At 74.6% G+C, this 115,343-nt stretch carries 94 protein-coding genes and 1 riboswitch (2 of these 95 running past the window's edge); of the genes, 36 read left to right on the top strand and 58 right to left on the bottom strand.

Going from position 1 to position 115,343, the window contains the following annotated elements; translation table 11 throughout:
* The 4 genes in view from TK50_RS15755 to cobN are tightly spaced (each overlapping or abutting the next) and all read right to left on the bottom strand, a layout consistent with a single transcriptional unit that may run on beyond the window.
* Nucleotides 1-770, bottom strand: partial view of a cobyrinic acid a,c-diamide synthase CobB gene (locus TK50_RS15755; RefSeq protein ID WP_043963417.1) — the 5' portion only. It extends 613 nt beyond the left edge of the window; 770 of the gene's 1,383 nt are visible here — the first part of the coding sequence; the start codon lies at nt 768-770; its stop codon lies off the left edge, out of view.
* A complete protein-coding gene (gene cobO, locus TK50_RS15750; protein ID WP_043963416.1) occupies nt 764-1,375 on the bottom strand; it encodes a cob(I)yrinic acid a,c-diamide adenosyltransferase in 612 nt (203 codons plus the stop codon). Before cobO ends, TK50_RS15755 begins: the two co-directional genes overlap by 7 nt.
* Nucleotides 1,375-3,711, bottom strand: coding sequence for a VWA domain-containing protein (locus tag TK50_RS15745; protein WP_082106339.1), 2,337 nt, complete (start codon nt 3,709-3,711; stop codon nt 1,375-1,377). Before TK50_RS15745 ends, cobO begins: the two co-directional genes overlap by 1 nt.
* The gene (gene cobN / locus TK50_RS15740; protein WP_043963415.1) at nt 3,708-7,400 is read right to left on the bottom strand and encodes a cobaltochelatase subunit CobN; all 3,693 of its coding nucleotides are present in this window, start codon (nt 7,398-7,400) and stop codon (nt 3,708-3,710) included. The genes TK50_RS15745 and cobN overlap by 4 nt, the downstream gene beginning before the upstream one ends.
* Before the next feature lie 284 nt (nt 7,401-7,684).
* Nucleotides 7,685-7,814, bottom strand: a riboswitch (cobalamin riboswitch).
* A gap of 261 nt (nt 7,815-8,075) precedes the next feature.
* Between cobN and cpt the strand changes: the two genes are divergently transcribed.
* A complete protein-coding gene (gene cpt, locus TK50_RS15735; RefSeq protein WP_043963414.1) occupies nt 8,076-8,609 on the top strand; it encodes a chloramphenicol phosphotransferase CPT in 534 nt (177 codons plus the stop codon).
* 59 nt (nt 8,610-8,668) lie between these two features.
* Here the strand turns inward: cpt and TK50_RS15730 are convergent, their stop codons facing one another.
* Nucleotides 8,669-9,004, bottom strand: a complete 336-nt coding sequence (locus TK50_RS15730; protein WP_043963412.1) for a hypothetical protein — start codon at nt 9,002-9,004, stop codon at nt 8,669-8,671.
* 112 nt (nt 9,005-9,116) lie between these two features.
* On the opposite strand from TK50_RS15730, the gene TK50_RS15725 reads away from it, so the two are divergent.
* Nucleotides 9,117-9,869 (top strand): hypothetical protein, encoded by a 753-nt coding sequence (locus tag TK50_RS15725; RefSeq protein ID WP_043963411.1) that lies wholly within the window; start codon nt 9,117-9,119, stop codon nt 9,867-9,869.
* 362 nt (nt 9,870-10,231) lie between these two features.
* Here the strand turns inward: TK50_RS15725 and TK50_RS15720 are convergent, their stop codons facing one another.
* From TK50_RS15720 to TK50_RS15700, 5 genes are all read right to left on the bottom strand, one after another.
* Entirely contained in the window at nt 10,232-11,485 is a 1,254-nt protein-coding gene (locus TK50_RS15720; protein ID WP_043963409.1) for an MFS transporter, read from the bottom strand.
* A gap of 130 nt (nt 11,486-11,615) precedes the next feature.
* A complete protein-coding gene (locus TK50_RS15715; RefSeq protein ID WP_241774001.1) occupies nt 11,616-12,764 on the bottom strand; it encodes an FUSC family protein in 1,149 nt (382 codons plus the stop codon).
* Between the two features lie 104 nt (nt 12,765-12,868).
* A complete protein-coding gene (locus TK50_RS15710; protein ID WP_043964677.1) occupies nt 12,869-13,666 on the bottom strand; it encodes a sugar phosphate isomerase/epimerase family protein in 798 nt (265 codons plus the stop codon).
* A 113-nt stretch (nt 13,667-13,779) separates the two neighbouring features.
* Nucleotides 13,780-14,931, bottom strand: coding sequence for a dihydrodipicolinate synthase family protein (locus TK50_RS15705; RefSeq protein ID WP_052503803.1), 1,152 nt, complete (start codon nt 14,929-14,931; stop codon nt 13,780-13,782).
* Nucleotides 14,928-16,079, bottom strand: a complete 1,152-nt coding sequence (locus TK50_RS15700) for a Gfo/Idh/MocA family protein (RefSeq protein ID WP_043963407.1) — start codon at nt 16,077-16,079, stop codon at nt 14,928-14,930. The genes TK50_RS15705 and TK50_RS15700 overlap by 4 nt, the downstream gene beginning before the upstream one ends.
* Before the next feature lie 192 nt (nt 16,080-16,271).
* Here TK50_RS15700 and TK50_RS15695 point away from each other — a divergent pair, with 192 nt between their 5' ends.
* Complete coding sequence (locus TK50_RS15695) at nt 16,272-17,288, top strand: LacI family DNA-binding transcriptional regulator (RefSeq protein ID WP_043963406.1); 1,017 nt, start codon at nt 16,272-16,274, stop codon at nt 17,286-17,288.
* Nucleotides 17,289-17,508: 220 nt separating this feature from the next.
* On the opposite strand, the gene TK50_RS15690 is transcribed toward TK50_RS15695, so the two are convergent.
* The 8 genes from TK50_RS15690 to TK50_RS15655 form a co-directional block, all read right to left on the bottom strand.
* Entirely contained in the window at nt 17,509-18,123 is a 615-nt protein-coding gene (locus TK50_RS15690; protein ID WP_199486034.1) for a bifunctional 4-hydroxy-2-oxoglutarate aldolase/2-dehydro-3-deoxy-phosphogluconate aldolase, read from the bottom strand.
* Nucleotides 18,120-19,313, bottom strand: a complete 1,194-nt coding sequence (locus tag TK50_RS32960; RefSeq protein WP_229406335.1) for a sugar kinase — start codon at nt 19,311-19,313, stop codon at nt 18,120-18,122. Before TK50_RS32960 ends, TK50_RS15690 begins: the two co-directional genes overlap by 4 nt.
* Nucleotides 19,310-20,218, bottom strand: a complete 909-nt coding sequence (locus TK50_RS34415) for a DUF6807 domain-containing protein (RefSeq protein WP_199486033.1) — start codon at nt 20,216-20,218, stop codon at nt 19,310-19,312. Before TK50_RS34415 ends, TK50_RS32960 begins: the two co-directional genes overlap by 4 nt.
* On the bottom strand, nt 20,215-20,832 hold the full coding sequence (locus tag TK50_RS15675; protein ID WP_043963405.1) for a hypothetical protein: 618 nt from the start codon (nt 20,830-20,832) through the stop codon (nt 20,215-20,217). The genes TK50_RS34415 and TK50_RS15675 overlap by 4 nt, the downstream gene beginning before the upstream one ends.
* A complete protein-coding gene (locus tag TK50_RS15670; RefSeq protein WP_228986886.1) occupies nt 20,829-21,590 on the bottom strand; it encodes a carbohydrate ABC transporter permease in 762 nt (253 codons plus the stop codon). Before TK50_RS15670 ends, TK50_RS15675 begins: the two co-directional genes overlap by 4 nt.
* A 122-nt stretch (nt 21,591-21,712) precedes the next feature.
* Nucleotides 21,713-22,696: a carbohydrate ABC transporter permease gene (locus TK50_RS15665; protein WP_043963403.1), complete on the bottom strand. Its 984-nt coding sequence runs from the start codon at nt 22,694-22,696 to the stop codon at nt 21,713-21,715.
* Nucleotides 22,697-22,728: 32 nt separating this feature from the next.
* The gene (locus tag TK50_RS15660) at nt 22,729-24,066 is read right to left on the bottom strand and encodes an ABC transporter substrate-binding protein (RefSeq protein ID WP_043963402.1); all 1,338 of its coding nucleotides are present in this window, start codon (nt 24,064-24,066) and stop codon (nt 22,729-22,731) included.
* A 19-nt stretch (nt 24,067-24,085) separates the two neighbouring features.
* On the bottom strand, nt 24,086-25,210 hold the full coding sequence (locus tag TK50_RS15655; protein WP_043963401.1) for a LacI family DNA-binding transcriptional regulator: 1,125 nt from the start codon (nt 25,208-25,210) through the stop codon (nt 24,086-24,088).
* Between the two features lie 237 nt (nt 25,211-25,447).
* On the opposite strand from TK50_RS15655, the gene TK50_RS15650 reads away from it, so the two are divergent.
* From TK50_RS15650 to TK50_RS15625, 6 genes are all read left to right on the top strand, one after another.
* Entirely contained in the window at nt 25,448-26,776 is a 1,329-nt protein-coding gene (locus TK50_RS15650; protein WP_043963399.1) for a Gfo/Idh/MocA family protein, read from the top strand.
* A 116-nt stretch (nt 26,777-26,892) separates the two neighbouring features.
* Entirely contained in the window at nt 26,893-28,323 is a 1,431-nt protein-coding gene (uxaC, locus tag TK50_RS15645; RefSeq protein WP_043963398.1) for a glucuronate isomerase, read from the top strand.
* On the top strand, nt 28,320-29,624 hold the full coding sequence (locus TK50_RS15640; RefSeq protein WP_043963397.1) for an enolase C-terminal domain-like protein: 1,305 nt from the start codon (nt 28,320-28,322) through the stop codon (nt 29,622-29,624). Before uxaC ends, TK50_RS15640 begins: the two co-directional genes overlap by 4 nt.
* Nucleotides 29,615-31,105, top strand: coding sequence for a mannitol dehydrogenase family protein (locus TK50_RS15635; RefSeq protein ID WP_043963395.1), 1,491 nt, complete (start codon nt 29,615-29,617; stop codon nt 31,103-31,105). The genes TK50_RS15640 and TK50_RS15635 overlap by 10 nt, the downstream gene beginning before the upstream one ends.
* Nucleotides 31,102-32,298 (top strand): Gfo/Idh/MocA family protein, encoded by a 1,197-nt coding sequence (locus TK50_RS15630; RefSeq protein WP_043963394.1) that lies wholly within the window; start codon nt 31,102-31,104, stop codon nt 32,296-32,298. The genes TK50_RS15635 and TK50_RS15630 overlap by 4 nt, the downstream gene beginning before the upstream one ends.
* A gap of 253 nt (nt 32,299-32,551) precedes the next feature.
* Nucleotides 32,552-33,904 (top strand): pectate lyase family protein, encoded by a 1,353-nt coding sequence (locus TK50_RS15625; RefSeq protein ID WP_043963393.1) that lies wholly within the window; start codon nt 32,552-32,554, stop codon nt 33,902-33,904.
* Between the two features lie 130 nt (nt 33,905-34,034).
* On the opposite strand, the gene TK50_RS15620 is transcribed toward TK50_RS15625, so the two are convergent.
* Nucleotides 34,035-34,664, bottom strand: coding sequence for a DedA family protein (locus tag TK50_RS15620; protein WP_043963392.1), 630 nt, complete (start codon nt 34,662-34,664; stop codon nt 34,035-34,037).
* Between the two features lie 167 nt (nt 34,665-34,831).
* Here TK50_RS15620 and TK50_RS15615 point away from each other — a divergent pair, with 167 nt between their 5' ends.
* On the top strand, nt 34,832-38,146 hold the full coding sequence (locus tag TK50_RS15615; protein WP_144420256.1) for an NACHT domain-containing protein: 3,315 nt from the start codon (nt 34,832-34,834) through the stop codon (nt 38,144-38,146).
* Nucleotides 38,147-38,218: 72 nt separating this feature from the next.
* The gene (locus tag TK50_RS15610; RefSeq protein ID WP_043963390.1) at nt 38,219-38,977 is read left to right on the top strand and encodes an HD domain-containing protein; all 759 of its coding nucleotides are present in this window, start codon (nt 38,219-38,221) and stop codon (nt 38,975-38,977) included.
* A 131-nt stretch (nt 38,978-39,108) separates the two neighbouring features.
* On the opposite strand, the gene TK50_RS15605 is transcribed toward TK50_RS15610, so the two are convergent.
* Nucleotides 39,109-39,582 carry a barstar family protein gene (locus tag TK50_RS15605; protein WP_241774000.1) on the bottom strand — a complete coding sequence of 158 codons (474 nt, stop codon included), beginning with the start codon at nt 39,580-39,582 and terminating at the stop codon, nt 39,109-39,111.
* Between the two features lie 108 nt (nt 39,583-39,690).
* Complete coding sequence (locus TK50_RS15600; protein WP_043963388.1) at nt 39,691-40,917, bottom strand: cellulose-binding domain-containing protein; 1,227 nt, start codon at nt 40,915-40,917, stop codon at nt 39,691-39,693.
* 430 nt (nt 40,918-41,347) lie between these two features.
* On the opposite strand from TK50_RS15600, the gene TK50_RS15595 reads away from it, so the two are divergent.
* A complete protein-coding gene (locus tag TK50_RS15595; RefSeq protein WP_043963387.1) occupies nt 41,348-42,577 on the top strand; it encodes an MFS transporter in 1,230 nt (409 codons plus the stop codon).
* A 43-nt stretch (nt 42,578-42,620) separates the two neighbouring features.
* Nucleotides 42,621-44,540: a glycosyltransferase gene (locus TK50_RS15590; protein WP_144420255.1), complete on the top strand. Its 1,920-nt coding sequence runs from the start codon at nt 42,621-42,623 to the stop codon at nt 44,538-44,540.
* A 49-nt stretch (nt 44,541-44,589) separates the two neighbouring features.
* On the opposite strand, the gene TK50_RS15585 is transcribed toward TK50_RS15590, so the two are convergent.
* The 9 genes from TK50_RS15585 to TK50_RS15545 form a co-directional block, all read right to left on the bottom strand.
* Nucleotides 44,590-45,564 carry an isopenicillin N synthase family dioxygenase gene (locus TK50_RS15585; RefSeq protein ID WP_043963385.1) on the bottom strand — a complete coding sequence of 325 codons (975 nt, stop codon included), beginning with the start codon at nt 45,562-45,564 and terminating at the stop codon, nt 44,590-44,592.
* A 14-nt stretch (nt 45,565-45,578) separates the two neighbouring features.
* Nucleotides 45,579-46,847 (bottom strand): glycosyltransferase family 2 protein, encoded by a 1,269-nt coding sequence (locus TK50_RS15580; protein WP_063838581.1) that lies wholly within the window; start codon nt 46,845-46,847, stop codon nt 45,579-45,581.
* Between the two features lie 100 nt (nt 46,848-46,947).
* Entirely contained in the window at nt 46,948-48,012 is a 1,065-nt protein-coding gene (locus tag TK50_RS15575; protein ID WP_043963383.1) for a VOC family protein, read from the bottom strand.
* A complete protein-coding gene (locus TK50_RS15570) occupies nt 48,009-48,563 on the bottom strand; it encodes an NUDIX domain-containing protein (RefSeq protein WP_228986879.1) in 555 nt (184 codons plus the stop codon). Before TK50_RS15570 ends, TK50_RS15575 begins: the two co-directional genes overlap by 4 nt.
* Entirely contained in the window at nt 48,560-49,456 is an 897-nt protein-coding gene (locus TK50_RS15565) for an SDR family oxidoreductase (protein ID WP_043964662.1), read from the bottom strand. Before TK50_RS15565 ends, TK50_RS15570 begins: the two co-directional genes overlap by 4 nt.
* Nucleotides 49,434-50,501: an ROK family protein gene (locus tag TK50_RS15560; protein ID WP_043963382.1), complete on the bottom strand. Its 1,068-nt coding sequence runs from the start codon at nt 50,499-50,501 to the stop codon at nt 49,434-49,436. The genes TK50_RS15565 and TK50_RS15560 overlap by 23 nt, the downstream gene beginning before the upstream one ends.
* Entirely contained in the window at nt 50,498-51,619 is a 1,122-nt protein-coding gene (locus TK50_RS15555) for a sugar phosphate nucleotidyltransferase (protein WP_043963381.1), read from the bottom strand. Before TK50_RS15555 ends, TK50_RS15560 begins: the two co-directional genes overlap by 4 nt.
* Nucleotides 51,616-52,896, bottom strand: coding sequence for a sedoheptulose 7-phosphate cyclase (locus tag TK50_RS15550; RefSeq protein ID WP_063838580.1), 1,281 nt, complete (start codon nt 52,894-52,896; stop codon nt 51,616-51,618). Before TK50_RS15550 ends, TK50_RS15555 begins: the two co-directional genes overlap by 4 nt.
* Nucleotides 52,893-53,234: a DUF4286 family protein gene (locus tag TK50_RS15545; protein ID WP_052503800.1), complete on the bottom strand. Its 342-nt coding sequence runs from the start codon at nt 53,232-53,234 to the stop codon at nt 52,893-52,895. Before TK50_RS15545 ends, TK50_RS15550 begins: the two co-directional genes overlap by 4 nt.
* Before the next feature lie 342 nt (nt 53,235-53,576).
* Between TK50_RS15545 and TK50_RS15540 the strand changes: the two genes are divergently transcribed.
* Both TK50_RS15540 and TK50_RS15535 read left to right on the top strand, forming a co-directional pair.
* A complete protein-coding gene (locus tag TK50_RS15540; RefSeq protein WP_229406353.1) occupies nt 53,577-55,058 on the top strand; it encodes a S8 family peptidase in 1,482 nt (493 codons plus the stop codon).
* A 122-nt stretch (nt 55,059-55,180) separates the two neighbouring features.
* Nucleotides 55,181-57,907 carry a hypothetical protein gene (locus TK50_RS15535; RefSeq protein WP_043963380.1) on the top strand — a complete coding sequence of 909 codons (2,727 nt, stop codon included), beginning with the start codon at nt 55,181-55,183 and terminating at the stop codon, nt 57,905-57,907.
* Nucleotides 57,908-58,004: 97 nt separating this feature from the next.
* Here TK50_RS15535 and TK50_RS15530 read toward each other — a convergent pair whose 3' ends face one another.
* Complete coding sequence (locus TK50_RS15530) at nt 58,005-58,202, bottom strand: hypothetical protein (RefSeq protein ID WP_144420254.1); 198 nt, start codon at nt 58,200-58,202, stop codon at nt 58,005-58,007.
* Nucleotides 58,203-58,556: 354 nt separating this feature from the next.
* Here TK50_RS15530 and TK50_RS33715 point away from each other — a divergent pair, with 354 nt between their 5' ends.
* Nucleotides 58,557-59,033 (top strand): hypothetical protein, encoded by a 477-nt coding sequence (locus TK50_RS33715; protein ID WP_144420253.1) that lies wholly within the window; start codon nt 58,557-58,559, stop codon nt 59,031-59,033.
* Here the strand turns inward: TK50_RS33715 and TK50_RS15520 are convergent.
* The 6 genes from TK50_RS15520 to TK50_RS15495 all read right to left on the bottom strand — a co-directional run bounded on the left by TK50_RS15520 (nt 58,981) and on the right by TK50_RS15495 (nt 63,442).
* Nucleotides 58,981-59,940 (bottom strand): hypothetical protein, encoded by a 960-nt coding sequence (locus TK50_RS15520; protein WP_043963376.1) that lies wholly within the window; start codon nt 59,938-59,940, stop codon nt 58,981-58,983. The two genes, TK50_RS33715 and TK50_RS15520, sit on opposite strands and share 53 nt — an antisense overlap.
* Nucleotides 59,937-60,557, bottom strand: coding sequence for a thymidylate synthase (locus TK50_RS15515; protein WP_158499179.1), 621 nt, complete (start codon nt 60,555-60,557; stop codon nt 59,937-59,939). The genes TK50_RS15520 and TK50_RS15515 overlap by 4 nt, the downstream gene beginning before the upstream one ends.
* Nucleotides 60,547-61,218 (bottom strand): hypothetical protein, encoded by a 672-nt coding sequence (locus tag TK50_RS32955; protein ID WP_043963374.1) that lies wholly within the window; start codon nt 61,216-61,218, stop codon nt 60,547-60,549. Before TK50_RS32955 ends, TK50_RS15515 begins: the two co-directional genes overlap by 11 nt.
* Entirely contained in the window at nt 61,215-61,625 is a 411-nt protein-coding gene (locus TK50_RS34180) for a TIR domain-containing protein (RefSeq protein ID WP_043963373.1), read from the bottom strand. The genes TK50_RS32955 and TK50_RS34180 overlap by 4 nt, the downstream gene beginning before the upstream one ends.
* A 35-nt stretch (nt 61,626-61,660) precedes the next feature.
* On the bottom strand, nt 61,661-62,668 hold the full coding sequence (locus tag TK50_RS15500; protein ID WP_144420251.1) for a hypothetical protein: 1,008 nt from the start codon (nt 62,666-62,668) through the stop codon (nt 61,661-61,663).
* Nucleotides 62,669-62,971: 303 nt separating this feature from the next.
* Nucleotides 62,972-63,442, bottom strand: a complete 471-nt coding sequence (locus TK50_RS15495; protein ID WP_241773999.1) for a winged helix-turn-helix transcriptional regulator — start codon at nt 63,440-63,442, stop codon at nt 62,972-62,974.
* A gap of 131 nt (nt 63,443-63,573) precedes the next feature.
* Here TK50_RS15495 and TK50_RS15490 point away from each other — a divergent pair, with 131 nt between their 5' ends.
* Complete coding sequence (locus TK50_RS15490; RefSeq protein WP_043963371.1) at nt 63,574-64,266, top strand: SDR family NAD(P)-dependent oxidoreductase; 693 nt, start codon at nt 63,574-63,576, stop codon at nt 64,264-64,266.
* Between the two features lie 83 nt (nt 64,267-64,349).
* Here the strand turns inward: TK50_RS15490 and TK50_RS15485 are convergent, their stop codons facing one another.
* Both TK50_RS15485 and TK50_RS15480 read right to left on the bottom strand, forming a co-directional pair.
* On the bottom strand, nt 64,350-65,186 hold the full coding sequence (locus TK50_RS15485) for an enoyl-CoA hydratase/isomerase family protein (protein WP_082106336.1): 837 nt from the start codon (nt 65,184-65,186) through the stop codon (nt 64,350-64,352).
* Between the two features lie 262 nt (nt 65,187-65,448).
* Nucleotides 65,449-65,688, bottom strand: coding sequence for a winged helix-turn-helix domain-containing protein (locus TK50_RS15480; protein ID WP_043963370.1), 240 nt, complete (start codon nt 65,686-65,688; stop codon nt 65,449-65,451).
* A gap of 214 nt (nt 65,689-65,902) precedes the next feature.
* Here TK50_RS15480 and TK50_RS15475 point away from each other — a divergent pair, with 214 nt between their 5' ends.
* From TK50_RS15475 to TK50_RS15465, 3 genes are read left to right on the top strand one after another with little or no spacing between them, the layout of a single operon-like run.
* Entirely contained in the window at nt 65,903-66,196 is a 294-nt protein-coding gene (locus tag TK50_RS15475) for a DivIVA domain-containing protein (RefSeq protein WP_229406363.1), read from the top strand.
* Between the two features lie 2 nt (nt 66,197-66,198).
* On the top strand, nt 66,199-66,516 hold the full coding sequence (locus TK50_RS15470; RefSeq protein WP_043963369.1) for a hypothetical protein: 318 nt from the start codon (nt 66,199-66,201) through the stop codon (nt 66,514-66,516).
* A gap of 59 nt (nt 66,517-66,575) precedes the next feature.
* The gene (locus tag TK50_RS15465; RefSeq protein WP_043963368.1) at nt 66,576-67,139 is read left to right on the top strand and encodes a GNAT family N-acetyltransferase; all 564 of its coding nucleotides are present in this window, start codon (nt 66,576-66,578) and stop codon (nt 67,137-67,139) included.
* A gap of 6 nt (nt 67,140-67,145) precedes the next feature.
* Here the strand turns inward: TK50_RS15465 and TK50_RS15460 are convergent, their stop codons facing one another.
* Nucleotides 67,146-69,851 (bottom strand): type 1 periplasmic-binding domain-containing protein, encoded by a 2,706-nt coding sequence (locus tag TK50_RS15460; protein WP_052503798.1) that lies wholly within the window; start codon nt 69,849-69,851, stop codon nt 67,146-67,148.
* A gap of 335 nt (nt 69,852-70,186) precedes the next feature.
* Entirely contained in the window at nt 70,187-71,986 is a 1,800-nt protein-coding gene (locus TK50_RS15455) for an ABC transporter ATP-binding protein (protein ID WP_043963367.1), read from the bottom strand.
* Between the two features lie 80 nt (nt 71,987-72,066).
* On the opposite strand from TK50_RS15455, the gene TK50_RS15450 reads away from it, so the two are divergent.
* The gene (locus TK50_RS15450) at nt 72,067-72,516 is read left to right on the top strand and encodes a MarR family winged helix-turn-helix transcriptional regulator (RefSeq protein ID WP_241773998.1); all 450 of its coding nucleotides are present in this window, start codon (nt 72,067-72,069) and stop codon (nt 72,514-72,516) included.
* On the opposite strand, the gene TK50_RS32285 is transcribed toward TK50_RS15450, so the two are convergent.
* The 3 genes from TK50_RS32285 to TK50_RS15435 all read right to left on the bottom strand — a co-directional run bounded on the left by TK50_RS32285 (nt 72,461) and on the right by TK50_RS15435 (nt 75,406).
* Nucleotides 72,461-73,627, bottom strand: a complete 1,167-nt coding sequence (locus tag TK50_RS32285; protein ID WP_052503797.1) for an endonuclease domain-containing protein — start codon at nt 73,625-73,627, stop codon at nt 72,461-72,463. The genes TK50_RS15450 and TK50_RS32285 overlap by 56 nt on opposite strands.
* Nucleotides 73,628-73,802: 175 nt before the next feature.
* Nucleotides 73,803-75,050, bottom strand: a complete 1,248-nt coding sequence (locus TK50_RS15440; RefSeq protein WP_043963365.1) for an RNA polymerase sigma factor — start codon at nt 75,048-75,050, stop codon at nt 73,803-73,805.
* 5 nt (nt 75,051-75,055) lie between these two features.
* Complete coding sequence (locus TK50_RS15435; RefSeq protein ID WP_043963364.1) at nt 75,056-75,406, bottom strand: YciI family protein; 351 nt, start codon at nt 75,404-75,406, stop codon at nt 75,056-75,058.
* Nucleotides 75,407-75,559: 153 nt separating this feature from the next.
* On the opposite strand from TK50_RS15435, the gene TK50_RS15430 reads away from it, so the two are divergent.
* The 7 genes from TK50_RS15430 (at nt 75,560) to TK50_RS15400 (ending at nt 81,645) form a co-directional block, all read left to right on the top strand.
* Entirely contained in the window at nt 75,560-76,033 is a 474-nt protein-coding gene (locus TK50_RS15430) for an ArsR/SmtB family transcription factor (RefSeq protein ID WP_082106335.1), read from the top strand.
* Entirely contained in the window at nt 76,030-76,677 is a 648-nt protein-coding gene (locus TK50_RS15425) for an SRPBCC family protein (RefSeq protein WP_043963363.1), read from the top strand. Before TK50_RS15430 ends, TK50_RS15425 begins: the two co-directional genes overlap by 4 nt.
* Before the next feature lie 77 nt (nt 76,678-76,754).
* Complete coding sequence (locus tag TK50_RS15420) at nt 76,755-77,306, top strand: NADAR family protein (RefSeq protein ID WP_199486032.1); 552 nt, start codon at nt 76,755-76,757, stop codon at nt 77,304-77,306.
* A 174-nt stretch (nt 77,307-77,480) separates the two neighbouring features.
* Nucleotides 77,481-77,996 carry an NUDIX domain-containing protein gene (locus TK50_RS15415; RefSeq protein WP_043963360.1) on the top strand — a complete coding sequence of 172 codons (516 nt, stop codon included), beginning with the start codon at nt 77,481-77,483 and terminating at the stop codon, nt 77,994-77,996.
* A 157-nt stretch (nt 77,997-78,153) separates the two neighbouring features.
* Nucleotides 78,154-79,560, top strand: coding sequence for a selenium-binding family protein (locus TK50_RS15410; RefSeq protein WP_043963359.1), 1,407 nt, complete (start codon nt 78,154-78,156; stop codon nt 79,558-79,560).
* Complete coding sequence (locus tag TK50_RS15405; RefSeq protein WP_043963358.1) at nt 79,557-80,213, top strand: hypothetical protein; 657 nt, start codon at nt 79,557-79,559, stop codon at nt 80,211-80,213. The genes TK50_RS15410 and TK50_RS15405 overlap by 4 nt, the downstream gene beginning before the upstream one ends.
* 82 nt (nt 80,214-80,295) lie before the next feature.
* On the top strand, nt 80,296-81,645 hold the full coding sequence (locus TK50_RS15400) for a molybdopterin-dependent oxidoreductase (protein ID WP_043963356.1): 1,350 nt from the start codon (nt 80,296-80,298) through the stop codon (nt 81,643-81,645).
* Between the two features lie 103 nt (nt 81,646-81,748).
* Here the strand turns inward: TK50_RS15400 and TK50_RS15395 are convergent, their stop codons facing one another.
* Both TK50_RS15395 and TK50_RS15390 read right to left on the bottom strand, forming a co-directional pair.
* Nucleotides 81,749-83,815 carry an ABC transporter ATP-binding protein gene (locus TK50_RS15395; RefSeq protein ID WP_422119929.1) on the bottom strand — a complete coding sequence of 689 codons (2,067 nt, stop codon included), beginning with the start codon at nt 83,813-83,815 and terminating at the stop codon, nt 81,749-81,751.
* A 226-nt stretch (nt 83,816-84,041) separates the two neighbouring features.
* A complete protein-coding gene (locus TK50_RS15390; protein WP_043963355.1) occupies nt 84,042-85,793 on the bottom strand; it encodes a M28 family metallopeptidase in 1,752 nt (583 codons plus the stop codon).
* A gap of 235 nt (nt 85,794-86,028) precedes the next feature.
* Here TK50_RS15390 and TK50_RS15385 point away from each other — a divergent pair, with 235 nt between their 5' ends.
* The gene (locus TK50_RS15385) at nt 86,029-86,589 is read left to right on the top strand and encodes a hypothetical protein (protein ID WP_043963354.1); all 561 of its coding nucleotides are present in this window, start codon (nt 86,029-86,031) and stop codon (nt 86,587-86,589) included.
* A gap of 89 nt (nt 86,590-86,678) precedes the next feature.
* Here TK50_RS15385 and TK50_RS15380 read toward each other — a convergent pair whose 3' ends face one another.
* Entirely contained in the window at nt 86,679-88,337 is a 1,659-nt protein-coding gene (locus tag TK50_RS15380) for an FAD-binding dehydrogenase (RefSeq protein WP_043963353.1), read from the bottom strand.
* 101 nt (nt 88,338-88,438) lie between these two features.
* Between TK50_RS15380 and TK50_RS15375 the strand changes: the two genes are divergently transcribed.
* Nucleotides 88,439-89,632: a PucR-like N-terminal domain-containing protein gene (locus tag TK50_RS15375; protein ID WP_052503796.1), complete on the top strand. Its 1,194-nt coding sequence runs from the start codon at nt 88,439-88,441 to the stop codon at nt 89,630-89,632.
* A gap of 312 nt (nt 89,633-89,944) precedes the next feature.
* Here the strand turns inward: TK50_RS15375 and TK50_RS15370 are convergent, their stop codons facing one another.
* Genes TK50_RS15370 through TK50_RS15350 form a run of 5 tightly spaced genes read right to left on the bottom strand, consistent with a single transcriptional unit; the run spans nt 89,945 to nt 97,528 of the window.
* Nucleotides 89,945-92,953 carry a DUF5682 family protein gene (locus TK50_RS15370; protein WP_043964642.1) on the bottom strand — a complete coding sequence of 1,003 codons (3,009 nt, stop codon included), beginning with the start codon at nt 92,951-92,953 and terminating at the stop codon, nt 89,945-89,947.
* Between the two features lie 38 nt (nt 92,954-92,991).
* Nucleotides 92,992-94,104: an ATP-binding protein gene (locus tag TK50_RS15365; RefSeq protein WP_043963352.1), complete on the bottom strand. Its 1,113-nt coding sequence runs from the start codon at nt 94,102-94,104 to the stop codon at nt 92,992-92,994.
* A 12-nt stretch (nt 94,105-94,116) separates the two neighbouring features.
* Complete coding sequence (locus TK50_RS15360; RefSeq protein WP_082106334.1) at nt 94,117-95,616, bottom strand: VWA domain-containing protein; 1,500 nt, start codon at nt 95,614-95,616, stop codon at nt 94,117-94,119.
* Complete coding sequence (locus tag TK50_RS15355; RefSeq protein ID WP_043963351.1) at nt 95,613-97,022, bottom strand: hypothetical protein; 1,410 nt, start codon at nt 97,020-97,022, stop codon at nt 95,613-95,615. The genes TK50_RS15360 and TK50_RS15355 overlap by 4 nt, the downstream gene beginning before the upstream one ends.
* Nucleotides 97,022-97,528 carry a hypothetical protein gene (locus tag TK50_RS15350; RefSeq protein ID WP_043963350.1) on the bottom strand — a complete coding sequence of 169 codons (507 nt, stop codon included), beginning with the start codon at nt 97,526-97,528 and terminating at the stop codon, nt 97,022-97,024. Before TK50_RS15350 ends, TK50_RS15355 begins: the two co-directional genes overlap by 1 nt.
* A 308-nt stretch (nt 97,529-97,836) precedes the next feature.
* Here TK50_RS15350 and pgi point away from each other — a divergent pair, with 308 nt between their 5' ends.
* The 6 genes from pgi to TK50_RS15320 all read left to right on the top strand — a co-directional run bounded on the left by pgi (nt 97,837) and on the right by TK50_RS15320 (nt 106,188).
* Nucleotides 97,837-99,474 carry a glucose-6-phosphate isomerase gene (gene pgi / locus TK50_RS15345; protein WP_043963349.1) on the top strand — a complete coding sequence of 546 codons (1,638 nt, stop codon included), beginning with the start codon at nt 97,837-97,839 and terminating at the stop codon, nt 99,472-99,474.
* 218 nt (nt 99,475-99,692) lie between these two features.
* Entirely contained in the window at nt 99,693-102,335 is a 2,643-nt protein-coding gene (lanKC, locus tag TK50_RS15340; protein ID WP_043963348.1) for a class III lanthionine synthetase LanKC, read from the top strand.
* Nucleotides 102,336-102,341: 6 nt separating this feature from the next.
* On the top strand, nt 102,342-102,461 hold the full coding sequence (locus tag TK50_RS15335; protein ID WP_043963347.1) for a SapB/AmfS family lanthipeptide: 120 nt from the start codon (nt 102,342-102,344) through the stop codon (nt 102,459-102,461).
* 39 nt (nt 102,462-102,500) lie between these two features.
* Nucleotides 102,501-102,620: a SapB/AmfS family lanthipeptide gene (locus TK50_RS15330; protein WP_043963346.1), complete on the top strand. Its 120-nt coding sequence runs from the start codon at nt 102,501-102,503 to the stop codon at nt 102,618-102,620.
* Nucleotides 102,621-102,697: 77 nt separating this feature from the next.
* Entirely contained in the window at nt 102,698-104,419 is a 1,722-nt protein-coding gene (locus tag TK50_RS15325; protein ID WP_043963345.1) for an ATP-binding cassette domain-containing protein, read from the top strand.
* Nucleotides 104,416-106,188: an ATP-binding cassette domain-containing protein gene (locus TK50_RS15320; RefSeq protein WP_082106333.1), complete on the top strand. Its 1,773-nt coding sequence runs from the start codon at nt 104,416-104,418 to the stop codon at nt 106,186-106,188. Before TK50_RS15325 ends, TK50_RS15320 begins: the two co-directional genes overlap by 4 nt.
* Before the next feature lie 37 nt (nt 106,189-106,225).
* Here TK50_RS15320 and TK50_RS15315 read toward each other — a convergent pair whose 3' ends face one another.
* From TK50_RS15315 to TK50_RS15290, 6 genes are all read right to left on the bottom strand, one after another.
* A complete protein-coding gene (locus TK50_RS15315) occupies nt 106,226-106,822 on the bottom strand; it encodes a response regulator transcription factor (RefSeq protein WP_043964639.1) in 597 nt (198 codons plus the stop codon).
* 124 nt (nt 106,823-106,946) lie between these two features.
* Nucleotides 106,947-107,552: a response regulator transcription factor gene (locus TK50_RS15310; protein WP_043964638.1), complete on the bottom strand. Its 606-nt coding sequence runs from the start codon at nt 107,550-107,552 to the stop codon at nt 106,947-106,949.
* 200 nt (nt 107,553-107,752) lie between these two features.
* A complete protein-coding gene (locus TK50_RS33710) occupies nt 107,753-108,484 on the bottom strand; it encodes a hypothetical protein (protein WP_144420250.1) in 732 nt (243 codons plus the stop codon).
* Between the two features lie 1,051 nt (nt 108,485-109,535).
* Nucleotides 109,536-114,056, bottom strand: a complete 4,521-nt coding sequence (locus TK50_RS15300) for a HAMP domain-containing protein (protein WP_229406377.1) — start codon at nt 114,054-114,056, stop codon at nt 109,536-109,538.
* A gap of 176 nt (nt 114,057-114,232) precedes the next feature.
* Nucleotides 114,233-114,691 carry an ATP-binding protein gene (locus tag TK50_RS15295; RefSeq protein WP_043964636.1) on the bottom strand — a complete coding sequence of 153 codons (459 nt, stop codon included), beginning with the start codon at nt 114,689-114,691 and terminating at the stop codon, nt 114,233-114,235.
* 58 nt (nt 114,692-114,749) lie between these two features.
* Nucleotides 114,750-115,343 carry the 3' portion of a DUF305 domain-containing protein gene (locus TK50_RS15290; protein ID WP_052503794.1) on the bottom strand. Its footprint extends 84 nt past the window's final position, so the window shows 594 of its 678 coding nt (coding positions 85-678); its start codon lies beyond the right edge, outside the window; it ends in the stop codon at nt 114,750-114,752.

The following is a 115,343-nucleotide window of genomic DNA, read 5'->3' as shown; positions in this document are numbered from 1 at the left end:
CTCACCGGGCCACCGACGGCGGCGACCGGGTCCCAGGCGGGGGCGGTCAGCGGCGGGGCGCTGCGGGCCAGGTCGAGCACCGCGTCGAGGTCGACGGTGGCGGCGACCAGGTCGGCGAGGGCGGCCACGACCGCCAGGGACTCCGGCGCCCGCTCGGCGACCGGCACGAGACCCAGGTGGCGCGATGGGGCGGCGACCTCCACGGACCGGCTGACCGCCCCGAGCACCGGCACGCCCACCTCGGCGAGGGCGTCGCGCAGCAGCGTCTCGTGCCGGGGCGAGCCGACCCGGTTGAGGATGACCCCGCCGACGCGTACCCGCTCGTCGAACGCGCGCATGCCCAGCACCAGGGCGGCGGCGGAACGGCCCTGGGCGGTGGTGTCGAGCACCAGCAGCACGGGGGCGTCGACGAGGGTGGCGACGTGGGCCGTGGAGGCGTACCCCCGGCGGCCGACCGCGCCGTCGTGCAGGCCCATCACCCCCTCGATCACGGCGACGTCGGCGGGCGTGGGGACGCTCGCGCCGTGGCGCAGCAGCGGCGCGACGCGCTCCGGCCCGACCAGCCACGGGTCGAGGTTGCGGCCCGGCCGGCCGGCGGCGAGGCCGTGGTAGCCGGGGTCGATGTAGTCGGGGCCCACCTTGTGCGGGCTGACGGTCAGGCCGCGGCGGCGCAGCGCGCCGAGCAGTCCGGTCGCCACGGTCGTCTTGCCGTGGCCGCTGGCCGGGGCGGCGACCACCACCCGGGGCAGCGCCCATCCGGTGCTCACCATTCGATGCCCTTCTGGCCCTTCTGGCCGGCGTCCATCGGGTGCTTGACCTTGGTCAGCTCGGCGACCAGGTCGGCGGCGGCGACCAGGCGCGGGTCGGCGTCGCGGCCGGTGATGACGACGTGCTGGAAGCCGGGCCGGTCGGCCAGCGTCGCCACGACCTCGTCGACGTCGACCCAGCCCCACTTCATCGGGTACGTGAACTCGTCGAGCACGTACAGGCCGTAGCGCTGCGCGGCCAGGTCCCGCTGGATCTGCCGCCAGCCCTCCAGTGCGTCGGCGGCGTGGTCGGCCTCGCCGCCGCGCTGGATCCACGACCAGCCCTCGCCCATCTTGTGCCAGGCGACCGGCGCGCCCTGGCCGGTGCGCTCGTGCACCTCGCCGAGGGCGCGGAAGGCGTTCTCCTCGCCCACCCGCCACTTGGCGCTCTTGACGAACTGGAACACCCCGATCGGCAGCCCGGCGGTCCAGGCGCGCAGCGCCAGCCCGAACGCGGCGGTCGACTTGCCCTTCATCTGCCCGGTGTGGACGATCAGCAGCGGCCGGTGCCGCCGCTGCCGCGTGGTCAGCCCGTCGGCGGGCACCCGTTCCGGCCTACCCTGCGGCATCAGCGCACACTCCTGTCCTGCTGGCTCGTCCCGCCGGCTCTCCGCGATCTTGCAGTTGCGGCCCCCGCTTGCACCGCTTTCGCCCCCTTCGTCCGGGCCCGAAGTGCAAGATCGCTGTGCGTGAGGGCCGTGAGGGGGTGGTGTCGGGCGTTGAGGTGGGTGGCCAGGCGGCGGGCCAGGTGCAGGCGGACCGGGCCGGACTCGCAGTCGACGACCACGCACGGGGCGCCGGTGGCGGCGAGCAGCGCCGCCGCGCGGTCGGCCCGCTCCAGCGGGCGGGGCCCGGCGGTGGCCCGGCCGTCGGTGAGCACCAGCACGAGGGGACGCCGCTTCGGGTCGCGCAGCCGCTCCACCCGCAGCAGCTCGGCGGCGGCGGCGAGGCCCTCCGCGAGCGGGGTGCGCCCGCCGGTGGGCAGGTCGGCGAGGCGGGCGGAGGCGGCCAGCACCGACGACGTCGCCGGCAGCAGGGTCCGCGCGCCGACGCCCCGGAACGCGACCACGGCCACCTTGTCCCGCCGCTGGTAGGCGTCGGTGAGCAGGGCGAGCACGGCCCCCTTCACGGCGGACATCCGCTCGCGCGCGCCCATCGAGCCGCTGGCGTCGACGACGAACAGCACGAGGTTGCCCTCGCGCCCCTCGCGGACCGCCTCGCGCAGGTCGGCCGGGCGCAGCCGCAGCGGCCCGCCGGCCCGGCCCCGGGCCGCCTGACGCCCGGCGGCGGCGCGGACCGTCGCCGGCAGGTGCAGCGGGCCGGGCCGGCCGGCGCGCGGGGTCCGCGCCCCGGTGGTGCGGCCCCGGCCGGTGCGGGCCCGCGACCGCCGGCCGGGCACCCCGTCGCCGACGCCGGGCGCGGTGAGCAGCCGGGCCGTCAACCCCCGCTGGGGTACGGCCACCCGCTGCCGCCCGCCGCCGCCCTGCTCCCCGGGCCGGTCGACCGGCTGGTCGGCGGGCCAGTCGTCGGGCCGGCCGGCGGGCTGGTTCCCGCGCCGGGCTGCGGGCTGGTCCCCGGGCTCTCCCGGATCCCTGGTGTCGGCGGTCGACCCGGCTGTGCCGTCGCCGGAGCCGTCGCCGTCGCCGTCGTGCCAGCCGTTCGCCGAGCCGCCACCCGCCGTCCCGTTCCCGGGGTCGCCGCCTCCCGCCGGGCCACCGCCGTCCGGGCCACCTCCGTCGGGACCGCCACCGCCCCCGGGGCCGCCGCCATCCGGGCCGCCCCCGGGGCCGCCGCCGTCGCCCGGGCCGTCGCCGTCGGGGGCGGGCGGGTCGTCGTCGGGGTGCGCGTCGGCGGCCCGCCGCAACGCCTCGTCGAGGCGGTCCTCGTCCAGCCCCGGGGCGTCGAACGGGTCGCGGCGGCGGCGGTGCGGCAGGGCGAGCCGGGCGGCGACCCGGACGTCCTCGGCGGTCACCACCGTCCGGTCCTGCCAGGCGGCGTGCGCCATCGCGGCGCGGGCGGTGACGATGTCGGCGCGCATCCCGTCCACGTCGAACGCGGCGCACACCTCGGCGATCTGGCGCAGCGCGGCGTCGGGCAGCCGCACCCGGCCGAGCCGGTCCCGGGCGGCGGCGACCCGCCGGGCCACCTGGGCGTCGGCGTCGGCCCACCGGGCGGCGAACCCGGCCGGGTCGGCGTCGGCGGCGAGCCGGCGGCGCACCACCTCCACCCGCACGGCCGGGTCGCGGCTGGCGGCCACCTCCACGGTCAGGCCGAACCGGTCCAGCAGCTGCGGGCGCAGCTCGCCCTCCTCCGGGTTCATCGTGCCCACCAGCAGGAACCGGGACGCGTGGCTGACCGACACGCCCTCCCGCTCGACGTGGTTGCGGCCCATCGCGGCGGCGTCGAGGAGCAGGTCGACGAGGTGGTCGTGCAGCAGGTTGACCTCGTCGACGTAGAGCACACCCCGGTGGGCGGCGGCGAGCAGGCCGGGCTCGAAGGCGCGTACCCCCTCGGCGAGAGCCCGCTCCAGGTCCAGCGAGCCGACCACCCGGTCCTCGGCGGCGCCGACGGGCAGCTCGACCAGGCGGGCCGGGCGACGCTCGACGGGCGCGGCCGCGCGGTCCCCCTCCGCCGCGCCGCCCGGGTGCGGGTCCTCCACGGCGGCCGGGTGCGGGCCGTCGGGGCAGGACGGGTCCGGTGCCGCCGGGTCGCAGGCGAACCGGCAACCGGCGACCTGGTCGACGGGCGGCAGCAGGGCGGCCAGGGCCCGCACGGCGGTGGACTTCGCGGTGCCCTTCTCGCCCCGCACGAGGACCCCGCCGATGGCCGGGCTGACGGCGTTGAGCAGCAGCGCGAGGCGCATGTCGGCCATGCCGAGCACGGCGGAGAAGGGGAACACACTCATTGCCGGTCCTCCAGGTCGCCCTCGCTGGCCAGGTACGTCTCGCGGAGCCGGTCGAGGGTGGCCGGCTCCGGGGCGACCCACATCCCCCGGTCGGCGGCCTCCAGGAGCCGCTCGGTGATGCCGCGCAGCGCCCACGGGTTGGACTGCTCCAGGAACTGCCGGGTGGTGTCGTCGAAGACGTACGCGGCGGCGAGGCGCTCGTACATCCAGTCGTCCACGACGCCGGCGGTGGCGTCGTAGCCGAACAGGTAGTCCACGGTGGCGGCCAGCTCGAACGCGCCCTTGTAGCCGTGCCGGCGCATCGCGGCGATCCACTTCGGGTTCACCACCCGGGCCCGGAACACCCGCCGGGTCTCCTCGCCGAGGGTGCGGGTGCGCACGTCGTGCGGCATCGCCGAGTCCCCCACGTACGCGGCGGGGGCGACGCCGGTGAGGTGACGGACCATCGCCACCATCCCGCCGTGGTACTGGAAGTAGTCGTCGGAGTCGACGATGTCGTGCTCGCGGGTGTCCTGGTTCTTCACCGCCACGGCGATGCGGGCGAAGGAGCGTTCCATGTCGGCGCGGGCCTCCCGCCCGTCCAGGCCGGGGCCGTACGCGTAGCCGCCCCAGACGGCGTACACCTCGGCGAGGTCGGCGTCGCTGCGCCAGTTGCGGGCGTCGATCAGCGGCAGCAGCCCCGCCCCGTACGCCCCCGGTTTGGAGCCGAAGACGCGGGCGGTGGCCCGGCGCTCGTCGCCGTGCTCGGCAAGGTCGGCGGCGACGTGCGCGGCGACGTAGTTCTCCTCGGCTGGCTCCGCGAGGGCGGCGACGCGACGCACCGCGTCGTCGATCAGCGCGACGACGTGCGGGAACGCGTCGCGGAAGAACCCGGAGATGCGGACGGTGACGTCGATGCGGGGCCGGCCCAGCTCGGCGAGCGGCACCACCTCGACGCCGGTGACCCGGCGGGACCGGTCGTCCCAGGTGGGGCGGCAGCCGAGCAGGGCGAGCACCTCGGCGACGTCGTCGCCCTGGGTGCGCATGGCGCTGGTCCCCCAGACGGTGAGCCCCACCGAGCGGGGATAGGCGCCGGTGTCGGCGAGGTGCCGGGCCAGCAGCGAGTCCGCGAGGGCCACGCCGACGTCCCAGGCGTTGCGGCTGGGGATGGCCTTCGGGTCGACGGAGTAGAAGTTGCGGCCGGTGGGCAGCACGTTGACCAGGCCCCGGGTGGGCGAGCCGGACGGGCCGGGCGGCACGAACCGGCCGTCGAGCGCGCCGAGCACCCGGTCGACCTCGTCGGTGGTCCGCGCCAGCCGGGGCACCACCTCGCGGGCGGCGAAGCGCAGCACGTCGGCGGCGTCGGGGATCGCCCGGCCGGCGACCTCCGCGACGACGGCATCGACACGGTCGGCGACGGCGCTGTCGTCTGCGTCGGCGGCCCAGCCGAGGGTCTCCATGGCGACGACGAGGCGGCGGGCCAGCCCCTCGATCAGGTCGACGGCGTCGGCGGCGGTGCCGGCGGGGCCGGCGGCCACGTCGGTCAGCTCCGTCGGCACGGCGATGCGCCGTCCCGGCTCGGCGAGCAGGGCGGCCTCGTCGAGGCCGTACGCGGCGGCGAGCGCCTGGCGCAGGCCGGGCAGGGCGCGCACCCCGCCCCACACCTGGGGGGCGCGCAGCACGGCGAGGACCAGGTTGACCCGGGCCTCGCCGGTGGGCGCGCCGCCGAGGACGTGCAGGCCGTCGCGGATCTGCACGTCCTTGACCTCGCACAGGTACCCGTCGAGGTGCAGCACGAAGTCGTCGAAGTCGTCGGCGGCGGGCATGTCCGCGGTGTGCAGATCGTGGTGCAGCTCGGCGGCGCGCACCAGGTCCCAGATCTGCGCCCGCACCGTCGGCACCTTCGCCGGGTCGAGCGCCTGCACAGTGGCGTACTCGTCGAGGAGCTGTTCGAGCTTCGCCAGGTCGCCGTACGTCTCGGCGCGGGCCATCGGCGGGACGAGGTGGTCGACGACGACGGCGTGAGCGCGGCGCTTGGCCTGGGTGCCCTCGCCGGGGTCGTTGACGATGAACGGGTACACCAGCGGCAGGTCGCCGAGGACGGCGTCGGGGGCGCAGTCGGCGGCCAGACCGAGGCCCTTGCCGGGCAGCCACTCCAGGGTGCCGTGCTTGCCGAGGTGCACCACGGCGTCCGCCCCGAACCCGCCGTCGGCCTCCGGCGCGGCCAGCCAGCGGTACGCGGCGAGGTAGTGGTGGCTGGGCGGCAGGTCGGGGTCGTGGTAGATGGCGATCGGGTTCTCGCCGAAGCCGCGCGGCGGCTGGATCGCCAGCAGCACGTTGCCCAGCCGCAGGCCGGCGAGCACGACGTGGCCGTCGTCGACGTACAGCTCGCCGGGCGGCTCGCCCCAGTGCTCGCGGATCCGCTCGCGCAGCCCGGCCGGGACCGCGTCGAACCAGCGCCGGTAGCTCGCCTGCGGCACCCGGGCGTCGGCGGCGGCGAGCTGCTCGGGGGTGAGCCACTCCACGTCGTGGCCGCCGGCGGCGATCAGGGCGTGGATGAGCGCGTCCCCGTCGTCGGGCACGGGCCGGTCGCCGAGGTGGTAGCCGGCGGCGGCCAGCGCGGCGAGCAGCCGCACCGCCGAGGCGGGGGTGTCCAGGCCGACGGCGTTGCCGACCCGGGAGTGCTTCGTCGGGTAGGAGCTGAGCACGATCGCCAGCCGCTTGTCGGCGCCCGGCACGTGCCGCAGCCGGGCCTGGCGCGCGGCGATCCCGGCGACCCGGGCGGCCCGCTCGGGGTCGGGCTCGTAGACCGACAGCCCGTCGGCGTCGATGCGCTTGAACGAGAACGGCACGGTGACGATCCGGCCGTCGAACTCGGGGATGGCCACCTGCATGGCGGCGTCCAGCGGCGACAGCCCGGCGTCGCTGCCGGCCCACTGCTCGCGGGTGCTGGTGAGGCAGAGCGCCTGCACGATCGGCACGTCGAGGGCGGCGAGCGCGCCGACGTCCCAGGCGTCGTCGTCGCCCCCGCCGGAGGCGTCGGCGGCCACGGTCCCGCCGGCGGCGAGCACGGTGACGACGAGGGCGTCGCAGCGGGCGAACAGCTCCAGCGGCCCGTCGCCGGGGGCGAGCCCGCGCAGCGAGCCGCAGAAGATCGGCAGGGGGTTCGCCCCGGCGGCGTCGACCGCGTCGGCGAGGGAGTCGACGAAGGCGGTGTTCCCGGCGAGGGCGTGCGCCCGGTAGAAGACGATCCCGACGGTCGGCCGCTCGGGCTTGTGGGGGCGCTCGCCGTGGACGCCGTGCCCGGGGGTCGACGCGGGCGGGGCGAAGCCCTCGCCGGTGAGCAGCACCGTGTCGGAGAGGAACCGGGCCAGCTCGGCGAGGTTGCCCGGCCCGCCCTCGACCAGGTACGCCAGGGCGTCGGTAGCCACCCCGGAGGCCACGGTGGACGCGGCCATCAGCTCGGCGTCGGGGACCGCCTCGCCGCCGAGGACGACCGTCGGCACCCCGGAGCCGAGCACGGCCGCCAGGCCGTCCGGCCACGCCTGCCGGCCGCCGAGCAGCCGTACGACGGCGAGGTCGACGCCGTCGAGCAGCGCCGGCACGGCGTCGGCGGCGACCCGGGCGGGGTTGGCCAGCCGGTAGCCGGCGCCGCTGGCCCGGGCGGCGAGCAGGTCGGTGTCGGCGGTGGACAGCAGCAGGATGCGCACGGAAGGCTCCGGAGAGTGACGCACCGGGCGGCGGGTGGGCCGCCGGCGGGCAGGGGCGCGGGGTCAGCGGATACGGCGGGCCTGCGGCCGGTTCACCGGCGACGGCCGGGGCGCCGGGCGCGCAGCATGGCGCGGTACGCGGTGCGCGGGCTCAGGTGCGGCGACGGGGCGCGGGCAGGCTGCCGCGCGCCAGCAGGCGGCGACGATGGTCGTCGATGTGCGAGACGCCGTGCGTCATCGGGTCCTCCTCGGGTGTCCACGCCCTGGGGTCGCTCCGACGGCCGAAGTATCCTGGCTCCCGGATCGACGCTCTCCCCCGGCCTTCCAACCGCAGACACACGGCCGTGACTCACGAGGGGGGATCGCTCCCCGGTGACAGTGGCGGGACCGCGCCGGAATCGCACCGGCTTCCTTCACTGCCGTCAGGCCGCGAATGCTGCCACACCCGACCGCCGCCGGTCAACGCCGGGCTCCCGGCCACTCCCACCCCTGCTCGACATCGAGTGACGACAATGGCTCAAGGAATCGGATGCGGAAAAAGCAAATGTCGTACGCCGATGGCTCCGGGTCGCTCCGCGCGTCTTTTCCCGCCGACCGACCCCCGGATTGGTTAGGCTGATTCCGATCATCACCCGCTCGCGCGGGACGGGAATTGCCCGAAGGGAATCCGATCAGGTGGCGACGCAGGTCATCGTGCTCAACGGCGGCTCCAGCTCGGGCAAGTCCGCGATCGTCCGGTGCCTCCAGCGCGTCCTGCCGCACCCGTGGATCAGTTTCGGCGTGGACGACCTGATCGACCGGCTGCCGCCGGCCATGCTGGGTTCCCCCGCCGGGCTGAGCTTCGGCCGGCGGGGCGAGGTCGACGTCGGGGAGGACTTCCTCGCCGTGCAGCACGCCTGGCTGGTCGGCATCGCCGCGATGGCGGGCGCCGGAGCCCGGATCGTCCTGGACGAGGTCTTCCTCGGTGGCGGCGCGTCCCAGGAGCGCCTCCGCGGCTACCTGACCGGTCTCGAGGTGCTGTGGGCCGGGGTGCGGTGTGCCCCGGCCGTCGCGGCGGGCCGGGAGATCGCCCGGGGCGACCGGGTGATCGGGATGGCGGCGACGCAGGCCGAGACCGTGCACGAGGGCGTCCACTACGACGTCGAGGTCGACACCGGCCGCACCGAGTCGCTCGACTGCGCGCGCGCCATCGCCGCGCACGTGCGCTGAGCGACGCCGCGCGGCGGGCCGGTGCGCGCCGACGCGGGTCCGTGCGCCGGCCCGGCGGGTCAGTGCGCCCGGCGCTCCGGGTGCGCCCGGTTCCAGGCCCGCATGCGCTCCGGGTATCCGGTGCGCGCGGCCTCGTACAAGGGCACGGCGTGCCGTTGGGCGATCTTCGCGGCGGCCCGCGGCGACCCGGTCCGCCGACGGATCCACTCTCCGTCGTGGGCGATCGCCATCACCGTCGTGTCGGTCGCGGTGGTCTCCGGTTCCAGATAGAACTCCACCCCCCGGCGGCTGCGGACGAACGCCTCCAGGGCGGCGAGGTCGTCCGGCGTCGCCTCGCGGTCGAGCTTCGTCGGGGTTCCGTCGGCGGCGGGTCGGCGGCGGCTGAACCAGCCCATGCCCGGCTCCTCTCCTCGGCGTACGCTCCAGTGGACCATCCCCGCCTGGCAGCCTGCTGGACGCGGGATGAGAGGAAGCTGACCCCGCCCGGCCTCCCCGTACACTCGCCCGGTGGTGGCGTGGCGGGCGGTGGCGGCGCGGGACAACGCCGACTGGTGCGACCTGGTCGGCCGGGCCCACGGCCTCGCGGGAGCGCGCGACGCGGACGCCTGGTCGGTGCCCCGCCGTTCCCCACCGTGGTATCCGGACGCGGTGACGCTGCGCCCCGGCGTGGACGCCGCCCGACTGCTGGCCCGGATCGACGCCGGGCCCGGCGCGTCGGTGAAGGACAGCTTCGCCGACCTGGACCTCGCCCCGCACGGCTTCCGGGTGCTCTTCGCGGCCTCGTGGATCCACCGCCCGCCCGCCGGGCCGCCCGCGACACCGCTCGTCGCGTCGCCCGGCACGCCGCTCGCCGCGCTGCCTGGGGCGGGCCCGACGGCGCTGGCTCCGGTCACGTCGGCGCGGGGGCTGGCCGCCTGGTCCGCCGCAGCCGGCAGCGAGGCCCTGCGCCGGCCGGCGCTGCTGGCCGACCCGCGGGTGACGATCCTCGCCCGGCGCGCGGGCGACGGCGCGGTCACCGCAGGCGCCGTGCTCACCGACTGCGGCCCGGCGGTCGGGGTCTCCAACGTCTTCGCCGCCGACGGGGATCTCGCCGGGGTGTGGCGCGGCGTCGTGGCCGCCCGCCCGGGCCGGCCGCTGGTCGGCTACGAGTCCGGCGGCGGCCTGCCGCCGGCCGAGGAGGCGGGTTTCCGGCGGGTCGGTCCGCTGCGCGTCTGGCTGCGCCCGGACCGCCACCGCGACCCGGAACCCGCCACCGGCTGACCACTCTGCGCAATCACCACGCGGGCGTGCGCGCCCGTCCACTCGCCTGACCCTGCGTCACCACAGTTTTCACCCCTCCCACCCGCACTCGCCCCTTTGCTCTGCACCCACCGACGCATCACCCCGGTCGAGCTGGCCGAATAGGAAATCACGGATGAATGGCGACGCGCCGACGTGGTCACGCTGCGCGAGCGCTGCGTATGTGGGTGCAGAGCAAAGCGCTCCGATCGGTGGGTGCCCTCCGATGGCCGCGATGACCAACAAGATCACGCTGCGTGACGACGGGCGGCTGAGGAACGGGCCGCTCCGGCAGCCGAGCGCGTGACCGGCAGGCGGTGGCCAGAGGTCCCCCGTGGGTCGGGCTAGGCCGGGCGGCTGCGCGTGCCGGCCGGCGGCCGGAGCACCGGAACCAGGGCGAGGGCGGGCACCAACAGCAGCGGCACCAACAGCAGCGCCCGCAGGGTGCCCACGTGATCGCCGAGCAGGCCGAGCAGCGGCGGGCCGCCGAGGAAGGCCGTGTAGCCGATCACCCCGACCACGCTGACCCGGGCCGGCGCCCCGGCCTCCTCGTCGGCGGCGGCGCTGAGCCCCACCGGGAAGCCGAGCGACGCGCCCAGCCCCCACAGTGCGACGCCGACGATGGCCACCGGCCCGCCGCCGGCCAGCACCGCGAGACCGGCACCCACGACGGCGAGCAGGATGGTGCCGAACAGCACCGGCACCCGACCCCAGCGGTCGATCGCCACCGTTCCGGCGGTGCGCCCGATGGTCATGCCGACCACGAACACCCCGAACACGGCGGCGCCGGCCGCCTCGCTGAGCCCGTACCCGTCGACGAAGGCCACGGCCAGCCAGTCGTTGGCGCTGCCCTCGGTGAACGCCATCACCAGCACCAGCAGGCCGATGAGCAGCGTGCGCGGCTCCCGCCAGGCGGCGAGCAGCGACGCGCGCCGGGCCGAGGCGGCGGCCCTCTCCCCGCCGGCCGGCGCGGTGCCTGCGCTGGGGAGGAACGTCCGGACCCCGAGCAGCGTGCCGACCATCACCACCACCGCGAGGACGCTCAGGTGCGCGGCGATGGGCACCCCGACCCGCGCGGCACCGGCGCCGATCCCCGCCCCGGCCACCGACCCGAGGCTCCAGGCCGCGTGGAACCGGGGCAGGATGGTACGCCCCAGCCGCCGCTCGACCGTCGTACCCTCGATGTTCATCGCCACGTCGCAGGTGCCGGCGCCGTAGCCGAAGGCGAACAGGCCGACGGCGGCCCCGGGCAGGAACCCGGCAGCTCCGGCGGACGTGCCGGCGACGGCCAACCCGCCCGAGACCAGCGCGGTGCCGAGGAGCACCGCGCGGGCGGTGCCGAGGCGCTGGGCCACCAGCCCGGCGGTCGGCATGGCCAGCAGCGAGCCCACCGACATCGACAGCAGCAGCAGGCCGAGCCCTCCGGCGCTGAGGTCCAGCGCCTCCCGGGCCGCCGGCACCCGGGCGAACCAGGTGGCGATCGCGAGCCCGTTCAGGGCGAACACGGTCGCCACGCCGTTGCGGGCGGACAGTACCGCGCGTTGCGCGCCGGCCCGACCGGCCTCCGGCTCGGCGGGCGGTGCGTCGGTGCTGCTCACGGCGAGTTCCTCTCGGTTCTACGGGCGTCGACCGCCCATTGGACACCCTGGCGCGACAGCACCGATCATGACCCCCGCCCCTTACCGTCATCCGGACCGACCCACTACCGGAAGGCGGCGGGTGCCGGGGTCACACGGCCGGTAGGCCGAGGGCCTCGTCGACCCGGCCGAGCACGGCGGCGTCGTCGTCCACGCCGACCCCGCGCAGCAGGTCGATCGCGGTGGCCCGCACCTGACCCACGATCATCGCCAGCGGCAGCGGCTGGCCGGAGGCGAAGAGCCGCCCGGCGCCCCGGACCGCGTCCAGCGCGGCGGTCTCGGCGCGGCCGGCGTGCTCGTCGGCGGCGGCATCGCGACCGTCGAGGTCGGCGGCGAACGCCTCCCCGGCCGCCTGCACGGCGTCGGCGAGGCAGCGGACCGCCCCGCCGAGGTTGGCCGGCACGGGGGTCGCCTGCCGGGTGAGGGTCACCCCGGCCCGGGCCAGCACCCGCACGTTGCGCACGGCGTAGTCGATCTGCCCGATGGACGCGTCGACGGTACGCAGCCGGCCCAGGTGCCGACGGCGGCGTACGTGCAGGGTCAGCGCCTCCCCGGCGGCGAGCACCGCGCCGCGCAGCCGCTCCACGGCGGCGTCCATGCCCCGCGCCCGGTCCAGGGCGGCCAGGGCGGCCTGCTCGTCGCGGCCGTCGAGGGCGTCGGCGACCTCGCGCAGCAGCCCGGCGAGATCCTCGAAGGTCTGCCGGAACTCGGCGACCAGCGGGGCGAGCGGGCGGCGGGCGTCGACGAGCTGGCTGGCCACGAGGGCCACCACCCCGCCGATCAGCGCGTCGACGAACCGGAACGGGATCAGCGACTCCGTCGGCGGGGCGACCACCACGAGGTAGAGCGCGGAGACGGCGGCCTGCACCACGGAGACGCTGCTCGCACCGACCGCCACGGCCAGCACGATGGTGAGCAGGATGACCGTGAAGACCGTCCAGCTGCTGTGCGGCCCGAGGGCCTGCACCACGACGTCGGCGACGAGCACCCCGGCGGCGACGCCGAGCACCACCTCCACCGCCCGGCGCATCCGCTGGCCCCGGGCCTGTCCGAGGACGATCAGCGCGGCGGCCGGGGCGAAGAACGGCTGCGGGTGCCCGACCAGCCGGGTGGCCAGCACCCAGGCCACCGTGGCCGCGACCGTCCCCTCCACCACCGGCAGCCAGCCCTGCCGAACCCGCCCGGCGGCCTCCCGGAACCAGCTCCACCGCACCATGGCCGCCTCCCCTGCCCGTCGCACCACCGCCCATGGTGCTCCGGCCCCGCCGCGCGCCCCGACCCGGGCCCGGTCCGGGCGGCTGGGGGCAGCTGTCGCGGCCCCCAGCCGCCCCGGGCGACGGCGGGTCAGGCCACGTGGGTGAGGTGGGCCGTGATCGCGGCGGCGAGGATCTCCGGGCCGGGGCGGGCCCAGAGGTCGGCGTGGAAGACCTCCACCTCGATCGCCCCCCGGTAGCCGGCCGCGTCGACCGCGTCGCGGAACCGGCGCATGTCGATGCAGCCCTCGCCGGGCAGCGCCCGGCCCAGCAGCACGCCCTCCGGCAGCGGGGTGATCCAGTCCGCCACCTGGAACGCGGCGATCCGGTCCCCCGCGCGGGCGATCTGCCGGAACACGGTGTCGTCCCACCACAGGTGGTACGTGTCGACCACCACCCCGACCGCGCCCGGGTCGTACCGCTCGGCGATGTCGAGGGCCTGGCCGAGGGTGGAGATCACGCACCGGTCGGCACAGAACATCGGGTGCAGCGGCTCGATGGCCAGCCGTACCCCGGCCGCCTCGGCGTGCGGCACCAGCTCGCCGATCGCGTCGGCGACCCGATCGCGGGCGGCGTCGACGTCGCGGCTGCCGGCCGGCAGGCCCCCGGAGACCAGCACCAGCTCGCGGGTGCCGAGGGTGGCGGCCTCCTCGATCGCCCGCAGGTTCTCGTCGCGCCAGCCGTCGGCCGTGAAGAACCCGCCCCGGCACAGCGAGGTGACGGCCAGTCCCGCCTCGCGGACCAGCCGCGCCGCCCGCTCGACGCCGTATTCGCGCACCGGCTCCCGCCAGAGCCCGACGCCCGGCACCCCGGCGGCCACGCAGCCGGCGACCAGTTCCTCCAGGCCCCAGCCGGTGGCGGTGGCCTGGTTGAACGAGAACCGGGCCAGCCGACCACCGAACCGGTCGCCCGCCGGCCCGTCCACGGCGGTCGCGGCCGGCCCGTCGGCCGTGCGCGTCGCCGGCCCGCCCGTCGTGGCCAGCTCCGGCCCGTCCACGGCGGTCACTGGGGCACCCCGGCGACCGTGAAGTAGGCCCGGGCCCGCGCGGCGGCCAGCTCGGCGTCGGGCAGCAGCCCGGCCGCGTCGGCCAGGACGAGCAGCCGGGCCAGGTGGGCCGGCGACCGGCCCGCCTGCTGGCCGCCGACCATGGTGAAGTGGTCCTGGTGGCCGGTCAGCCAGGCCAGGAACACGATGCCGGTCTTGTAGTGCCAGGTCGGGGCCGCGAACAGGTGCCGGGCCAGCGGCACGGTCGGGGCGAAGACCTCGTCGTACGTCGTGAGGTCGCCGGCGTCGAGGGCGGCCAGCGCAGCGGCGGCGGCCGGCGCGATGGCGGCGAACACCCCGAGCAGCGCGTCGGAGTGGCCCGCCTCGTCGCCCCGGATCAGCTCCGGATAGTGGAAGTCGTCGCCGGTGTAGAGGCGTACCCCGGCGGGCAGCCGGCGGCGCAGCGCGACCTCCCGGTCGGCGTCGAGCAGGGACACCTTGATCCCGTCGACCTTCCCGGCGTGATCCTTGATCAGGTCCAGCACGGCGTCGGCGGCGAGGTCCAGGTCGGCCGAGCCCCAGTAGCCGGTCAGCGCCGGGTCGAACATGTCGCCGAGCCAGTGCAGCACGACCGGCTGGTCGGAGGCGGCCAACAGGTGGGCGTACACCTGCTGGTAGTCCTCGGGGCCCCGGGCGGCGGCGGCGAGGTGCCGGCTGCACATCAGCACCGGCCGGGCCCCGGCGGAGAGCACCTCGGCGAGCTGCTCGGCGTAGGCGTCGCGGATCTGCGCGATGCTGGCCGGGCCGACGGGGAGCTGGTCGGTGGCGACCCCGGCGACGATCCGGCCGCCGGCCGCGCGGGCCTCGGCGGCGCTGCGCCGGATCAGCTCGCGGGTCGCCGGGTAGTCCAGGCCCATGCCGCGCTGCGCGGTGTCCATGGCCTCGGCGACCCCGAGCCCGTACGACCACAGGTGGCGCCGGAAGGCGAGGGTGCGGTCCCAGTCGACGGCAGCCGGAGCGCCGGGGACGTTCTCGGCGCGCGGGTCGGCCACCACGTGCGCGGCGGCGTACGCGATGCGGGAGGCCGCCGGGGCGGCGGGGCGGGGGAAGCCGCCGCTGCCGGTGAGCCGGTGCCGGGTGCCGTCGGGCAGGACGACGTCGCCGCTCATCGGCCCAGCTCCGGGATCTCGAGGCGGCGGTGCTCGCGGGCGGAGCGCAGGCCCAGCTCGGCGAGCTGTACGCCGCGCGCGCCGGCCATGAAGTCCCACGGGAACGGCTCGCCGGCCACCACGTGCCGCAGGAACGCCTCCCACTGCACCTTGAAGCCGTTGTCGAACTCGTCGTTGTCCGGCACCTCGCTCCACTGGGACCGGAAGCTCTCCCCGGAGGGCAGGTCCGGGTTCCACACCGGCTTCGGGGTGACCGAGCGGTGCTGCACGCGACAGTTGCGCAGGCCGGCGACGGCGCTGCCCTCGGTGCCGTCGACCTGGAACTCGACCAGCTCGTCGCGGTGCACCCGGACGGCCCACGACGAGTTGAGCTGGGCGATGATCCCGCCTTCGAGCTCGAAGATGCCGTACGCGGCGTCGTCGGCGGTGGCCGGGTAGGCGCGGCCGGCCTCGTCGACGCGGCGCGGGATGTGGGTGGCGTTGACGCAGGTGACGGCGCGGACCGGAGCGAACAGCTCCTCCAGCACGTAGTGCCAGTGCGGGAACATGTCCATCACGATGCCGCCGCCGTCCTCGGCGCGGTAGTTCCAGGACGGGCGCTGGGCGGGCTGCCAGTCGCCCTCGAAGACCCAGTAGCCGAACTCGCCGCGTACGGAGAGGATGCGGCCGAAGAAGCCGCCGTCGATGAGGCGCTTGAGCTTACGCAGGCCGGGCAGGAACAGCTTGTCCTGCACCACGCCGGTGCGGATGCCGGCGGCGTCGGCGGCGCGGGCCAGCTCGACGGCGGCGGCGCTGTCCTCGGCCAGGGGCTTCTCGGTGTAGATGTGCTTGCCGGCGTCGATGGCCTGGCGGACGGCCTTCTCCCGCTGCTGGGTGAGCTGGGCGTCGAAGTAGACGTCGACGTCGTCGCGGGCGAGGGCGGCGGTGAGGTCGGTCGTCCAGTCGGTGAGCCCGTGCCGCTCGGCGATGTCGCGCAGCCGGCTCTCGTTGCGCCCCACCAGGATCAGCTCGGGCCAGATGCGGGTGCCGTCGGCCAGCGGCACCCCGCCCTCCTCGCGGATGGCGAGCAGCGAACGGACGAGGTGCTGGCGGTAGCCCATCCGGCCGGTGACGCCATTGACGATGATCCCTATCGGCCTACGGCTCATGATTCTCTTCCCTCTCTTCGGGCGGCCGGCACCCGCCCGGCGGGCAGGGACGGCCGTCGCGCCAGGCAAGCGCTTTCCTGGGAGCGTAGGGGGCCGCCGCCCCGCAGGGCAAGGGCTTTCCGTTGCGACTGCGGTAACCTGTCCGCGACCGCGCGGGGTCCGGCCGCGCGGGCGGACCATGAGGGGCGGCGGATGGCGACGCTGGCCGATGTCGCGCGGCGGGCGGGGGTCTCCCCCGCCACGGCGTCACGGGTGATCAACGGCAGCAGCAAGCCGGTCGCCGACGAGCTGCGCGAACGCGTGCTGCGCGCCGTCGCCGACCTGCGGTACGTGCCGAACGCGCACGCCCAGCTGCTGGCCCGGCCGCAGCGCAGCGTGGTCGGCGTCGTCGTCCACGACGTCTCCGACCCGTACTTCGCCGAGGTGACCCGGGGCCTGCAACGGGTCGCCACCGAACGGGGCCGCCTGCTGATCATCTGCAACAGCTACCGCGACCCCGTCCGCGAGCTGGAGTACGTGGAGCTGCTGCGCGGCCAGCAGGTGGCCGCGATCGTGCTCGCCGGGTCCGGCTACCACGACGCCGCGTTCACCACGATGCTCAACGAGAAGCTCGCCGCGTACGAGGCGACGGGCGGTCGGGTCGCGGTGATCGGCCGGCACGACCACTTCGGCGACGCAGTGATGCCGGCCAACGCGACCGGCGGCGAGCTGATCGGCCGGGAGCTGCTGCGCCTCGGGCACCGGCGCGTCGGCGTGGTCGCCGGCCCCCGGGTGCTCACCACCATCACCGACCGGCTGACCGGGCTGCGGCGGGCGCTCGCCGAGCAGGGCGTCGAACTGCCCGACGAACGCATCCGGTACGCCGACTTCGACCGCGACGGCGGGGCCCGGGCCACGGCCGAGCTGCTGGACACCAGCCCCGCGCCCACCGCGATCGTGGCGCTGAACGACTCGATGGCCGTCGGGGCGCTCGCCCTGCTGCGGACGCGCGGCGTGCGGGTGCCCGAGGACGTGTCCGTCCTCGGCTTCGACGACATGCCGATCGCCGCCGACGTCACTCCCACGCTGACCACGGTGCGGCTGCCCCTGGTCGAGATGGGGGTGCGGGCGATGGCCCTCGCCCTCGACCCGACCAGCGGGAGCCCCCGCGTCGAGACCCTGCCGGCGGAGCTGGTCCGCCGGGACAGCACCGGCCCGGCCCCGGCCTGACCCGGCCCGGCCCGCCGCGCCCCGGGCGGGGCTCAGGCCGGCCCGCCGCGCCCCGGTCGGCTCAGGCCCGGCCGCCATGTCGGCGACATCGCGCGATCAACTCGCCGGGATACCGCCATGTCGCCGGCATGGAGTCGATCAACCCGCCCCGCCCGGTCAGGGTGGCTGCCTCGGCCGAGGGCCGCCGCCGAGGGCCGCCGCCGCGCGCCACGCCGGGCGGTCAGACCGCCCGGTCGCCCCGGGCCAGCTCCGCGAGGCGGTCGATCTGGGCGGGATCGGACAGGGCCGACCCGACCGCCACCACCTTGACGCCGGCCGCCAGGAAGTCGGCCGCGTTGCCGGCGTCGATGCCGCCGGTGGCGACGAAGCGCAGCTCGGGCAGCGGCCCGGCGACGGCCTTGAACCACTGCGGCCCGAGGCTCACCGCCGGGAACGCCTTCAGCCAGGTCAACCCGTGGTCGCGGGCGCGCTGCGCCTCGGTCGGGGTGGCCACCCCGGGCAGGTGCGGGATCCCGTAGGTCAGGGCCACGTCGGCCACCGCGAGGTCGAGCCCGGGCGCGACGGTGAACGCCGCGCCGGCCGACGCGGACTGCCGGACCTGCGCCGGGGTGAACACGGTGCCCGCCCCGACGATCCGGTCCCGCTCCCGCCCCGCCTCCACGGCCGCGCGCAGCGCGGTCACCGCCTCGGGGGTGCGTACCGGCACCTCCACCACGTCGATGCCGAGGTCCCAGGCCCGGTTGGCGAGCCGGACCGTCTCCTGCGGCGGCAGGTCGCGGAGGATCACCATGACCCGCGCGCCAGCGAAGATCGGTGCGAAGTCGTGCGCCGTCACCGGCTGCCCCTTCCGTTTCCGGGGCCGGCCGCGCCGGTCCCCACGTGTGCGCCCCCGTCCTCGGCGACGGCCGTCCCGCCGCCGTCGGCCAGGTCGCCGGCCAGGTCACCACCGCCGGCCAAGCCACCGCCGTCGGCCAAGCCGCCAACCAGGTAGCCGCCGTCAGCGAGGTCACCGCCGTCAGCGGATCCGTCGGCCAGGCCGTCGAGCAGGCCGGCCGCCACCGGGTCGAGCGCCGCCCACCCGTCGGCGGTCAGGGCCACGACCCCGTCGAGGTCCCGCCGCCGAGGCGGGGGCGCGCAGTCGCCGGGCACCGCGAGAGCCCGGACCGCGACGACGTGGCCGCAACGCAGCGCGGCGGCGTGGTCCAGCCCGCGCAGCACGGCGGAGAGGTAGCCGGCGGCGAAGGCGTCCCCCGCCCCGACCGGTTCCACCACCGGCGCGCGCAGCGCCGGCACGAACACCGCCGGCCCGGTGCGCGGCAGCGCCGTCGCGCCGACGGCCCCGTCCTTGACGACCACCGTCGCGGGGCGGGGCAGCAGCCGGCGTACCGCCTGCGGGTCGGCGGTCCCCCACAGCCGCTCGGCCTCGTCCAGCCCGACGAGGACGATGTCGGCCCGGTCGGCGAGGTCGCGCAGCACGTCGGCGGCCCGGTCGGCGGGCCAGAGCCGGGGCCGGTGGTTGACGTCGAAGCTGACCAGCGCGCCGCGCAGCGGCCGGTCGTCGACCGCGTGCGCCACGAGGGCGCGGCAGGACTCCGACAGCACCGGGGTGATGCCGGACAGGTGCAGCAGCCGCGCGCCGGCCAGGCGCGGGTCGTCCAGCGCCCCGGGGCCGAGCCGGGACGCGGCCGAGCCGGCCCGGTAGTAGTGCACGCCGGTGGCCTCCGGCCGGGGGTCCTTGAAGTAGACGCCGGTCGGCGCGTCGGGGTCGAGCGCGACCGAGTCGACGTCGACGCCCCCGCCGGCGACCTCGCGCAGCACCATCCGCCCGAACGGGTCGTCGCCGACCCGGCTGACCCAGGCCACCCGGTGGCCGAGCCCGGCCAGGCCGATGGCCAGGTTGGACTCCGCGCCGCCGACGCCGAGCCGGAGCCGGTCGGCGCGCTCCAGCGGCGCGGCGTCGGTCGGCGACATGACCACCATGGTCTCGCCGACGGTGACCACCTCGGGGCCGGGCCCGCCCGTCACGCCCGTACCGCCGCTTCGGTGGCGGCCAGGGCGGCGGCCGCGTCGCGGTCGAGGACCCCGTCGGCCACGACGACGCCGTGCCGGCCGTGCCGGCTGCCGCCGGCGGGCACCACGGCCGGGGTCTCGAAGGCGAACGCCACGCAGACCCCCGGGTACATCGCCGTCCGCACGAACCACCGGTCGCCGGGCCCCAGGCCCGTGAAGATCAGGGTGTACGCGCCGCCGCCCGGCCCGGTGCCGGTCAAGGCGACCCACGGTTCGGCGCTGCCGTTGACGTGCTCCTCCCCGTCGGCGGAGGCGGTGAAGGCGTGCGGCGGCTCGGCGGCGACCGCCCGCCAGAAGAACCCTCCGTAGCCGGCGCCGCCGGGGCGGCCGTTGGTGGCGGGGCTGCCGAGGGGGACGTCCCGGTCGGCGGGGGCGGTCAGGGCGTACCGCAGGTCCAGCCGCCAGGCGTCGGGGTGGCCGGGCACCGGGGCGGCGGCGAGGCGGCGGCGTTCGGTGAGCAGCACCGCGCCGGCCGGGTCGCGCCACTGGAGCCGGTGGGCCAGCGCGTCGTCGGCGCGTTCGTCCCATCCGGTGTGGACGATCCGGCCGTGGTCGTCGCGCCAGGTGTAGCCGGCGTCGCGCACGTAGGTGCGCCCGCCCCAGAGGTTGGTGCCGGCGACGTCCTGCACGGCCAGGGACGCCCCGAGGTGCCAGACGTGGTCGGCCGGCAGCTCGTCGGTCACCACCGTCCCGCCCAGCGTCCGCACCGGGTGCAGGTAGGGGCGGGGGCCGTGCGTGGCGTCGAGGTCGGGGGCGAGCACGTAGCGGGCCACCTCGACGCCGCCGACGCGCAGCCGGGGGGCGTCGGGGCTGCCGGGGCCCGCGTCGTCGGCGCGGGGGCGGGGGTGCTGGTCGGTCACGAGGGCTCCACGGCGACGGCGGGGCGGCGGGCGACCGCGTGCAGGGCGGCCAGAGCGTATCCGGCGAGGATCGGCAGCGCGACCGGGATGACCAGCGCGGTCAGGACACCGGCCACGCAGCACACGCCGCTGGTCGCCGCCCAGCCGCCCGGCCGGGCCAGGCAGGAGCGGGCGGCGGCGCGGGCCGCGGCCCGCCAGCCCCGCCCGCCGGCCCGCCCGACCTCGACGACGACGAGACCGGCGTATCCGGCCAGGGCCGCCGTGACGACGCCGGTGACCAGCAGCGCGGGCGCCCCGCCGGGGACCCGGCCGGTGGCCAGCGCGGCCAGGTCCGCCCCGAGCAGGACCGCGCCGGCCAGCACGGCGAGGGTGACCGGCACGCCGGCCGGCAACCCCCGCACGTACCGGCGCAGCGTGGTCCGGGCGTCGGGCCAGCCGCCGTCGGTGATCCGGTCGTGCACGGCGGCGCTGGCGGTGGCGAGCGCGGCACCGGCGGTGACCACCGGCAGCGCGCCCACCACCAGCGCGAACCCGACCAGGGCCAGGTCGGCGGCGTCGCGGAGCACGTCCCGCCAGTCCCGGCGGGCCGGCACGTCCTGCGGCACGGCGTTCATCCCTTGAGGCCGCTGGTGTTGATGCCCTCGACGAGCATCCGCTGGAAGGCCAGGAAGAACAGGAACACCGGCAGCAGGGACAGCACCGACATGGCGAACATCGGGCCGACCGCGCTCTGGCTGGTCGAGTCGATGAACAGGGTCAGCGCCACCGGCACCGTGTAGTCCTCCAGGCTGGACAGGAAGACCAGCTGCCGGAAGAAGTCGTTCCACGTCCAGATGAACGAGAAGATCGCGGTGGTGACCAGCGCGGGGCGGCTCAGCGGCAGGATGACGTGCCGGAAGATGCCGAACGCGCTGGCCCCGTCGATCTTCGCGGCCTCGTCCAGCTCGCGCGGGATGCCCCGCATGAACTGCACCATCAGGAAGACGAAGAACGCCTCGGTCGCCAGGAACTGCGGGATCAGCAGCGGCAGGTACGGCCACTCGCCGCCGACCAGCCCGAGGCTGCGGAACAGGATGTACTGCGGCACGATCAGCACGTGCCCCGGCAGGAGCAGGGTGCCGATCATGATCGCGAACCACATCCCGCGCAGCCGGAACCGCAGGCGGGCGAAAGCGTACGCGGCGAGCAGGCAGGAGACCGCGTTGCCGACGACGGTCAGCAGGCTGACCATCGCGCTGTTGAGGAAGAAGCGGCCGAAGCTGAGGTCGAAGTTGGTCCACCCGTCGACGTAGTTGCCGGGGGTGAACTCCTTCGGCAGCAGGCCGATGTTGCTGACGATCTCCTCCTGGCTCTTGACCGAGGTGCCGATCATCCAGAACAGCGGGTAGAGCACGACCACCACGATCGCGATCAGGACGAGCAGGCGGACGGCCTGCCCCCGTCCGGCGCGCGGGCGGCGCGGCCCGGTCACCGGCGGTTCTGCGGTAGCCGTCGTCACCGGTCCTCCCCGTCGGAGTAGTGCACCCAGAACCGTCCGGTGCTGAAGAAGACCGCCGTGATGACGCCGATGGCGATCAGGAAGACCCAGGCCATCGCCGAGGCGTAGCCCATCTCCAGGTCGGTGAAGCCCTTGATGTAGAGGTTCAGCGTGTACATCAGTGTGGAGTCGACCGGGCCGCCGGTGCCGTTGCTGAGCACGAAGGCCGCGGTGAAGCCCTGGAAGCCGTTGATGGTCTCCAGCACCAGGTTGAAGAAGATGACCGGGGAGAGCATCGGCAGGGTGACGGCGCGGAACTGCCGCCACCTGCCGGCCCCGTCCACGGACGCGGCCTCGTACAGCTCGGTCGGCACCTGCTTGAGCCCGGCCAGGAAGATCACCATGGGCGCGCCGAACTGCCAGATGGCGAGCACCATCAGCGTCTCCAGCGCCCAGTCGGGGTCGTTGACCCAGGGCTTGCCCTCGATGCCGAACAGGGCCAGCATCGAGTTGAACGCGCCGTCGCGGTTGAACATGTTGACCCAGACGATGGCCAGCGCGACGCTGCCGCCGAGCAGCGACGGCAGGTAGAACAGGCTGCGGAACAGCCCGACCCCGCGCCAGGCCCGGTTGAGCAGCAGCGCCACGCCGAGCGCGGCGGCCAGCTTCAGCGGCACCGCCACCAGGGCGAAGGTCAGGGTGACGCGCACCGCGTGCCAGTACGAGGGATCGCTGGTGAACATCCGCTCGTAGTTGGCGAAGCCCACCCACTCGACCTCCGAGAAGGGGGTGAGGATGTCGTAGTTGGTGAAGCTGAGGTAGAGGGACAAGAGCATGGGAATCGCCGTGATGGCCATCAGTCCGATGAGCCAGGGCGAGAGGAAGACGTACCCCGCGAGACCTTCGCTTTGCCGGATCCGCCCGGCCACGCCGTGGGGGGCGTGGGCGCGGGCGGATCCGGTGCCGCGTCGGGTCGGGTCGGGCACCGTGGTCAGGGCCACGAGCCGGCTCCTTTCCGAGCGTGTGCGGCGGTTCAGGCGATGGCGGACTTGCAGGCGTCCATGAACAGGGCCGCCGCGGCGGCCGGGGCGAGCCGGCCGTACTGCGCCTCCTCGGCCGCCTTGATCAGCTCGGCGCGGACCTTGCTGTGGCCCTTGATCGGCACCTGCGGCGACTGGCCGAACTTCTGGGCCAGCTCGGTCTCCACCGCGATCGACTGCTTCATCGCGGGGTCGGTGGTGTCGTCGCTGACGACGCGGCGCAGGTCCAGGTTGGACGGCAGCCCCCGGTCGGTGCCGAGGATCTTGACGGCCTCCGGGTCGTTGGCGAGGAAGTTGAGCACGTCGACGGCGACGTCCTTGTGCTTGCTGCCCTTGAACACCGACCAGTACATGGAGGCGCGGGCCCACTGGGCGCTCGGGTCACCCGGGTAGGCGACGACGCCCAGCTCGTCCTTGGTGTTCTTCTTCAGCTCCGGCATCTGGTTGACCCAGACCCAGGAGGTGCCGGCCTTGCCGGTGACCACGAGCTGCTTGGTGATGTCGGTGGCGTTGCCCTCGTGGATCACGTCCGGGGTCGGGGTCGCGCCGCGGTCCCGGGCGCCCTTCCACAGCTCGAACCACCTGGTGACGTCCTCGACGGTGAAGCCGAGCTCCGTGCCCTTGTACATGTCCTTGCCCTGCTGGCGCAGCCACACCCAGAACGCCTTGTAGTCGGCGCTGGGGTCCATGGTGCCGGGGACCTTGGTCTTCTTCGTCACCTGCTCGGCCCAGGCGATGTGCTCCTCCCAGGTCATGCCGGTGGTCGGCTCCGGGAGGCCGTTCTTGGTGAGCAGGGTCTTGTTGTAGACCAGGCCCTGGGTGTTCTCACCGGCGGCCAGGCCGGCGAGCTTGCCGTCGACCACGCCGTACTGCCAGAGGCTCTTGGGGAACTTCGACACGTCGAGCTTGCCGGAGTCGGAGTAGCTGGTCAGGTCGAGCGTGGTGTTGCGGGCCGCGTACTCGGCGAGGTAGTTGTCGTCGATCTGGAAGATGTCCGGCGGGTTGCCGCCGGCGGTGAGGGTGGCCAGCTTGTCGAAGTAGCCCTGGTTGGCCTGCCAGGTCTTCTCGAACGTGACGTTCGGGTTCTTCTTGGTGTAGAGGGCGAGGGCGTCCTCGGTCAGCTTGGCGCGGGCCTCGCCGCCCCACCAGAAGATGGAGAGCTTGACCTTGCCGTCGTCGCCGGCGGAGTCGTCGTCACCGCAGGCGGCGGCGCCGAGGACCAGCGGCGCGGCCACGGCGAGGGCGACGAGCCCGCGCAGCAGCCGACGGCGGGGAGTACGGTGGGAACGCCCGGCGGGTGCGCCGGCGGTGGGGGGCGTGGCGGGGTGCATGTGCGCTCACTCCTTGGCGTTAGGAGGCGACAGCGCCACCGGTGGCCGCCCTCGGGCGGCCCGGGTCCGCAGGGCGATGCGGATCCGGGCCGACACGGGCGGCACCGGGGCTACCGGCCCCTGAAGCGGGTCCGGTGGAGTCGCGGATGACCAACTCGGTCTGGAGCATTACCTGTGCGGTGGTGCGACGGGCGCCGACTGCCGTGCCCCTGCCGACGCCCCGCGGTCCCCGCGGCGCGTCGGTGTCCTGTTGCAGCAGCATGTCGACGGCCGTCCGGCCGGCGGCCGCGGTAGGCGTGGCCACCGTCGTCAACTTGGGCCGGGTGAGCCGGCTCAGGGCGATGTCGTCGATGCCGACGACGCTGACGTCCTGCGGCACCCGGACGCCGAGGGCGTCGAGGCCCTCGATCAGCCCGATCGCCATCAGGTCGTTGTAGGCGAGCACGGCGGTGACGCCGCTGCGCTGGACGTGTTCGGCCAGCGCGAGGCCCCCGTGCTCGGTGGGCGGGTTGGGCCCGAGGACGGTCAGCTCGGCGCCGCCGGCCCGGGCCGCGGCGCCGGCCGCGCGGCGGATCTCCCGGCTGGTCCACGAGCCGCGCGGCCCGCTGAGCAGGCCGATCGCGGTGTGGCCGAGGCCGACGAGGTGCTCGATCGCCGAGCGGGCGCCCTGACCGACGTCCATCACCACGCAGGGCAGGCCGGTCACCTGGCGGTTTATCACCACCAGCGGGACCTCGCGGCTGAGCTGCTCGATGAGGCTGTTGCTCATCCGGGGGCTGCACAGCAGCACCCCGTCGACCTGCTTGGCCAGGGCGTGGACCAGCTCCTCCTCGGCCATCGGGTCCTCGTTGGTGTCCGCGACGAAGATGTGGTAGTCGCGGTGCCGGGCCTGCCCCTCCGCCGCCTTGATCAGGGGCGGGAAGAACGGGTTGGCGATGTCGGCGATGATCAGCCCGATGTTGTGGGTGCGACCGGTGATCAGGGCCCGCGCGGCGCGGTTGGGCCGGTAGCCCAGGTCCTCCGCGCAGGCCAGCACCCGGACCCGGGTCTCCGGGTTGACCAGGTGTGGCGCGGAGAACGTGCGGGATACCGTCGAGATGTGCACGCCGGAGGCCCGCGCGACGTCCCTGATGGTGACTGGCACGGCGGCCCTTTCGTCCGGTGTGGCTGCGGTCACGTGGGGTGCCGCCAATTAATGCAAACGGTTGCTCCAGTGTCAACGCTCGAAGATTACGACCAGGTTTCGAACGGGCACGCGCCATGCGTTCGTATGGTGCAAAAGTAGGGCGAAGCACGCTGATTTTGTTTCCGTCGTTGACGCGCCGCGATCGATCGTGGTTTCTTCACTGCAAACCTTTGCAGCGAGCCAGGAGGCCCCGCGATGTCTTCGAGAACCGGTGGACGGACCCGTCACGCGGTGGTGGGCACCGGCGCCCGGGCCGAGATGTTCGTCCGGGCGCTGGTGCGCGACCACGCCGACACCGCCGAGCTGGTCGCGTTCGCCGACGTCAACCAGGCCCGCATGGACGCGCACAACCGGTGGCTGGGCGAGCTGGGCCACGCGCCGGTGCCGACGTACCGCGCCGACGAGTTCGCCGCGATGCTGGCCAAGGAGCGGGTCGACACGGTGCTGGTCACCACCGTCGACGCCACCCACGACGAGTACATCGTCGCGGCCCTGCACGCCGGCTGCGACGTGGTCTCGGAGAAGCCGATGACCGTCGACGCGCCGCGCTGCCGGCGCATCCTGGACGCGGTCGCCGAGACCGGCCGGCACGTCACCGTCGCGTTCAACTACCGCTACAACCCCCTGCACGAGCAGCTGCGCCGGCTGCTCGCCGACGGCGCGGTCGGCGAGATCGGGTCGGTGCACTTCGAGTGGCTGCTCGACGTGCGCCACGGCGCGGACTACTTCCGGCGTTGGCACCGCGACAAGGCCAACTCCGGCGGGCTGATGGTGCACAAGGCCAGCCACCACTTCGACCTGGTCAACTGGTGGCTCGACGCCACCCCGGTCGAGGTCTACGCCGCCGGCCGGCTGTTCTTCTACGGCGACGCCGGCCGCCGGCACGGCTACGCCCGCGACTACGCCCGCGCGCACGACGCCCCGGCCGCCGCCGACGACCCGTTCGCGCTGCGGATGGCCGAGCACCCCCGGCTGCGCGAGCTGTACCTCGACGCCGAGGCCGAGGACGGTTACCACCGCGACCAGAACGTCTTCGCCCCCGGCGTCACCATCGAGGACGACATGGCCGTGCTGGCCCGCTACTCCACGGGCGCGACGATGACCTACCACCTCACCGCGTACGCCCCCTGGGAGGGTTACCGGGTGATGGTCAACGGCAGCCGGGGCCGCCTCGAACTGGAGGTCGTGGAGAGCGAGTTCGTCAGCCCGCAGGCCGCCGGCGCGCTCAAGGGCGCGGCGCTGCACGGCACCGAGGCCGCCGCCGAGGGCGGCTCGGCCACGCTCACGCTGCGCCCCTACTGGCAGCCGCCGCAGCGCATCGAGGTCGAGGGCTACACCCGGCAGGGCCACGGCGGCGCGGACGCCCGGATGACGCAGGTGCTCTTCGGCGGCGCGACGGACCCGCTGCACCGGGCGGCCACCGCCCGCGACGGCGCCCTCGCGCTGCTCACCGGCCTGGCCGCCAACCGGTCCTTCGAGACCGGCCAGGCCGTCCGGGTGGCCGACCTGCTCTCCCTGCCCTGACCGACCGTGCCCGGGGTGCGCCGCCTCAGCGGCCCGCCCCGCCGGGGCCGGCCGGCGCTGCCCGGCCCCGCCGGCCCGCCCCCGCACCATCGACCGCATCCGAGGAGCCATCCGACGTGCCGACCACCTCCCGACCCGACCTGCTCCTCCCCGCCGACCCGGGCCTGCGCGCGCTGGCCCGGCAGCTGTACGCGCTGGCGGCGGAGCAACCGATCATCTCCCCGCACGGGCACGTCGACCCGGCCCTGCTGGCCGAGGACCGTCCCTTCCCGGACCCGTCCCGGCTGATCATCGTGCCCGACCACTACCTGACCCGGATGCTGCTCAGCCAGGGCGTGCCCCCGGCCAAGCTGGGCGTCCCCACGGTGGACGGCAGCCCGGTGGAGACCGACGGCAGGAAGATCTGGCGGCGCTTCGTCGACGGCTGGCACCTGTTCCGGGGCACCCCGTCGCGGCTGTGGCTGGAGCAGACCCTCACCGAGGTCTTCGGGGTCGACACCCCCCTGTCGCCCGCCACCGCCGACGCCGTGTACGACCAGGTCGCGGCCCGCCTCGCCGAGCCCGAGTTCCGGCCCCGCGCGCTGTTCGACCGGTTCAACATCGAGGTGCTGGCCACCACCGAGTCGCCCCTGGACGACCTGGCCCAGCACGCGAAGCTCGCCGCCGACGGCTGGGGCGGCCCCGGCGGCAAGGTGGTCACCACCTTCCGCCCGGACAACGTGGTCGACATGGAGTTCGACAACTGGGCCGGCAACGTCGAGCGGCTCGGCGCGGTCGCCGGGGAGGACACCGGCACGTACGCCGGCTTCCTGGCCGCCCTGCGGCGGCGCCGGGAGGCGTTCATCGCCGCCGGCGCGACCTGCTCCGACCACGGCCACCCGACCGCGCAGACCCTGGACCTCGACGCGCGGGAGGCCGCGGCGCTGTACGAGCGGGGCCTGCGCGGCACGGCCGACGCCGCCGACGCGGAGGCGTTCCGGGCGCACATGCTGCTGGAGTTCGCCCGGATGTCGCTCGACGACGGCCTGGTGATGCAGCTGCACCCCGGCTCGGTGCGCAACCACAACCGCTGGCTGTACGCCCGGCACGGCCGCGACGTCGGCGGGGACATCCCGCAGGCCACCGAGTACCTGCACGCGCTCACCCCGCTGCTGGACGCCCACGGCAACGACCCCCGGCTGCGGGTGGTGGTCTACACCCTCGACGAGTACACCTTCACCCGGGAGCTGGCCCCCCTCGCCGGCGGCTACGCGGCCCTCTACCTGGGCGCGCCCTGGTGGTTCCTGGACTCCCCCGAGGTGCTGCGCCGGTTCCGGGAGGCGGTCACCGAGACCGCCGGCTTCTACAACACGGCCGGGTTCGTCGACGACACCCGGGCGTTCTGCTCCATCCCGGTGCGCCACGACGTGGCCCGCCGCGTCGATGCCGGCTTCCTCGCCCGGCTGGTCGCCGAACACCGGCTGACCGAGGACGAGGCCGCGGAAACCATCGTCGACCTCGCCTACCGCCTGCCCAAGAGGGTCTACAAGATCGGGGAACAGCTGTGAGTGTCAGGATCACCTCCGTCGACGTGCACGACGTGCGCTTCCCGACCGCGGCGGCCGGCGACGGCTCGGACGCGATCAACAAGGGCGACTACTCGGCGACGTACGTCGAGCTGGGCACCGACGCCGGGGTGGTCGGCGCGGGCTTCACCTTCACCAACGGGCGGGGCAACGAGATCACCTGCGCCGCCGTGCGGGCCCTGGCCCACCATGTGCGGGGCCGCACGATCGAGGAGATCGTCGCCGAGCCGGTGAAGTTCTGGCGCTCGCTCAGCGCCGACGTGCAGCTGCGCTGGCTGGGCCCGGAGAAGGGCGTCATCCACATGGCCACCGGCGCGCTGGTCAACGCCGTGTGGGACCTGCGGGCCAAGCTCGCCGGCAAGCCGATGTGGCGGTTCCTCGCCGAGCTGCCCACCGAGGAGCTCGTGGCCAGCATCGACTTCCACCACATCACCGACGCCCTCACCCCCGACGAGGCGGCCACCATCCTCGACAAGGGATTGACCGGATGGGACGAACGGCTCGCGGTGCTAGAGCAGAGTGGCTTTCCCTCGTACACCACGTCGGTCGGGTGGCTGGGCTATCCCGACGAGAAGGTCCGGGCGCTGACCCGCGAGGCGTACGCGGCGGGCTGGCGGGCGATGAAGATGAAGGTGGGCGGCCCACCGGCCGACGACCTGCGCCGGGCGCGGATCATCCGCGCCGAGATCGGCCCGGACGCGCTGCTGATGATGGACGCCAACCAGGTGTGGGACGTCGACGAGGCGATCACCAACATGACGGCGCTGGCGGAGGTCGACCCGTACTGGATCGAGGAGCCGACGCACGCCGACGACATCCTCGGCCACGCCCGGATCGCCCGCGCGGTGACCGAGCTGACCGGCGGCCGGTGCCGGGTGGCCACCGGCGAGGTGGCCGCCAACCGGGTGATCTTCAAGCAGTTGCTCCAGGCCGAGGCGATCGGCGTCATGCAGATCGACGCCTGCCGCGTCGGCGGGGTCAACGAGGTGCTCTCGGAGATCGTCATGGCGGCGAAGTTCGGCGTGCCGATCTGCCCGCACGCCGGCGGCGTCGGCCTCTGCGAGTACGTCCAGCACCTGGCCATCTTCGACTTCCTGCGCGTCGGCACCAGCCTCGACGGCCGGATGGTCGAGTACGTCGACCACCTGCACGAGCACTTCGTCGACCCGGTCCGCACCCGCGACGGGCGCTACCTGCTGCCCGCCGCGCCCGGCTACAGCGCCACCATGCGTCCCGAGTCGATCGCCGAGTTCCGCTTCCCGGACGGCCCGGCATGGCGGTGACCGTGGGCGCGTCCCGCCTCGGGCTGGCCGCGCTGCGCCGGCTGCCCGAGGCCAGCCGACCGCTGCTGCGCCCCGGCACCGTGCCGGCCGGCATCGTGCACCTGGGCCTCGGCGCGTTCCACCGCGCCCACCAGGCCGTCTACACGGAGGAGGCGGTCGGCGCGGCCGGCGGCGACTGGGGCATCGTCGGCGTCGCCCCGCGCAGCACCGACCTCGTCGAGACACTCGCCGCGCAGGACAACCTGTTCAGCGTGACCACCCTGTCCGGCGAGGGCGACAGCACCCGGGTGATCGGGGCCCTGGCCGGGGTCCGGCACGCGGCGAGCGACCCGAACGCGGTGGTCGCGCTGCTGGCCGACCCGGAGATCAAGGTGGTCACCCTGACCGTCACGGAGAAGGCGTACCAGCTCGACCCGGTGACCGGGCGGCTGAGTCCCGACGCGGCGCTCGCCGCCGACCTGGCCGGCGACGCGCCGCCGACGACGGTGCCTGGCCTGCTGGTGCGCGGGCTGGCCGCCCGGGCGGCGGCCGACGCCGGGCCGGTCGCGCTGGTCAGCTGCGACAACCTGCCCGCCAACGGCGCCCGGCTGCGCGGCCTGGTCGAGCAGGCGCTGGCCCGCTCCGGCGCGTCCGACCGGGTGCTGTCCTGGGTGTCCGAGCAGGTCACGTTCCCCGGCACGATGGTGGACCGGATCGTGCCGGCCAGCACGGCGCAGACCCTCGCCGCGGCCCGCGACGCGCTGGGCTTCGCCGACCTGGCGGCCGTGGCCGCCGAGCCGTACCGCCAGTGGGTGATCGAGGACGACTTCCCGGGCGGTCGGCCGGCGTGGGAGGTGGCCGGCGCGGTGCTCACCGACGACGCCGGGCAGTGGGAGCGGGTGAAGCTGCGCGGCCTCAACGGGCTGCACTCGGCCACCGCCTACCTGGGCGCCCTCGCCGGGCGGGAGACCGTCGCCGACGCGCTGGGCGTGCCCGGGCTGACCGGGGTGCTGCGCCGGCTGGTCGCCGAGGAGGTGGCGGTCAGCTTCACCCCGCCGGACGGGGTGTCGATGGTCGCGTACGGCGACGAGGTGCTGGCGCGGTTCGCCAACCCGGCGATCCGCCACCGCACGCTCCAGATCGCCATGGACGGCTCGCAGAAGCTGCCCCAGCGGGTGCTGCACACCATCGTGGACCTGCGCGCGGCGGGCCGGTCGGCCCGCTGGTCGGCGCTGGTGGTCGCCGCGTGGATGCGGTTCGTGTGCGGGACCGCCGACGACGGCACGGCGCTGCCGCTGGCCGACCCGCTCGCCGAACGGATCACCGGCGCGCTGGCCACCACGGGCGGCACCCCGGCCGGGGTGGTCGAGGCGCTGTTCGGGCTGCGGGAGGTCTTTCCCGCCGAGGTGGCCGGCGACGACGAGGTCCGCGCAGACGTCACCGACTGGCTGACCGCCCTGCACCGGCACGGGGTCACGGCGACCCTCGCGGGGGCGGCATGAGCGCGGGGGCGACCGGCGCGCCGCCCCGGGTGGCGGTCATCGGCGCGAACGGGCACGGCCGCTGGCACCGCCGGGTGATCGCGCCGCTGCACGACGCCGGCCGGGTGCGCCTGGTCGCGCTTGTCGACGTACGCCTGATCGAGCCGGAGCCGGCGGCACCGCTGCCGGCCGACGCGGAGGTCTTCACCGACCACGCCCAGATGCTCGCAGTGGCCAGGCCGGACGTGGTGGTGGTCTGCACCCCGCCGCACACCCACCTGCCGATCGCCCGGGACGTGCTGGCCGCCGGGGCGGACGTGCTGCTGGAGAAGCCGCCGGTGCTGTCGATGGCCGAACACCGGCTGCTGGCCGCCGCCCTGGCCGAGACGGGCCGGGCCTGCCAGGTCGGCTTCCAGGCCCTCGGCTCGGCGGCGCTGGCCGAGCTGACGGCGGCGGTGACGGCGGGGCGGCTCGGCACCGTCACCGGCATCGCCACGGTGGCCGCCTGGCAGCGTTCGGACGGCTACTACGCGCGGGCCCCCTGGGCGGGCCGGCGCACGCTGCACGGCCGGCCGGTGCTCGACGGGGCGCTGGCCAACCCACTCGCCCACGCCGTGATGCAGTGCCTCGCCGTGGCCGAGGCCGTCACCGGCACGCCGGTGCGGCCGGCGACGATCGAGCTGGAGCGCTACCGGGTGCGCCCCATCGAGGTGGACGACACGGCGGCCCTGCGGGTCGTGCCGCGCTCCGGGCCGCCGATCGTGGCGGCGGTGACCCTGGCCGGCGAGGACTTCGTCGCCGGGGAGGTGATCGTGACGGGCTCGGCCGGGCGGGCGGTGCTGGAGTATCCGACGGACCGGCTGCTGCTGCCCGGCGACGACGCGCCCCGCGAGGTGCCGGGGCGGCGCGGCCTGCTGGAGAACCTGCTGGCGCACCGTGCTGACCCGGCCGGGACGCCGCTGATCGCCCCGCTGGCCCGCACGGCGCCGTTCACGGCCGTGCTGGAGGCGATCCAGGCCGCGCCCGAGCCGACGCTGCTCGGCGGCGACCTGGTGACCGCTACCGGCCGAGGGCCGGACCGGGTGCTGACCGTGCGCGGCGTCAACGCGGCGCTGCGGGAGGCGGCCGGGTCCGGGGCGCTGCTGTCGGAGCTGGGCGTGCCGTGGGCGGTGCCGCCGGTGCGCACCGAGCTGACGAGGGAGGAGGACGCCTGAGGCGGGCCCGGTGCCGGGCCAGTGAAAACGCACTGCAAACGACGGGCGACTGCCGCACCCGCAAATCGGGCGCAACCACCGCGTTCGCGACCGCGATCGGTCGGGCAAATGCCGCCTGTCACGATTTGATGCAACATAGCTGCATATAGAAATCATTGACTCACTTGAGTGATTTTCCTTACGGTCAGTCGTACCGGCATTTCGTACCCGTTACGGAATCCGCCGCACCGACAGACCCCTTCGGAGAGTCCTCATGCGCCACCGCTTTCCCGGGGCGGCCCTGGTCGCCCTGTCCCTGCTGGTCACACCGGGCGCGGCGGCGGCCGCGCCCGCCGACGCCGCCGGCCCGGTGCCCCGACCCGTCGAACGGTTCGCCCGCCAGACGCTGCCCGCCGGCGACGGCTGGGCGGCCGACGGCGTCGGCACCACCGGCGGCTCGGCCGCCGCCGCCGACCAGGTCCACCTCGTACGCACCCGCGCCGAGCTGGTCGACGCCCTCGGCGGCGACAACGCCACCAACCGCACCAACGCCACGCCCAAGGTGATCGTCGTCGACGGCGTGATCGACGGCTTCGAGGCCGCCGACGGCAGCCTGCTCGGCTGCGCCGACCTGGCCGACCCGGAGTACTCGCAGGCGGCCTACCTGGCCGCGTACGACCCGGCCGTCTGGGGCATGGTGCCCCCGACCGGGCCGCTGGAGGCCGCGCGGGTGCGCTCGGTGGCCAACCAGACGAAGCAGACCCAGATCAACGTCGGCCCGAACACCACCATCGTGGGGCTGCGCGGGGCGACGCTCACCGGGCTGACCCTGATGATCGACACCGCGAACAACGTGATCCTGCGGAACCTGACCTTCGACGACGCCCGGGACTGCTTCCCGGCCTGGTCGCCGACCGACGGCGCGACCGGCAACTGGAACTCCCAGTACGACCAGGTCTCGGTGCGCCGCAGCGAACACGTCTGGGTCGACCACAACACGTTCACCGACGGCGACAACCCCGACAGCGCGCAGCCGGTGTACTTCGGCCGCCCCTACCAGGTGCACGACGGCTCCCTGGACATCACCCACACCGCCAGCCTGGTCACCGCCTCGTACAACCGGTTCGTCGGCCGGGACAAGCTCATGCTGATCGGCTCGTCGAACACCGTCGGCCCGGACGTCGGCCGACTCAAGGTGACCCTGCACCACAACATGTTCGACCGGGTGCTGCAGCGGCTGCCGCGCGTCCGGTTCGGCCAGGTCGACGTCTACAACAACTGGTACCGGCTCTCCGGCGAGGGCTTCGAGTACGCCGTCGGCGTCGGGGTGCAGTCCGCCGCGTACGTGGAGAACAACCACTTCACCCTCGGCGCGGGCATCGCCGCCGAGGACCTGCTCTACGACTGGGGTGGCACCGCCGTCACCACCCGCGGCAACTGGGTGCGCGCCGACGGCGACCGGGCCCGCCCGGTCGACCTGGTGGCCGCGTACAACGCGACCCACGACCCCGACCTGGGCACCGACGCCGGTTGGACGCCGGCCCTGCGGCACGGTCAGGTGCTGCCCGCGCCGCTGGTCCCGCTGGTGGTCGGCGCGCTCGCCGGCGCGAACCGCCTGCCGCTGTGAAAGGAGGGGTCCCTTGTTGACGCATACGGTAGAGAAGGGTCCCCTTCTCACCTGACTCGGCGTGCCGGGGCGGGGGCCCCCTCTCTCCCCCGTCCCGGCACGTCGACCCCCCGATCACGGCGCGCAGGGGTCAGCCCCGGCGCGCCGGACCGGTCCGGCGGGCCGCCCGGTGGTGCCGCCACAGCCGCACCGCCACCACCACCACGATCACGGCCAGCACCGCCTCCCCGCCGAGGCCGAGACGATGCTCCAGCAGCCGGTACGAGGCGCCTGCGAGGAACCCGAGCACCGCGACCGTGACCGACCAGAGCATCCCGCCGGCCACGTTGGCCAGGGTGAACGTGGCCTGCGGCATCCCGCTGAGGCCGGCGATGCCCGGCACGAGGGCCCTCAGCGCCGCCGCCCAGCGGCCGATCACCACGGCGAGCGCGCCCCGGCGGCGCACCAGGTCGAGCGCGCGCCGCAGCTCGCCCGAGCGGACGAACCGCCGGGGCGTACGCGCCAGCAGCCGGCGGCCGTAGCGGCGGCCGACCAGGTAGCCGGCCTGGTCGCCCAGCGCCGCCCCCGCCACCGCAGCCACGATCACGGCCCACAGCGGCAGCCGGCCGGAGTGCGCCACCGCCCCGCCGACCAGCACGGCGATCTCCCCCGGCACGAACAGCCCGAGGAACGTCGACGCCTCCAGCGCGGGCAGCAGGAAGACCAGGGCGAGCACCAGCGCGGGCGGCAACGCCACCAGCACCCCCAGCACCCGGTCCACCCGATCATTCTGCCCGGCTGGACGCCGGCGGGGCCCCGTGCGGCCCACTCGCCCGGATGCCACGAATGCCGGTTCACTCCCGATAGGGACGGGTTAGCCTCGGCGCAGGACACGTGGTGAGCGCTGCTCGCCTTTTGGGGTGGGCGCGGCGGACGGGGGTACGACGCATGCGCGGTCCGCTTTGGCGCGGGTGGCTGCTGACGCCTCGCATCTGGTGGGCTCGCCTGTCCCGGCGGACGCAGGTGGCGATGGGCGGCGGGCTGCGCCAGGATCAGGCGCCGAAGGCGCGCCGGTTCCCGACGAACGCGCGCTGGTGGCACTACCCGTGGTCGCTGCTCCTCCTCGGCCTGATCATGGGCAGTGTCCTGTTCACGGTCGCCCTCAACCAGTTCTTCCTGCCCCTGTTCCACCTGCTCGTCCACCACGTGCTGGACGTCCACCTGCGCTGGCCGGCGGCCCTGCCCAACCCGTGCGGCGGCGCGGACGCCGCCAAGGCGTGCACCACGATCACCGGCTTCCTCAGCCCGGTCACCGGCGCCGCCCTGGCCTTCCTCGTCCTCTGGGTCTTCACCCGCTTCCACGTCCGCCACTGGTACCAGCGCCGGGCGAGGGAGCGGCCGTACGAGCTGGTGCGCACCGCGAACGACGGCATCGACCGGGTGGTGGGACGCGACGAGCTGTGCCAGGTCCTGATCGAGCGGATCCGGGACAACCGGGTGCGCTGCCCCACGGTCATCGTCGGCGGGGTCGGCTCCGGCAAGACCGCCACGCTGGTGGCCCTGACCAGGGAACTCGCCCGCCGGGGCATCGTCCCGGTGCCGATCCGGCTACACGACGCGCAGGACAAGGGCCAACTCGACTTCGAGCAGCTGGCCCGGGACCGGTTCCTGGAGGAGGTCAACTCTCGGCTCTACAGCGACGCCCAGGCCGGTCGGCTGTGGCGGATGCTGCGCTGGGGCAACCGGCTCGCGGTGCTCGCCGACGGGCTGGAGGAGGCGGCGAAGGCGGACAAGGCCCACAGCGGGGAGAGCGTGATCCGCGCCGCGATCGCGAAGGCCGCCAACGACCACCTCCCGGTGATCATCGCGTCGCGCCCCTACGACCCGCTGCGCGGCATGCCGGCCATCGTGATCGGCCTCGAGTCGCTCGGCGAGGGTGCCGCCCTGGAGTACGCGCTGACGGCGGGCGACCGGTCGGGCCCCGCCGCCTGGGGGCCGGTCATCGACATGGTCTACGCCGCCGACGTCACCGCCGCCCCGCTGTTCCTGCGCATCATCCGCGACCTCAACCGGCAGGGCCGGATGCGGCACCGCTCCGGATACCAGTCGGAGCCCGACTCGGCCAGCCGCCCGATCGACCGCTACGCGGCCCGCTGGGAGCTGCTCAAGGCGTGGCGCGAGGCGCTGCTCGACGGCTACCTGCGGGAGGACTTCGCGCAGAGCCGGCAGGATCGGGAGGACACCATGCTCGTGCTCGCCGCGTTCGCCTGCGCCGGATTCCTGCGCAACTCGCTGCAGGTGACCTACGAGGACCTCACCGACCACGGTCAGTGGCAGAACCCGGCCTCCGCCCACTGGCCCCTGTTCGACTCGCTGCACCAGAAGCTGGACGGACGCCGCGACCCCGCCGAACGCGACGACCTCACCCACGCGACGACGGCGGGCAGCGAGTTGGGCCTCGTCGACGCGCAGAGCGACGGGGTCCGCTTCCAGCACGGCGACCTGCAGGCCTATCTCGGCGCGCAACTGCTCGTCGACCCCGGGGTGCGGGACGGGCTGCTCACCCGGCTCGTCCGGGCGGAGCCGAGCCGGGAGGTCCTGAACGCGATGCGCCTGCTCTCCCGCGAGCTGGCCGACCGGCGCGCCGAGCAGAAGCCCCGGCTGACGAGGCTGTCGATGGCGTGCACGATGCTGTCCAGGACCGTCACCCAACCCGACGACGCGGCGAAGCTGGTGGACCTGCTCCAGCAGGCGGCTCCCGGCAAACCCAACGCCTGCTGGCAGCTCGAGTTCTACGCCGCCGCCCTGGAGATCGACACCAGCGCGCTGAAGCCCCGACACGCGAGCCTGGTCGCGGAGTTGGCCCGGCGGTGGCACAGCTACCAGCACGAGACGCCGGACCGGCCCCTCGACGAGGCGAAACTCGACGTGGTGCGGCGGACGGGAGAGGCCGCCCGGCTGATCACCGACCGGCGACGCCACGGGAGTGTCGACACGCGCCGGCCGCTGAAGGCCCCGCCGTACGCGGACCTGTTCCGGCTGGCCGCCGACGAGCACTCGTACCGCGTGCGGTTGGCCGCCGCGCGGGAGCTGGGCTTCGGCGGCATGGACGCCATCCTCTCCCTGTCGACGGCAGACCTGCTCCGCCCCCGCTCCATGGACCTGCGCCTCGGGGGTGATCCCAAGGCGCTGCGGGAGCAGCAGCTACGGGGCTGGATCGTCCCGCTGCTGCACCTGTCCACGGTCGAGGACACCGATTCCGGGGTGTCCGACGAGAAGCGGTACCACCGCAGCGGTGTCGCCCTCGCCGAGTGGCTACGCGAGTTGACCCCGACCGGCGAGGGTCCCCGGCTCTCGATCACCTCGGAGATGGCGCTCGCGCAGGGCTTCCGCCTCGCGGCCAACGTGCGGCGGCTGCCCGTCGGCCGACCACGCTGGGACCGCAGCTTCCTGGTCGAGAAGGCCGAGTTCGCGCTGCGAAACTCCCGCTTCTGGTACAGCCACCTGGCCCTCCTCCAGGCCCTCACCCTGCTCTCCCTGCCCGACGACCCGGCCGAGCCGCTGCCGAAGCGGGGTCGCGGCTCCAACCCGTACGGGCTGGTGCAGCACTGGACGCGCATCGCGGGGTCGGCGCTGCCGGGGCGGGAGCGGTGCGGCGCGCACCCCTTCGTGCTGGAGGTGGGGCGGCTGTGCGTGTACGCGCTGCTCACCCGGCGGCCAGAGCGGTACTGCTGGGTCGACGAGCGGGAGACCGCCAGCCGGGTCGGCTCGTGCAGCGTCCCCGACTACCTGCGTCACGAACAGCGCCAGTGGATCCCCGACTCCATGGGCTGGAGCATTCTCGGCGGCCGGGCGCAGCGGCTGCTCGCCGACATCATGCTGCTGCTCAACCTGGCCGACCGGGGCGACACCCTGACCGAACGCGAGGAGCGGCTGGCCCGCGCGGACCGCTGCGACCTGCCGCCCTGCCTCACCAACGACCGCTCGGCGATGCAGCCGTCGCGCACGCTGCACGCCAGCGACCGGTGCGACCCCGGGGCCACCTGCCTGGACGACTGCGACTTCCGGCTGTGCCCGCTGCCCACCCGGGGCGAGCGGATGCCGCACGAGATGGACCAGAACTTCTGCGCCCGGCAGCGGGACCTGGCCACCCTGCGCTACATCTTCGACGCCCGCGCGCCGTGGCAGAACGGCGACTATGTCGGCCTGCGCAGGTTCTGGCGGGAGATGTCGGAGCGGCAGCTGCCCAACTGGCGGCGCTGAGCCGGGCCACGGTCGGCGTCACAAGGCCGACGGGAAGGCCCACGGGCGGTGAAGATCAGCTATAAGTGGTGGATGGACTTCCCGCCGTACCTGGCCTCGATGCCCATGCACGCGATCACCGAGATCCACGGCGAGCCCGGCCTGCGGGAACGGTTCCGGCTGGAGATCGGCGCGTTCGACGAGGACGCCCGAGCCCGGCTCACCGCCGCCCTCGACCTCGCCGCCGACCTGCACGGCGACGACCGGCGGGTGCGCGAGCCGTACCTGAACCACCTGCTGCGGGTCGCGATCCGGATGATGCACCACTACCAGGTGCGCGACGCGGACGTGATCGTCGCCGGCCTGCTGCACGACGCGGTGGAGGACCACCCGGCGGAGCTGGCGAGCCAGCACCGGGCGGGGCCGGCGGCCGGCGGCGACCGCACGGCCGCGGCGCTGGCGACGCTGGCCGAGCGCTTCGGCCCGCGGGTGGCGCGGCTGGTCGGCGCGGTCACCAATCCGGTGTACGACCCGGGCCGGGACCGGCACGCGCAGTACCGGGAGCACGTGGCGGCCAGCCTGGACCGCGAGCCGTGGGCCCGGGTCGTCAAGGTCTCCGACTTCACCGACAACGGGGTCGGGTTGATCCACACCGTCGGGCCGAAGGTGCACTCCCTGGCGGCCAAGTACCGCCCGCTGGTGCCGGTCCTGCGGGAGCTGGTCGCCCGGCCGGACACCCCGCTCGCGCCGGCGGTCAAGGAGCACATCTTCGGCCAGCTCGACCTCGCCGAGGAACGCTTCGCCGCGATCCTTGACCGGCCGGTGGAAGCCGGGGCCCCGACCGGTCGGTGAGCGCGCGGCCCCGGCGGGCGCGGGCTCCGACGCGGCCCGCTCAGCGGCGGCGGCAGTGCGCGCCGACGGAGGCGTTGCCGGTCGCGGGCGCCGCAAGGTCGCCTCGGCGGCGCGGCAGTGCGCAGGCCGGCTCAGCGGCGCGGCAGGGCACGCGCCGTGCGGCGGCGCACGTCCGGCACGCGTTCCGGCGCGTCCCGCAGCACCACCCGCAGCGGGTGCGGGGCATCACCGGCGGCGCCGCCGAGGACCGCCAGGAGCAGGCCGAGGTGTCCGACGGGTTCGTCGGCGAGCAACTGCGCGGCCTCGTCGACCACCAGGGTCAGCGGGCCGGCATCGAGCCGGTCGCGCAGGCTGTCGGCGAGCGCGTCCCAGTTGCGGCCGACGTGGCCGGGCAGGTCGAGCGCGCCGACCAGCGCCGTGAACAGGCCGGCCCGGCTGCGGGCGCGCGCCGCGGGCAACACGGTCCGCTCCCCCGACGCGTCCGTGGGGCAGGCATCCGCGATGCTCAGCCACGACGGCAGCCCGAAGGCGTACCCCTCGATCATGGTGCCCTCCCCGGCGCGGGGCCGGACCGCGCGGACCGGCGCGAGGAACAGTCTGGGCACGGCGGCCGGCGTGGGCCAGGGGTGGCGGTGGAACGGATCCGCACGCGGCGGTGAAATCCTCGCCAACGCGGGTCGGGCGGCCCGGTCCGGGCCGCCCGACCCGGCCGGTCAGCAGCCGATCCGGCTCGGTCCGACCGCGACGTCGTCGAACCAGAGGGTGTCGGCCCCCTCGCCGTAGCTCTCCCAGCCCAGCCGCAGGTCGGTGAGCTGCGGACGCCACGTGCGGTTGAGCCACTGCCCGTCGATGTCGTGGGTCGGCGTGCCGTCCACGGTCAGGCCGGTGACGGCCGTGCCGTCGACCCAGGTGTTCAGCCGGCCCTGCGCGCCGTCGACCATGAACTCGACGCAGGACCAGCGGTTGGTGGCCAGCGGCAGGCTCAGCGCCACCCCGGACGGGCTCTGCTCCGGCAGCGTCGCGTCGTCGGAGGCCCGGTTCCACTGCAGCGCGCCGTTCTGGCCGCCCATCCGCAGGTCCTTGCCGCCGTCGGCGGAGTCGGCCATGGCCAGGAACGTGACGTGCGAGGTGGGCAGGGCGGTGGTGTGCCGCACCCAGAGCCGGGCGTACCGGACCGCGCCGAGGGTGCTCAGGCCCCGGGTGGTCCGGGCGAACACGTGGTTGCAGTAGCCGACCGTGCCGTTGATGCGCAGGGAGCGGCTGCCGCTGTGCGTCGTGGCGGTGTCGATCGCGGCCGTACCGGTGCCGGAGCAGTCGGGGTTGACCACCGTCCAGTCGCCCGACGGCACCGAGCCGGTCTGGTTCTCGAATCCGTCGCAGAGCACGGCCGTGCCGCAGCCGGCGGGCGGCGGGGTGGTGGGCGGCGGCGTCGTGGGCGGCGGGGTGGTCGGGGGCGGCGTGGTGGGCGGCGGCGTCGTCGGGGGCGGCGCGGTCGGCGGCGCGGTCGTCGTCGGGGGCGGGGTCGCGCCGTTGCACGGTACGCCGTTGAGCGCGAACCCGGTCGGCCCGGCCGTGTTCGCTCCGACGGTGCCCTGGACGCCGAACTCGGTCGAGCCGCCCGCCGGCACCGAGGCGTTCCAGGCGACGTTGCGGGCGGTCACCGTGGCACCGGACTGGCTGACCTCGGCACTCCAGCCGTTGGTGATCCGCTGGTCGCCGCCCCACGTCCAGGTGACGGTCCAGCCGTTGACGGCGGTGTCGCCGGGACTGATCCGGATGTTGGCGGTGAAGCCGCCGGTCCACTGGTTGGGCACGTAGTCGATCCGGCAGCCGGCGGCGGCCGTCGCGGGGGCGGTGGGCAGGCCGACGCCGGCCAGGGCGGCGGCCAGGACCGCGCCGGCGGCGACGATCGGGGTGAGACGGGCGCGGGAGATCCTCATCGGGTTCCTTCCGAGGGTGTGCCGCCGCACGGGCGCGGCCGGCGGGGGCACGGGGGAACTTCGGGAACGCTCGCATGGCGACGCGACCGGCGACGCGACGCGGATGCCCGGCTCCGGGCGGACCATCAGCCGTCGGGCCGGTCGGCGATCGACGGCACGGCGGCGCCCGACGACCAATCTAGTGATGTTCGCCGATGGATAGCAAGGCGACGGGCCGCGTCGCCGGGCCACGAGCGCGTCCGGCATGGCGGGCGGCCACGCCCCCGACCCGGGTCGTGTTCCCACGCCGGGATCGACCCGCCCTCCGATCCATTCCCGCCAACCTGTTCATTCCCGTCAACCGGATACGCCGCCGACGCCCGCTTCCTCACTTATGGCGTATCCCTGGCGGGCACGGTAGTGTCGGGGCCTGCCTTGGGTAGGGGGCCCTGTGGACAACGCACCAGTCGACCGCCGTCGGATTCGTCGCGGGAGAATCGCCACGTCCCTGGCGTTCCTGCTGTTCGGCACAGCGCTGGGAGTTTGGACCGCGCGGATTCCGGCGGTAAAGGAGAAGCTCGGGCTCAGTGACGGCCGGTTGAGCTTCGCGCTCCTGGCTTTCGCGGCGGGCTGCATCGTCGGCATGGCGTTGCTCGGTCGGCTCACCGACCGTTTCGGCAGCACTCGTGTGCTCATCCCCTCGGCGATCCTGGAAGGGCTGCTGCTCGTCCTTCCCGGATACAGCGGCACCCTGGTGGTGTTGTGCGTCGCCCTGTTCCTCTTCGGCGCGACGCACGGGACGCTCAACATCGCGATGAACGCCAATGCCCTTGAGGTCCAGCGGGCCTGGGGCAAACCGATCATGTCGTCGTTCCACGCCATCTACAGCATCGGCGGTTTCCTCGGGGCGATCGTGGGCAGCTTCTTCGCGCGCAGCGGGGCAAGCGTCGGCACCACCTTCCTCACCGTCGGCGTGGGGGTGCTGGTGCTGGCCGTCTGGGCGGCGCTGTGGGTGCTGCCCGCGACGAGCGCCCCGGAGGCCGCCGTCGGCTCACCGGACACCGGGCAGGGGCCCTCCCGCCGGTCCCTGCTGCTGGTCTTCTTCGGCGTTCTGGTGCTGTGCACGCTCGTCGGCGAGGGCGCGGCGGCCGACTGGAGCGCCGTCTACCTGCGGGACAACCTGGAGACCAGCCCCGGCTTCGCCGCGTACGGCTTCGCCGCGTTCTCGATCATGATGACGGTGGGCCGGCTCTTCGGCGACCGGCTGGTGCGCGCCCTGGGGCCCGTCACCCTGGTGCGGTTCAGCGGCGCGCTCGCGGCGTGCGGCCTCGGCGCGGCGCTGCTGGTGCACCATCCGGTCGCCGGCGTCGTCGGGTTCGGGCTGCTCGGCGCCGGCCTGTCGTGCATCGCCCCGCAGGTCTACTCCGCCGCCGGAAACCAGGACCCGAGCCGCGCCGGCCGGGCCCTGTCGACCGTGGTCAGCATCGGCTATCTGGGATTCCTGTTCGGCCCTATTCTCATCGGCGCCGCGGCGACCGTGGTGGGATTGCCGTCGGCGTTGTGGATTCCCGTGGTGCTCGCAGTTTTCGTCGCGGCGGGCGCCACCGCGATGCGGGCACCGAGCCGCTCCGGCGAAAAGCAGGACAATGCCCCGGTCCCGTCAGCGGGGGTCGAGCGCTGACGGTTGTCCGCCGGGGACGGATGTCACCTGGAAGGAACCGCGCTTGCACATCATCGAATGCCATTTCGAGTGCACCGGATTCGACGACTCTCTGGTGCAGGCGGGCACCTCCGTCTACCTGTGGAATCTGGTGCGGCAGTTCCGCGACCGAGGGCACCGGGTCACCGCGTTGACCGCGGCGCACGGGCTGATCCCACTCCTGCGGCGTGACCACGACGTCGTCGAGACGGATTGGCGGTCCACCGGCGAGATAACCATTCCGGTCGACCCCGACAGATGGCCGGGCCAGCCCGGTGGCGTCACGGTGGACGGATCCGCGCGCGCCTATCGGATGACCGTCGAGGGAATCGACGTGGTCCTGCTCAGCAACGAGATTCTCGACAGCCACACCGACACCCTGCACCCACCGGCGGGCGCCGAGGGGACCGACCCGACGTTCCTGAAGCCGCTGGTGTTCCAGGTCCTCGCCGCCCGCTTCCTGTCCGGCCAGGAAACCGCGCAGACCGTCGTGCACCTGCACGAGCCCGTCCTGCACCACCTGCTGCCCGCGGCGCTGTCGGCGTACGGCTTCCCCGTCGTGTCGACCGTGCAGACGAACCTGCCGGTCAACACCAAGGTCTACGCGCCGCAGGCCCGGGCCCTGCTGCGCGACCTCGGCGCCGACCCGACGGTCGTCGACGGGCTCGCGGATCCGCCCCTGGACTCGCCGCTGCACCGGGCCATGCGGGCGTTCCTGCCGCAGACCCTCCTCTACCGCGACCAGCCGCAGCGGCCGGGGCACGACTACGTCAGCGCGCTGGCCCTGGTGGCCCGCTCGGCGGACGCGGTGGACTTCCTGTCCGAGGGGCAGCTCGAACACGCCCTCACCCAGGCCGAGACGCCGTTCGCTCAGCTCTTCGCCGAGCTGGCCGTTTGCCGCGAGCTGTGGTCCCGGGCGGACCGGCTGACGGTCGGCGGGTGCGCCATCGGCGACGAATGGCTGGACGTGGCGCGCGGCGACGAGCGACGGCGGCGGACCCTGACCGCGCTCGGCCTCGACCCGGCGCTGCCGACCGTCTACCACAACGGGCGGTACTCGGTGGAGCACAAGGGGCTGCGGGAGCTGTTCCGGGCGACGCGGCGGCTACTGGACGAGGGCGAACGCTTCAACCTGCTGCTGCACTGCCTGGCGCCGCACCCGCCGCAGGACCCCGACCTCGCCGCGCTGGCCGCCGACCACCCCGGCCAGGTCCGGGTGCGCACCGGGCCGATGCCGCCCGCGGAGCTGATGGACTGGGCGGCCTCCAGTGACCTGTGCGTGTTCCCGGCGAAGTTCGAGATGGACACCTTCCTGATGGCGATGGGCGAGGCCATGGCCAGCGGCGCCGTGCCGGTCGCCACGGCGCAGCGGGGCATGCGCCACTTCCGGCACTCCTTCGACCTGGACGCGCCGACGGCGACGGGGCTCGCCGTGCCCCGCTCCTTCCGGGTCGCCGACCCGGACCTGACCGACGCGGTGCACGACGGCCTGGCCCGCATGCTGGCGCTGGTCCGCGCCGGGTCGCCGTTGGTCGACACGCTCCGCTCGCGGGCCGTGGCGACCGCCCGGGAGTTCACCTGGTCCCGGGCCGCCGACCGGTTCCTCGCCGTGTTCGCCGCGTGCGTGGCCGGCACCTGGCCCGGCGGGCGGCCGGGCCCCGCGGCCCTGCCGCCGACGCCCGCCCCCGGCGACGACGGCGGCGGCACCGGCACGGCGACCGCCGGCCCGGACGGGGTCGCGGTGCGCTGGGACCACCCCGAGGCGGTCCGGGTGGAGCTGGTGTATCCGGGTGACCCCGTCGAGGTGATCGCGCTGGCCCGGCAGGACGACGGGTCGTTCGCCGGCACCGGGCCGGCGACCGCAGGCCCGGTGGCCCTGCTGGTCACCTGCCGCGACGGCCGCTGCGTGTGGGCCGGTGCCCCGGTCGCGGCCAGGACCGGCTGACGCACGGCCGGGGCGGGGCCCGTGCCCCGCCCCGGCCGCCGGTGGCGCGTCAGTCGGCGAGGGTGAGGGTGACCCCCACCTTCTCCAGGATCGACTCGCCGGCGATGACCGGCGCCATGCCCGCGCCGCCGCCGGCGGGCGCGGGCAGCGGGCGTACCTCGGCGTCCGGGTCCGCCTCGAAGAAGAAGACCAGCGACACCAGCTCCTCGTCGGGGTCGCTGGCCGGGGGCGCCAGGACGCGGTGGCGCAGCGCCCGCCACCGGCCGTCGGTCCACAGGTTCATCATGTCGCCCAGGTTCACCACCAGAGTGCCGGGCACGAACGGGGGCTTGAACCAGCCGTCCTCGGCGTTCCACGCCTCCAGCCCGCCGACGCCCTGCTGCCGGTCGAGGAAGGTGATGGTGCCGAAGTCGGCGTGCGGCCCGACCCGCATCTGGCCCTCCTCCAACCGCCCCACCGCCGTCAGGGGCGGGTACCAGTTGACGTTCTGCGTCCACGTCGCCCGCTGGGAGCGGGAGGTGAAGTGGTCGGCGGGGACGCCGAGGGTGACGGCGAGGACCTCCAGGACCTCCAGCGCGAGCCGGTTGAGGTGGCCGGTGTACTCGGTGGCGACCTCGCGCAGCTCCGGCAGTTCCGCCGGCCACTTGTTGTCCGGGTAGTAGAGCCAGTCGAACTTCGCGTCCCCGGTGCGGTGGGTGGGGCCCATGTGGTATGCCTCGTGCAGGTCGGGGGCGCTGGCCATGCCGTCCACCGCGCTGGCCTGCAGCGCGCCGAGGCCCCGCCACCCGTTGTCGTACGGGCGGCTGACCGCGTACCGGCGCTTCTGCTCCGGGGTCAGCCGCATGAACGCGTGGCCGACGGCGCGCATCCGCGCGGTCAGGTCGGCCGGCACGCCGTGGCCGGCGAGGAGGAACATGCCGGTCTGCCGGAGCGCGGCGTCCAGCTCGGCCGACGTCCGGGCGCGCTCGTCCGGGCCCGCCGCCCGCCAGCGCGGCAGGTCGAGGGTGGGAATCGCGGTCGTCATGTGCTGCTCGCCTCTCACTCGGTGATGCCGGTCATGACCTGGGTCGCGAGCCGCACCTCGCCGGTGTAGGAGGCGGGTGCGGCGCCATCGACGAAGCGCTTCGGGTCGCCGATCGGCGTCTCGGCCCGCCAGGTCAGCGCGGGGATGTGGGCGTTGATGAGTTCGCCGTCGGCGCGCAGCAGCGCCGACGACGGGTGGTACATGTGCAGCAGCGGGTCGTCGTAGGAGTCGAACGCCGAGTTGGTGTCCATGCGGTAGCTGAAGTCGTTGTCCTCGCCGCCCCAGCCCTCGAACCGTTCGTCCATGCCGTCGATGCGCAGGAACGCCGACGTGCGCACCCAGACGCAGCAGCCGGGCGGGCGGCGCAGCACGAAGGCCCGCAGCCGGTCCGGGTCGACCTGGGCGCTGCCCTGGGCCAGCCGCTGCTCGATGGCGTGGGCGGTGGACTCGGCGTCGAGGCACCACATGTCGCGGTAGCTGAGGTGGCCCATGGTGCCGGGGCGGTTGAACCGGCGCGCGTTGCGGGCGACGAAGTCGTGGTCGGCCAGCACGTCCGCGTCGAGGATGCACACCACCTCGGGGTCGCAGGGGGCGTTCACGACCCCGACGTTGACCGCCCACGACTTGTTGAACAGGCCGTCCTTGTGCACCCACAGGTAGTCGTCGGCGTACGGCTCGATCACCTGCTGCGAGCGCGGCTCGGTGTCGGCCTCGACGACGAGGACCCGGTACTCGTCGCGCGGGGCGGACTGGTCGCGCAGCGAGACGAGGCAGGCGAGCAGGTTACGCAGCCGGGTCCGGTCGGCCGTCCGGTCCCGGAACGGGACGACGACGAGGATCTGGGCCCGTGCCGGGTCGCCCGGCGGGGGCCCCGGCGGGAGCGCACGCAGCTCCTCGAAGGACGCCCAGCGCCGCACCGGCCGGGTGCCGTACAACGCGCCGAGGTGGCTGCCGAGGCGGCAGTTGGACTCGGCCCGCCAACCGTGGGCGAACAGCGCGGCCACCCTGTCCGAGGGTGGCGCGGCGGCCAGCGCGGTCAGGGCCCGGTGCAGGGCGGCGTACGCCTGGGGGTTGCGGGTGTCGGCGAGCAGGGCCTCGGCGAGCCGGCGGACCTCGGCGTCGTCGACGTCGCGCACCGCGTCCACCACGGCCTGGGTGTAGGGGCGTCCGCGTTCCCAGTAGAAGATGCTGGACTCGGGCGCCTGTGGGTCGGCGGCGACGACCAGGCTGTCCGCGACGGCCGACGCGAGGGTCTGCGGATGCGACGGTTGGACGAGGGACATCGTCAACTCCCCGGGTAGTGGCCGAAGGTCGGGCCGGTCGGCGGGCCCCCGACGCCGGTGCCCCGGCGTGGGCGCGCGGCATCGACCCCGGCGGCGCGGGTCACCGGTCCGTCCAGCTCAGGGCGCCGGCCGGTGCCCGCCGGGCCGCCGTGGTCCGCTCGTAGGGCAGCGCGCCGTCGGGCATCCGGACGACCTCGACGTGCAGGCCGATCGGGCTGCGCACGTAGACCCACCGGTCGCCGGCGATCGGCCCGTCGTCGATGGTCTCGGGCGCGCCCAGGACGGTGAACCCGGGACGGGCTGCGAGGTGGCGCGCGGCGGCGTCGACGTCGCGGACGTGGATGGCGAGGTGCCGGCCGCCGACGTCGCAGTTGCGCGGCGGCGGGGCGGCCCGGTCGGTGTGGGCGAAGGTCCGCAGCTCCACGTTGTCGGTGGGGCCCATCCGCAGGGTGGCGACCTCCACCGGACCGTCGGGGTCGGTTTCGACGCCCCGGTGCAGCAGCTCGCCGCCGAGCACGTCGGCGAACACGGTGAGCGCCTCGTCCAGGTCGGCGACGGTGTAGCCGATGTGGTCCACCCCGCGCAGCCCGGTGATCGGCGGCGGACCGGGCGGCCCGCCGCCCCGGTTGGTCCAGGGCCCGTCCGGGCGGTGCCGGGCCGCCGGGGCGGGTGGCCCGTGCGGCGCGGGCTCCGGCGGCGACCGCAGCTCGAACGCCAGACCCCACGGCGTACGGAAGCGGGCGCGGCACGCCCCGGCGAGCGGTGACCGCCCCCCGGCGGCCGGGCCGGGGTCCTGCGGGGTGAGTCCGCTGAGCCGACCGACGGCGGCGGTGGCCTCGGCGACGTCGGCCACGAGGAAGCCGAGGTGCTGGTGGCCGGGGTCGTGGCGCTGCGGCGGCGCGGTGACCTGCCCGGCCACGGCGTACTGGAAGAGTTCGAGGTTGGTGGTGGGGCCGAGGCGGATCAACGCGATCTCCGCCGTGGCCCGGGGCGGCACGTCGAGGTGTTCGCTCATCCAGTCGTCGGTGCGGGCCAGCGGCGGCAGGCGGTAGACGACCTCACCGCCGAGGACGTCGACGGCGAACGCGGTGGCCGCGTCGAGGTCGGCGACCGTGAGCGCCACGTGGTCGACGCGCTGCGCGCCGGGTATGCCGGGGCCGGTCATCGGTATCTCCCGTCGAGCAGGGTGAGCGCCGCCAGGGAGACGGCGTCGGTGAAGCTGCCGTCGGCGACGAGCTGCCGCAGCTCGGCGTGGGTCACGAACCGGTGCACCAGGTCGCTCTCGCTGGCCTCCCGCGCGGGCGGCCCGGCGACCAGGTCGGTGGCGAGGAAGATGTGGCAGCCCTGGCTGGCGTAGCCGTAGGCCACGTGGACGCGGCCGAGGTGGCGCATGGTGCCGGCGGTCAGGCCGGTCTCCTCGCGCAGTTCGGCGGCGGCCAGTTCCTCGGCGCCGCGCCCGCCGGCCGGTTCGGACCACGAGCCCTGCGGGAACTCCCAGTACCGGCCGCCGACCGGGTAGCGGTACTGCTCGACGAGGTGGAATCCGCCCGGCTCGGCGGGGACGACGAGGGCGAAGTCCGGCTTGTCGACCACGCCGTAGACGCCACGGGACCCGTCGGGGCGTTCCACGGCGTCCTCGCGCACGGTCATCCAGGCGTTGCGGTAGACGGTGCGGCCGGTGATCCGGCGGGTCACCGGGCCGTTCGCGGCGCTCACCGCGCCGCCCGTACGCCGGCGGCGACCAACAGCCGGGCTGCCTCGCGGACGCCCCGGACGGGCACGCCGGCGGTGGCGGGTAGCCGGGACAGCAGGGTGCTGGTCAGGCAGGTGTTCTCCGGCCGTCCCGCGTAGCGTCCGGCGGCGCGCGGCTCGGCGACGACGAGCCCCGGGTCGACGCCGAGTTCCGCCGCGATGAGCAGCGCCCAGTCGGCGCGCGAGATCCGGTCCGGTCCGCCGAGGTGCAGCAGCGGGACGTCGCGGGCGGTCAGCACGGCGGCGGTCACCGCGGCGACGTCGTCGACCAGCACCGGGGTGGTCCACTGGTCGTGGGGGACGGCCACCGGTTCCCCGGCGAGCAGGCGGTGCGCGCAGGCCGCGAAGAAGTTGAGCCACTTGGCGCTGTCCGCCGGCTCCCAGCCGTAGACGAGGCTGACCCGCAGCACGGTGGCGGCGGCGTGCCCGGCGAACACCTGTTCCGCGGCAAGCTTGGCCCGGCCGTAGGCGTTCGGCGGGGCCGTCGGCGTCGCCTCGGCACAGTCGGGCCGGCTGCCGTCGAAGACGTTGTCGGTCGAGATGAGCACCAGGCGGCGGTCATCGGCGGCGGCGCGCATGTTGCGGGCCGCCGTCTCGTGGCCGGCCATCGCCTCGTCCGGGTGCCGGTCGCACCAGGTGACGTCGGACGGCCCGTGGACCAGCACGACCTGCTCGGCGGCGGTGTCGGCGAGCACGCGGGCGCAGGAGGCCGGGTCCGTCACGTCCAGCGGGGTCCACGGGGCCGGCGCGTGCTGCGGCGGGCGTCGGGACGCGAGGACGGGTCGCTCGCCCGCGCGGGCGAGCCGGTCGGCCACCGCCCTGCCGACGAACCCGCTACCGACGATCAACGTACGCATGCGCGGCCTCCGCTGCGAGTCGGGACTCCGCGCCGGCCGCGGCGAGCAGGCGGCCGACACCGATCAGGCTGTGGTCGTCGTCGGCCGCGCCCAGCGTGAGCATCGCGCGCACCTGGGTCGGGGTCAGGCCGAAGCAGCCCAGTTCGGTGAGCTCGTCGCCGAGGATGTCGACGAACGGCTGCCCCACGGCCACCGCGAAGCCGCCGATGAAGATGTACCGGCGGATGCCGATGGAGGAGAAGACGCTCGCGACCGCCAGGGCGAGCGGCCGGAGCGCGGCGCGCAGGACGTCGACGGCGAAGCTGTCCCCGCCCCGCACCGCGAGGGCGACGGCCTCGTTCGTGATGCCCTCCGGGCGACCCGCCGACGACGCCGCCAGCCCCGAGACGCCGAACTCGCCGGGCCGCTGCCGGGCGGCGGCCCGCACGGCCCGCAGGATGCCGCGTCCGGAGGCGATGCCGCCGAGGTGTCCGCGCCCGCCGCAGTCGCACGGCGGGGCGGTGCCGCTCCAGTCGACCCGCCAGTGGCCGAGTTCGCCGCCGAAGCCGGCGTCGTCGACGAGCACCTCGCCCCGGCGGAAGACCTTGCTGCCGACGCCCGAGCTGACGGTGAACAGGCAGAAGGCGTCGTTCCCGGCGTGGGCGTAGCGCCACGCCGCCGCGGTGATGTCGTTGACGGTCAGCACCGGGACCCCGAGCCGCGCGCCGAGGTGGGCGTTCAGCGCCACGGAGCCGCCGCCCTCGCCCCAGATGGTCGGGGCGGCGAGGGCGACGCCGTCGGCGGTGGTCGGCCCGGCGAACGACAGGCCCACCGCCCGGCTGCCGGCGGCCTCCGACCTGACGAGGTACGCGGCGAGTTCCGTGGCGAGCTGGCCCAGGACCCGCTGCTGCAGCTCGGCCACGGGGGCGCCGGGGTGGCGGGCCAACCCGTCGGTGGCGACGCGGCGCACCCCCCGGACGACGGGGTCGCCCGCCGTCACGTGCCCGATTCGCAGGGTCGTCCCGCCGATGTCGGCGACGACGAACGTGTCGTCCCGGTCGGTCATCGGTGGGCCTCGGCGACGGCGTCGCCTCCGGCGGCGCACTGCGCGACGGTGCCGTCCTCCAGGACGATCGCCCCGTCGATCCGGGCACCGGCCGCCACCGCCGCCCCCGGCAGCAGCACGCTGTCGTGCACCACCGCGCCCGCGCCCACCCGGGCCCCGGGGTAGACGACGCTGTGCGTGATCTCGCCGTGGTTGACCAGGTCGGCCGGGACGAGCGAGCGGCGGATCCCCGGCGCTTCGTCGACCATCCGCCGCGCGACCTCCGGCCGCACGGTGGCGGGCAGGTCGGCGAGGGGGATCGACGGCGGCCGCCGCAGCAGCGAGCGGTGCGCCAGGTGGTAGCGGTCGACGGTGCCGATGTCCTCCCAGTAGCCGGGCACCCGGTGGCCGCGGATGAGCTCCCCGCCGGCCAGCATGGCGGGGATCACGTCGCGGCTGATGTCGTGCTGCCAGGCGGTGCCGGCGAGCTGTTCCAGGTAGCGGCGCAGGATCCGGGCGTCGAACAGGCAGAACGCCGCGAACACCAGGTCGCTCGTGGGCTCGGCGGGTTTCTCGACGAACGCGGTGAGGCGGCCGGCGTCGTCGAACTCGACCATGCCGAAGAGGTGCACGAAGCGGCGTTCGATCCGCTGGTACGCGACCGTCAGCGCGGCCTTCGACGCCCGGTGCTCCCGCAGCATGTCCCGGTAGTCGAAGCGGTAGACGTGGTCGGCGTGCAGCACCAGGACGTCGCGGGGCGCGCCGCCGAAGACCCAGCGTTCCTTGCTGATCAGGGCGTCGGCGGTGCCCCGCTCGGCGGGCCAGGTCCGCTCCGGCAGCGCGCCGGGGACGGTCCCGGGCGGGGCGCTGCGGTACGCCTCGTCGTAGGGCCCGAAGTGGGCGCGGAACCCCGGCGTCCGGTTCCAGACCCGGTGCAGGTCGTCCATCAGCATGCGTTCCTCGTACTGCGACAGCAGCAGCACCTCGTCGAGGCCGGAGTCGCAGGCGTTGCGCAGGCTGAAGTCGATGAGCCGGCTCGTCCCGCCGAACGGGATCAGCGGCTTGAGCCGGCCGACGCCCAGCGGGCCCATCCGCTCCCCCCGGCCACCGGCCAGCAGCACCGCGCGTACGCCGTTCATCCGTTGCTCCCCGGCGTCGGCGCGGACGGGGCCGCCGCCATCGACGTCCAGTTGGGTTCCAGTCCGGCCAGGGCCGCGGCCAGTTCCGCGGGGGTCACGTCGTCGACGAAGCGGGCCTGGCCGATGCCGGCCGTGAGGGGGATGAGCTGCCGGCCGTCGCGGTGGCGCACGGTGTCGGCCAACGCCTCGGTGAGCAGTTCGGTGGAGCAGACCGGGTGCCAGGTCGGCAGGCCGAGTTCGCCCATGACCAGGCGCGCGCGGCTCAGGTCCTCGGCGGAGAGCAGGCCCCGGTGGTGGGCGAGCACGAGCGACAGCGCCATGTCCACGGCGACGGCCTCGCCGTGCAGCAGCTCCGGCAGCGCCCGCATCTCGATCACCGGCGAGAACGAGTGCCCGTAGTCGACGACCCGTTCGAGCTGGTGTTCCCAGAGGTTCGGCTGCAACTCCTGCAGCATGCCGCCGATGGCGAGGCGGATCACGGCCAGTGCCGCCGCGCCGCCGTCAGCGCTGCCGGCGGACTGCATCCGCTCGGCGATGATGCGGGCGCCGTGGACGGCGAGGAGCTCGAACAGGCGGCGGTCCTTGATCAGCGCCATCTTGAGCACCTCGGCGAGCCCGTTGCGCAGGTGCCGCACGGGCAGCGTGACCAGGAAGCCCGGGTCGATCAGGGTGGTCGCAGAGGGGTGGTACGTGCCGAGCCGGTTCTTGTGGTCGCTGAAGTTCACGCCGGTCTTCGAGCCGATCCCGGCGTCCACCATGCCGATGAGGGTGGTCGGCACCCGCACGTACGGCGTCGAGCGGCGGTAGAGGCTGGCGGCGAGCCCGACGATGTCGGTGAGCACTCCCCCGCCCACCGCGATGACGGGCTCGCGGCGGCGGGCCACGCCGAACGCGTCCATGGCCGACACCACGCGGAACACCGACGTCATCGTCTTGCGGCGCTCGTCGGCCTCGACGACGCAGAACTCGTAGGTCACCCGGTGCGCCTCCAGGTACGCCCTGATGCGTTCGCCGAACAGGACGTCCACCTGGGAGTCCAGCACGACCAGGCGGCGTCGGCCGGGGCCGCCGTCCGTGCTCGCGGCGGTCACCATCAGGTCGGAGGCCGGGTCGAGCAGCCCCCGGCAGAGGCGCACCTCGTAGCTCACCGCCTGCGAGGCGTCGACCCGCCACCTCGGGTCCCCGTCGTGGCCCAGGGTCGACAGCCCGTTGCCGGTGGCGGGCTGCCCTTCGGACACCGGTGTCGTCGATTCGATGAGTCCGTCCTCCGTCGTCACTGCGGTTGTCCTGGTGTCACCGGCGGAGTCACCGGGGTCAGCAGCTCGATGGTGACGCTGGACGGGTCGAGGGCCGGCGTGGTCGACATCGTTGGTCGCGCCTTCTCGAACCGCTCCATGGTGGCGACGATGTCGTCGGTTTCGACCTCGTAGATCGCGGCGTACCGCCGACGTTCGCCCGCGGCCTGCGGGGCGACGAAACGCCGCGCCCCGACGAAACCGGGTACGGCGAGAACCTCGGCGAGATGAACGTGGTCGTACCAGTGGTTGAACTCGTTCTCACAACCATGGAACGGACTGGTGTGGATCAGCAACAGGTGACGATTGTTGACGGCCATCGCGCATTACTCCAGCTACGACGAGGATGGCGGCTACGTGGCCCGGATCGCCGAGATCGACGGCAATATCCATCAATGCAGACATGGACCATAACCGATCGAATCCCACCCGGCAATGCCCTGCGAAAAGGATCTAGCCGACACCGTCAGCGCATCGGGTTCCTACACCTGACCAGCAAAGTCATTCTAAAATATTGACACCTGGCTATTGGTGCTGAATCATGCACGACCATGGATCATTCCCGAGTGCGTCGACCGAATGCGGTCGGCCTCGCCGCGTTCGCGGCAGCGACAACCATCCTGGCAATGGGAATCGCATCTCCGGCAACTGCTGCGGGACAGGTGCGAGGAACCGGAGATCCGGGTGCCATCGACGGCAGTTACCTCGTCGTGTTCGACGACCGGGTCGGCGCCGACAATCGCGCGGGCGTCGCCGCCCTGACCGGACGGCTGGCCGCGAAGTACGACGTCGGGGTGGAACACACCTACGAGCACGCGCTGCACGGTTTCGCCGGCACGATGAGCCGCGCCGCGGCACGACGCCTGGCGGCCGAGTCCGGCGTGTCGTACGTCCAGCAGAACCGCACCGTGCGGGCGCTGGACACCCAGCCCAGCCCGCCGTCGTGGGGCCTGGACCGGATCGACCAGCGCGACCTGCCGCTGGACGGCAGCTACTCGTACCCGACGACGGCGTCCACCGTGCGCGCGTACGTGATCGACACCGGCATCCGGACCACCCACACCACCTTCGGCGGCAGGGCTACCTGGGGCACCAACACCACCGGCGACGGCCTCGACTCGGACTGCTCCACCAACGGCCACGGCACCCACGTCGCGGGCACCATCGGCGGCTCCCAGTACGGCGTGGCCAAGGGCGTCTCCCTGGTCGCGGTCAAGGTGCTGAACTGCGGCGGCAGCGGCACCCTGGCCGGCGTCACCGCCGGCGTCGACTGGGTGACCGGCCACCACGCCGCCGGCGTGCCCGCCGTGGCCAACATGAGCCTCGGCGCCAGCGGCGCGCAGGGCGCCCTCGAGGACGCCGTGCGCAACTCCATCGCCGACGGCATCGTCTACGCCATCGCCTCCGGCAACAGCAACCTCGACGCGTGCAACTACTCCCCCGCCCGGGTCGCCGAGGCGATCACCGTCAACGCCAGCACCACGGCCGACGCCCGCGCGTCGTTCTCGAACTGGGGCACCTGCACCGACATCTTCGCCCCCGGCGACGGCATCGTCTCGGCGTCCAACGGCAGCGACACCGCCACCGCCACGCTCAGCGGCACCTCGATGGCCACCCCGCACGTCGCGGGCGCCGCCGCGCTGGTCCTCGCCGGCAACCCCGGCCTGGCCCCGGCCCAGGTCGCCAGCGCCCTCTTCGACGCCTCGACCCCCGGCAAGATCAGCAACCCGGGCACGGGCTCGCCGAACCGCCTGCTGTACACCGGCTCCGCGCCGCCCTCCCCCGGCACCGCCACGCTCACCCGGTACTACGGGGCCGGGGACCACGTCAGCTCCACCACCCACCCCGGCGGCAGCTACCTTGCCGAGGGCCCCCTCGGCAAGGTGCACACCAGCGCCGTCGCCGGCACGCACGCCCTCTACCAGTGCCAGGTGGGCAGCGACAGGTTCACCTCCGCAGCCGCCAACTGCGAGGGGAGGACGTTCCTCGGGGTGATCGGCTACGCCTACGACTCGCCGCCGGCCGCCGCCCACCAGATCATCTACCGCTGCCTCGTGCGCGGCAGCGGGGAGCACTTCGACTCGACGGCGGCCAACTGCGAGGGGCAGATCGTCGAGGGGCCGCAGGGATACCTGCTCCTCTGACCGTCGCCCGCCACTGCGCCCGCCCCACCGGCTGACGGGCGGGGCGCGACCCGGTCCCGTGGCCGCGCCCCGCCCGTCCCCACCTGCCCGTCCCACCTGCCCGCACCGCGTCGGGAGGACGCATGAGACGACTGCTCGCCGTTCTGGCCGCGCTCATCGTGCTGCCGTTCACCCCCGTCCTGCCCACCGCGTACGCCCACGCCGACGGCTGGTCCGGGCCGCAGTCGACGATCGTCAACCGCAACGGCCGCAAGGTGATCCAACTGTGCGACCAGGGCGGCGGCTGCCGGACGACCACGCCGTTCTTCATGGCGCTCAACACGCAGAGCACGCCGATCGGGCAGAACAACTGGTCGTACTTCAACTACCAGGCCCAACTGGCCGCCGCGAACACGGCCGCGCCGGAGATGAACGTCGCACCCATGCTCCAGGTGCACCTCAACAACACCAGCGACGCGTTCATCGACCAGTTGGCCGGCCGGCTCAACCAGCTCAACCCCCGGCCGTACCTGATGGTCCGCATGTACCTGCAGGACGCGCCGCCCGGCGCCGAGCCCATGCGGATGAAGGACCTCCAGGGCAACGTCCGCGACGACACCGGCGGCGCGGGCCACCCGTGGACGTTCAGCGAGGCGTGGCTGGCCTACCAGGAACAGCAGATCAGCCGGGTGCTGACGCGGATGGACGCCCAGTATCCCGGCCGGGTCATGGCGGTGCTGATCGCCTACGAGAACGGCGGCGAGTGGTTCTACCGTCCGTACGGCTACGACGACACCACCAACAAGATGCTGGACTGGGGCAGCCCGGACCTGTGCGCCACCGGCACGGACGGCGTGCGGGTCTGCCAGCTCTACCCCTGGACCAACGACGCGGGCACCCAGCCCGGCCCACGTGGGCGACACGCGTTCTACCTGGACGACTACTCCGCCAGCGCCGAGGCCGGCTTCTGCGCGTGGAGCGCCCTGCCGGCGAGCCTGGTCCCGGGCTGCCGGTCGGCCACCCCCACCGAACGCAACAACGCCGTCCCCGGCCAGTCGCCGCCGACCTCGGGGGCGGCGCGCGGCACCGTGCTGGACCCGGCCGACCTCAACTCGCTGCGGGCCGCGAAGTACAACCAGTACCTGTCGTCACGCAACGTCGCCGCCATCACCCGTCTGCTGGCCAGGGCCAAGCAGGCCACCGGCAACCGCATCCTCACCGCCGTCTTCTACGGCTACCTCTACGGCCTGCGCACCGAGCTGGGCATCAGCGGGAGCAACGACCTGGCGACGCTGGTCGACAGCCCGTACGTGGACATCATCGGCGTGCCCCACTCGTACGGCGACAGCCGCAGCCTCGGCAACGGCTTCGTCCAGCAGGGGCCGCCGGACACCATGCGGCTGGCCAACAAGCTGTGGCTGGACGAGGACGACACGCGTACGCTGCTGGCCTGCGCGCCGACGAACTGCCAGCCCATCCCGTTCCAGACCGCCACGAACCTGTGGGACAGCATCCGCCTGCTGCGCCGCAACCTGACCACCGCCGCCATCGGCGGCCGGGCCATCCACTTCCTCGACCTGCAGGGGGTCGGCTGGTTCGGCGACCCGGCGCGCACCGGCGACTCGGAGGCCCTGTGGGCGAACCTCCAGTCGGTGTTCCGGGCCGCCGACAAGATCCAGCACGGCGGGGCGAACGCCTACCAGCCGCAGGTCGCGGTGTTCGTCGACGACGTGTCGGCCAACTACCAGCCCGCCCTGACCCCCGCCGGGGAGAACTCGTACGCCTTCGCCAGCGACCAGCTGTCCAACCTGGTGGACGACCTGACCCGGCTGGGCACCCCCGTGCGGCACTACCTGCTCAGCGACCTGACCAAGGGCAACCTCGACCTGAGCGCGATCAAGCTCGCCGTCCTGCCCAACGCCTACGCGGTCTCCCCGACGGTACGCTCGGCGATCGACACCAGACTGAAGACCCCCGGCCGCACCGTGTTGTCGCTGTACGCCGCCGGTTACGTGCAGGGCGACCAGGCCGCCTCCACCGCCTCGATGACCGCGCTCACCGGCATCACGGTCGCCAAGGGCACCGGCACCCCCAACCTGGGGCAGACCTACTCGTTCGTCGGGCAGAGCGGCGGGCCGGCGTACCCGCTCACGCCGTGGTTCACCGTCACCGACGCGGGCGCGACGACGCTCGGCACGTACCAGGCGGGCGGGGTCTCCCTGGCCCGCAAGTCCATCCCCGTCGCGGGCGGAAGCTGGACGTCGGTGTACGCCGCCGCGCCCAAGCTGCCCCTGGCCGCGCTGCGCAGGATCAGCGAGGACGCCGGCGTGCACCACTTCGCGCCGGCCGGCGACGTCGTGGAGGCCGCCGGTAACACGCTGATGGTGCACGCCGGCACCACGGGCGCGAGGACCGTCCGGCTGCCGCAGGCCATGCCCCGGGTGTACGAGACCGCCCTGTACCCCAGCGACGTCGAGCTGTGCCGAAGCTGCGCGCAGCTGGCGAACCTGCCGTTCAACGCGGGCGACACCCGGGTGTTCCGCTGGACTACGCCCCCGCGCGGCAACTTCGAGCTGCTCACCGGCTCCACCGTGGAGGGCTGGGCCGTCGACCCGGACCAGCCGGGGACCTCCTCGACGGTGGCCGTCTACCGGGGCGGGCCGGCGGGCGTGGGAACGTACCTGGGCGACTTCCCGACCGCGACCAACCGGCCGGACGTGAACGCGTACTTCGGCATCAGCGGAGTGCACGGCTTCCGGTTCACGCTCTCCGGGTGCACACCCGGCACCCAGCTCCACGTCTACGCCCTCGACCCGGAGGGCGCCAGCGGTGACGGCAGCACCTACCTGGGGGCGCGCCCCTGCACGTGAGGCGTCGGTGGATCGCCGGGCCGGCGACGATGCCGGCCCGGCGGCCCTGACCACACTGTCGTTGTGTGCACGATGACGGACCGACCGCCGCCTCGGCTCACAGGCTCCAGCCACCGACCGCACCGCTGCCGGTGCCGCTGCCGTCGCTTCGGTTGCGATGCTCGTCAAGCCTTCTCCGGGCTTCGGTCGACGCCTGCTGATCGAGCAGTTGGCCGGAGGCGTCGATCGATGCCCGCCGGGAACGACGCCACAGCCAGACGGCTGCCGCAGCTACCAACACGATGATGAGGATCATGAGCCAACGCACGTCAGCCTCCGTCCATCGGGCGACCACGGGCCCAAATAACGGCCCGTAGAGACTATCGCGACCAGTTTGCCCAGCCCCAGTCAAGCGAGCGGCTTGCCGAGGCGTAGCGGTCTCACCGCCAGGATCGAGTCCGCCGGACACCCGAGCACCTCCCCGCACCTCAGCATCCAGCTTGTTCGCTGACGTGCGGCGGGGCGCGACCGGTCCCCGTGGTCACGCCCCGCCGCCCCCGCCCATTCTCAGAAACGGCCACACGACCAACCGGGGCAGCACCGTCGAGTCGACTTGGTCCACCCCTGTCGGTGTTTGAAGGGCGACGGAGCGCATGGCAAGCTTTGGGCCATGCGACGCGCCACGGGCGGGATCCGGCTGCCGGGCCGCCCGCGTCGCCTCGGTCACGACGAGTGCCGCGTGGTGCTGTCGGCGACGGCCGCGCTCTGTGCCGCGTACGGCATCAGCTGGCGGGTGGCCCCCGACGCGCCGGAACAAAATCTGCCGCACCTGTCCGAGAGCCTGGCACGGGCCCGCCGGGACGGCCGGGTCTTCCTGCTCCCGCCCGCTTCACGTTCCTGGCTCGGCCTGCGGTACGCGCACCCCGACACCGGCTACGCGCTGGCCCTGCTGCTCGTGTGGTCGTACGGCGCGAGCCGGCACGACGGCGACGAGGCGGGTGCCGGCGGACCGGTGGCGGTCGCGGTGTGGCACCTGCGGATGCTGTCGCCGCCGCACGCGCACCGGATGCTGGCCGACGTGGAGGCCGCGCTCGTCAGGCACCACGGGGCCCGTTGGGTGACCGAAGCGCCCGTTCGAGGTGCATGAGCAGCAGGAAGGGCCGGGCCCGCTGGGCCGCCTTGCGCCAGGTGAGGGCACGCAGCCCGTACTTGAGGACCACCGTCGAGGGGACGGTCGCCCCGAGGACGTCCCAGGCGATCTCCTCCGCCGCCTGCCGGGCGACCCGGGGCCGGGCGAACTCCGCCACCGTCTCGCGGTAGCGGCGGGTCAGCTCGCGCGCGGTGGCTTCCGGGGTCAGCACCGGGTCGTAACCGCGCGCCACCGCGAGCAGCGAGTCGTCCAGCAGGGTGCGGAAGGCGCCGTTGAGGCGTCGCGCATCGACGATCTGCGCCACGCTGAGCTGGCCGAGCGAGCCGATCCGCAACTGCCCGAGGACGTCCCGCACGACCGCCGCCTCGAACCGCTCCGTCGGTTGCTGCCCGAGGCCGCCGACCAGGTGCGTCCGCACGGCCGGGTTGGCCAGCATCCCGTCCTGCCGCAGCTCGGAGGAGATGACCAGGGAGGCCAGGTGGTTGCGCAGGCTGACGATCTCCGCCGCCCCCTGCCGCAGCGGCCGCGCCCCGTCCACCGCCGGCCGGTACGCCTCCTCCCGGACCGCGCGCATCACCTCGTCCATCCGGGTCAGGCTCTCGCGCAACTGCCCCTGGGGGACGACCAGGTCGGCCCGCCGGCCGCGCCCGGCGGCGCGGCCCACCCGCACCCGGCCCGCGTCGTCCACCTCGTACTCGTGGCCCCAGAGCCCGACCAGGCCCGCGTCGTGCAGGTCGTCGATCCGCCGGTTGATCTCGGCGGCGCGATCGCGGTACGCCGAGGCGACCTCGAAGGAGGCGCGCAGCACGACCCGGTCGGAGAAGAACACGACCGACTGGAGAAGCTTGTCGATCGTGTGCGGGTCGATCACGCCGCTGTCGAGCAGCGTCAGCGAACGGGTCATCGCGTTTCCGACAGGTAGGTCAGGTAGTCGACCTCGTAGAGGTGCGCACTCCACGCCTGGTAGCACACCTGGCTGCGGGTCAGCCCCAGGTCCAGGGCGGCGTCCGAGGCGAGCTGCGCGAAGGTGAGCAGCTCGGGCACCAGGCCCACCCAGACGTCGACGCTGCGCGCGGTCAGGAAGAGGACCAACTCGTCGGCGACGATCCGCAACGCCCCGCCCACCGGCGAGACGGGGAACCGGCCGCCGAGGTCCTCCTCCGGCTGCCAGGTCGAGAAGACCGCCGACCGGCTGTGCTCGTCCTGACGCAGCAGCGCGACGGCCTGGGCGAACTGGTCGACCGGTGTGCCGTCGGCCGGGGCCCACCGGCGCAGCCGTTGATGCAGCAGCGACGACTCCCGCTGGTCACCGAAGAGGCGGTCCCGGTAGTCCTTGATCAACTCTGGGTAGGGGTACCCGGGTGGTGGCGTAAGGTCGGCCGGGTTCCGCAGCCACACCGTCAGGCCGGGAAGGTCGAACGACACGCCGTGCCGGGTGGCGATCCGGACGGGCAGGTCCCCGGCGAACAACGCGACGACGTCGGGCCAGCCGGACGCGACCGTGGCGATCTCAAGCTCCACCACCCACCCCCCGAAGCCCCTCCCGCTGCCTCGGCACGGCGTCCCGGCCGAAGGACGGCAGCTCCAGCAAGGGCAGCGACTCGACGTCGATCAGCCCCGGGGCGGGGGACGCACCGGCCCGGGTCGCCAGGCACACGTCCGTCGCCAGCAGGGGGACGTCGTGGTCGAGCCCGTTCGCCGCCATCGTCTCGCCCGAGGTAACCAGCAGCACGCCGGCCCCGTGCGGGTCCGCCCTGATCACCCCTTCGGTGGAACCGCGCAGCGGCACGACGCGCGGCTGCCCCGCGTCGGCCCGCGCCGCGAGCCACGCCCGGGTGAGCGCCGGGTATTCGGTGTAGACGGTCCGCACGTCCCGGCCGGTCACCGTGCAGTAGGTGACGAACGACGTCCGCGCGGCGGGCAGCGCGCGCAGCACGAGCCCCGCGCCGCTGGCGAGCGACCACTCCACACACGTGTCGTAGCCGGTGATCCCGATGTCGACCACGCCGGTCGACACCAGTCGCGGGATGTCGAACCCCCGGCACAGGACCAGGGTGTCGCCTGCGGCGCGGTGCCACAGGGAGCGCGGGTGGTTGACGGCCAGCCCGGGAAAGAGCCCGCCGGTCAGTTCGGCGGCCGGGCCGTGCAGACGGCTCGACGAGCCGGGCGCGGCCACGATCACGCGGGGCCGCCGGGGCGGTGCGCGTCCCGGTCGATCCGCCGCACCGCGTCCCCGATCTCGTCGACCGGCACCACCGCGTCGGCCAACGCGCGCAGGGCGAACTCGGCCGGCTCCTCGGAGAACACGACGGCCTTGCCCTGGCCCACGGCGTAGCCCACTTCGATGCAGACGCTCACCCCCGCGTATCCGCCGTTGGCGATGACGAATACGGCGTCGGATCTGGCGACCTTGTCGAGGAATTCCCGGGTGAGGCGGATCTTGTCCGACTCGCCGACGCGCACCTGTTCCTCGCTGTAGTCGTAGCGGGGGGTGTAGACGGTCAGGCCGGCCTTTCGAAGAATCTCCTCCGCCCGCCGCGCGGTGTCGTAGAACTTCGAACTGCTGCAGATCGTGACTGAGCTGATCAAGGGAACTCTCTCCGTCGTTTCCGAGAAGGCGGAAGTCAGGTCAACGGCACGAGGTGCCGGGGTCTTTCGAGATATCTCGCGCCCGACCGGCGGAGAAGGATCTTCTCCCACAGCACGGACGGCGCGTCGACCTCCCTGGGGCGGGGCAGCAACCGCCGGTCGGCCAGGACGGGATAGTCGAGGTGGAACGGCCGCACCGCCAGCCGGGCGGGCAGGCCGGGGCTGATCGCGGCCAGCTCGCCGTGGAGCCGTTCCAGGTCGGCCACGCTCCAGTCGTTCGCGCCGACGGCCGGATACACGTCGAAGCCGAGGCCGACGGCGAACTCGACGCCGTTGCGGATCGCCGGCCAGAGCCGCGCGCCCGGCGGGAAGTGCAGGGTGGTGTGCAGCTTTACCCGGGGCAGCTCGGCGGTGTCGTCTGCGGTCAGCCGCACCGCGCTCTCCCGCCACGCGTACGGCAGCGCCGAGACGTTGGACTCCACCTTGAGCACGGTCGAGCCGAGCAGTTCGCGACGGCGCAGCTCACGCAGGACGCCGAGCACGAGAGCCGGGGCCAGCAGCGGTTCGCCGCCGCTGAGCCGCAGCAGGCTCAGCCCGCGACCAGAAGCCTGCAACGATTGTCGGAGCAGGACGAACTCGTCCACGACGGCCGCCGCCGTGGCGACGAAGCTGTCCACGCCCGACAGGTGGGCAAAGTCCACATAGCAGTAGGGGCACCGGAAGTTGCAGGCGGCGACGTGGGTGATGGCGGCGAGGTTGTGTTCGCTCCAGTGCCCGCCGAGCTCGGCGGCGACGGCGAGCGGGCTGTCCGACAGGTTGGCCTCGTGCCGCAGGGCCGCAAACTCGGGCAGGGAGGTGGGCAGCCGCAGCCGCTCGCGCCTGACCGGCGTGAAGAGGCGGAACTGCCGGCCCCGCACACCCCCGAGCGCCGTCAATCTGAGGTCGGTGAATGCGAATTCGCCGGCCCCGGCGTTGACGATGCGATAGGACCGGGCCAGCAGACGGCCACCGTCGGGCCCGGGGGACGGTGCCGATTCAGCCACGCGATCCTCCGTCGGGGTACGCCCGCGGCCACGTCACGCGATCAGCGGAGCGCTCAGGACAGGGTATCGACTACGCAGTGGACACCGATCCGGCTGTGGCGTCAGATATCCGTCATTTCCTCATCGCCACCGGGCCCAACCACAGTCGCCCGCAGATCCGTCGCTTTCGCTTCGTAGGGTGGGTCCGTCGGATCGTGATGCCTGGGCGTGACTGCGGGGTGACTGCGGAGTCGTGCTCGTTGGCTCGTGTCGGTTGCAGTGGATGCTGTGTCGACGCCGGGGTGGCATGGCGGCTCGTGTCGTTCAGTTCGCCGAGGTCGCCTGAGCGTTTCTGGCGTCGAACGCCCGCTGAAACTCCTGAATCTCGTCGCTGTGCGCTAGGGCCCATTCGTACAGTCGGGTGAACGGCTCACGGAATGACTCACCCAAGGGCGTAAGGGAGTACTCGACCCCGACCGGGGAGGTCTCGAGCACGCGGCGAACCACCAAGCCGTTGCGCTCCAGACGCCGAAGCGTCTGGGTGAGGACACGCTGGGTGACACCCTCCAGCTGCCGACGGATCTCGTTGAAGCGGGTGGGCTCTTCCAGCACCGTCAGCGCCATCATCGTCCACTTGTCGGCGACCTGGTCCAGGATCGGCCGGGTCGGGCAGTCCGCGACGAATCGGGGGCTTGAACCGGGTGCCGTGGTGGTCATGGGTATCCCTTCCGATACCTGGTGCGCCGAAAGTGCGTTCTTGACCAGCGCCTCCGACCCAACCAGCCTGGTATTCATGAGGAACCTACACTCCCTGCGACAACCACGGGGCAGGGGCGGGTGCACTCCGTAGGCACGTCACCGTCCGGCCGCCGTCCCAGGCTGCCCCGGCCAAACCCCAACCGCCTCTCTCCCCGCAAGGAACATTCATGGAAATCGCCACGTCCACTGTCGTCGTCACGGGTGCGAACAGGGGGCTGGGCCGCGCCTTCGTGACCGAGCTCGTTCGCCGCGGCGCGAAGGTGTACGCAGCCGCGCGCCGCCCCGAACTCGTCGACATCCCCGGCGTGACCGTGCTGGCTCTCGACGTCACCAACGCGGCCTCCGCAACCGCCGCCGCAGAGAAGGCAGTCGATGCCGACATCTTGATCAACAATGCCGCGACGAGCGCCGGAGGCAACCTGGTCACCGGCGACCTGGCCTCGATCCGCGACGTGATGAACACGAACTACTACGGAACACTGAACATGGTTCGCGCCTTCGCGCCCGTCCTCGGTCGCAACGGAGGGGGCGCAATTCTCAACGTGCTCTCCGGCGCGGCCTGGGAGACGGTCCCGGGCAACACGGCCTACGCCGCGGCCAAGTCTGCGCAGTGGGGTCTGACCAACGGAATCCGGATCGAACTCGCGGATCAGGGCACGCTGGTCAGCGCCCTCGTTCCGGGACTCATCGCGACCGAGACACTGCTGGCCTTCGCCGCCGAGCACGACTACCCCCTTCCCAAGGAGGACCTCAACGAGCCGGAGCACCTGGCGTCCCTGGCTCTTGACCGCCTCGCTGCCGGGGACATCGAGATCCTGGACCAGTCCACGATTCGCATGAAGCGTGCGCTGTCCCGGTAGTGCCGGGTCGACCGATCGCTCCAGCCGTCGAGGGGCGAGCGCTGCGTAGGCTCCCGGTCGAGGGCCTACGCAGCGCATCGGCGTCAGACGTCAGCCGCGACCTGGCGCAGGAAGCCTTCGAGATCACGCTCCGGCTCGGTGGTCTGCAGGTCCCGCTCCATCGCGAGCTTCATCTTCTTGGCTGGCGCGTCTCCGCTGACGAGCCGGTTCCACTCGTCGTGCTCCACGTTCAGGCCGCGAGTGAGATCCACGGCCGGAAGCGCACGCTTGGCTCCCTCGATCACGCCCGGGTCCAGGGCCGCGATGTTGCCGGCGAGCCGGGTCACGAACGCGTCGAGTTCAGCGTCGGGAATGGCCCGGTTGATCCACCCGTAGAGCGCCGCGGTCTCCGCATCGAGCAGGTCGGCTCCCAGCACCACTTCGAGGGCACGGTTACGACCCGCCTTTTCGAGCAGGAATTGAGTCCCCCCGCCGCCGGGAATGATCCCGAGCAGGACCTCGCTCTGCGCGATCTTTCCGCGTTCCGCGCCTGCGAACGCCATGTCGGCGGCGGCCACGAACTCCGCGCCACCGGCGCGGGCGATGCCGGCCAGTTTGACGATGGTGATCTGTGGCTGGCTGCGCAGCAGTTCCCCGATGCCCTGGTGGACGTTGACGTGCGGGTAGTCCTTCTTGACCGCCTCCAGCGCCGGGTAGCTGTCGAAGATCCCGAAGTCGACATGGGCGAGGAAGAACTCGTCGTGGGCGCTCTCGAACACGATCACACGCGTGGTGTCGTCCGTCCGCAGCCGCCCGAGCAGATCGTGCAGGTCGAGCATCATCTGTCCGTCCAGGGTGTTCACGGGCGGGTGGTCGAGCGCAACCGTGGCGACGCCACCAGCGAGGCGCACGCGCAAGGACGAGTAGTCGGGAAGGTGCATCGCATTTCTTCCAATCGGTTGCCGACAAGCGTGTAGGTTCCTCACGCATACCGATCATCCGGCGGATAGATCGAGCACCACAAGAACGCACTTTCGAGGTACCACGGATCGCCACGGATACCTGCCATATGCCGCGCGCCGACAGCGCGTCAGCTCCTGTCAGGCCCAGCCTTGACCGCCGGACTTGACGAGCACGACTGCTCGCCAGAAGGCTTACTCGCGCACGAGGATCCATTCACCGGCACGCGCACGCGTGTCGCGATCAGGGCTCCCGCATCCAGGTATTCGGATCGGTGACGAAGACACCCTTGCCCTGGTGGCGACGGATGACGCGCAGCGCCTCAAGCCGGACGTAGGCCAGCTGCACGGTCCCGTAGCTGACTCCGTAGTTCACACGGGTCTCGGCGACCGACGGCAGGCGGTCGCCAGGCTTCAGCTTCCCCGACCTGACATCAGCGATGACGTCGTCGGCGATGCGGAGGTATTCGGCTGATTCGGGCATGTCGCTCCTCGCGTGGCACCCCGAATTCGATCACACCTCGAATGCCTGAACAATGTGCTTTGACTTTCCTGTGTTCCCTAGTTATGTTTGTCGAGAGCTCCTCCTCGCGTGGCAACGGGGTCGGCTCATCCCCCGGTCGGGGCGGGTCTGCCCTGCCCGCCCCGACCCACCGCACGCACGCTCCACGCTCCCGTCTGCCCCGGAAAGGATCGTCGTGGCCCACGTGTACCGAGGCGGCCGGCTCTACGGAACGGGCCGGCCCGACCGGCTGACCCCGCACGAGGTGCGTACCTGGGCGTTCGACCCGCGTCGGCGGGGCGTCGACGCAGACCAGGTGCGCGAGTTCCAGGCCCGGCTGGCCGACGAGCTGGCCGGGCTGCACGAGGACGTGCGGCTGCTGACCCAGGAGAACGACCGGCTGAAACGGGCGCTGCGCGACTGGCAGGTCATGCACGCCCGGGAGTGCGTCCCGCCGGACGACGCCCGGCCCAACCGGGGTCACTGGTAGCGGTGCGCCCGGCCCCCGGTGACCTGCTGCGCGTCGACGGCCGGGCCTCGGTGCAGTTCGCCGGGGACCGGGCCGTCACCTTCCGCGTCGTGTCGGTGCCCGACCTGCCGACCTACCACGGCTGGATCTGGCTCGCCGGCTACGTCCTCGACCAGCGCGGCCTGGCCACCGCCAAGCGCGAGATCTACGTCCAGCTCGCCGGGCTCCGGCCTGCGGCCCCGGCGACGGCGACCGTCCCGCGTCGCTCGTCGTCACGCCCCGCGCAGCGGTCCGCGTCGACCCCCTCGGGAGTCGGTCGGGTTTCCGGGCTGCGGAGGTGAGCAGGCGGCGTCGGGAAAACCCGTTGGGCTGCCCGCCGCGCCTCGGGCACGATCACCGCGTGGACACCTATCTGGACACCGAGCGCCTGGCGCTGCGCCACTTCACCGCCGACGACGCGGACCTGCTGATCGAGCTGGACAGCGACCCGGAGGTGATGCGCTACCTGAGCGGCGGCGAGCCGACCCCGCCGGAGATCGTCCGCGAGCGCTACCTGCCGAACATCCTCGCCGGCTACCAGAAGTGGAACGGCAACTTCGGGCTGTTCGCCGCGCACGAGAAGGCCGGCGGCGCGTTCGTCGGCTGGTTCATCCTGCGCCCCGCACCGCAGGGCCCGCTGGACGAGGTCGAACTCGGCTACCGCCTGCGGCGGGCGGCCTGGGGCAACGGCTACGCCACCGAGGGCTCACGGGCCCTGCTGGGCAAGGCGTTCACGGAACTCGGCGTGCGCAGGGTCTGGGCGGAGACGATGACCGTCAACCGCGCCTCGCGCAACATCATGGAGAAGCTCGGCATGACGCACACGGAGACCAGCCCCGTCCCCGACGACATGGCGATGATAGAGGGCGCCGAGCACGGCGGCGTGCTCTACGAGATCACCAAGGAGCAGTGGGCGCGGCGGTAGCCGCGCTCACCCCTGGGTGGTGCACGCCCGGCGGTTCGGTGGCGGGGTGCCGTACAGCTCGTTCTCCGCCGGGTCGATCGGGTGCCGGTCGATCTCCCTCGGCACGTCCGACGGCGAGTCGAACGCCCTGCGGATGTCGGGCACGCAGAGCAGCGCGAGCCGCTTGCCGACCGCGATGCCGTTGGCGTCGAACCGGATCAGCCCGGTCACCCCCCGGTACGCGGGGTCGGCGACGTCGCGGATGGTGACGTACACCGTCGTGGGGGTGACCTCCCGGGGGTTCCACTCGCGGCCGGCGGGGGCGGAGAGGTTGCCGGCGATGGTCCGCACCGCCCGCAGGTGCAGCCGGGTCGCGTCGTAGGCCAGCCCGACCCGCTCCCCGATGGGCGAGTTGGACTGGCACAGCGACAGCACCGTCCGCACGTCGGTGAGGAAGAGCTTGCGCTCGATGTCGGTCGCGCCGATGATCCGGTTGCAGTAGGCCAGCTCGCCCTTGACCACGTACGCCAAAGGCAGGTTGTCCGGCGCGGGCCGGCGGGCGGCGGTGTTCGCCAGGTAGCGGTTGACCGAGTCGTCGCCGATGAGCAGCGGCACCCGGCCGCTGCAGTTCTCGGCCAGCCGGGCGGCGAACGCGCCGAACTCGGTGTAACGCCCGCCGAAGAAGACCACGCCGTCGCCGAAGCGGTCGGCACAGACCGGGGTCAGGTCGACCCCCTGCCGCCAGTACGTCTCCTGGTAGGCGTCGCCGCCGAAGCGGGACCGCAGGCCGTCGCGCAGCGTGTTGACGTACAGGTCGCCGCGCGCGCCCTCGTCCGGGTCGACGTTGCCGTACGTGTAGAAGTTGAAGATCCGCTTTTTCTTCAGCACCTCGGTGACGTGGTCGTGCACGAGGGTCGCCTCGTCGATGTTCGGCGCGGAGATCTGCAGGTAGCGGCTGGAGGCGTCGGCGATCCGGTCGGCCGACAGGGTCGGCGCGAGGACGGGCAGGTTGAGGTCGCCCAGCGCCTTGATCGCGTCCTGCACCGCCTTGCGGCTCTCCACCAGCCCGACCACGCCGAGCACCGTCGGCTCGTCGTGGGCCAGGTCGGCCAGCATCCGCACCACGTCGGCGGCGTACCGCATCTCCTGGCCCGCGTTGGCGACCACGATCCGCAGGTACGGGTTGGCCCGGTCGTCGTTGGCCTCCAGGTACGCGCGGCGCTGCGCCGCCGCCATGCCCTGCAACTCCTCCCGCTCCCCGGCGAACGTCTCCTCCCCGGGCAGCGCGTCGGGCTTGGTCAGCGACCCGAAGTAGACCAGGGTGACCCGGGGCCGGTCCCGGCGGACGGCCCACGCCGCCTCGACCTCCCGGTTCTGGTCGAAGATCTGCCGCTGCACGGCGAGCAGGGACGCGTCGCGGCTGAAGAGCTGCCGCCCGTTGTCGCTGTAGCCGATGCACTGGCCGTCGCGGACCGTCGTGTGCACCAGCCCACCCGTGGCCGACGGCGGCCACTCGCAGTCCGCCCGCCACCGCTGCACCTGCCCGGGGATCTGCCACACGCCGAAGGTGGTCAGCACGACCGCGACCAGCGCGACGAGGGCGACCGGCCGGGCCAGCCACGGCGGGCGGGGCGGCACGATCCGGGACAGCCGGTTGCGGAACGGGGTGAGGTCGGCCGCAGGGACCTCCACCTGGAGGTACCAGGCGTTGTCCTCCCGCGCCCGCCGGGCCCGCGCCAGGCCGCTGCGCCACGCCCGGTACGCCCCCTCCACCCCGTCCAGCGGGACGAGCTGGCCGGCGACGGCCGGGTCGGTGGGCGACAGCCCGTCCGGCGGCACGTCGTGGCCGTTCGCGATGACCAGCAGGGGATCGGAGCGGCCCGTCTCGTCGCGGACCGCGTTGATGAGCCTGACCAGGGCGTACCCGCCGTTGCCCGGGGCGAGGCCGTCGAGCAGGATCACCGGGCAGGCGGTGCGCCGCCACGGCTTGAGCCGCCACGGCCGGCGGCGGTACTCCACGCGCAGGTCCTGGAGGAACGCGTGCACGAGCAGCAGGTCGATCTGTTCCTGGTCCTCGGTCTCCCGGGAGGGGACGGTGAGCCGGCTGGCGAAGGCGACGAAGTCGCCGGCCGCGAGCTCGGGGGCGAGATACTGCTGGCGCAGGAACCAGCGGAACCGACGGCCCGCCCCGAACAGCCAGCCCTTGGTCAGCAGCCAGAACGTCACACGGGGCAGGACGCGCAGGACGAACCACAGCAGCACACCGAGCCAGCCCCCGGGGTCCGGCGGGGCCTGCTGCCCGTCCGACGCCGCCCGCTGCGACATCCGCTCGCGCAGTTGCCGGATCAGCTCCCGGCGTCGCCGGTTGGTCGCCACGCCGGTCAGGTCCACCTGCATGAGCCCGTCGGCGAGCGCGTAGTGGCGGAACGCCAGCCGGTCCGCGCCGCCGAAGTTGCCGGCCACCAGCCCCGTGTACGCCTCGTGCAGCAGCGCGCGCACGTCCCGGCCGGTGGCGTCGAGGCGGACGTGCGGCACCCGCCGCTCGTCTCCGGCGAACACGTGCGCCAGCATGGCCAGCGGTGACGGCGTGCCGGGCCGGGAGACCAGGCACAGCAGCGGCAGCCGCCAGCCGCGGCGCGCGGGCCGCAGCACCATCGACTCGATCAGCTCCACCAGCCGGTGGAATTCGGCGTACGCCCGCCGGCCCTGCTCGGGCACCCTCTCCTCGGTCATGTCCCCCCGCCCCGAACCCGCCGAAGAATCCGCGAAATCGTCGGTCCCGCCGCCTCGCCGGTAAGGGACACCCCGTCGTGCCGCACAACGAACAGTGAAACCGGTCGCTCGATGCTAGGCGGGGATCGAGGCCCCCGCCACGGCGCCAGGGGCCCGCACCGCAACTGTCAACTTTCCGATCCTCCACCGCGACCGCCCCCTCCCCCGGCCCTGCCCGGCCCCAACGCCGTTGATCAAGAGGTTTGCGTCAATGTCGATCAACTCTGACGCTTTTCTCTTGATCACCGACGAGAACGTGGGAGGGCGGCGGACCACCCGGTTGGGGCCAGCCGCCGTCAGGCGGCGAGGGTGGCGTAGCGGCCGGCGCGGTCGAGCAGGCTGGCGTGGGTGCCGGACTCGACGATGCGGCCGTGGTCAAGCACGGCGATCTGGTCGGCGTCGCGCACGGTGGACAGCCGGTGGGCGATCGTGATCGTGGTGCGTCCCCGGGCCAACTCGTCGAACGCCCGCTGCACCGCGCGCTCCGTCTCGGTGTCCAGCGCGCTGGTGGCCTCGTCGAGGATGAGCACCCGGGGGTCGCGCAGGAGGGTGCGGGCGATGGCGAGGCGCTGCTTCTCCCCGCCGGAGAACCGGTGCCCGCGCGAGCCGACCATGGTGTCGTACCCGTCGGGGAGGGCGGCGATGAGATCGTGGATCTGCGCGGCGCGGGCCGCGTCCTCGATCTCGCCGTCGGTGGCGTCCGGCCGGGCGTACCGCAGGTTCTCCCGCACGGTGGTGTGCAGCAGGTAGGTCTCCTGGCTGACCACGCCCACGACGGCGGCCAGGTCGGTCAGCCGCAGGTCGCGCAGGTCGACGCCGTCGATGGTGACCCGGCCGGCGGTCGGGTCGTGCAGGCGGCTGACCAGGGCGGCGAGGGTGCTCTTGCCGGAGCCGGTGTGCCCGACGACGGCCAGGCCGGTGCCGGCCGGCACGTCGAGGGTGATCCCGGCGAGGGCGGCGGTGTCGCTGCCCGGGTAGGTGAAGGTGACGCCCTCGATCCGCACGTGGCCGCGCGCCCGGCGCGGGTCGATGTCGACCGGGTCGGCGGGGTCGTCGACCTCGACGGGCAGGTCGAGATACTCGAAGATCCGGGCGAACAGCGCCATCGACGCGGTGACCGAGACGCCCACGTCGAGCAGGCCCATGAGCGGCCGGAACAGCCCGCCCTGCAGGGCGGTGAACGCGACCAGCGTGCCGATGCTGAGCGTGCCGGCGGCCCCGGGCAGGCCCGCGCCGAGGTAGATGAACGCGGGGATGGCGGCGAAGATGACGCTCATCGAGGCCATCCGCCAGCGGCCGGCGAGGTCGGAGCGCAGTTCCAGGTCGACGAGGCGGGCCGAGGAGGCGGCGAACCGGTCGACGAGCGCGCCGCCTGCGCCGAGGGTCTTGCTGAGCTGCACGCCGCTGATCGACAGCCCCTCCTCGATGGTGACGTTGAGGTCGGCCAGCTCGCGCTGCCGCTGGGCGGTGATCTCGCGCCGCATCCGGGCTACCCGGCGGGTGAGCCAGATCGACGGCGGCAGCACGACCAGGGAGATCAGCGACAGCCGCCAGGACAGCGCCACCATGGCCACGGCGGTGGCGACGACGGTGGTGAGGTTCGACGCGATCGAGGTGGCGGTGGAGGTGACCACCGTCTGCATGCCGCCGATGTCGTTGGTGATGCGGGACTGCACCTCGCCGGTGCGGGTGCGGGTGAAGAACGCGATCGACTGTCGGTGCAGGTGGGCGAAGACGTCGGTGCGCAGCCGGTGCATGACCTGCTGGCCGACGCGGGTGGAGAGCCAGGTCTGGACCACGCCGAGGGCGGCGGTCACGACGGCGACGGCGACCATGCCGAGGACCAGGCGGGACAGCAGGGTCAGGTCGCGCTCGGGCAGGGCCCGGTCGATCACCGCGCGCAGCAGGAACGGCGAGGCCATGGCGACGATCGAGGAGGCCACGATGATCGCGGTGACGGTGGCGAGCTGCCAGCGGTACGGGGCGAAGAGCCGGCCGACCCGGCGCAGCGGCACCTGGCGGGCCTGGGCCTTCTCGGCGGGGCTGATGGTGCGGGGGCCGCCCCGGCCCTCGCGGTGGGTGGTGGGTGTGTCCAAGGGACCGCCCTTCGGTCGGAAACAATGCTGAGGTTACCTCATCATGAGGGAGCAACAGCATTCTCTGCTACCGTATTCCGGTGAGCGCCGACATCCCGGTGAGCCCCGCCACTGCGGTGAGCGCCGACGAGGAGGGCCTGGCCGAGAGCTTCTGGGCCGTCGCCCGCCGGCTGCGCCACCTGTCCCGGCAGACCCTCGAACCGTGGCAGGTCAACCCCGGGCAGGCGCGCGCGCTGGGCATCCTCACCCGGCACGGCGCGCTGCGGCTCAGCGCGCTCGCCGAGCACCTGCGCATCGCGCCGCGCTCCGCCACCGAGGTCGTCGACGGCCTCCAGGAGCGCGGCCTGGTCGCCCGCCGCCCCGACCCGGCCGACCGGCGGGCCACCCTGGTCACCCCCACCGATGAGGGGGTACGCGTCGCCGCGGCGATCCGCGCCGCCCGACATGCCGAGGCCGAGCGCCTCTTCGGGGGGCTCAGCCCCGCCGACCGGGCCCACCTGGCCCGCATCCTGCGCACCCTGCGCGACTGACCGCCGACCTTCCCGCCTCCTTCTGCGCCCGGCCGGTCAACCCGTCAGCTCGGCTGGCGGTTGGCGGCTGGCGGCTGGCGGCTGGCGGCTGGCGGCTGGCAAGGATGGCCAGCACCTCGGCGCGTACCCGGTCCGGCTCGCGCACCAGCCTGCGGTGGGCGAAGCGGACCACGAGGATGCCCCGGGTCGCCAGCAATGCGTCGCGGCGCAGGTCGATCTCCCGCTGCCGGGGGTCACCGTGCGCGGTTGCCCCGTCCAGCTCGAAGTCGACCCGTTCCCGCTCGGCGTAGACGTCGAGATACATGGTGCGCCCCTCGATCCGTACCCGGAACTGCCGGCGCAGCTGGGGCATCTGCGCCCCGGTGAAGACGTGGTCGTGTCCCCATACTTCGAGGGGGCTGCGGCAGCCGGCGGACAGTCGGTCCAGCAGCACGCGCAGCTCGGCGCGGCGCGCCAGCCGGGGCGCTTGCGCCAGCGCTTCCCCGACGCGCGCCGGGGTGGTCAGGCCGTCGTTGACGGCGCGGATCAGCGGGGCGGGGCGGTCCACAACCGGCAGCAACGGCCAGGCGTCGACCAGCGCCCGCTCCAGCGGGACGACGGGCAGGCCCCGGCGGGTCACCGCCTGCGGCGGCTCGGGGCGGAAGCCGTGCCGGTGGTGCAACACCAGGCGCGGCGGCCGGGTGCGGAGCCCCGATCGGGCCGGCACGTCGAGGTGCACGGCCTCGTCCTCGGGTTGCCGGCGCACGCCCCAGATGTGCAGGGCGGTGGGTCCGCCGAGCGCGCCCCGCCCCTGCGCGTACGCCGCGGCGGCGCGGTGCCGCAGTTCCGGCGGGAGCACGGCGAGCCCAGCCGAGCCGGACAGAGGCGCAGCCAGCCCAGCCGAGCCGGGCGGGAGCACGGCAACTTCAGCAGAGCCAGGCGCGGGCGCGGCGAGCCCAGCACGGCCCGGCCGCGTCCGGCACGACTCGACGTAGACGCCGGGCAGCACGCGGAGCAGGTCGCCGGTGTCCACCGCGTGTCGCAGCACCCAGGCGGGCACCACCTGGGTCGCCAGCGTCCGGGTGAGCAGGCCGTCATGGCGGTCCAGCAGCGCTCGAAGCGGTTCGTCCACGGCATGGACGGTGTCGGTGGCCGTCCCCGCGCCGCAACCCCGCCGGCCGCCGGCTGTGGACAGGGGTCCGCTGTGGACGAGGCCCGCTCGGGGCGAGGATGTGGTAAGGCGTCCTCGATCGTCTGCTGATTTCGGAGACGATCGTCGGCGTGTCGGCTCACTTTTCGACAGACGATCATGGGGGTGCGAGCGCCGCCAGGCGGCGAGCGAGGTGGGTGCGTTCGCGGGTGTTGGCGGTGTGGGCGATTGCTGTCTCGTACGCCTCTTGGGACTCCTCCAGGCGGTCCAGGCGGCGCAGCAGGTCGGCGCGTACCGCATGGTAGACGTGGTAGCGCAGCAGCGGCGAGGCTGCGCCGCCCAGCTCGTCGACGACCGCCAGGGCCTCGGCGGGGCCGCGTACCTCCGCGAGGGCCACCGCCCGGTGCAGCGCGACGACGGGGCTCGGCGCGAGGGCGGCGAGGTGGTCGTACAACTGGAGGATCTGGGCCCAGTCGGTGTCGGCGGCGCTCGACGCGTCGCCGTGCACGGCGGCGATCGCGGCCTGGAGCTGGTACGGGCCGGGGCGGGCGCGGCGCAGGCAGCGGCGCACGAGCGCGTGCCCCTCGGCGACGAGGGCGTGGTCCCAGCGGCTGCGGTCCTGCTCCGCCAGCGGGACCAGATCGCCGTCGGGGGCCGTGCGGGCGGGGCGACGGGACGCGGTGAGCAGCATCAGGGCGAGCAGGCCGAGCGTCTCGGGCTCGTCGGGCATCAACTCGACGAGCAGCCGGCCGAGCCGGATCGCCTCGGCGCACAGGTCGTCGCGGACGAGGTGCTCTCCGGCGCTGGCGGTGTGCCCCTCGGTGAAGATCAAATAGACCACGGCGAGCACCGCGCGGAGCCGGTCGGGCAGGTCCGCGTCGCGCGGGATGCGGTACGGGATGCCGGCGTCGCGGATCTTGGCCTTGGCGCGGACCAGGCGCTGGGCCATGGTGGGCTCGGGCACCAGGAAGGCGCGGGCGATCTCGGCGGTGCTCAGGCCGCCGAGCAGCCGCAGGGTCAGCGCGACCCGCGCGGCCGGGGCGAGCGCCGGGTGGCAGCAGGTGAAGAGCAGCCGGAGCCGGTCGTCGCGCACGGGCCCCTCCTCGGGCGGTTCGGCGGGGGCGTGCAGCAGGGCCGCCTCGGCGTGCCGCCGCGCCCGGGTCGCCTCCCGGCGCAGCCGGTCGACGGCCCGGTTGCGGGCGGTGGTGATGATCCAGCCGTCGGGGCTGGGCGGCGTGCCGTCGACCGGCCAGCGCCGCACCGCCTCGACGAACGCCTCCTGGACCGCCTCCTCGGCGAGGTCGATGTCGCCGAGGAGGCGGATCAGCACCGCGACGGCGCGACCGTGGCCGGCGCGGAAGGCGCGCTCGACGTCGGTGGATCCGACGTCGGTGTGCCCGGGCACGCCGGTCAGGACCCGCCCGCGAACGGACGGACCTCGACCGGCAGGGTGGTGGCCCGCGCGTAGCGGCGGCCCCAGTCGAGGGCGACGTCGAGGTCCGGCACCGACACGATGGTGATCCCGCCGAGGTACTCCTTGCCCTCGGCGAACGGACCGTCGGTCACCAGCATCCCGTCGCCGTCGGCCCGCAGCACGGTGGCCGTCTCCGGCGCGTGCAGGCCCTGCCCGAAGACCCAGGAGCCGGCCTCCACCAGCTCGTGGTGGATCGCCTCGACCTCCCGCATCACCCCGGCGAGGAACTCCGGGTCCGGCCGCCCCGTGTCGGCCGGGTGATAGATGCTGATCAGGTACTGCCCCATGTGGTCCTCCTCGGTCGCGCGGCCGGCACACTGCCGGCCCCCACCTCCACCCTTCACCCTCCATACGAACGGGACCGGCCGGGATCGACACGCCGCCCGAGGAGTTTTTTGTCACCCTCGGCTTATATAAGGCAGCTCTGATATAAAAGGGGGGTGCATGCCTTCGACGTGCTGGGCGAGCCCGTACGCCGGCGGATCCTCGAACTGCTCGCCGAGGGCGAGCGGAGCGCCGGGTCCGTCTGCGAGGTGATCCGGGCCGAGTTCGGCATCTCCCAGCCGGCCGTGTCCCAGCACCTGCGGGTGCTGCGCGACAGCGGCTTCGCCACGGTGCGCCCGCAGGGGGCCCGACGGCTGTACGCGGTCAACCCGGAGCCGCTGCGCGAGGTCGACGACTGGCTCGGCCACTTCCGCCGGTTCTGGACCCCGCCCCTGCACGCCCTGGCCACCGAGCTGGCGCGGGGCCGCCGGGAACGCCGCCTGGCCGCGGAAGCCGACAGACCCGGGGAGCCCGCCGGGGCCACGCAGCCCGCCGGGGCCCAGGAGCCCGCCGGGGCCTCGGCGTCCGCCGGGGCCTCGGCGTCCGCGGCACCCGAGAACGAGAGAGTCGAGCAGAGGAGACCAGGATGATCGACGCGACGCACCAGATCAGCGCCGTGGAACGTCGGGTGGGCAGCCGCGTGCTGCCCGCCGGGCAGGCCCGGGTCATGACCATCAGTCAGACGTACGACGCGCCGGTCGAGGACGTCTGGGACGCCTGCACCAACGCCGACCGCATCCCGCGCTGGTTCCTGCCCATCAGCGGCGAGCTGCGGCTGCACGGCCGGTACCAGTTCGAGGGCAACGCGGGTGGCGAGGTGCTGCGCTGCGACCCGCCGGAGAGCTTCGCCGCCACCTGGGAGATGGGCGATCAGGTGAGCTGGATCGAGGTGCGGCTGTCCCCGGAGCCCGGCGGCCGGACCCGGTTCACGCTGGAGCACGTCGCGCACGTCGACGACGCGATCTGGGACCAGTTCGGGCCGGGTGCGGTCGGGGTCGGCTGGGACATGGGGCTGGTCGGGCTGGCCACCTACCTGCACTCCGGGGACGGCGGTGACGACAACCCGGCCGCGCGGGGCGCCGAGTGGGCCGCCTCGGCCGAGGGCCGGGAGTTCCTGGTGACGGTCAGCCGGCTCTGGGGCGAGGCGAGCGCGGCGGCCGGCACCGATCCGGCCCAGGCCGCCGCGGCGGCACGGCGGACCACGGAGGCGTACACGGGGGCCCCGGCCGGCTGACCCCCGAGGGCCCGGTCGGGCCGGTCACGGGGTAAACCGGCGGCGCGGTGTCGGGGGCGTTCGGCAGACTGTCGGCCATGTCGCCCCGCTCCGTCGCCGATCTGGTCGCCCTGCACGACGCCGGCACCCGCGTCCGCTACCTGCACTTCTGGGGGCACCGCCCCCGGCCGGACGGCACGGCCGGGGCAGGCTGCCTGAGCCAGTGGTGGCCCGCCCCGTTCACGGTGGACGGCCGGGTCTTCGCCACCGCCGAGCACTGGATGATGTGGCACAAGGCCACCCTGTTCAGCGACCACGACACGGCGGCGCGCGTCCTCACCGCCGGGCACCCGCAGCGGGCCAAGGCCCTCGGGCGCGCGGTCCGCGGTTTCGACGAGGCCACCTGGGCGGCACATCGGTACGACATCGTCGTGGCCGGCAGCGTCGCGAAGTTCGCCGCGCACGACGACCTGCGCGCGTTCCTGCTCGGCACGGGCGAACGGGTGCTGGTCGAGGCGAGCCCGGTGGACCGGGTGTGGGGCATCGGCCTGACCGCCGGCGACCCCGACGCGCAGGACCCGGCCCGCTGGCGCGGCGACAACCTGCTCGGCTTCGCCCTGATGGCCGCCCGCGCCGCCCTGCGCCCCTGACGCCCACCAGCACCCCGCGCCGCCCTGCGCCCCTGAGCCGCCCACCAGCGCCCCGCGCCGCCCTGCGGCCCTGACCCGCCCCCACCAGCACCCCGCCCTGCCCCGGCAAGCCGGCTGGCACCCGGGCTGGCACCCGGGCCGGAGGCGCGCGGCCGACGCGGTAACGTGCCGGGCGTGACCGGCGCACCGTACTCCCACTGTTCCTACTGCGGCGCGGGCTACCCGGCGGCGGCCGACTGGCCCCGGGTGTGCGCGACCTGCGGCCAGACCGTGTGGCGCAACCCGACGCCGGTGGCGGTCGCGGTGCTGCCGGTGCGCACCGACGCCGGCCTCGGCGTGGTCGTGGTCCGCCGGGACATCGAGCCCGCGCGCGGGCTGCTCGCCCTGCCCGGCGGCTTCATCGAGTACGGCGAGGCGTGGCAGGAGGCCCTGGTGCGGGAGCTGCGGGAGGAGACGGGGCTGGTGGCGTCCGCCGACGACGCGCAGCTGTTCGCGGTGCACGGGGCGCCGGCGGGCGGCACCATGATGGTCTTCGGGACGCTGCCGGAGCAGGCCGCCGGGCAGTTGCCGCCGTCGGCGCCGACGGAGGAGGCGACCGAGTGGCTGGTCGTCACCGAGCCGGTGGAGCTGGCGTTCTCCACCCACACCCGGGTGCTCGCCGACTTCCTCGCCGCCCACCGGGCGGCCTGAGCGGGCGATCCCTCAACCGGCGCGACCTGACCGAGGGTTGGGACGACCACGCCGGCACACTACCCACATAACCTATCGGGTTAGTAGGCTGCTCTCGCCCGCGGCCGCCTCGGCGTGCCCGCACCTGGAGCCGCCCACCACCCGACCCGGAGACCCGATGACCCGCTGGACCCCCGACCCGTCGTTCTACCCGTCGCCGCGCGAGGCCGCGCAGGCCCCGGCCGAGAAGCTGGCGTACGTCGCCGCGTTCGACCGCGCCGCTGAACGGCCCGACGCGCTCGCCGTGCTCGACACCGACCCCGACTCCCCCGAGTACGGGCGGGTGGTCGGCTGGACCGACCTGCCGCACACCGGCGACGAGCTGCACCACTTCGGCTGGAACGCCTGCAGCAGCGCGCTCTGCCCCACCGCGCCGCACCCGCACGTCGAGCGCCGCTACCTGATCGTCCCCGGGCTGCGCTCTTCGCGCGTGCACGTGTACGACACCAAGCCCGACCCGCGCGCGCCGAAGCTGGTCAAGGTGATCGAGCCCGGGGAGCTGGCCGAGCGGGCCGGATACTCCCGCCCGCACACCGTGCACTGCGGGCCCGACGGCATCTACCTGTCCGCCCTCGGCGGGGCGGGCGACGCCGACGGCCCCGGCGGCATCGCGATCCTCGACCACACCACCTTCGACGTACGCGGGGCGTGGGAGGCCGACCGGGGCCCGCAGCACCTCGCGTACGACTTCTGGTGGCACCTCAACCACGACGTGCTGGTGACCAGCGAGTGGGGCACCCCGTCGATGATCGAGGACGGGATCGTCGGCGAGCTGCTGCTCGGCCGCCGGTACGGGCACGCGATCCACTTCTGGGATCTGGCGAAGCGGCGGCACGTGCAGCGGGTCGACCTCGGCGACGCGTACCAGATGCCCCTGGAGCTGCGCCCCGCGCACGACCCGACGCAGACGTACGGCTTCGTCGGCGTGGTGATCAGCGTCGAGGACCTGTCCGCCTCGATCTGGCTGTGGCACCGCGACGGCGAGGCGTGGGCCGTGACCAAGGTCATCGACATCCCCGCCGAGCCGGCCGACGCGGCGGACCTGCCCGACCTGCTCAAGCCGTTCGGGGCCGTGCCGCCGCTGGTCACCGACATCGACCTGTCCGTGGACGACCGGTTCCTCTACGTCTCCTGCTGGGGCACCGGCGAGCTGCGCCAGTACGACGTCAGCGACCCGTTCCACCCGGTGCTGACCGGCTCGGTGCGCCTCGGCGGGATCGTGCGGCGCACCCCCCACCCCGGCTTCCCCGACGAGCCCCTGGCCGGCGGCCCGCAGATGGTGGAGATCAGCCGCGACGGCCGCCGGGTGTACGTGTCGAACTCGCTGTACGGCTCGTGGGACGACCAGTTCTACCCCGACGGGGTGGGCGCGTGGCTGGCCAAGCTGGACGTCGACACCGAGGCGGGCGGCCTCACCCCCGACGCCCGGTTCTTCCCGCGCGGCGAGGAGTTCCGGGGGCTGCGGGTGCACCAGACCCGGCTGCAGGGTGGCGACGCGTCCTCCGACTCGTACTGCTTCCCGTGACCGCGACGACCTGGCTGACGCTGGCCGGGCTCGGCGCGTTCCACGGGCTGAACCCGGCCATGGGCTGGCTGTTCGCGGTGGCCCGCGGGCTGCAGGAACGCAGCCGGCGGGTGCTGCTGGCGTCGCTGCCGCCGATCGCGCTCGGCCACCTCGTCTCCGTCGGCGTGGTGGCCGCGCTGGTCACCGCCACCCGGTCGGTCGCGGCGAGCACCGCCGTGGCGGTCGCCGGCGGCGTCCTGCTGGTCGGGTTCGGGCTGTGGCGGCTGCTGTCGCGCCGGCACTTCCGCTGGGCCGGGATGCGGCTGTCGAACGCGCAGCTCGCCGGCTGGTCGTTCCTGATGTCGTCGGCGCACGGGGCGGGGCTGATGCTGCTGCCGGTGCTGCTCGCCGAGCCGGTCGCCGGCGGCGGGCACGCCGGGCACCTGACGGCGGCCGGGGCGCTGCCGGGGCAGGCCGCTGCCGGGGCGCTGCCCGGGCTGGCCGCCGCCGGGGTGCACACGGTGGCGATGTTCGGCGTCGCGCTGGCCGCCGCCGTGGTCGTGTACGAGGTGCTCGGCGTCGGCGTGCTGCGGCGGGCGTGGTTCAACGTGGACCGGCTGTGGGCGGGGGTGCTGGTGGCCGCCGGGGTGGTGACGCTGGTCGCGGCGACCTGAGTGCGACGGGGTGGCGCCCACCGACCGGCAACTCCTACTGATTCAATAGGAGTTAGCTGTCGCCGAGCCGGAGGGAACCCCGATGCCGCACCACCTGTCGCACGACGAGGCCGACCACGACGCCCGGCGGGCCCGCCAGTGGCTCGCCGGGCGGGCCCGGGGCGCGGGAGTCCCCCGCGCGCGCCTGCTCGAACTCGGCGCGGCGATGACCGCCCTCGCCGCCGCCGCGGCCGAGCGCGAGCCGGTCGCCGTCGCGCCCCAACCGGTCGGCACCGACCCCGGGGCGACCGACTCCGGGGCCCCCGGGCCCGGCTCCGGGCCCGCCGCGGACGCGGGCGGCGGCCCGTCCGGCATCGTCAAGCCGCTGCCGGCGCAGCTGTTCGCCCGGCACGACACCAACGCCGAGATGCGCTGGGAGGCGATGGCCGGGCAGGGGTACGTCGTGCCGACCGACCGGTTCTTCGTCCGCAACCACACCCACACCCCCCGGATCGACACCGGCACGTGGCGGCTGAGCCTGTTCGGCGACGGCCTGCGCGGCGCGCCCACCCGGGACCGCCCCGTCGAGTTCGGCTACGACGACCTGCGCCGGCTGCCCGCCGAACGGGTCACCGCGCTCGTCGAGTGCGCCGGCAACGGCCGCCGGTTCTTCGCCGGTCAGCAGGGCCGGCCGACGCCCGGGGTGGCGTGGGGGCTCGGCGGCGTCGGGGTGGCGCACTGGCGGGGCGTGCGGCTCGCGGAGGTGCTGCGCCGGGCCGGGCTGACCGGCGCGGCCGTCGACGTGATGCCGGAGGGCCTGGACCCGGAGTACGTCACGGGCGGCGTGAACCTGGGCCGGGTCCGCCGCCCCCTGCCGGTCGGCAAGGCCCTCGACGACGTGCTGCTGGCGTACGAGATGAACGGCGAGCCGTTGCCGCCCGACCACGGCCACCCGGTGCGGGTGGTGGTGCCCGGCTGGATCGGCGTCTCCTCGATCAAGTGGGTCGGCCCGGTCGAGGTCTCCGCCACCGCCCTGTTCTCGCCGTGGAACACCCAGCTCTACCGCATGTTCGGCCCCGGCTACCCGGCCGACGGCGCGGCGCTGGGCGCGCAGTCGGTGAAGAGCGCCTTCGAGCTGCCCTGGGACGCCCGCGTCCCGGCCGGCGCGGAGGTGCTGCTGCGCGGCCGGTCCTGGTCGGGGGCGGGCCCGATCCGGTCGGTGCAGGTGCACACCGGCGACGGCGGCTGGCGACCGGCCGAGCTGGTCACCGCCGACGCGGGCGGACCGTGGCAGCGCTGGACGGCCCGCTGGCGGCCGGCAGGCCCCGGCCCGGTGACGCTGCGCGCGCGGGCCACCGACGCCACCGGCGCCGGCCAGCCGGCCCGTGCCCGGCACAACGACCTCGGATACCTCTTCGACGGCGTCGTCCGGCACCCGGTGACGGTCTGCTGACGCCACTGTCCCGGCGGCCGGTGCGCGGCGCTTCCGGTGTCGACGGCCGGTGCGCGGAGCCTTCCCGTCGCCGGCCGGCACGGCGGCGTCTTCGGGGCGGCGGTCAGTGCGGCGGGGCGGCGCCCTCGGTGTCGGCGACGTAGCCGCTGGCCTGGAGGTGGAACAGCTCCCGGTAGAGCCCGTCGGCGGCGACCAGCTCGTCGTGGGTGCCCTGCTGCACGAGTCGGCCGCATTCCAGCACGAAGATCTGGTCGGCGTGCCGGACGTTGGCCAGCCGGTGGGTGATCAGCACGACCGCCCGGTCCGGACGCCGCCGCAGGTGCTGGAAGAGGGAGTGCTCCGCGCGGGCGTCGAGCGCCGCCGACGGCTCGTCGCAGATCAGCAGCGGGGCGTCCCGGTAGAGGCCACGGGCGGCGACGAGGCGCTGCCACTGGCCGCCGGAGAGGTCGTGGCCGTCCTTGAACTCGCGGTCGAGCAGCGTTTCGTACCCGAAGGGCAGGCCGACGATCATGTCGTGCGCGGCGGCGGCCCGGGCGGCGTCCTCCACGCTGGGCCCCCGGTGCCCGGCGGGCCGGTCGTGCCGGCCCACGCGGATGTTCTGCCCGGCGGTGAACGGGAACTTCCACCACTCCTGGGTGAGCACGGCGACCTGCGCGCCGGCCTGGCGCGGGTCCAGCTCGGCCGCGTCGACCCCGTCCCAGCGGATCGTCCCGCCGGTGGGCCGGTACAGGCCGGCGATCAGCTTCGCCAGGGTCGTCTTGCCGGAGCCGTTCTCGCCGACGAGGGCGACCACCTGCCCCCGGCGGACGGCCAGGCTGACCTCGTCGACGGCCGGCCGGTCGGTGTCCGGGTACCGCAGGCTCACCCGGTCCAGCTCGATGACGTCGAACCCGCCGGTCGGCCGGTCGCCCCCGGCGGCGGTCCGGCCGACCGCGCGGTCGAGGAAGTCCCGGTAGTCCTGGTAGTAGAGGGCGTCCTCGTAGAGCGAGTTGGTGGCGAACACCGCGATGCCGAGGCTGGAGCGGGCGGACTGCAGGGCGATCAGCGCCGTCGCGGCGGCGGCGAGGGCCACCATGCCGGCCAGCAGCAGGCCGGCGAGGACCGCGTACACGCCGAAGGTCGCCAGGCCGGCGGTGGCGGTGCCGAGCACCCTGGTCCGGGTCTGGACGCGGACCAGGCGCAGGTGGGCCCGCGTCTCGGTGGCCATCATCTTGCGGTATTCGCCGAGCAGGAAGTCGCGCATCTGGTACGCCCGGATCTCGGCGGCGGTGTGCCGGTTGGCCATCAGGTTGGCCAGCATCCACATCCGGCGACGACGGTTGATCCGGGCCAGCATCTCCAGGTACTGCCGGCGGGCCGTCTTCACCGCGGTCGCGGCCTCGGGCACGGCCGCCAGCAGCAGGCAGGGCAGCAGCAGCGGCTGGATCACGGTGACCGCCGCGGCGGTGGCGAGCACCCCGACCACTCCGGTGATCAGGTTGACGGTGTGGTCGACGACGAACGCCGCCTCCGTCACCCCGCGTTCGCGGGCCCGGTCCATCTCCTCGGCGAACCCGGCGTCGTCGAACGCGGCCAGGTCGACGGCCGTGGTCGCCTCGAACAGCCGCAGCTCGACCTGGTAGTTGATCTGCGGCGTGAGGCGGGCCTGCGCCCAGCCGGCCGCGATGGTCAACGCGCCCTTGGCCGTCACGGCCGCCGCCGCCAGGGCCAGGGCCGGCAGCGCCGCCCGGATGCGGTCCGGCGTCGGGCCCGCCGCGAACAGCGCACGCAGCACGCCGGTGGTGGCCAGCAGGCCGAGGGTGGTCATCACCCCGGCGGCCACGTTGAGCCCGATGGACGCGGCCGTGTCCCGGCGGCTGGTCGCCCAGGCCAGGGCGACCGCCTCGCGGACCAGCCGGGGCAGCCGGCGGGCCACCGCCCAGAAGGTGGTGTGGGCGAACTCGGTCGCGTGGTGCATCCACGCCCGGTCCTCCAGCTCGGGCAGCACCGACGCCTCGGCGGTGTCGGGCGCGCCACCCGCCGGCGCGGCGCCCTCCGCCGTTCCGCCCGCCGGCGCGGCGTTTTCCCGCGCGGGGTCCCCCGACGTGGGGGCCGTGCCGGGGGCCGTCGGCGTGGGCTCGGCGGGGGTGGTGGCGTCGGGTGATCGGCGTTGGCGGACGGCTCTCTTCACGGGCACCTCCGAGGCGGGCGCGGGCCGCGCGACCGGCGGCACACCGACGACCACCGGGAGCCTACTGTGCGCGACCGATCGATGTCAGCACGTCATCGGCATGTCGAACACGTGTCGCAGCCCGCCCCGTTCCCCGGCCGGCGCGGGGCGGCTCTCGCCACCCCGCGCCGACGGGAAGGGAACCCTGCTGTGCCGCAGGCGTCAACAAGGGGCCCTTCCCTGCACCTCAGCTGGCGGTGAGGGTGACGTCGTCCACGACGAAGCTGGTCTGCAGCGACGAGTCCTCGACGCCGGTGAACGTCAGGGTGACCGTCTGGCCGGCGTACGCGGCGGCGTCGAAGGTGCGCTGGGTGTAGCCGGTGGCCTTGTTGAGGTTCGAGTACGTCGCCAGGGTGGTGCCGCCGACGGCGACGGTGAGCTTGTCGTACTGCCTGGTCGAGGTGGTCTCGGCGGTGTCGATGTGCAGCCAGAACGACAGGGTGTACGTGGTGCAGCCGGCCGGGACGGTCAGCGACTGCGACAGCGTCTGGGTGCGGCTGCCGCCGTACCCGCCGAGCCACGCCTTGTACGAGCCGGCGTGCGCGGCCTGGCTGGCCGAGTTGGTGATGACGCCCGAGGACGCGGTCCAAACGGTGGCGCCGCTCTCGAAGCCGGAGTTGCCGACCACCTGGCCGCCGGCGCAGCCGCCGGTGCCGGTCACGGTGACGCTGTAGGTGGCGGTGCGGGTCGCCGAGCCGGTGCCGGTGACCGTGATGGCGTAGGTGCCGGTGGCGGCCGAGGCGGAGGCGGCGATCGTCATCGTGGACGAGCCACCGGAGGTCACCGACGACGGGCTGAACGACACGGTCACCCCGCTGGGCGCGCCCGTGGCGGACAGGGCGACGGTCTGGGCGCTGCCGGAGGTGGTGGCGGTGGAGACCGTGGCGGTGGTGGAGGCGCCCCGGGCGACGCTGCCGGACGTCGGGCTCACCGCGACGGAGAAGTCGTTGGTCGGGGTGCCGCCGCCGACAGCCTGGTCCCAGATCGCGTACGCGATGCCGTCGGCGCTGCGGTTGAGCCCGGTGGCGTTGATGTTGCTGGTGGTGTCGCAGGCCCGGTGGTAGCACGGGTCGTAGGACGAGCCGGCGGTGCCGCCCCACTTGGTGGCCTGCGCGGAGGTCTTGGTGGCGCTGGCGCCCATCGCGTACCCGGAGGTGGGGATGCCGGCCTGCTGGAAGGAGTAGTCGTCGGAGCGGCCCTGGCCCTCGACGTTCTCCTCCGGCGACAGGCCGAGGGAGTCCCAGTACGCCTTCAGCGGCGCGGCCGTGGTGGAGGTGACCCGGTTGATGAAGTAGCCGCCGTTGGTCGAGGCCACCATGTCGAAGTTGTAGTAACCCTTGATGTAGCCCTTCTGGGTGGCACTGAGCGAGTTCACGTAGAACTTCGAGCCCTGCAGGCCCTGCTCCTCGCCGTTCCACCAGGCGAACCGGACCCGCTTGGTCAGGCCCGGGTTCTGCTGGGCCAGCACGAGGGCGTTCTCCAGCAGCACCGACGAGCCGGAGGCGTTGTCGTTGATGCCGGGGCCGGCGGAGACGCCGTCGAGGTGCGCGCCGAACATGATGACCTGGTCGGCGGGGGCGCCGCCCGGCCACTCGGCGATCACGTTGTTGCCCGAGTAGGTGCAGCTGGTGCAGGTCTGCTCGGTGACCGTGTAGCCGGCGGCCTGGAGCTTGCTCTTGACGTAGTTGACCGACGCCGTGTAGCCGGCGGAGCCGGAGCGACGGTTGCCGCCGTTGCTGGTGGCGATGCTCTGGAACTGGCTCAGGTGGGCCTGGACGTTCGTCACGGAGATGTCCGGCGCGGCCAGCGCCGCGACGGCCGGGGCGGCAGCGGGGGCGGCGGGGACCTCGGCGGCGGTGGCCGGCAGGGCCGCCGTCGACGTGGTCAGCGCGAGAGCCGCGGCGAACGCCAGGCCCGCTGTCACTGTGGTGCGTCTCATGGGTGCTCCTCGGTGCAGGTAGGGGGTGTCGTGCACCTGGGCGTGACCGGACCCCGCTCGCGAGGGTGGGGCGGGCGGGGTCCGGCGGCGTGGCGAGGGGGCGCCGCGACGTTCGTTCCAGGGAAGGAAACACTTACACGCGTCGATTCAGCGGTCAATATCCATCATGGTCATACTGATCCGCTGATCACCCCGCGTCGCGGCCGGCGCCTGCCGTGGATCTAGGCTGCCCGTCATGCTGTCACTCGATGACCCGCGCTGGTCGGAACTCGACCACCGCAGCCAGTCGGCGGGCCGGCGTTCGCCGGACGCCCCGTCCGTCCCCGACGAGCTGCGGGCGCTGCGCGCCGACCCCACGGACCAGGAACGGTTCAGCGACCTGTGGCCGTACCTGTGCTCCGAGGACACGGCCTGGCCCGCCGCCTACGCCGCGGTCCCCCACCTGGTCGACATCGCCCGCGAGCTCCCGCCCGGTGAGCGCGACGAGTACCTGATCGTGGTCGGCCTCGTCGTCGCGTGCTCCGGGGAATACGGGGAGGTCTCCGACGACCTGCCCGACGATCTCGCCGAGGCATACCGGCGGGCCCTGCCCGAGGCCCTGCCGCTGCTCGCCGAGACGCTGGCCGGCGGGCCGCACGACGACGTCGAGACCCGTTACCTGCTCGCCACCGCCGCCGCGCTGAAGGGCCACCCCGAGCTGGCCGAGCTGCTCAACGACCTCGACACCATCGAGTGCCCGGCCTGCGGCGAGCCCGTCTTCGACGACTCGGACGCCGAGGAGGAGGAAGAGGAGTGAGCGCGGCCGGGTAGGCGGACCGCCCGGCGGACGCACGCCGCCGCCTCAGCGCGAAGCGGCGGCGCGGCCCGTCAGCGCTCGCGGGCCCGTCAGCGGGTCGCCGCGGCGGCGGCCCGGCCGGCCTGCCGACCCGAGAAGAGGCAGCCGCCGAGGAAGGTGCCCTCCAGCGAGTTGTAGCCGTGCATGCCCCCGCCGCCGAAGCCGGCCACCTCGCCGGCCGCGTACACGCCGGGCAGCGGCTGCCCGTCGGGGCGCAGCACCCGCCCGTCCAGGTCGGTGTGCAGGCCGCCGAGGGTCTTGCGGGTCAGGATGTTGAGCCGCACCGCGATCAGCGGCCCCGCCGCCGGGTCCAGCAGCCGGTGCGGCGGGGCCACCCGGATCAGCCGGTCCCCCCGGTACGCCCGCGCGCCCCGGATCGCCGTGACCTGGGCGTCCTTGCCGAACGGGTTGGCGATCGCCCGGTCGCGGGCCTCGACGGTCCGGCGCACCTGCGCGGCGTCCAGGGTCGGGCCGTCGTCGGGGGCGACGAGGTCGTTCATCCCGGCCACCAGGGCCTCCAGGGTGTCGGCGACGACGAAGTCCGCGCCCCGCTCCAGGAACGCCGCCACCGGGGCCGGGGTGCCGGCGCGGGCCCGCTCGATCACCTGCCGGACGCTGCGGTTGGTCAGGTCCGGGTTCTGCTCGGAACCGGAGAGCGCGAACTCCTTGGCGACGATCCTCTTGGTGAGCACGAACCAGCTGTGGTCGTGGCCGGTGGCGCGCAGGTGGCGCAGCGTGGCGAGGGTGTCGAAGCCGGGGAACAGCGGCGCGGGCAGCCGCCTGCCGGTGGCGTCCAGCCACAGCGACGACGGCCCCGGCAGGATCCGGATGCCGTGCTGCGGCCAGATCGGGTCCCAGTTGCGCAGCCCCTCGACGTAGTGCCACATCCGGTCCGGGTTGATCACCTGCCCGCCGGCGGCCTCGGTGATGCCGAGCATCCGCCCGTCGACGTGGGCGGGCACGCCCGAGACCATCCGCTTCGGCGGGACGCCGAGCCGCGCCGGCCAGGCCGCCCGCACCAGGTCGTGGTCGCCGCCGATGCCGCCCGAGGTGACGACCACGGCCTGCGCCGCGTACGTGAACTCGCCCACCTCGACCCGGGAGCTGGGCGCGCCGCGCGGGACGTCGCTGGGCTCCAGCACCGCCCCGCGCACGCCGGTGACCGCCCCGCCGGTGGTGACCAGGCCGTCGACCCGGTGCCGGAAGCGCAGCCGCACCCGGCCGGCGTCCACCGCGGCGGCCAGCCGGCGGGCGAACGGCTCGACCACGCCGGGGCCGGTGCCCCAGGTGACGTGGAACCGGGGCACCGAGTTGCCGTGCCCGTCCGCCGCGCCGCCGCCCCGCTCGGCCCAGCCCACCACCGGGAAGAGCCGGTGCCCCATCGACCGCAGCCAGGACCGCTTCTCCCCGGCGGCGAAGTGCACGTACGCCTCGGCCCACCGGCGCGGCCAGTGGTCCTCCGGGCGGTCGAACGCGGCGCTGCCCAGCCAGTCCTGCCAGGCCAGCTCCACCGAGTCGCGCACCCCCATCCGCCGTTGCTCGGGCGAGTCGACCAGGAACAACCCGCCGAACGACCACCACGCCTGGCCGCCGAGGTTCTGCTCCGGCTCCTGGTCCAGCAGCAGCACCGTCCGGCCCGCGTCGGCGGCCTCGGTGGCGGCGACCAGACCGGCCAGGCCGGCCCCGACGACGATCACATCCGCATCCATGCCGGAACCCTACGGACCCGGGTGCCAAAATCAGTGGTACGCGGAAGCAGGTTCCGCGCCCGGAACTGTCATCCGGATGACAAACGCGAGGGGGCGGCGCGGTGGCGGAGAGCCTCGCCGAGTTGGAGCCCCGCCTCGGCGGGCTGCCCCGGCACGTCGGCGAGCGGCTGCGGGCCGTCCGGGCGGCGCTGCACGAGCGGACCCTCGACGCGGTCCGGGCCACCATGCGCGAGCAGGGCCGGTCGCTGACCGGTAAGCAGGGCCGGGGCCTTGCCCTGGGCGTACGGACGGCCGTGGACGCGTTCGTGTCCGCCGTCGCCGAGCCGACCCGCCCGCTCGCCGACACCCGGCAGGTGTTCCACGCGCTGGGCCGCACCGAATACCAGGAGGGGCACCGCGTCGACGCGCTGCGCTCGGTGCTCACCGTGGGGGCCCGGGCCATCTGGGCGTTCCTCGTCGCGCCCGAGCGACCGGACCGGCTGGCCGCCGACGAGCTGTACGTGATCGCCGCCGCCCTGTTCGGCTACACCGACACCCTCGCCGGGGCCGCCGCCGAGGGCTACCTCGACGAGCAGCGCGACGCCGCACACGACTGGATCGTCGTCCGCCGCCGGCTGATCACCCTGCTCGTGCAGCCCGACCCGCCCGCCGACACCGCGCTGCACGCCGCCGCCGAGGCCGCCCGCTGGCCGCTGCCCGCCACCGTCGCCGTGATCAGCATCGACGGCTCCGACGACGAGCACCTCGCCCGCACCGTCGGCGGCGGAGCCGTGGCCACGGTCATCGACGACGCGGTGCGGATCGTGCTGCCCGACCCGGACGCCCCGGGCCGGCTCGCCGCGCTGCGCCGGGCCCTCACCGGCCGGCGGGCGGCCCTCGGCCCGACCGTGCCGGTGCGGCAGGCCCGCGCGTCGTACCGGCTGTCGCGGCGGGCGCTGCGCCTGCACGCCGCCGGGGCGCTGCCCGCCGACGGCGTCGTGGACTGCGACGCGCACCTGCTCACCCTGCTCACCCACTGGGAGCCGGGGCTGACCGACCGGCTCGTCGCCCGCGCCCTGGCCCCGCTGGCGCCCCTCGGTCCGGCCGCCCGCCGGGCCCTGGCCGAGACACTCGCCACCTGGCTGGACACCCAGGGCCAGGTGGTGGAGACCGCCTGGCTGCTGCACACGCACCCGCAGACCGTCCGGTACCGGATGCGCCGACTGCGGGAACGCTACGGCGCGGACCTCGACGACCCGGACGCCCGGCTCGCCCTGCACCTGGCACTGCGCCACCACCTGGGCCGCCGCCCCTGACCGCCCGCCCCGGCCCACCTGTTGCCGGGGCGGCCCGGCTCGCGGGACGGACTAGCGGGGCGTGGCGGCTCGCGGGGCGGGCTCGCGGGGCGTGGCGGCTCGCGGGGCGTGGCGGCTCGCGGGGCGTGGCGGCTCGCGGGGCGTGGCGGCTCGCGGGGCGTGGCGGCTCGCCAGGTCGGCGACATGGGGGTGTCCTGCGACGGGGATGCCCCGATGTCGCCGACATGGAGTCGATCATCCGGCTCGTGGACCGGGCGGCGTGGACCGGGCGGCGTGGACCGGACGGCGGGCGGGCCGCCCGGGCCGGAACGGTCAGGCCGGCGGAGCGAGCAGGGCCGCGAGCGCGTCGGCGGTGGCCGGGTACGCCCTGAGCAGCCCCCCGGCCCCGACGGCGACCGCCGAGCCGGGGCCGCCCGGCCCGGTCCCGCCCGCACCGGTGGTCCCGCCCGGCCCGGTCCCGCCCGAGCCGGTGGTCCCGCCCCGCCCGGGGCCGCCCGAGCCGGTGACGGCCGGGTCGAGGGTCCAGCCGCCCGCGCAGCCGAGCAGGTCCGCCACGGCGTCGCAGGTCGCCGGGTGGCCCGCCAGCAGGTCGACCAGCGGGCCGGGCGCGACAGCCGCCGATCCCGCCGTCACCGGTCCCGGGACAGTCGCACCGGGGGCGACCGACCCGCCCGCCGCCGACCCGCCCGCCGGCCGGGGTGCCCACGGGGGCACCCAGGCGTCCAGGGCGGGCAGGGCCGCCGGGAACGTGCGGCCGGCCTCGCGGACCAGGGTCGGCACCAGCTCGCCGGCCTGGGCGCGCAGCGTGGTGATCAACGTCGGCAGCCACGGCAGCAGCACCGGGTCGGGCAGCCGGGCGAACGCCGTGGACATCACCTCCACCACGAACGGCGCCAGCCCGGGCACGGGCTCCAGGGCCTGCACGAACCCGCTGAGGTACTGCGGGAAGGACGGCACCACCAGCGGGTTGGCCAGCAGCTCGGCGCTGCGGGCGCGCAGCTGTGCCAGGGGCAGCAGGCCGAGGTGGTGCTGGGCGGCCCAGTGCAGCGCCACCCGGGCCGGCGCCTCCGGCCGGGACTGCCGCACCGCCAGTTCGAGCTGCGTACGGTCGCAGCCGAGGGACAGCGCGAGGCTCTCCATGCCGAACAGGAAGCCGAGCATCGCGCCCACCTGCCGCACCCCGGTCTCCGCGTCGACGAACGCGGTGGGCAGCAGCGTGCAGTACTGGGCGTACCCGGTGGTGACGAACGCGGCGCACCAGGGCGGCAGGGTCGGCTCGGTGGCCCGGTAGTGGGCCAGCAGCCGGCGGATGCGGCGCAGCACCTCGGGGGCCTCGTCGACGGTGCGCTCGGCCGCGAGCAGCTCCACCGCCCGGGTGCCCAGCTCGTCGACGAGCCGGCGGCCGTCGAGCAGCAGGAGCGCGTCCTCGACGGCTTCGAGGGCGACGGCGGCGGTGGCCCGGGGCCCCCACGCCCGGCGGCGCAGCCGCTGCTCCAGGACCTGCTCGACGGTGACGCCCTCATAGCCCAGCTCGATCAGCGCGCGCTGGTTGCGGCCGAGGGCGAGGTCCCAGCTCTCCTGCGTCGACCGTTCCCCGAGCCGGCGCTCCCCCATGATCGGGCGGACGGCGTCGCGGGGCAGCAGGTGGCGCAGCCGCCACAGCAGGTCCGAACAGCCGGCCACGGCCGGGTCGGCGGTCAGGTCCAGCAGGGCCCGCTGGATGGTGCGCTTGTCCAGGTCGAGCCCGAGGGGGGCGAGCCGGTCGAGCACGTCGCGGGCCAGCGGGGGCAGGGCGTCGTACCCGACCTGGCCGATCCGGTCGCCGCCGAGCAGGATCTCGCAGAGCCGGCGCACGTCGCGCCGGCCCGGGACCACGTCCTTCTCGATGCAGGTCACGGCCGCGTCGGCGAAGTCGTACGGGGTGGGTCGGGCCCGGTTGCGCAGCCCGGCGAGCAGGATCGACGTCTCGAACACGGCGATCGCGTCGGCGGTGCTGGCCAGGTAGCCGTTGCGTCGGGCCAGCCGGACGATGTCCACGCACCAGCCGCGCAGCTCCGCCTCGTCGAGCTCGTCGAGGACCGGCGGCCGGGCGAGGAACCCCGACAGTCGATCGGTGACGGGCTCGTCGGCGGCCTCGGCCGGGGCAGCCCTGCGGGCCCGGCCCTTCGCCGCCCTGCCGCCGGCCTGCCCGGCCAGCCGGAACGGGGTCACCCCGGAACGGGACACCGCCTTGGCCCAGGTGGCCGCCGCGATCGAGACCGAGCCGGGCGCCAGCCCGAACTGCGCCTCGATGGCGGAGTGGCTGGACGGGATCAGCCCGTACAGCCAGCGGGTGGCGGTGCGCGGGCTGATCTCGTACGGCGCGGCGTCGGGCCCGGTGCCGAACTGTTCGACGGGGCTCGCGGCGTGGAACGCGCCGCAGACGTAGAGACAGTCGGTCGGGTCGACGCCGGAGGCGGCGAGGTGCTGCCGCATCCGGGTCCACATGTAGCGCTCGCGGTCGGCGTCGCGGTCGAGGCGGTCGGCGTCGGCCGGGCGCAGCCGCCGGAACAGGCTGCCGATGAGGACCATCACCTGCCGGTACGTCTCGTGGTCGGCGGCGACGAGGGGCTGCTCGACGTACTGGTCCCACCACTCCGACCAGTGCCGGACCTTGCCGTGGTGCAGCAGGTAGGACTCCAGCTCGGCGAAGCGGGGCCGCAGGTCGCCGATCTCCACGCCGACGGCGTCGCCGTGCAGCGCGGCCTCCTCCTCGGCCGCGGCCGGGGCGTCGGGGGTGCCCGCCGGCCCCTCGGCCGGGTCGCGGGGCGCCCACTGGAAGACGTGGTCGACCGAGCGGTCCACCAGCACCAGCTCCACGCCGGGGGTCTCCAGCGCGTACGCGATGGCCTGGTATTCGGCCGACGCCTCGGTGATCGGGGCGACGACGCTGAGCGGGGCCCACTCGGCGGGGAACCCGTCGAGCTTCGACGCGTACGCCTGCACGGCCACCGGGAGGCGGCAGTTGCGCAGCTCCCCCAGCAGGGGCTGCAGGTCCTCGCACAGCTCCAGGTAGATCACCTTCGGTCGTTTGGCGCGCAGCCGGCGCGCCATCGCCAGGGCGGAGGCCGGCGAGTGGTGGCAGACCGGGAAGATCTCCAGCCGCTCGCCGAGCGCCCGGTCGACGTCGTCGATCATCCCGGTGAGGATCTCGGCGAGCGCGCCGGGGCTGCCGGCGAAGGCCGCGGCGGCGTCGGTGAGCTGTCCGCGCAGCGCGTCGAACGCGCCGGGGCCGCCGGGTGCCCGGGCGGAGGTCGGCGCGACGACGCCGGGCGGGTGCACCCCGGGGGCCGCGCCGGGCGGGGTGGTCGTCGGGCCGGTCACGACAGGGTGGCGATCGCCTGGCGGCCGCCGTCGAGGAAGCCCTCCCACGGGCCGCCGTCGGCCTTGGCCCGGGGCTCCACCACGCCGTGCAGGTATTTGTTGAGGATCGCCAGGTCCTCCGGGCTGCGCCGGGCCAGCGAGCCGACCAGCGAGCCGGCGAGGGTCTCGGCGCGCAGGGTGCGGTCGCCGAAGAACTGGCTGTGCAGGATGGCGTCCTCCAGCACGCCGATCTGCTCGGCGGTGGACAGCGCCGACTCCAGCTTCTCGTCGTCGCTGGTCGCCGACGCGGCGGCGGCCCGCAGGTCGGCGAAGCTCTGCAGCAGGATGTCCAGCAGGGTGGGCGGGACGTCCAGCTCGATGCGGTGCCGGCGCAGCAGTTCCTCGGTGCGGAACCGGACGATCTCCGCCTCGCTGCGCTTGTTGGTCACCACGGGGATGCGGACGAAGTTGAACCGCCGCTTCAGCGCCGAGGAGAGGTCGTTGACGCCCCGGTCGCGGCTGTTGGCGGTGGCGATGATCGAGAAGCCGGGCCTGGCGAAGACGATGTTGTCGGCGTCCAGCTCGGGGATGGCGACGTACTTCTCGGACAGGATGGAGATCAGGGCGTCCTGCACGTCGCTGGTGGAACGGGTCAGCTCCTCGAAGCGGCCGATGACGCCCTGCTCCATCGCGGTCATGATGGGCGACGGGATCATCGACTCGCGGGACTGCCCCCTGGCGATGACCATGGAGACGTTCCACGAGTATTTGATGTGGTCCTCGGTGGTGCCGGCGGTGCCCTGCACCACGAGGGTGGAGTTGCCGCAGATCGCGGCGGCGAGCAGCTCGGCGAGCCAGCTCTTGCCGGTGCCCGGGTCGCCGATGAGCAGCAGGCCCCGGTCGGAGGCGAGGGTGACGATGGCGCGTTCGACGAAGCTGCGGTCGCCGAACCACTTCTGGGCGACCTCCCGGTCGAGGCCGTCGGCCCGCTCGGAGCCGAGGACGAACAGCCGCACCATCCGGGGGCTCAGCCGCCACGAGAACGGCTTCGGGTCGGTGTCGACCGACTCCAGCCAGGCCAGCTCCTCGGCGAACGTGACCTCGGCGGGGGCGCGCAACATCTCGGACATGTCAGGGGTCTCCTAGGTGAGGAAGTTCTTCAGCTCGAAGACGAGCTTGCGGATGTGGCCGGAGATGACCGGGGTGCCCAGGTCCTTGAAGCGCTGCCGGAACCAGGGGTTGACGATCTGGGTGCCGGAGCTGTTGACCGAGCCGACCGGGATGAACTTCACCCCGGAGCGGTGCACCGCCTCGATGCCGTCGAACAGCGGCTGGGAGCGGTCGAACTCGTAGAAGTCGGAGATCCAGACGAGCACGGTGTTGCGCGGCTCGGTGATCTTCGGCCGGGCCATGGCCATCGCCACCGGGCCGTCGTTGCCGCCGCCGAGCTTGGTGCGCAGCAGCACCTCGAACGGGTCGTGCACCCACGGGGTCAGGTCCAGCGCCCGGGTGTCGTACGCGATGAGGTGCACGTCGACCTTGGGCAGGCCGGCGAAGATGGACGCCAGGATCGTGCAGTTGACCATCGAGTCGACCATCGAGCCGGACTGGTCGACGACCACGATCAGCCGGGCCGGGGTGGTGCGCCGGGCGGTCTGCCGGTAGAAGAGCCGGTCGACGTAGAGGCGCTGGTCCTCCGGGCTCCAGTTGGTGAGGTTCTTCCAGATCGTGCGGTCCAGGTCGAGGTTGCGGAACACCCGCTTCGGCGGCACCGACCGGTCGATCGTGCCGACGCTGGTCTGTTCGACCTGGGTGCGCAGCACCTCGGCGACCTCGTCGACGTACCGGCGGATCAGCGCCTTGGCGTTGGCCAGCGCCACCCCGGACAGGTTCGACTTGTCGCGCAGCAGCTGCTCGATCAGCGACATGCTCGGGGTGAGCTTCGCGGCCAGCTTCGGGTCGGCGAGGACCTCGCGCAGGTGCATCCGGCGCACGAGGTCGCCCTCCAGGCCGGCCAGCACCCCGCCGAGGCCGCCGCCGTCGCGCCCGTTGCCGGCCTGCCGGCGCAGTTCGCCGGGCTCGCAGCCGAGCGCCCGCTCGAACCAGCCGGCGTCGGACTGCCACCGGGCGAGCTGGGTGGCGCTGACGCTGCCGCCGCCGGTGGCGAACACGTTGAGCAGCAGCTTCGACACCAGCGCGGCCCGGCGCACCTCCGCGTCGCCGGCCGGCGGGGCGGGCCCGTCGCCCGGTGGCACCGCCTCATCCGCGGGCGGGGCGGCCCCCTCACCCGCCGCAGGCTCGGGACCAGGCGAGGGCTCGGGCGGGGTGAGCAGGCCGGTCAGCTCGCCGGCCAGGTCGGGGAAGCGCTGCACGACGGTGTCGACGGAGACCGACGGGTCCAGCAGCGCGGCCGGCAGGCCGAGGTCGTCGACGACGGCGACGCTCGCCGCCTCCAGCGCCGGCTGCTCCTCGGGGTCGAAGAGCCGGGCCAGCAGCCGCCAGTAGAGCACCTGCCGGCGGTTGGCGTCGGGGTTCACGGGCGGGCGCGCGGCGTCGCCCGGCCCGGAAGCGGGCAGGCCCGCCGCGGCGTCGCCGGGCCCGGGAGCGGGCGTGCCCTGCGGGGTGTCGGGGGTCGTGGTCATCGGCGCAGCAGCCGTCCCGCGCGTTCCCGCAGCACGGCGACGGAGTCGCCGGCCTTCGCCTCGGCCTTGGCGACCTTCGCGTCGGTGGGGCCCTGCGCCCAGTCGCCGGTGTGCGCGGCGACGGCGGCCCGCTTGACGGTGCTCTGCACGGCCAGCGGCTGCACCGTCCACCGGCCGGCGTCCCAGCGCAGCAGGCCCAGGCAGGCCGTCGAGGCGGCGACCAGGGCGGGGGTGAGCGGGCCGCAGGTCGGCAGCCGGTCGACGTCGACCGCGACGCTCGCCCCGTCGATGGTGAACCGGACGTCGTCGCCGGCGGTGTCGACCGCGTAGCCCTCCAGCAGCACCGGCTCGGCGACCGCAACGGGGTGCCGGTCCAGCGGCGGCGTCGGCGCGGCCAGCGCGGCGGGCAGCAGCACCCGGGCGGTGGCGAACGGGTCGGCGGGCTCGCCGGCGCGGGCCTGCCCGTCGCGCCACCACAGGTCGCCGCCGGCCAGCGGCAGGTCAGTCACCTCCAGGGCCCGGCGCTCGGCCAGCGCGGCCAGCAGGACGGGGTGGTCGGCGAGCAGCCGCCACAGCGCCGGGCCGACGATCGTGTCGGCCTTCGTCGCGGCGACGGCGGTGCGGACCAGCCGCGCCGGGGCGCCGCCGGACGGTTCGAGGACGCCGTGCACCTGCACCTGGACGGCGGTGGCGTGCTCGTGCACGTCGACGCCGAGCACCAGCAGCCGGCCGGAGACCCGCTCGGCGGCGGCCGGGTCGGCCACGCCGGCGGTGTCCTGGGCGAGCAGCACGGCGCGGGCCCACAGGTCGGCCCAGCGCCGGGCCGGCACCGCCGGCATGGTGGCCACCGGGCAGGACGCGGCCAGCTCGCCGGCCAGGCCGTCGAGGAGCACGGCGAGGCGGCGCAGCGGTGCGACGGCGAGGGTCGCCTCGACCGGCCGGCCCCCGGCCGCGGCCAGGTCGTGGCCGACCCCGCGCCAGCCGGTGATGGCCAGCTCGGTCAGCCAGGAGCGGGCGGCGGCCAGCGGGGCGGCGGCCCCGTCCGGCAGCGGCGCGGCCGCCGGGGCGGGCAGCGCGGCGCGCTCCCGGCCGAGCGCGGCGTCGGCGGCGGCGAGCAGGGCGTCGTGGGCCGCGCCGAGCAGGGCGGCGCGGGCCCCGGCCAGGGCGGCGAGGTGCTCGGCGGCGGGCGCCCCGGCGGTGACCTGCGCGACCGCCTCGGCGACCCGGCCGCCCAGCGGGGTGACCGCCAGGGCGGTGGCGACGTCGCCGAGCCCGGCGAGCTGCGCCTCGCCGGGGCGGGCCAGGCCGGCGACCAGGGCGTCGTCGAGGCCGGCGACCACGTCGAGGGCCGCGTCGACGCCGGCCGGCGCGGCGTCGACCAGCGCGGTGAGCTGGGCCCCGCGCATCAGCGGCCCGCCCCGGTCGCCGGGAACCAGTGCAGCTCGGGCAGCGGCCCGTCGGCCACCGGCAGCTCCAGGTAGGCCAGGTGGCGCAGGAACCGGCTGAACACGACCGCCGCCGGGGTGGGCTCGTGGTGGCCGTCGATCCCCCGGAGCAGGTCGCCGCCGGTCTGTGCCCCGTCGGGCGCGTCGATGCGCAGGTAGCGGCTGACGCGGGCGACGCCGTACTGCAGGACGGCCTCGTCGAGCAGGGCGTGCAGGTGCTTGCAGGGCGCGCCGCGCAGGCCGCCGCAGGGCCGGTTGTTGTTGGTGGAGCAGTGGAAGGCGTGGCTGCCGGCGGCGATCGAGGAGACGTAGACCCGCTCGATGTCGGAGCCGCTGGACACCACCCCCTGCAACCGGCCGTCCGCCAGCTCGACGAAGGGGACCTTCGCCAGCTTGCGGGGACGCACCGCGGGCAGCACCGGCGCGAGGCTGCGCCGCTCCCACGGTGCGTGCTGCGTCTGGGGCACTGCGACCTCCGTAACCGGTGCGCCCGCGGGCGCGCCGACTGGGGCGCCGGCCGTGGGCCGGCGCACGACGACAGGGGGATGGCGGAGCACGGTGGCCCACCGGAACCGGGCCCCGCAGCGCCCGTCCTGGGAAAGATCATGCCCCCGGGGTACGACAGGTTCGCCGCCGGGCCGGACGGGCGGCGGCGATGCGCGCGCCGGGGGTGCGACACGTCCCGGCTGGTGGCAGGCTGGCCCGGGCGGCCGGGCGCACGCAGTACGGTTACGGCCGCGCAACGGTTGTGAGCAGGTGCGGGAGGAGAGCCGGAATGGCCGAGGAGATCACCACCACCGACGAGTGGCGGGCGCTGGCGGCGCACGCGGAGAAGCTGCGGGACGCGCACCTGCGCGACCTGTTCGCCGCCGACCCGGACCGCGGTGAGCGGTTGGCCGGCGAGCTGGCGGACCTGCACGTCGACTACAGCAAGAACCTGGTGACCGACGAGACGTTGACCCTGCTCGCCGCCCTGGCGCGGCGGGCCCGGCTGACCGACCGGATCGCGGCCATGTTCGCCGGGGAGCACATCAACACCACGGAGGACCGGGCGGTGCTGCACACCGCGCTGCGCGCCCCGGCGGGCGCGGCGCTGACCGTGGACGGCCGCGACGTGGTGGCCGACGTGCACGCGGTGCTGGACCGGATGGCGGCGTTCGCCGACCGGGTCCGCTCCGGCGAGTGGGTCGGGCACACCGGTGAGCGGATCCGCACGGTGGTCAACATCGGCATCGGCGGTTCCGACCTCGGGCCGGTGATGGCGTACGAGGCGCTGAAGGCGTACCGGGACGCGGGGATCACCTGCCGGTTCGTCTCCAACATCGACCCGACCGACATCGCCGAGGCGACGGCCGACCTGGACCCGGCGAGCACCCTGTTCGTGGTGGTGTCGAAGACGTTCTCCACCCAGGAGACCCTGGCCAACGCGCGGCAGGCCCGCGACTGGCTGCTCGCCGGCCTGGGCGGCGACGCCTCGGCGGTGGCCCGGCACTTCGTCGCGGTCAGCACCAACGAGCAGCGGGTACGCGACTTCGGCATCGACCCGGCGAACATGTTCGGCTTCTGGGACTGGGTGGGCGGGCGCTACTCGCTGCCCTCGGCCGTCGGGCTGTCCGTGATGCTGGCGGTGGGGCCGGCGCGGTTCCGGGAGCTGCTGGCCGGCTACCACGCCGTCGACGAGCACTTCCGCACCACGCCGGTGGAGCGCAACGTGCCGGCGCTGCTCGGGCTGCTCAACGTGTGGTACACCAACTTCCTGGGCGCGCAGACCCACGCCGTGCTGCCGTACTCGCAGTACCTGCACCGGTTCCCGGCGTACCTGCAGCAGCTGACGATGGAGAGCAACGGCAAGTCGGTGACGCTGGACGGCACGCGCGTGTCGTACGACACCGGGGAGATCTTCTGGGGCGAGCCCGGCACCAACGGTCAGCACGCCTTCTACCAGCTCATCCACCAGGGGACCCGGCTGGTGCCGGCGGACTTCATCGGGTTCAGCCGGCCCCGGCACGACCTGGGCGACATGCACGACCTGTTCATGTCGAACTTCTTCGCGCAGACCGCCGCGCTGGCGTTCGGGCGCACCCGGGAGCAGGTGGAGGCCGAGGGCACCCCGGCGGAGCTGGCGGAGCACAAGGTGATGCCGGGCAACCACCCGACCACCTCGATCGTCGCCGCCGAGCTGACCCCGGCGGTGCTCGGCCAGCTCATCGCGCTCTACGAGCACATCGTGTTCACCGAGGGCGCGATCTGGGACATCAACCCGTTCGACCAGTGGGGGGTGGAGCTGGGCAAGGTGATGGCCAACCAGCTCGCGCCGCTGCTCACCGGCGGCGACGCCGACCTGTCCGGGCTGGACTCGTCGACCCGCGCCCTGATCGCCCGCTACCGGGCGCAGCGGCACGCCACCGACTGACCGGCCCGCGGTTTCCCGGAACCGGCCGACGCCCCCGCGGCGTCGGCCGGTTCTTTCTTTCGAGGCGGCACGGGTCGCCGGTGACTTTTGTCATCGCGGACCGTGCGGCCCGCATCCATGGTCATGACTTACTGCACTGGGAGCGGGCGGGTCCGGTCCACGAGACTCATATCCGTCGCCGGGCAACGGAACCGGCCGAGATCGCGGAGGGGGCCACGGTGGACGAGCGCTACGACAACTACTGCGCCGCGGACCGGCTCTTCTACGACTCGCTGGGCAGCGCGGTCGCGCAGCCGGCGTTCGCCGCCACCGAGCGGGACGTGCCGGCCGGCTGGCGTCGCGAGTCGCTCGACGACTGGCTGATCCACGCCCCGGAGGGCGGCTCGCTGCCCCAGCAGGGCTGGAAGATCCACGTGTCGGCGACCCTCGACAACGCCGAGCGGGTGCTCGACGCGGTGTGGGACTACTGCGTGCCGCGCGGGCTGTCGTTCAAGTTCCTGCGCGGGCCGCGCACCCTGCTGCTGCGCAATTCGAAGTACGCCTCGCGGTCGGCCAGCGGCAAGTTCGTCACCATCTACCCGCACGACACCGCCGAGCTGGAACTGGCCTGCAAGGAGCTCGACGCGCTGCTCGCCGGTGAGGCCGGGCCGTACATCCTCAGCGACCTGCGCTACGGCGCCGGGCCGGTGCACGTGCGCTACGGCGGATTCGCCCGCCGCTACTGCCTCTCCCCCGACGGCCAGGTCGTCCCCGCGATCGCCGACGCCTCCGGCACGCTCGTGCCCGACCGCCGCGACCCGGTGTTCCACCTGCCCGACTGGGTGCCGCTGCCGGACTTCCTGGCCCCGCACCTGGCCGCCCGCAACGCCACCAGCACCACCGAGGTGCCGTACAAGATCGAGAAGGTCATCCACTTCTCCAACGGCGGCGGCCTGTACGTGGGCCGGGACCTGCGCACCGACGCCAAGGTGGTGCTCAAGGAGGCCCGCCCGCACGCCGGCCTCGACGCCGACGGCAACGACGCGGTGGCCCGGCTCGCCCGGGAGGCCGCCGCGCTGCGCCGGCTCGCCGACCTGCCCCAGGTGCCCGCCGTGCACGACGAGTTCGCCATCGGCGACCACCGGTTCCTGGCCCTGGAGTTCGTCGAGGGCCGGTCGCTGAACAAGGTGGTCGTCGAGAAGTACCCGCTGATCGACGCCGACGCCACCGCCACCGACCGGGCCGAGTACGCCCGCTGGGCGCGCGACGTCCTGACGCAGGTCGAGGCGATCGTCGCCGCGATCCACGAGCGCGGCCTCGTCTACGGCGACCTGCACCTGTTCAACATCATGGTCCGCCCCGACGACCGGGTGGCTTTGGTCGACTTCGAGGTCACCGCCCCGATCGAGGGGCACCGCCGCCCCGGCCTGCGCAACCAGGGGTTCGCCGCGCCGAACGACCGGACCGGCCCCGCCGTCGACCGGTACGCGCTGGCCTGCCTGCGCCTGGCGCTGTTCCTCCCGCTGACCCAGCTCGTCCGGCTCGCCCCGGGCAAGGCCGCCCGCCTCGCCGACGTCGTCGCCGAGAACTTCCCGGTGCCCCGCGAGTGGCTGGCCGAGGCGGTCGCCGAGATCACCGGCACCGCCCGACGGGAGGACACCGGCGGCGACGGGGACACCGCCACCGGCCGCGACCAGACGGAGGGCGGCGACACCATCGACGTGACCGGCGACTGGCCCGGCACGCGCCGGCGGATCACCACCGCGATCCTCGCCAGCGCCACGCCACAGCGCGACGACCGGCTCTTCCCCGGCGACATCGAGCAGTTCCGCAGCGGCGGGCTCAACCTGGCCCACGGCGCGGCCGGGGTGCTGCACGCCCTCGCCGTCAGCGGCGCGGGCCGGTTCCCCGAGCACGAACAGTGGCTCGTGCGGCGGGCCACCGCCCCGGCGTCGGGCACCCGGATCGGCTTCTACGACGGCCTGCACGGGGTGGCCTACGCGCTGGAACACCTGGGCCGGCGTGCCGACGCCCTCGACGTCCTCGACGTCTGCCTGCGCCAGCCGTGGGCCGAGCTGGACCTGAGCCTGGCCAACGGGCTGTCCGGCATCGCCCTGAACCTCGCCGAGCTGGCCGGACGCACCGGGGAGACCGCGCTGCGCGACGCCGCCGACGAGATCACCGCCGCCGTGCTCGACCGGCTCGGCGACGACCCCGGCCCGGACATCAGCGGCGGCCGGCACCCGTACGCGGGGCTGCTGCGCGGGCGCACCGGGGCGGCGCTGCTGCTGGTGCGGATGCACGAGCTGACCGGCGACCCGGCGCTGCTGGAGCACGCCGCCACCGCGCTGCGGCAGGACCTGCGCCGGTGCGTGCTCCGCCCGAACGGGGCGCTGGAGGTCAACGAGGGCTGGCGCACCATGCCGTACCTCGGGCAGGGCGGCGTCGGCATCGGCCTGGTGCTCGACCAGTACCTGCGCCACCGCGCCGACGAGCGCTTCGCCGAGGCCAGCGCCGGGGCACGCCGGGCCGCCCGGTCCCCGTTCTACGCCCAGTCCGGCCTCTTCGCCGGGCGGGCCGGGATCATCGCGTACCTGGCGACGCTGCCCGACGCGGACAGCCGCCGGGAGCTGGACGCGCAGCTGCGCCGGCTCGGCTGGCACGCCCTGCCGTACGGCGGCGGGACCGCCTTCCCCGGCGAGCAGCTGCTGCGCCTCTCCATGGACCTGGGCACCGGCGCCGCCGGGGTGCTGCTCGCGCTGGCCTGCGCGCGGCACGACGAGCCGGCGACCCTGCCCTTCCTCGCGCCGCTGGCCGGCGCGCCCGAACTCCCCCGCAGCGGCGGGGGCGACCACGACCCGCCAACCGACGGGAGGAGGTGATTCGACATGGCACTCCTGGACCTCCAGGGCCTCGAGATGGCCCCGGCCGACCGCACCAGCGGCGACTCCAGGGCGAGCCTGCTGCTCTGCGGCGACAGCGGCCTCTCCGTCACCACCTGCAACTGACCCCATCCACCGCACCACCCCCCGAAAGGACTGATCGACATGGCGCTCCTCGACCTGCAGGGCCTCGAGATGGCCCCGGCCGACCGCACCGGCGGCGGCTCCAGCGCGAGCCTGCTGCTCTGCGGCGACAGCGGCCTCTCCGTCACCACCTGCAACTGACCCAGACCGTTCCGCGGCGCCCCGGGTGGACAGACGTGTCCACCCGGGGCCGCCCGCCGTTTCGCGGGGAGGCGCCGATGCGCAGGGGCGACGGGCCGTTCCGCCAGGCCGCCCGCGACGCCGGGGGCTGGGCCTGGGCGCTGGGCGCGGTCACCCTGACCGGTGCCGTCGCCGAGCTGCTGCTGCCGGCGGCGCTCGGGCTCGCCGTCGACGCCGCCCTGACCGGCGGCAGCCGCTGGTGGCCGGTGGCCGTCTGTGCCCTGGTCGCCGTGCTCGTCACCACCGACACCCTCGGCGACCTGGCCGCCGGCTACGGTGCCGCCCGCGCCACCGCCCGGCTGCGCGGCCGGCTTCTGCGGCACCTGTTCGCCCTCGACGTGCGCGCCGCCCGCCGGTATCCGGTCGGCGACCTGGTGGGCCGGCTGGTCGGGCAGGCCGCCGACGCCGGTCAGGCCGGCAACACCGTCGTGCTGGGCGCGATCGCGCTGCTGCCCCCGCTGGGCAGCGTCGTCGCGCTCACCCTGATCGAGCCGGCGCTGGGGGTCACCCTGCTCGCCGGCCTCCTGCTGCTCGGTGGCCTGATGCGCGCGTTCGTCACCGACGCGTCGGCGGCCACCGCCGGCTACCAGAAGGCCCTGAACCGGATCGCCGGCCGGCTGCTGGAGTCGCTCGCGGGCGCGCGGACCATCGCCGCCGCCGGGACCCGGCGGCGGGAGCAGGCGCGGGTGCTCGCGGCCCTGCCGGAGCTGGGCGGGCACGGCCGGCGCGGCTGGGAGCTGCTGGCCCGGGCCAGCGCCCGCACGGCCGCCGTGGCGCCGCTGCTGCAACTGGCCGTGGTCGCCGTCGGCGGGTACGCCCTGACGGCCGGCTGGCTCACCCCCGGGCAGCTCGTCTCGGCGGTCCGCTACGCGGCGACCGGGGCCGGGCTGGGTGCGGTGCTGGCCACCCTGAACCGGCTCGTGCGCAGCCGCTCCGGTGCCGCCCGGGTCGGCGAGCTGCTGGCCCTGCCGGCACCGGCCGACGGCGACGCCCCGCTGCCGCCGGGCGCGGGGGCGCTGCGGCTGCACGGCGTGACCGTGCACGGCGACGACGGCCGCCCCGTCCTCGACGGCGTCGACCTGGACGTGCCGGCCGGCGCGACGGTGGCGGTGGTCGGCCCCTCCGGTGCCGGCAAGTCCACCCTCGCCGCCGTCGCCGGCCGGCTGCACGACCCCGACGCCGGTCAGGTGCGGCTCGACGGGGTGCCGCTGCCCCGGCTCGACCCGGCCGAACTGCGCCGCGCCGTCGGGTACGCCTTCGACCGCCCCGCCCTGGTCGGCGCGACCGTGCACGACGCGGTCGGCCTCGCGCTGCCCCCGCAGCAGGCCGCGCCCCCGGCCGACGGCTCCCCCGCGACGGTCGCCGTGCGGCGGGCCGCCGAGGCGGCGGCCGTGGACGACGTCGTCGCCCGGCTGCCGCAGGGATTCCGCACCCCGCTGGCCGACGCGCCGTTCTCCGGCGGCGAGGCGCAGCGCCTCGGGCTGGCCCGGGCGTTCGCCGGTGCACGGCGGCTGCTGATCCTCGACGACGCCACGTCCAGCCTGGACACCGTCACCGAGCACCGGATCTCCCGGGCGGTGACGGGACGGCCGGGCGGGCGTACCCGCCTCGTGGTCACCCACCGGGCCGCCACGGCGGCGGCGGCCGACCTGGTGGCGTGGCTCGACGGCGGCCGGCTGCGCGCCGTCGCCCCGCACGCCCGGCTCTGGGCGGACCCGGCCTACCGGGCGGTCTTCCGCGCGGACGGGGAGGCCGGGTGAGCGCGCGGGGCCGCGCCGCCGGGGGCACGTCCGGGGTGGGACGGGCGACGTGGGCGGCGCTGCGCGCGCGGCGCGCGGCCGTGGCGCGGCTGGCCGGCTGGTCGGCCGTGGAGGCGCTGCCGGCGCTGCTGTCGGGCGCCCTGGTGGCGCGGGCCGTCGACGAGGGCTTCCTGGCCGGTCGGCTCGGCGCGGGGCTCGGCTGGCTGGCGGCGCTGGGCGCGGCGACGCTCGTCGGGGCGGTGGCGACCGGCCGGACGTACCGCAGCCTCGGCGCGGTGGTCGAACCGTTCCGCGACGACCTCGCCGCCCGGGTGGTCCGGGCCGCCCTGCACGACGCGACCCGGCCCGGCGGTCGCCCGGACAGCGCCGCCGCGGCCCGGCTCACCCACCAGGTGGAGCTGGTCCGCGACACCTTCGCCGGCCTGCTCATGGTGACCCGGGGGTTCCTATTCGCCGCCGGCGCGGCCCTGATCGGGCTGCTCGCCCTCGACCCGGTGGTCGCGGCGCTGGTGGCCGCGCCCCTCGTCGCGGGGGTGGTCGTGTTCCTCGCCGCGCTCCCGGCCATGGCGGGGCAGCAGCGCCGGTACGTGCGCGCCGGGGAGGAGCTGGGCCGGGCCGCCTCCGCCGCGCTGGCCGGGCACCGGGACGTACGGGCCTGCGGCGCGGCCGGGCGGGTCGTCGCCGACGTGGGCGCGCGGGTGACCGACCAGGCCGCCGCCGAGCGGACGCTGGCCCGGATGGCCGCCGTGCGCAGCCTCAGCCTCGGCCTCGGCGGCTGGCTGCCGCTGGCGGTGCTGCTGCTCGCCGCGCCCTGGCTCGTCGACCGGGGCCTCACCGCCGGGGCGGTGCTCGGGGCCCTGGTGTACGTCTCCACCGGCCTCCAGCCCGCCCTGCACGCGCTGGTGCAGGGCGTCGGGGGTGGCGGCCTGCGCTACGTGGTCACCCTCGACCGCATCCTGCGGACCTGCCCCGACGAGGCGGGCGAGCCGCCCGTGGGGCGGCCCGACGCCGCGCCCGTCCCGCCCGACGCCGGGACGCCCGCCGTCTGCGCCCGGGGGCTGACCTTCCGGTACGGCGTCGCGGCGCGGCCGGTGCTCGACGACGCAGGCGTGACGCTGGCCGCCGGGGAGCACCTCGCCGTGGTGGGGCCCAGCGGGGCGGGCAAGTCCACCCTGGCCGCGCTGCTGTCCGGGCTGCTCGCGCCGCAGGCCGGCACCGTCCGCCTCGGCGGGGTCCCGGTCGCCGACGCCCCGCCGGAGGCACAGGCCCGGCTGCGGGTGCTGGTGCCCCAGGAGGCGTACGTCTTCACGGGATCGCTCGCCGACAACCTGCGCTACCTGCGGCCCGACGCCGACGACGCCACGGTCGCGGCGGCCCTGGACGCCCTCGGCGCGGGCCCGCTCGCCGCCCGGCTCGGCGGGCTGGCCGGGGAGGTGACGCCGGCGGCGCTCTCGGCCGGCGAACGGCAGCTGATCGCCGCGGTGCGGGCGTACCTCTCCCCCGCCCCGCTGGTGCTCCTCGACGAGGCGACCTGCCACCTGGACCCGCCGACCGAGGCGCGGGTCGAGGAGGCCTTCGCCCGGCGACCCGGCACGCTGGTGGTGATCGCCCACCGGATCAGCTCGGCCGTCCGGGCCCGCCGGGTGCTGGTGCTCGACGGGGCGCGGCCGGTGATCGGCACCCACGAGGAGCTGCTGGCCCGGTCGGCGACGTACCGGGAGCTCGTCGGCCACTGGGACGACCGGCCGGCCGCCGCCGCCCGGAGCTGACCGCCCCGGGCCGCCGCCGGCCGGCCGGCGGCGTGCCTCAGATCCAGCCGGACTCGCGGGCGAACCGGACCGCCTCGATCCGGGTGCGGGCCCCGGTCTTGCGGGCGATCCGCCCGAGGTGGTTGCGGACGGTGCCGCAGGACAGCCGCAACGACCCCGCCACCTCGGCGACCGGTGCGCCGGCGGCGGTCAGCCGCAGCACCTCGGTCTCGCGGGCGGTCAGCGGGCAGTCGGCGGCGAGCGCCGCCATGACGAGTTCGGCGTCGACCACCGACTCCCGGCGGGCGAGGCGACGGACCCCGTCGACCACCCGCTGCGGCGCCACGTCGCTGGCGAGGATGCCGACGGTGCGCCCCGGGGCGAACACCCCGTGCAGGCCCCGGGCGCGGCGCGGATCGGCGAGCACCAGCAGCGGACACGGCTGTGCCGTCGCCGGGTCCACCATCGCCCGGCCCTCGTTGATCAGATCGAAATCCACCACGGCGACGTCCGGCCGGCCGGCACGGACGGCCTGGTCGACCGCGTCGCCGCGGCCCACCTCCCCCACCACGTGGATGTCCTCCTCGGCTGCGAGGACGAGCGACAACGCGCCCCGGACCAGGGCACCGTCCAGGGCGAGCAGGGTACGGATCACGTTGGACCTCTCCCAGGCGTCTCGGCGCATCACAGATCGTGAAAATTCAAACACGAATCACTATGCATCGCTCGACGAGCGAACGGGGTACCGGATCGCTTCGTCGGTACCCCGTTCGGCACGTCTACAACCATCCCTCCCGTTGCGCCAGGCGGACCGCCTCCATCCGGTTGCGGGCACCCGTCTTGTGCAGGATGGCCGACAGGTGGTTGCGCACCGTCCCGTGGGCCAGGAAGAGCCGGCGGGCGATCTCCTTGAGCGGTACGCCCTCGGCCGCCTCCCGCAGCACCTCCCGCTCCCGCCGGGTGAGCGGGTTGACCGGTGGGCTGAGCACCGCGACCGCGGCGGACGGGTCGATCACCCGTTCCCCGGCGGCGGTCGTGCGGACGGCGCGGACCAGTTCCGGCAGCGCGACGTCCTTGCTGACCAGCCCGCGCGCCCCGGCCGCCAGGGCCGCCTCCACCAGCGGTGGGCTCCACCGGTGGCTCATCGCCAGCACGGCCGTCCCCGGCGCCTCGGCGACCACCTTGGCCACCACCTCCGCCGACTCGGGCAGCTCCGGCTTCAGGTCCAGCACCAGCACGTCGGGACGTTCCCGGCGCAGCACCGCCCACAGGTCGCCGACGTCGGCGGCGTCGGCGATCACCTCGATGTCCTCCTCGCTCGCCAGCGCGGCGCACAGCGCGCTGCGCAGCAGTCCCATGTCCTCGGCCACGACGACGTGGATCACCACGGATCTCCGATCTCGGGTACGCGGCACGCCGGCCCGGCCACGCCGGCTCGGGGCGGGCGGGGCGGGGTCGGTGTGCGCGGAACGGGCAGCGTCGGCCCGCGGCGGTCCCTGGTGGACGCCCACAGGCCCCGTACGGCCACGTCGGCGGTGCGGCACGGCACAGAGCCGGCGACCGCGGGACGGGCCCTGCCGAGAACTCAGCCGGGACGGGCGGCGACTCCCGGAGCCCGGCCGTGGGCCGAGGCCGGCGGGAGGGTGGTGCGGTGCCGGCCGACCGCGCTCACGGGCGAGCGCGGGGCCTCGGCCGCTGCGGGCGTGGGCCCGGACCCGGTGCGCGGGTCGTCGGCGCGGTCGTCCGTGGGCGACACGGGTCGGCTCGGGCCACCCGCCGACGTCGGCCCCGCCGCCGCCCGGACGGACCCGGACGACGAATCCGACGACGCACCGGCGGGGACGGCCGGCCACGCGGCCAGGAACGTCCCGATCGGGGCCTCGGCCGCGACGGCGGACCGCACGGGCGGGAACGCGGACGGCGCTTCACCACCGGGTACCACCGCCGGGGCGTCCACCGGGTCGACCGGCCCGTCCCCGGGTGTCGGCCCCGCGCGCGGCGGCGCCGACCCCGTCGGGTCGGCGGGATCGGACGGGACCAGGGGAAGCACCGGCAGCACCGGCGAGAGCAGGTTGCCCACCAGGCCCAGGATCGGGGCCACGAGATGCTGGTTGACCCCGGAGAGGGTCGAGGCGAGCAGGGCGCCGAGGGAGCTCGTCAGGTCGCCGACGACGTGCGGCAGGCAGTGCGCGAGCCGCCCGTCCCCGCCCCGCCCCGGCTCCCCGGACGGCAGCGCGGGAAGCGAGCCGGCGGGCGGGACGGCGGGGTGCTGTGGTGCGGCGTCCGGCGCGGCCGGTCCGCCCGGCGTGACCGCCACCCCGCCGGGCGACGTGCCCGGACCAGCCGGGCCTCCGGGGACGGGGTCGACGGCGTCGGGCCGATCCGCCGCCGGCCCGGGCTCGGCCGGACCGGGCTCGGCCGGACCGGGCTCGGCCGGACCGGGTGGCACAGCCCCGGACGGCGCGGATGGCGCACCCGGCTCGGACGGCCTGCTCGGCGCACCCGGCTCGGAGGGCGCACCCGGCTCGGACGGTCTGCCCGGCTCACCCGGCTCGGAGGGCGCACCCGGCTCGGACGGCGCGGACGGCTCGGGATCGGCCGGGGCGGGCTTCGACGGGCCGGGGGTGGACGGGACCGGGGTCGGCGGGGGCCGGAGCACCCCCCGGAGCGGGCCGGGACGCTCCCGGTCGGGCCGCGCGGGATCCCGCAGGGACGAACCGGGACGCGGCCCGTCGCGCGACGCGAGGCCCACCCGGTCGGTGTCGCCGGGGGCGAGAGCGCCGACGGACGGGTCGGCGTGGCGGGGTGACCCCGGGCCCTCGTCTGCCGCCGCGGGGCCGGAGAACAGGACCGCCGTGACGACGCCCGCGCCCACCGCCGCCAGCAGCAGCCCGGCCCGCCGCCACAGTCGGGCCGCCCCCGGGTTCGGCGGGACCCCGGCACGCCGCGACGCCACGGCCACCACGGCCGGGACGGAGCGGACAGCGGGACAACGCACGCGGGCCGACCTCTCTGCTCGGAAGGCGTCGACACATGGTAGCCACGCCGTCACCGCGCTGCATCTTCGTCGCGCGTCCGGTTTCCGACTGACCGGGCGGGAGAGTCAGTGGGGCGGAAGGTGGTCGCGGAGCGCGGCGAACTGGGCGACGGTGAGGTACGACGGGTTGGCCGGGTCGCATCGCGCGGATGTCGGCGAGGTGGCGGTATCCCGGCGCCCGGATGCCGCCATGTCGGCGAACCGGCGCGCAACCCCGCACGCGCGACCCACCGCCGGCCCAGCGCCCCGCCGGACGGGCTCTCGCCATGCCTGGCGACTGCCCGGCGCCCCCCGGCCAGGCGTCCCCCGGCGGCGGGAGCACCGGGCGTGGTCAGCCGTCGAGCCAGCGGTGGATGCAGTGCAGCAGGTCCTCGGCGTCCACCGGCTTGGTGACGTAGTCGCTGGCACCGGAGGTGATGCTCTTCTCCCGGTCGCCGCGCATCGCCTTGGCGGTGACGGCGATGATCGGCAGGTCCGCGTAGCGCGGCATGGCGCGGATCGCGGCGGTGGCGGCGTACCCGTCCATCTCGGGCATCATCACGTCCATCAGCACGAGGTCGATGTCGTCGTGGCGCATCAGCGTCTCGATGCCCTTGCGGCCGTTCTCGGCGTAGACCACGTCGAGGCCGTGCAGTTCCAGGATGTTGGTCAGGGCGAAGACGTTGCGGGCGTCGTCGTCGACCACCAGCACCTTGCGGCCGGCGAGGCCGACGCCGAAGCCCTCCCCGGGTGCGGCGGCCGGAGGCAGGGGCCGGGCGAGGGGCACCACGTGGCCGGCGGCGTCCGCCGACAGGTGCAGGACGATCCGCTCCCGCAGGTCGTCCAGGCTGCCGAGGATCTCCAGGGGACGGTCGCCGGCCACCGCCCGCAGCAGCGCCTCCTGGCCGGCCGCCAGCGGGCGCGCGTGGTACGCCAGCACGGGCACGCCCCGGTGCGCGGGGGCGTCGTGCAGCGCCCGCAGGAGCACCGCCCCGCTGTCGTCCGGCAGGTCGAGGTGGACGACCAGGCACTGGTGCCGGTGCTGCGCCACGGCCTCCAGCGCAGCGGGGGCGTCCAGCGCGGTGGCGACCTCGACCGGCGGACCGGCCAGCCCGGCCGTCACGCCGTGGACCAGCATGGTCAGCAGCCCCTTGTCGTGGTGTTCGAGGACCAGGACCCGCCGCGGCCCGGCCGGCGGCTCCCCGGCCGGCGCGGCGACCGGGTGCGGCCCCGCCGCCAGGTCGAGCCCCGCGCGGCCGGCGAGGGCGGCGAGGGACGCGGCGGAGGACGCGGCGACTGGCGGGGCGGGGGACGCGGGCGGGGACCCGGGGGCGACCGGGCCGGTGAGCGTGGCCGGCAGGTAGAGGGTGAAGGTGCTGCCCCGGCCGAGGACGCTGCGGGCGGTGATCCGGCCGCCGAGCAGGTGGGCGATCTCCCGGCTGATGGACAGGCCCAGCCCCGTGCCGCCGTAGCGGCGGCTGGTGGTGCCGTCGGCCTGCTGGAAGGCGTCGAAGATGGCGGTGAGGTGCTGCTCGGCGATGCCGATGCCGGTGTCGACGACCCGGAACGCCAGCACGGTCTCCCCCGGGGTGAACCCCTCGGGCAGTTCGTCGGGGCGGGCCCGCTCGATGCGCAGCTGCACCCGGCCCTGCTCGGTGAACTTGACCGCGTTGGAGACGAGGTTGCGCAGCACCTGCCGCAGCCGCTGCTCGTCGGTGTGCAGCCACTGCGGCACGTCCGGGCCGGTGCTGATGTCCAGCTCCAGGCCACGCGGCGTGGTCAGCGGCCGGAACGTCGCGTCGACGTAGTCGCGCAGCTCGCTCAGCGCGAACGTCTCCGGGTTGACGTCCATCTTCCCCGCCTCGACCTTGGACAGGTCGAGGATGTCGTTGATCAGCTGGAGCAGGTCGGTGCCGGCGGAGTGGATGACGGTGGCGTACTCGACCTGCTTGGCGGTGAGGTTGCGGTTGGGGTTCTGCGCCAGCAGCTGCGCCAGGATGAGCAGCGAGTTCAGCGGCGTACGCAGCTCGTGGCTCATGTTGGCCAGGAACTCCGACTTGTACTTCGAGGCCAGCGCGAGCTGCTGGGCGCGGGCCTCCAGCTCCTGGCGGGCCTGCTCGATCTCCGAGTTCTTGGTCTCGATGTCGTGGTTCTGCCGGGCCAGCAGCGCCGCCTTGTCCTCCAGTTCGGCGTTGGAGCGCTGGAGTTCCTCGGAGCGGGCCTGCAACTCCTCGGAGCGGGCCCGCAGCTCGGCGGCGAGCCGCTGGGACTCGGTGAGCAGCACGTCGGTGCGGGCGTTGGCGACGATGGTGTTGACGTTGACGCCGATGGTCTCCATCAACTGGTCGAGGAAGTTGCGGTGCGTCTCGGTGAACCGGCTCATGCTGGCCAGCTCGATCACCCCGAGCACCTGGTCCTCGAACGGGATCGGCAGCACCACCAGGTGCCGGGGCACCGCCGCGCCGAGGCTGGAGGAGACGGTGACGTAGTCGGCCGGCACGGCGTCGACCACGATGGCCCGCCGGCTCGCGGCGGCCTGCCCGACGAGGGAGTCGCCGAGGGTGAAGCGGCGGCCGGAGGCGCGGTGACCGTACCCGCCGACCACCCGCAGGGTGGGCTCCCCGGCGCCGTCCTCGACCAGCAGGAACGTGCCGAGCTGGGCGGAGACGAGCGGCGCCAGCTCGTCCATCACCAGCCCTGCGACGACCTCCAGGTCCCGGTGGCCCTGCATGAGGCCGGAGATCCGGGCCAGGTTGGTCTTGAGCCAGTCCTGCTCCTGGTTCATCCGGGTGGTCTCGCGCAGCGACTCCACCATGGAGTTGATGTTGTCCTTCAGCTCGGCCACTTCGCCGGAGGCGTCGACGGTGATCGAGCGGGTCAGGTCGCCGGTGGCCACCGCGCTGGTCACCTCGGCGATGGCGCGGACCTGCCGGGTGAGGTTGCCGGCCAGCTCGTTGACGTTCTCGGTGAGCCGCTTCCAGGTGCCGGAGACGCCCTCGACCTCGGCCTGCCCGCCGAGCCGGCCCTCGCTGCCCACCTCGCGGGCCACCCGGGTCACCTCGGCCGCGAACGACGAGAGCTGGTCGACCATCGTGTTGATGGTCGTCTTCAGCTCCAGGATCTCGCCCCGGGCGTCCACGTCGATCTTGCGGGTCAGGTCGCCCTGGGCCACGGCCGTCGTCACCTGGGCGATGTTGCGGACCTGGCCGGTGAGGTTGTTGGCCATCGAGTTGACGTTGTCGGTGAGGTCCTTCCAGGTGCCGGCCACGTTGGGCACCCGGGCCTGCCCGCCGAGCCGCCCCTCCGTGCCCACCTCCCGGGCCACCCGGGTCACCTCGTCGGCGAACGCGCCGAGGGTGTCCACCATCGTGTTGATGGTCTGGGCGAGCACGGCCACCTCGCCCTTCGCCTCCACCGTGATCTTGCGGCTGAGGTCGCCCTGCGCGACGGCCGTGGCCACCAGCGCGATCGAGCGCACCTGGTTGGTGAGGTTGTTGGCCATCTCGTTGACGTTGTCGGTGAGGTCCTTCCAGGTGCCGCCGACGTTGGACACCCGGGCCTGCCCGCCGAGCCGCCCCTCCGTGCCCACCTCCCGGGCCACCCGGGTCACCTCGTCGGCGAACGCGGAGAGCTGGTCGACCATCGTGTTGATGGTCTCCTTCAGGGCCAGGATCTCGCCCCGGGCGTCGACCCGGATCTTCTGCGTCAGGTCGCCCTTGGCCACGGCCGTGGTGACCTCGGCGATGCTGCGCACCTGGGCGGTGAGGTTGTCGGCCATGACGTTCACCGACTCGGTGAGGTCCTTCCAGGTGCCGGAGACGCCCTTGACGTCGGCCTGCCCGCCGAGGCGGCCCTCGGTGCCTACCTCCCGGGCGACCCGGGTCACCTCGTCGGCGAACGACGACAACTGGTCCACCATCGTGTTGATCGTGCTCTTCAGCTCCAGGATCTCGCCGTGCGCGGTGACGGTGATCTTCTGCGACAGGTCGCCCCGCGCCACCGCCGTGGCGACCTGGGCGATGCTGCGGACCTGGTCGGTGAGGTTGCCGGCCATCGAGTTGACGGAGTCCGTCAGGTCCCGCCAGGTGCCGGCGACGCCGCTGACCTGCGCCTGCCCGCCGAGGCGGCCGTCGGTGCCGACCTCCCGGGCGACCCGGGTCACCTCGTCGGCGAACGACGACAACTGGTCCACCATCGTGTTGATCGTGCTCTTCAGCTCCAGGATCTCGCCCCGGGCGTCCACGGTGATCTTCTGCGACAGGTCGCCCCGCGCCACCGCCGTGGTCACCTGCGCGATGTTGCGGACCTGGCTGGTCAGGTTGCCGGCCATGAAGTTCACCGAGTCGGTGAGGTCCCGCCAGGTGCCGGCCACCCCGGGCACCTCGGCCTGCCCGCCGAGGCGGCCCTCGCTGCCGACCTCCCGGGCCACCCGGGTCACCTCGTCGGCGAACGACGACAACTGGTCCACCATCGTGTTGATCGTGACCTTCAGCTCCAGGATCTCGCCGCGCACGTCCACGGTGATCTTCTGCGACAGGTCGCCCCGCGCCACCGCCGTCGCCACCTCGGCGATGTCGCGGACCTGGTCGGTGAGGTTGCCGGCCATCGCGTTGACGGAGTCCGTGAGGTCCTTCCAGGTGCCCGACACGCCCGGCACCTCGGCCTGCCCGCCGAGCTGACCCTCGGTGCCCACCTCGCGGGCCACCCGGGTCACCTCGGAGGTGAACAGCGACAGCTGGTCGACCATGCCGTTGAAGACGGTGGCGATCTCGCCGAGCAGGCCGTCGCCGTCCTCCGGCAGCCGGGTGCCGAAGTCGCCGTCGCGGACCGCGGTCAGGCCGGCCAGCAACTGCCGCAGCCCGGGATCGGTCACCGGGCCGGGGGGCGTAGGGGGCGCCGCGCCACCGTGCCGTGCCGCCGACCGCTCGACCATCGCAACCCCCCGCACCGCGACCCGCCCGACGGCCCGCCCGCCCGGCAGCGACACCAAACCCGCGCAAGTATGCCCGGAAGGTCACCCAAGCCGCATCGGGGGCGGCCGGTGGGTCGTCAGCGGCGGTCGGCCGCCGGGGTCGGCAGGCGGGCGCTGACCCAGGCGGTGGTGCCGCGTCCGTCGGCCCGGATCTCCAGGCCGTCGGTGAGCTGCTGGGCCAGCCACAGGCCACGGTGGCCGACCTCGTGGGGCGCGGGCAGGGCGACGTGTACGTCGCCGAGGCCGGGGCCGTCGTCGCTGATCTCGCAGGTCAGCAGGTCGCCGTCGCGCCGCAGCCGCAGCCGGCCGCTGCCCCCGCCGTGCCGGACGACGTTGGTCACCAGCTCGTGCACCGCCAGCACGAAGTCCTCCAGGGCGACGTCGGCCAGCCCGGCCGCGCCGGCCGCGGCGGTGACGGCGTGGCGCAGCGCCGTCACCCCGTCGGCCCGGATGGTCTCCGCCAACAGCGTCACCCCGGCATCCCCACGGGACGCGCCGGCCCCCGCGCCGCCGCCGTCACCCCCACCGCTGCTCATGGCCGGACCGTACACGCCCCGCAGGTGACGTGGGCGGGCCCGGGCGCTTTGCCGCCGGTCAGGCCGCCGGGAGCCCGGCCAGCAGCCGGAGCTGCGCGGCGCGCGAGCGGGCGATGCGGTCGGCGAGATCGCGTACCTCGGGGCCCTCAGCCACCGGCAGGTGGGCCCGGGCCAGCGTGACGGCCGCCCGCTGGTGGGCCGTGAGCACCTCGACGAGTACGGCGTCGAACCGGCCCGCGGGCGCGGCACGCAGCCGCGCCAGGTCGGGATCGGCGGTCGCCGCGGCGCCCTGGGTGCCTTGGACGTCGTGGTGGGCGTCGTGGTGCGGATGGTGGCCCGCCGGTCCGGTTGCGCCGCCGTCGGGGGCCGCGGCGAGCCAGCGCCGCATGGTGGCGAGTTCGTCGGCCTCGGTCACGTCGACGGCGGCGACGAGGGTGCGCAGCTCGACGTCGGTGATCCGGCCGGTGGCCGCCGCGGCGACGACCCGGGTCCGGTCGTGGTGGGCCACCATCGCCCGGAGGAACGGCACGTCCGCCGGGGCGGGCGCGCAGCGTGCGCAGTCCCCGCCGGGCGTCGGCGCCGAGGCAGTCGGCGGGGCGGTCGGGGTGGGGGCTGTCGGGCCGGGGTCCGCCGCGCAGCCGGTGGCGGCCAG

Origin of the sequence: Micromonospora haikouensis (genome assembly GCF_000876225.1) — a bacterium.
Taxonomy (GTDB): Bacteria; Actinomycetota; Actinomycetes; order Mycobacteriales; family Micromonosporaceae; genus Micromonospora; species Micromonospora haikouensis.
Note: the sequence above shows the minus strand (reverse complement) of the source record. Positions and strands in the feature narration are given on the sequence as shown.

Bases quoted from the DNA above. Each gene is read 5' to 3' on its own strand.
- TK50_RS15420 (WP_199486032.1), top strand. From the start codon at position 76,755: ATGTCGCCCCGCTCCGTCGCCGATCTGGTCGCCCTGCACGACGCCGGC.
- TK50_RS15495 (WP_241773999.1), bottom strand. From the start codon at position 63,442: ATGAATACCAGGCTGGTTGGGTCGGAGGCGCTGGTCAAGAACGCACTT.
- TK50_RS15585 (WP_043963385.1), bottom strand. From the start codon at position 45,564: ATGACGACCGCGATTCCCACCCTCGACCTGCCGCGCTGGCGGGCGGCG.
- TK50_RS33715 (WP_144420253.1), top strand. From the start codon at position 58,557: ATGCGACGCGCCACGGGCGGGATCCGGCTGCCGGGCCGCCCGCGTCGC.
- TK50_RS15490 (WP_043963371.1), top strand. From the start codon at position 63,574: ATGGAAATCGCCACGTCCACTGTCGTCGTCACGGGTGCGAACAGGGGG.
- TK50_RS15600 (WP_043963388.1), bottom strand. From the start codon at position 40,917: ATGAGGATCTCCCGCGCCCGTCTCACCCCGATCGTCGCCGCCGGCGCG.
- cobO (WP_043963416.1), bottom strand. From the start codon at position 1,375: ATGCCGCAGGGTAGGCCGGAACGGGTGCCCGCCGACGGGCTGACCACG.
- TK50_RS15695 (WP_043963406.1), top strand. From the start codon at position 16,272: ATGGCGACGCTGGCCGATGTCGCGCGGCGGGCGGGGGTCTCCCCCGCC.
- TK50_RS15615 (WP_144420256.1), top strand. From the start codon at position 34,832: ATGCGCGGTCCGCTTTGGCGCGGGTGGCTGCTGACGCCTCGCATCTGG.
- TK50_RS15330 (WP_043963346.1), top strand. From the start codon at position 102,501: ATGGCGCTCCTCGACCTGCAGGGCCTCGAGATGGCCCCGGCCGACCGC.
- TK50_RS15670 (WP_228986886.1), bottom strand. From the start codon at position 21,590: ATGATCGGCACCTCGGTCAAGAGCCAGGAGGAGATCGTCAGCAACATC.
- TK50_RS15410 (WP_043963359.1), top strand. From the start codon at position 78,154: ATGACCCGCTGGACCCCCGACCCGTCGTTCTACCCGTCGCCGCGCGAG.
- TK50_RS15355 (WP_043963351.1), bottom strand. From the start codon at position 97,022: ATGCGCGGGGCCCAGCTCACCGCGCTGGTCGACGCCGCGCCGGCCGGC.
- TK50_RS15675 (WP_043963405.1), bottom strand. From the start codon at position 20,832: ATGAACGCCGTGCCGCAGGACGTGCCGGCCCGCCGGGACTGGCGGGAC.
- TK50_RS15545 (WP_052503800.1), bottom strand. From the start codon at position 53,234: ATGGCCGTCAACAATCGTCACCTGTTGCTGATCCACACCAGTCCGTTC.
- TK50_RS15380 (WP_043963353.1), bottom strand. From the start codon at position 88,337: ATGGATGCGGATGTGATCGTCGTCGGGGCCGGCCTGGCCGGTCTGGTC.
- TK50_RS15385 (WP_043963354.1), top strand. From the start codon at position 86,029: ATGCTGTCACTCGATGACCCGCGCTGGTCGGAACTCGACCACCGCAGC.
- TK50_RS15705 (WP_052503803.1), bottom strand. From the start codon at position 14,931: ATGAGCGGCGACGTCGTCCTGCCCGACGGCACCCGGCACCGGCTCACC.
- TK50_RS15580 (WP_063838581.1), bottom strand. From the start codon at position 46,847: ATGTCCCTCGTCCAACCGTCGCATCCGCAGACCCTCGCGTCGGCCGTC.
- TK50_RS15295 (WP_043964636.1), bottom strand. From the start codon at position 114,691: ATGAGCAGCGGTGGGGGTGACGGCGGCGGCGCGGGGGCCGGCGCGTCC.
- TK50_RS15650 (WP_043963399.1), top strand. From the start codon at position 25,448: ATGTCTTCGAGAACCGGTGGACGGACCCGTCACGCGGTGGTGGGCACC.
- TK50_RS15535 (WP_043963380.1), top strand. From the start codon at position 55,181: ATGAGACGACTGCTCGCCGTTCTGGCCGCGCTCATCGTGCTGCCGTTC.
- TK50_RS15730 (WP_043963412.1), bottom strand. From the start codon at position 9,004: ATGGGCTGGTTCAGCCGCCGCCGACCCGCCGCCGACGGAACCCCGACG.
- TK50_RS15460 (WP_052503798.1), bottom strand. From the start codon at position 69,851: ATGACCGAGGAGAGGGTGCCCGAGCAGGGCCGGCGGGCGTACGCCGAA.
- TK50_RS15630 (WP_043963394.1), top strand. From the start codon at position 31,102: ATGAGCGCGGGGGCGACCGGCGCGCCGCCCCGGGTGGCGGTCATCGGC.
- TK50_RS15400 (WP_043963356.1), top strand. From the start codon at position 80,296: ATGCCGCACCACCTGTCGCACGACGAGGCCGACCACGACGCCCGGCGG.
- TK50_RS15325 (WP_043963345.1), top strand. From the start codon at position 102,698: ATGCGCAGGGGCGACGGGCCGTTCCGCCAGGCCGCCCGCGACGCCGGG.
- TK50_RS15530 (WP_144420254.1), bottom strand. From the start codon at position 58,202: ATGATCCTCATCATCGTGTTGGTAGCTGCGGCAGCCGTCTGGCTGTGG.
- TK50_RS15485 (WP_082106336.1), bottom strand. From the start codon at position 65,186: ATGCACCTTCCCGACTACTCGTCCTTGCGCGTGCGCCTCGCTGGTGGC.
- TK50_RS15565 (WP_043964662.1), bottom strand. From the start codon at position 49,456: ATGCGTACGTTGATCGTCGGTAGCGGGTTCGTCGGCAGGGCGGTGGCC.
- pgi (WP_043963349.1), top strand. From the start codon at position 97,837: ATGGCCGAGGAGATCACCACCACCGACGAGTGGCGGGCGCTGGCGGCG.
- TK50_RS15555 (WP_043963381.1), bottom strand. From the start codon at position 51,619: ATGAACGGCGTACGCGCGGTGCTGCTGGCCGGTGGCCGGGGGGAGCGG.
- TK50_RS15560 (WP_043963382.1), bottom strand. From the start codon at position 50,501: ATGACCGACCGGGACGACACGTTCGTCGTCGCCGACATCGGCGGGACG.
- TK50_RS15660 (WP_043963402.1), bottom strand. From the start codon at position 24,066: ATGCACCCCGCCACGCCCCCCACCGCCGGCGCACCCGCCGGGCGTTCC.
- TK50_RS15365 (WP_043963352.1), bottom strand. From the start codon at position 94,104: ATGTCCGAGATGTTGCGCGCCCCCGCCGAGGTCACGTTCGCCGAGGAG.
- TK50_RS15390 (WP_043963355.1), bottom strand. From the start codon at position 85,793: ATGAGACGCACCACAGTGACAGCGGGCCTGGCGTTCGCCGCGGCTCTC.
- TK50_RS15625 (WP_043963393.1), top strand. From the start codon at position 32,552: ATGCGCCACCGCTTTCCCGGGGCGGCCCTGGTCGCCCTGTCCCTGCTG.
- TK50_RS15425 (WP_043963363.1), top strand. From the start codon at position 76,030: ATGATCGACGCGACGCACCAGATCAGCGCCGTGGAACGTCGGGTGGGC.
- TK50_RS15480 (WP_043963370.1), bottom strand. From the start codon at position 65,688: ATGCCCGAATCAGCCGAATACCTCCGCATCGCCGACGACGTCATCGCT.
- TK50_RS15635 (WP_043963395.1), top strand. From the start codon at position 29,615: ATGGCGGTGACCGTGGGCGCGTCCCGCCTCGGGCTGGCCGCGCTGCGC.
- TK50_RS15435 (WP_043963364.1), bottom strand. From the start codon at position 75,406: ATGGGGCAGTACCTGATCAGCATCTATCACCCGGCCGACACGGGGCGG.
- TK50_RS15360 (WP_082106334.1), bottom strand. From the start codon at position 95,616: ATGACCACGACCCCCGACACCCCGCAGGGCACGCCCGCTCCCGGGCCC.
- TK50_RS15610 (WP_043963390.1), top strand. From the start codon at position 38,219: ATGGACTTCCCGCCGTACCTGGCCTCGATGCCCATGCACGCGATCACC.
- TK50_RS15700 (WP_043963407.1), bottom strand. From the start codon at position 16,079: ATGAGCCGTAGGCCGATAGGGATCATCGTCAATGGCGTCACCGGCCGG.
- TK50_RS15575 (WP_043963383.1), bottom strand. From the start codon at position 48,012: ATGACCGGCCCCGGCATACCCGGCGCGCAGCGCGTCGACCACGTGGCG.
- TK50_RS15335 (WP_043963347.1), top strand. From the start codon at position 102,342: ATGGCACTCCTGGACCTCCAGGGCCTCGAGATGGCCCCGGCCGACCGC.
- TK50_RS15520 (WP_043963376.1), bottom strand. From the start codon at position 59,940: ATGACCCGTTCGCTGACGCTGCTCGACAGCGGCGTGATCGACCCGCAC.
- TK50_RS15745 (WP_082106339.1), bottom strand. From the start codon at position 3,711: ATGAGTGTGTTCCCCTTCTCCGCCGTGCTCGGCATGGCCGACATGCGC.